Below are 113577 nucleotides of genomic sequence, written 5' to 3' on the forward strand. Positions count from 1 at the left end.
CAGACGTCCGCCTTGTGCGCTCAGGCACAACCCACCCTCCCGGATGACCTCCCAGCGCGCGGGAGCGCCAGACACGGGCGCGAACTCCCAGTCGAGCGCGGGGGCATGGCAGGGCGCCGGGCCCACCCCGCCGGGGCGCTGCTTGGAGGGCATCAAGCAGTACTGCTGTTTTTGATGATGGAGGACTGTCAGCGGGCCTTCGCCCGCACGCGCGGTCCGGGCCTCGGCAAGCAGCACCCCGAGGGCGATGACGCGGACAGTCAGGCGACCACGGGTTCGTGTCTCCAAGGGGCCCCTCCCCACGCGTCAGGACAGTGCCAAACGCGGACAGGGTGGGCGGGGCGAGCCGGGCAGGTCCATCCCAGAAAAGTGGGATTCTCTGGAATAAGTGGCCGATGGGTGTGATTGGCTCCAGGCATGGTGACCCGTTCGCGGATGGAGCGTGAGTTGCTGGGTGTGCTGCGGGACCTGGCGGCGGCGGAGCTGCCGTTGGGCAAGCTGTTCACCCAGCTCAACCTGTTGCTGAAGGAGCCGCTGGGCGTCGATGCGAGTTGTTGGCATGGGACGGACCCCGCGTCGGGGATGGTGACGTCCACGGTGATGGAGAACCTGGACCCGCGAGGCTTCGAGCGCGCGGCCTATCTGGAGCTGTGGGCGCCGGAGCCGCTGACGTTCGCCGGCCTGCGGGCGCTGGGGAAGCGGGTGGACTCGCTGAGTCACGCGGCGAAGGGGAAGCTCGACGACAGCGCTCGCTACCGGGAGCTGATCGCCCCGTTTGGCTTTGGCGACGAGATGCGCGTCAACTTCGACCTTCCGTCGGGGTGCTGGGGCGCGGCGACGTTCCTGCGCGCGAAGGACCGGGGTGCCTACACCGAGGCAGAGGTCGGGATGATGGACCGGTTCTCCTCGCACATCGGTCAGATGTTGTGGCGGTCCTACCGGGGCACCGTGCCCCAGGGCGAAGGGCAGCCGCTCCCGGGCATCGCGGTGCTGGGGCCGCGAGGGCAATTGATGTCCGCGGACCCTCGGGCCGAGGCCGTGCTGGCGGAGCTCGCCGAGACGTCACCCTCGTCCACGGGCGTGCCGTCCGGACTCATCACCGTCGCCGAACATGCGCGAGGGCTGGGCGCCGCGGGGCGCAGGGACGTGCCGTCGCGCTCCCGGGTGCGCACGAGCACGGGGCAGTGGCTCACGCTGCATGCCTCGTTGCTGGAGGGACGCCCCGATGGTCAGGTCGCCATCGTGGTGACGCCCGCCACGCCGGCGGAGGTGCTGCCCATGGCGTTGATGAGCCTGGGGCTCACCGCCCGTGAGCAGGACGTCGCCATCCTCGTTGCCCGAGGGAACAACACCAGCACCATCGCTCAGAGTCTGTTCATCACCCCCGCGACGGTGCAGGACCACCTGAAGTCCATCTTCACCAAGGCGGGGGTGCGCAGCCGTCGTGAGTTCATCGCCCGGCTCGTGGGCACCTCTGCGGGCCAGGCTCCGGCGGGTGTCACGGCGCGAGGAGCATGAAGCGCGCCGTGTCCCGTGTGGCTTCCGTGTGAGGATTTCGAGCCCGCCTCCGTCACGGAGCAGACGCTATGTCTCGGATTGGCCGCGCCGCAGGCCCAGGGCCTTCATCTTCTTGTAGAAGTGACCCCGCTCGAGGTCCAGCAGCCGGGCCGCCTCCGTCACGTTGTCGTGCGTATGCGCGAGCACGTACAGGATGATCTCCCGCTCGGCGTCCTCCACCTGCTCGCGGAAGGTCTTGTCCGCGCGCGGATGGAAGCCCGCCTGCACCGGGGCCGACAGCGGGGGAGGGGGCGCCACCAGGGCCGGAGCCGGAGTGCTGGCCGCCGCCACCACGGCAGAGTCCAGGGTGGGCGGAGGCGGAGTCCACGCTGTTGACGTCTCCACCACCGGAGGAGGCACGCCACCGCGCCCCCGAGGCAACAGCTCCAGCGCGTCCGTCCGCGTGACGATGGGGCCCTCGCAGAGGATGGCCAGGCGTTCGACCAGGTTGCGCAGCTCGCGCACGTTGCCCGGGTAGTCATAGGCGCTCATCACCGACAGCGCATCCGGCGACAGCGTCAGCGGGCGGCGCCCGTTCTTCGCGCAGGCCTCGCGCAGGAAGGTCCCGATGAGGTCCGGCAGGTCCTCGCGCCGCTCGCGCAGGGGCGGCGAGTGAATCTGTACGACGTTGATGCGGTAATACAAATCCTCGCGGAAGCGCCCGGCGGAGATCTCCTTCTCCAGATTCTTGTTCGTGGCCGCGATGACCCGCACGTCCACCTTGAGCGTCTCCGCGCCGCCCACCCGCTCCAGCTCGCCTTCCTGCAACACGCGCAGGAGCTTGGCCTGCATGGCCGGCGGCATGTCCCCAATCTCATCGAGGAACAGCGTGCCTTCGTGCGCCAGCTCGAACTTTCCGCGCCGCACGCTCACCGCGCCGGTGAAGGCGCCCTTCTCGTGGCCGAATAGTTCGCTTTCAATCAACTCGTGCGGCACCGCCGCGCAGTTGAGCTTCACGAAGGGGTTGGCCTTGCGCCGGGAGTGCTGGTGCAGCGCGCGGGCGATGAGCTCCTTGCCCGTGCCGTTCTCACCGGTAATCAACACCCGCCCCTCCGAGGGCGCCGTGCGTTGGATGAGCGAGAAGATGCGCTGCATGGCCGGGCCGCTGCCCACCATGTCGTAGCGTCCCAGCTGCTCTCGCAGCTCCCGCAGTTCCTCCATCGCCGCCTGGTGCTTGAGCACGTTGCGCAGCGCGACGAGCAACCGCTCCCGGGCGATGGGCTTCTCCAGGAAGTCGCGCGCCCCCAGCTGCGTCGCCTTCACCGCCGTGTCGATGGTGCCGTGTCCCGACATCATGATGACGGGCAGCTCCGGCTTGAGCTCCGTGAGCCGGGCCAGCGCCGTCAACCCATCCATGTCCGGCATCTTCACGTCCATCAACACCGCGTCCACCGGACGCGCGCTCACCACGTCGAGCGCCACCTGACCGCTGGCCGCCAGATGTGTCTGATACCCCGCCAGCTGCAACGACTGGCTCAGTGTCAGCAGAATGTTCTTCTCGTCATCGACGATGAGGACGGATGCGGGCATGTGGGGCGCTCCCGGCCTGGGGCCACGTCACGCGGCCACTCACGGGCAAGGGCCACAATCTCATGGAAATTATTTGGACATTCAAGGGTTTCGGCGCGCCGAGGCGTGTCTCGAAAGGGACAAATGCTTTGACTCACCCTGGCGACTGCGACTACACGCGACCCGAATACCCGCCCCCTGCGGGTGCTTATTTCGTCTTCAAGATTTTCGGGAGGAATGATGCGTCGGATTTCTCTTTGGGCGGGCCTCGGCCTCGCCATGGCCGTGCTGACCGGCTGCCCCCCCAGCTACCCCAACTGCAACGATGACTCGACCTGCTCCGAGAAGGGCGAGGTCTGTGTCCAGGGCCAGTGCCAGGAGTGCGCCACCGACGCGAACTGCAAGGAGGGCTTCACGTGCCAGGGCAACAAGTGCGCGCCCAAGCCCCCCGAGTGCACGGTGGACAACCAGTGCGGTGATGGCCGCATCTGCGAGGCCGGCAAGTGCGCCGAGGCCCAGTGCAAGGACGACTCCAGCTGCCCCTCCGGCGGCAAGTGCCAGGCGGGCCGTTGCCAGGCCCCCACGGACACCTGCGCGTCCAACTCCGACTGCGGTGAGGGGCAGGAGTGCAGCGCCGGCCGTTGCGTGACGGCCTCCGCGGACAAGTGCGACTGGAGCCCGGTGCGCTTCGGCTTCAACGAGTCCTCGCTGACCTCCGAGGCCCAGCAGCGCCTGTCCGACCTGGCCACGTGCCTGAAGACGGGCCAGCAGGGCAAGCTGACCCTCGCGGGCCACGCCGACGAGCGCGGCACCGAGGAGTTCAACCTCCAGCTGTCCAACCGCCGTGCGCAGGCCGTCAAGCGCTACCTGACGGACCTGGGCGTGAAGTCCAACGCGGTGACGACGGTGGGTTACGGTGAGACCCGGCCGGCGAACAACACCTCGTCCGAGGACGCCTGGTCCGAGAACCGCCGCGTCGAGTTCCAGCGCTAGTTGAGGCTGGGGTAGGCTGTGCGCCACATGGCCGTCCACGAGCCGGAAGCGCGGCAGTCCTATCTGGTTTTTGCCTGCGGTAGCAGCTGGTACGCGGTGCCCGCGGAGAGCGCGGCGGAGGTCGTTACCTTCCCCGAGCTCACGCGGGTACCGGGCTCCCCTGCCCATCTGCTGGGCGTGTTCGCTCACCGAGGAGAGGTCATCCCGGTGGTGGACATGGGCCTGCTGGTGGCGGGGGTGAGCCAATCCTCGCGGCGGGCCGTGCTGGTGCGGCTGCCGCGCGGCACCCTGGGCCTCACGGCGAGCACGGTTGCGGGGGTCTCCCCGGTGACGGGCGCGCTGGAGCCGCTGGGCTCCGCTGGCGTCCAGGTCCACCTGAAGGGCCCCGCCAAGAGTGGTCCCCGGGATGTGGCCGTCATCGACCCCGAAGGGCTCTTCGACCATCTCAGCCAGGGGGCTTGACCCATGGCTCCAGCCAGTCCCGTCCGGGGCATGTTGTTCTGCCATGCGGGCCCGCATCGGCTCGCCTTCGCCGCGCATGAGGTGCTGTCCATCACCTCGCCGGGCGAGGAGGCGGACGCGGCCTCCGCCGGGCTGGCCTTCCACGCGCCGGCCGGTGCCACCCGGGTGTTGGTGGCGATTTCGGGCGGCGCGGTAGGGGTGGACACGCTCGAAATCGACGCGGAGTCGCATCCGGTGCTGCCCGCGCCCTGTGTGACGGTGCATGCCTCGGGCGGCAGTCTGCGGGGCTTCGTGCTGGCGCGTGGGGTGTTGTGGCCGTTGTTGGGGCTGGCGGACTTCGAGCGCTTCCTGCGGGGCGTGGCCCGGGGGGCGGCATGACGGCGCCCACGGACTTACGGGGCCTGGCCCGGTGGCTGGCGCGTCCGGTGGCGCCGGCCAGCACCCTGGGCATCTCCCTGGCGCTGCTGCACGGCCTGCTCACGGATGCGCTTCCCGTCGCTTCCTGGATGCGCTTCCTGGTGCTCGTCGTCGTCGTCACCGCGCTGTCGCTGTGGCTCATCCAGCAGCACGCGAGGCGCTCGCTGCGGGTGCTGTATGCCGTGGGGGCCGGGCAACTGCAGGCCACGCCGGAGCATCTGAAGTCGGCGCTGTTGGAGGCCCGGGGTTTTCCCGAGCGGTGCTTCTCCTTCGCCCTCCAGAGCTGGCTCGTGGGCGCCGTCGTCGTGGCCTTCGTCTTCATTCCCTGGGCGGATGCGCCGCTGTCGCTGGGGCCGCGCATCCTGCTCGTCGGTGCGTCGCTGGGCTCGCTGACGGCGCTGCTCATCTACCTGCTGGTGGTGCGTCGCTGCCGGGAGGCGGTGGAGCTCATCGCGGCCCGTGGCCTGTCCCCGCTGGAGGTGGTGGCCACGGCGCCGCCCCGGCGGTTGCACATCCGCCGCCGCATGGTGCTCTTCACCGCCATCGCGGTGCTCACGCCGTCGCTGTTCATCCTCGACGCCACCGTCACCCGCACCCTGCGCGCCATGGATGACGTGGTGCTGGCCCGCTCGCCGCTGGAGCAGGACGCGGCGCTGCGGCGGGCGGATGACGGGCGGGGGCTGGCGGTGGCGGGGCTCGTCGCCATCCTCGTGCTGCTGACGGCGCACCTGGGCGGCACGGTCATCGCGGCGCCCCTGCGCGCCATCACCGAGGACGCCACCCGTATCGCCCAGGGCGACCTGCGCCCCCCTCGGGTCATCGCCGCCGAGGACGAGGTGTGGGCCACGTCCGCCGCCTTCGCGCAGATGCAGGCGCAGCTCGGGCAGGCGCTCACCCAGCTGCGGCGCGCGGGCCTCCAGATTTCCACCACGACGGAGCAGCTCGTCGCCACGTCCGGAGAGCAGGAGTCCGGCGCGGACGAGCAGGCCAGCTCGCTCAACGTGACGAGCGCGACGACGGAGGAGCTGGCGCGCTCGGCGCAGCAGATCGCCGGCAACGCGGAGTCGGTGTCCACCATCGCCGAGTCCACGTTCGCCGCCGCGCAGACGGGCCAGCGGGGCGCCGCCGCCTTCCTGGGCGCCATGCAGCGCATGAAGCAGGACAACCAGGCCATCGCCGACGCCGTGGTGCGGCTCAACAAGCGCGTGCAGCAGATTGGCAAGGTGGTGGAGTTCATCAACGAGATCGCCGACAAGTCGGACCTGCTGGCGCTCAACGCGGAGCTGGAGGGCACCAAGGCGGGCGAGGTGGGGAGGGGCTTCTCGCTGGTGGCCGCGGAGATGCGGCGGCTGGCGGAGAACGTCATCCGGTCCACCAAGGCGATTGAGCAGCTCATCGCGGAGATTCGCGACGCCACCCATGCGGCGGTGATGGCCACCGAGGCGGGGCTGAAGGCGATGGACGCGGGCACGGTGCTGGCGGCCGAGGTGGACGAGAGTCTGAGCCTCATCCTGGAGCTGGCGAGGCAGACGTCCCATGCGGTGCGCAGCATCTCCCTGGCCACGCAGCAGCAGCAGACGGGCACCGACCAGCTCGCCGCCGCCATGGGGGACATCTTGCGCGTCACCGAGCAGAACTCGGCGGCCACCAAGCAGATGGCGGTGGCCAACGCGGACCTGTCCACCCTGTCGAGGGACCTCAAGCGCGTGGTGGAGCGCTTCCACGTCGTGGCCGGGGAGGACGCATGAGCGCGCGCGGTGGCTCCCGGCGGGCCTCGTTCAGCCGGCACCTGATGCTCCCCGTGCCGCTGGCCAACCTCATGGGCGCGGCGCTCGGGCTGCACTACGCCCGGCTCACGCTCTCCGATGCGCTGGCGGAGGAGGGGCGGCTGTCATGGCTGCTCCAACTGGGCGGATTGCTGTGTGGGGTGGCGATGGCGGTGGGCGCGGCGGCGGCGCTGGGCCGGCTGCGCACCCTGCGCGGGTTGGAGCGCGGGGATGTCCCCGTGACGCCGGAGTCCCTGAAGGCGGCGGTGCTGGAGGTGACGCGCGCGCCGGACGAGGCCTTCCTGGGCTCGCTGGGGCTGTGGCTGCTCACCACCGTGGGCCTGGGTGCCTCGCTGTGGGGGCTGGCGGGCGCGGACATGGACATGTCCCGACGTATCGCGGGGCTGGGGCTGTTGTTCGGCCCGCTGACGGCGCTGCTCGTCCACTGCCTGGTCATCCTGCGCTCGCGCAAGGTGGTGCTGTGGCTGGCGGAGCTGGGCATGACGCACTCGCAGCTCATCGCGGCCATGCCCCGGCGGGCGGAGATTCGCGCGCGACTGGTGGCCTTCGCCTTCATCTCCGTGGTGACTCCGGCGGTGTTGTCGGTGCAGCTCTCCTCGGCGCTGGGGGAGCGGGCCCTGGCCCAGTTGGTGGCGTATGGCGAGCCCACGGCGGCGCTGGCCTCGGCGCTGCGTCTGGAGGCACTGGCCTCGGGAGGGCCGCTGGTGCTGCTCGTCTTCGGACTGGCGCTCACCACGGCGTACCTGGGAGGCACGCTGCTGGGGCGGCCTTTGCGAGAGCTGTCGAGCGAGGCGCGGCGCATCGCCGAGGGTGACCTGGCGAGCCCGCGCGTGGTGCCGGCGGAGGATGAAATCTGGGACGTGTCCGCCGCCTTCACGACCATGCGCGCGCACCTGGCGGACGTGATGTCACAGCTGCAGCGGGCCGGGGCGCAGATTTCCGCCACCACCGAGGAGATTCTCACCACCTCCGGGCGCTACGAGATGGGGGCCGCGGAGCAGGCCAGCTCCCTGGACCAGACGAGCGCGACGACGGAGGAGCTGGCGCGGTCGGCGCGGCAGATCGCCGAGAACGCGGGCTCGGTGGCGCAGATTGCCCAGCGCACGTTGGGGGCGGCGCAGCAGGGGCAGCGCAGCGCGGAGTCGTTCCTGGGGTCGATGGAGCGGATGCGCCAGGACAACGGCGCCATCGCCTCCGCGGTGGTGCGGCTCAACAAGCGCGTCCAACAGATTGGCAAGATTGTCGAGTTCATCAACGGCGTGGCCGACAAGTCGGACCTGCTGGCGCTGAACGCGGAGCTGGAGGGCACCAAGTCGGCGGAGGTAGGCCGGGGCTTCTCGCTGGTGGCCGCGGAGATGCGGCGGCTGGCGGAGAACGTGCTGGAGTCGACCAAGGAAATCGAGGGGCTCATCGAGGAGGTCCGCGAGGCCTCGGCCGCGGCGGTGTCCGCCACGGAGGGCGGCGTGCGCGCGGTGGAGACGGGGACGACGCTGGCGCAGCAGGTGTCGGAGTCGCTGCGGCAAATCACGAAGCTCGCGGGGAAGACGTCGGACGCGGTGCGCAGCATCTCCCTGGCCACGCAGCAGCAGCAGACGGGCACCGACCAGCTCGCGGAGACGATGGCGGACATCCTGCGCATCACCCAGCAGAGCCTCAATGCCACCAAGCAGGTGAGCAGCGCGAATACGGACCTGCTCGTGCTGGCGCGTGACTTGCGGGAAGTGGTGGAGCGGTTCCAGATTGGGCAGGAGACGCTGCGGGAGGAGGGCGGGTGAACCCGAGCGAGCGCCTCCTCAGGCAGTTCCGGGACCTGGTGACGGTGCGCCTGGAGCGCATCAACCGGGCGCTCATGGAGCTGGAGGCGGGGGCGAGCGTGGAGGCCGGGCGGGGCGCGCTGCGCGAGTTGCACGGGCTCAAGGGCGAGGCCCGGATGATGGGCTTCGACGACATCAACGTGCTGGTGCACGAGATGGAGGAACTGGTCCGCTGCACGGAGCCTCGGCGGTATGCGTTGTCGGCCGACTCCACGGACGCGTTGCTCAGCGCCGCGGACGTGGTGCTGGTGCTATCGGGTGCCCAGCCCTCGGCCGAGGCGTCGCCCGAGGTAGGGCGGCTCGTGGTCTGGCTCCAGACGTGTACTCGCGCGGAGGCGGAAGGGCTGCCGGCCGTGGGGAGCCCGACGGAGGCCGCCAGGCAGGAGTCCCCGGTGTCCCGTCGAGTCGACGCGGGCGAGTCGCTGGCCGCGCTGGCTCGAGCCGCCGCCGTGGCTTCCGAGTCGAACTCCGCGGGGTCATTTCTGGGGGGCGCGGAGGGCAAGGGCGTCGCGACTCCTGGGGCACCTCGCGACACATCGTCTCCGAGCACTGGGATGGGGCGTGTCGGAGGAGCGCCCTTCGATGGGACTCCTCGAAGCGAGTCGATGGGCACTGGGGTGGGAAGGGCCGGCGGCGGTGCCTTCGCTTCCGTCGATGAGGCTGTTCGGAGTGGAACGGGCGCTGGGATGGGGCGTGTCGGAGGAGCGTCCTTCGATGGGACTCCTCGGAGCGAGTCGACGAGTACCGGGATGGGAAGGGCGGGCGGCGGCGCTTCCGTCGATGGGACTGCGCGGGGCGAGTCGGGCAGCGGAATGGAGCGTGTTGGAGGAGGCGCTTCCGGAGAGGGAACTCCTCGGCGTGGCTCGGGCACGGGGATGTGGCGGGTCAGTGGTAGCGCGCCCATGGAGAGCCCGCCTCGGACCACGGCGGGAACCCAGCTGCCGACGGGCGGCACGTCTGCGTCGTCGCGCGCACGGAACTGGCCTTCCGTGCCCCGTCCGGAGGGTGCTTCCTCCGCGAGTCCTCCTCGGGCCGGTCCCGGCGCGGGGGCCTTGCTCACGGCCTCGCCGGCGACTTCATCCAGCACGGGAACTCGCGCTCCTGTTCCCGCTGGAGGGCAGCAAGGCGGTGCCACGGCGGTGTCCCGTCAGCCCGAGACGCGCATGGACGCGGTGCGCATCGATGTGGCCAGCCTGGACCTGTTGACGAGCGCGGTGACCAACCTGGCCCAGGTGGCGCGGCGACGTGAGCGCGCCAACGCTCGGCGGCTGGCCCTGGCCCGGGAGCTCGGGCAACTGGCCCGCGCGGCGGAGGACCTGGGCCCGGCGGCGGTGGCCCTGGTGGCCCGTCTGGGCACGGCCAAGGAACTGGCCGCCGACCTTCATCGCGAGTCCAAGCTCCTGTCCAACGAGGAACTCCGAGACCTGGGCCTCGTGGTGGAGGAGGTGCAGGGCCTGCGGATGCTGCCGCTGTCCGTCCTCTTCGAGCCCTACCCGCGCATGGTCCGCGACCTGTCGCGCGCCCTGGGCAAGGAAGTGGAACTCGTCGTCGACGGAGAGGACACGCGCGCGGACCGGGCCGTGGTGGAGGCGCTGCGCGAGCCGCTGATGCACCTGGTGCGCAACGCCCTGGACCACGGTCTGGAGACGCGGGTGGACCGGGTGACGTCGGGCAAGCACCCTCGGGGGTGCCTCACGCTGCGCGCCGCGCGAGAGGGCAGTCGCATCATCCTCCGCGTCGAGGACGACGGCCTGGGCCTGGACCCCGCCGAGCTGCGCCGGGTCGCCGTGCGCCGGGGCACTCTGGACGAGAGCGCCGCCAACGCCCTGTCGGATGCCGCGGCCCGCGAGCTCATCTTCCTGTCCGGCTTCACCTCGCGCGAGGTCGTCACCGACGTGTCCGGTCGGGGCGTGGGGCTCGATGCCGTGCGCGCCTCCATCCAGGGGTTGGGCGGGGACGTGGGCGTGGAGTCCGCGCCCGGGTGGGGCACCATCTTCGAGCTGCGCGTCCCTGTCTCCCTTACCGTGGCTCCGCTGCTCTTCGTCCAGGTGGGCCAGGAGACGCTCGCGCTGAGCGCCACCCACGTCTCGCGAGCGCTCAAGGTGGAGCCCGTGCACCTGTGCGAGGTGGCCGGCCGGCCCTCGCTGCTGGTGGAGGGCAGGGTGCTCCCGCTGGCCTCCCTGGGCTCGCTCCTGGGTCTTGCTCCGGAGCGGGAGGTGCGCGAGGGCGAGCTTGTCCTGGTGGTGCGCAGCCAGAGCGGCGCCGCCGCCGTCGTGGTGGACCGGGTCCTGGAGGAGCGTGTCCAGGCCATCCTCCCCCTGCGTGGCGTGCTGGCCCGGTTCGGCCACCTGGCGGGGGCCACGTCCCTGGCGGACGGGAGGCTCGCGATGGTCCTGTCCGCCGCCTGGCTCACCGCCAGCGCGCATGGGACCTCCCCCCTGAAGCTGCCCCGCTCGGCCGTGCCCGGGGCTGAGTCCCGGCGACGCCGCATCCTCGTCGTGGACGATTCGCCGCTCACCCGGGAGCTCATCTCCAACCTCCTGGAGGCCGTGGGGTACGACACGGTGATGGCCGCCGACGGTGCGGACGCGCTGGACGCCCTGGAAGGGGCGTCGGTGGACCTTGTCGTGACGGACCTGGAGATGCCGGGGATGGACGGCCTGGAGCTGACCCGGCGCCTGAAGGGGCACCCCACCCAGGCCCGGCTACCCGTCGTCATCCTCACCACCCGTGGTGGCGAGGAGGACCGGCGGCGTGGGCTGGCGGCCGGGGCGGACGGCTACATCACCAAGGGAGATCTGGTGCGCCAGGACCTGGTGGATGTGGTGGGCCGGCTCTTGTCCTGAAGGGTCCCCTCTCAACCTCCTGAGGACAGGGCGAGCATTGGCTATACTCGCCACCTCGCGTACGGGGTATGGACAGGGCATGGGCAAGAAAGTGTCGGTGCTGGTGGTCGATGACTCACTCATCTGCCGACAGCTCATCTGCGAGGCGCTGAGCAAGGACCCCGACATCGAGGTCGTCGGTTCCTGCGCGGACGGCAAGCAGGCCGTGGAGATGACCAAGGAGCTGCGCCCTCACGTCATCACCATGGACGTGGACATGCCCGTCATGGACGGGTTGACGGCCACCGAGCACATCATGGCCGAGTGCCCCACTCCCATCCTGGTGCTGACGGCCGACCCGCGCTCGCAGGCGCCGGAGCTGACGTACCGCGCGCTGGAGCTGGGGGCGCTCGCGTTGCAAATCAAGCCCGCCATCGACGCCGGCCCCGAGGCGTGGAACCTGGTGCGGGAAATCAAGCTGCTCTCCTCGGTGCGCGTCATCCGCCACCTGCGCCGCTCCCAGAAGGGGAACATCACCCCTCCTCGGGTGACGACGTCGGTGTTGCCCGCGGTGTCCATGGGCGTGGTGGTGGTGGCCGCGAGCACGGGCGGGCCGCAGGTGCTGTACCGGATGCTCTCCGAGTTGCCGCCGGACTTCCCGGCGCCCATCGTCATCGTCCAGCACATCAACGCCGCCTTCGCGGAGTCGTTGGCGGGGTGGCTGGGCAACACGAGCCGGTTGAAGGTGCGGCTGGCGCAGGACGGTGAGCCGCTGATGCCGGGGCACGTGCTCATCGCCCCGCCGGGGTTGCACACCATGATTCCCTTCCGGGGGCGCGTGGCGCTCAAGGCGGGCGTGGAGCGGGACGGGCACATGCCGTCCGGGACGACGCTGCTGGAGAGCGCGGCCAGGACCTACGGCCGCCGGGCGGTGGGGTTGGTGCTGACGGGCATGGGCGCGGACGGCGCGGAGGGGCTCCTGGCCATCCGTCAGGCGGGAGGGTTGACGCTCGCGCAGAACGAGGAGTCCTGCGTGGTGTTCGGCATGCCCGGCGCGGCGGTGGAGCGCAAGGCGGTGGACCACCTCATCCATGGGGACGAAGTCGCCGCCACGCTGGCGCGACTGGCCCGGGGTGAGTCGCTCGCAGTGGGGCGCTGAGCCGCCAGTGCGTGCTCCGGGCGCGCCATGGGCTTCCGTGCGCGCCTTCCTCACGGCGCGTACGGGCATGGCCTTGAGCGGACCTCAGATTCGCCGCCTGGATGATCGGCTGGTGGAGCGGTGTCGTGGGCTGACGCCGCACCAGTACCTGGCCTTCCTCAAGTCTCCGTCGGGCGCGGCGGAGCTGGAGGGGCTCATCTCCGCGGTGGTGGTGAACAAGACGGACCTCTTCCGAGACGAGGTCCAGCTCACCGACTTCCGGGAGCGGGTACTGGCGCCGCTGGTGGCGCGCGCGGGGGGACGGCCGCTCCGAATCTGGAGCGCGGGCTGCTCCACGGGCGAGGAAGTGGCCACGCTGCTCGTCCTCCTGGCGGAGGCAGGCGCGAGCCCTGGCAGCACGGTGTTGGGGACGGACATCTCCGAGGCGGCGCTGCGGAGGGCGTGCGCGCTCTCGTTCGCTCCGGAGCATCTGCGCCGGGTGCCCGCGGGGCTGCGTGAGCGCTACTTCGTGCCCATGGGCTCGAGGCTGGCGCTGGTGTCGGCGCTGCGTGAGCGCGCCAGCTTCCAGGTCCACAACCTGATGGACATGCCCTATCCCCGGCCGGTGGGCGAGGGGCGCTTCGACGTCATCTTCTGCCGCAATGTCCTCATCTACTTCACGGTGGAGTCGTTCCACCGGACGGTGGCGACGCTGGCTGACAGCCTCGCGCCCGGGGGGACGCTGGTGCTGTCCGCGTCGGAGCCGTTGCTCCAGGTGCCTCCGACGCTGCGGGTGGAGCGCACGGCGGCGGCCTTCTTTCACGTCCGCGTCGAAGAATCCGGAGCAGGGCAGGGGGCGCCGCATCCTGGCAACGAGGTCCCGGTGGCTTCCCTCGGAAAGGCCACGGCCCCTGGTGTTCCAGGCCGGTCATCGGCGGCCGAGGGCGCAGCGCGGTCGGGCGCACGGGATTCCGGCCGGACCTCGGCGTCGGGAGCGAGCCGAGCGTCGTTGATTCCCATCGAGGCGGGTCGGGCCTCGGCGTCGAGAGTGGGCCGGGAGCCTGCGAATCCCGGCGACGCGGGGCGTACTTTGGTGTCGGGAACAGGCCGCGAGCCTGCGAATCCTGGCGACGCGGGGCGCTCTTTGGCGTCGGGAGCAGGCCGGGAGCCTGCGAATCCCAGCGACGCGGGGCGCTCTTCGGGAGCGGGCCGCGAGCCGTCGAGCCCCCTCGACTTGGGTTGTGCTACGGCGTCGGGAGCGGGCCGCGAGCCGTCGAGCCCCCTCGACTTGGGTCGTGCTACGGCGTTGGGAGTGGGCCGCGAGCCGTCGAGCCCCCTTGACTCGGGACGGACGTCCGCGTCGGGAGCAAGCCGGGAGCCTGCGAATCCCAGCGACGCGGGGCGCTCGTCGGCGTCGGGAGCGGGCCGCGAGCCGTCGAGCCCTCTCGACTCGGGACGGACGTCCGCGTCGGGAGCGGGTCGGGAGCCCTCGAATCCCCTCGACGCCAGCCGTGTCACCGCACTGCCCTCGCCAGCCTCCGTCGAAGCCGATCTGCTTTTCGCCTGTGTCCTCGACGGAGCCGCCTCGGGTGTCTCCGACGCGGTGGCGGAGCGGGACTTGCGCCGTTGCCTCTCGCTGGACCCGGACCACGCCGCCGCGCGCTACCTGCTGGGGCTGCTCCTGGAGCAGTGCCGTCGCCCCCTCGAGGCCGCCGTCGAGTACCGCCGGGCCCTCGAATCCCTGGAGGAAGGCAGGGCCCGCACGGTCCCCTTCTTCCTCAACCCCGGCCGGCTCCGCGTGGCCTGCGCACACGCCGCCGGACGCCTGTCTCCCCTCGGCGGCAGTCGCTGACAGGGCAGGCGGCCGGGCCGGGGTGCCAGGGCCTTGCGAGAAGTCCGGACGAAGCGCCGATTTGGCCGTAAGATGCCGGCCCCATGCGAAGGCTCGTCCTGCTCGCGCTGCTGGCGCTCCCTGGTTGCTTCTATCCCGCTGACCGTGGCCGCGCCCTCGAGGCGAAGGTCGACCGGCTCGGCACGGACTCCGCGCAGATGCAGGCGGAGCTAAAGGAGGCGCGCGAGCAACTCGCCGCCACCCTGCCGAAAATCGACGAGAAGGTCGCCGAGGTCACCAAGGCCCTGGATGGCCTGGACACCGCCGCGCGCCGCAAGGACGCGGACATCGGCGTCCAGCTCCAGAAGACGATGGAGGACCTGTCCCAGCTGCGAGGCCAGGTGGAGACCTACCTCCACAAAATCACCGAGCTGGAGACGGCCCTCGGCGCCCAGGACCAGAAGCTGCTCGCCCTGCAGGGCACGGCCGCCGTGAAGGAGGCCGAGGCCAAGAAGAAGGCCGAGGAGCTCCAGCGTCCCACCAACCCCAAGGACTTCCTCGCGCTCGCGCAGGAGCGGGCGAAGGCCGGCGAAGTCCTCGTGGCGCGCCAGCTCTTCACCGAGCTGCTGAAGAAGTGGACCAAGGACCCGCTCGTGGGCGAGGCACACTACGGCCTGGGTGAGACGTACTTCACCGAGTCCAAGTGCCGCGAGGCCCTCTTCGAGTACGGCAAGGTGGTGCAGGACCACCCGAAGACGCCGTCCGCGCCGGACGCCTACCTGCGCTCCTCCGAGTGTTTCGCCCAGCTCAAGATGAAGGACGAGTCGCGGATGGCGCTCGAGGAGCTGGTGAAGAGCTACCCCAAGGCCTCCGCGGCCAAGACGGCCAAGGAGCGCATCGCCGAGCTGGACAAGGCGAAGACCCCCGCCAAGAAGGGCGGCAAGAAGTGAGCTTCCGTCCCCTGCGGCTCGCCGCGCTGGCGCTCCTGCTCGTGCCCTTTGTCGCGGGCGCGGCGCCCAAGCAGTTGGTGCTGCTCTTCACCGGAGACAATGGGGGCGAAATCGCCCCCTGTGGTTGACGACACAACCCGTCTGGCGGTCTGGCCAGAAGAAAAGTCACGATAGAGCAGGAGCGCGCCAAGGGCGTACCGGTCCTCGTGTTGGACGCGGGCAACGCGCTCTTCAGGAGCCGGGACAGCGGCGGCGCCCCGGACGCACGCGCACGCGCGGAGCTGTTGCTCGCGCAGATGGACGCGCAGGGCACCACCGCCATGGCCGTGGGCGCGCGAGACCTCAACCTCGGCGTGGACTTCCTGCGCAAGCAGACGCGCAAGTCGAAGCTGAAGCTCTTGTCGGCGAACCTCGTGGACGCGAAGGGCACGCTTCTGTTCCCCGCCTCCACGGTGGTGGACGTCGGCGGGCTCAAGGTCGGCGTGGTGGGCGCCTCCCCGGCGACGACCCAGCCCGAGCCCATGGAGCCGTTGGCCCAGGGAAAGGCGGCAGGGGTGATGCGGCAGGGCCTTCCGGTGGCTCCCGCCGTGGCCGCCGAGGCGAAGCGGCTGCGCCAGAAGGAGCGCGTGGACCTGGTGGTGCTGCTCGCCGCCGTGCCCTACGACGAGGTGCTCAAGCTGGCCAACGAGGTGGAGGGCGTGGACTTCGTGATGCAGTCCCACGAAGGCCGGGGCTCCGGCATCCCCCAGCGCATGGCGATGACCACCGTGGTGCCGCCGGGAGACCGGGGGCGGCAGCTGGCGAAGCTGGAGCTGTCCATCAGCGGCCCCGGCCGGTTCGTGGACAACTCCGAGGTGGCTCGCACCCGGGACGGCCTGCGAATCGTCGAGACCAACCTGGGCAAGGCCAGGGAGCGGCTCGCGAAGTCCACCGACGAGGTTCAGAAGCGCTCGCTCGAGTCAGCGGTCGCCAGCCTGGAAGCCCGGCGCACGGCGCTGGAGAAGACGGTGGCAGGGGGCGCAACGCCCGCGGCCCGGACGCATCTATTGTCGTACATCCAGCTTGGGAGCGACGTGCCGGCGGACCCGGCCGTTCAGAAAGCGGTGGAACGCATCGAGCCTCCCGGCTCGGCGGCCCACTAGCCCGGGCGGATCTTGTGCCCCGGTCGGCGCGCCGTTATAAGCGCCGGCCATTACAGTGTCGGACCTCCCAGCCGTTGGCGGTTGGGGGCAAGGCACCTTGGAGAGCGTCATGAAGCCGGAACTGCACCCCGTCTATCCGCCGTCCCGCATCACCTGTGCCTGTGGCAACATCGTCGAGACCCACTCCACCCGCGGCTCGTTCTCGGTGGAAATCTGCTCGAACTGCCACCCCTTCTTCACGGGCAAGTACAAGCTCATCGACACGGCCGGTCGCATCGACCGCTTCAAGAAGAAGTACGCCGCGAACCCCACGAAGGGCGCCGACGCTGCTCCTGTCGAGGGCAACATCGCGGTCCCCGTCGCCAAGGCCAAGAAGGCCAAGGCCTGAGTCGGGCCGTCGCGCTTCGTAGCCACTGAAGCAGCACCGTCGAGCAGGGTGTCGGAGAGCCTCCATGAGAGGCGCTCCCGCCCTGCTCGCGGTGTTTCTACGACTTGAGTCACTCGTCAAGTTTCAGGGTGCTACAGGTCAGAAAATTGCTGTAGCAGCCTGTTGAGGCACATTCCGCCGCGTCCCACGACGAAGAGTCCGACGGAGGCGTGATGTTCGCGGAAGCTGCTGCCCCAAACCTGAAGGTTGTCCGGCGCTCCCTCAACGAGAGCGTGCACGCGAAGGGCGACGCCTGGACGCTCCTGCGAGGGGACAGCCTGGAGCTCCTGAAGCAGTTCGAGCCCCAGACGTTCGACATGATTTTCGCGGACCCGCCGTACTTCCTCTCCAACGGCGGCACCACCTGCAAGGGTGGCAAGCGCGTGTCGGTGGCGAAGGGTGGCTGGGATGTGTCGCGCGGGGTGGAAGAGGACCACGCCTTCACCACCGCGTGGCTCGCCGCCTGCCAGCGGCTGCTCAAGCCCACCGGCACCCTCTGGGTGAGCGGCACGCAGCACGTCATCTTCAACGCCGGCTTCGCCATGCAGAAGCTCGGCTACAAGCTGCTCAACACCGTCACCTGGTTCAAGCCCAACGCGAGCCCCAACCTGGCGTGCCGTTACTTCACCCACTCGACGGAGTTGCTCATCTGGGCCTCCCCGAAGTCGGGCGGCAAGCTCCAGCACGTCTTCAACTACTCGAAGATGAAGGCGGACAACGGCGGCAAGCAGATGCGTGACGCCTGGGCGCTTCCTCCCTCTGGCGACGCGGAAGTCACCGCCGACGGCGAGGGCCGCCTGTGGACGCTCACCGTCCCGCGTGGCGGCGAGGAGAAGGCCTTCGGCAGCCACCCCACGCAGAAGCCCGTGGCCCTGCTGGAGCGCATCATCGAGGCGAGCACCCCCGAGGACGCGCTGATTCTGGACCCCTTCAACGGCAGCGGCACCACGGGCGTGGCGGCCCTCAAGCTGGGCCGCCGCTACGTGGGCATCGACATGGATGAGAAGTACCTGGACCTCGCCGAGAAGCGCCTCGTGGCGCAGTCGGCGAAGTAGTCCCCGTGCCGCGAGTCCCCGCGCCGCTTCTCAGGCGCGGGACAAGATGAGCTCCACGCCCTGACGGGCGATGGGGTGGTAGCGCTCCCCGTACTGCTTGAAGAGCGAGCGCGCCAGGGCCCGGTGCTCCCGGGACGCGGCGAGCACGCCGTACAGGGGCTTGAGGTACTTCATGCGCCCCACCTCGCCCAGGAACGCCTCGGTGCGCCCCACCGCCGGCTCCCAGCCCGCGCGCAGCGCCGCTACCAGCCACGCCACCAGCACCTCCGAGTTGCGGCTGCGCGTGAAGGCGAAGCGCTCGTCGAGCTGACGGAACAAGTCCTTGGGCGCGTCCGAGGGCATCCACTCCAGGAAGAGCTGCCACTCCGCGGGCGTCCAGTCCTTGGCCGCCTCCACCGACGGCACCGTGCCCCGGGCGCGTTGCAGGGCCTCCAGCCGGCTGGAGCGCGGCGAGGGCGCGCTCGCGGGCACGCCGGGCCGCTGCAGATAGGCCTCCGCGTCGACCTTCGCCAGCACCCCGGGCAGCTCCCGCTCGGTGAAGGCGATGAACTCCTCGGTGGTGAGGGCGCGGAAGCGGTACGTGGCCAGATAGCGGCGCAGGAAGCCGTCGAAGGCCTCGCGCCCCACGGCGTCCTCCATGGCCCGGAGGAACAGGTAGCCCTTCTCGTACGGAATCTGGGAGAAGGCCTCGTCCGGGTCCACGCCCGTCAGGTGCGTGCGCAGCGCCGTCAGGTGCGGGTGCTCGCGGAAGTGGTGCAGCGCCTCGTCCAGCGCCCGCCGCCCCAGGGCCGCGTTCAGCGCGGCGACCTCCGGCCCCGCCAGCGCCTCCAGGATGCGGCGCTCGGCGAAGACGGTGAAGCCCTCGTTGAGCCAGAAGTGCTCCGCGGACGCATTCGTCACGAGGTTGCCCGTCCACGAGTGCGCCAGCTCGTGCGCCACCACGTTGACCAGGCTCTTGTCCCCGGCAATCAGCGTGGGCGTGAGGAACGTCAGCCTCGGGTTCTCCATGCCGCCGTACGGAAAGGACGGAGGCATGGTGAGCAAATCGAACCGCTCCCAGTCGTACGGCCCGAAGAGCGACTCGGCGGCGCGCAGCATGTCGTCCACGCCGGAGAACTCCTCGGCCGCGTCCTCCAGCAGCTCCGGCTCCGCCCATACGCGCGAGCGGGGGCCCAGCTCCTTGGGCGCCAGGCTGCCCACCGCGAAGGCCAGGAGATATGGAGGCACCGGCTGCGGCATCTCGTAGTGCTCCTCCGCCTCCACGCCGTGCTCCTCGCGGCGCACGAAGCTGGCCGCCATGACGGCCTTGAGCGCCTTGGGCACTCGCAGCGACGCGCGGTAGCGGATGCGGATGCGAGGCGTGTCCTGCAGCGGCACCACGCTGCGCGCGTGGATGGCCTGGCATTGGCTGTACAGGAATGGGTGCTGCCCGCCCGCCGTCTGCGAGGGCGTCAGCCACTGCAGCGCGCTCGCCGTGGGCGAGGTGCGGTAGTGCACCGTGAGCTGTCTCACCCCCGAGGGCAGCTCCACCCTCAGCCGGCTGCCCAGAATCGGCTCCGGTGGGGCGAGCATGTAGGGCAAGGGGCGACCATTGCCGTCTACGACTCTGAGAATCTCCAAATCCCGCGTGTCCAGGTCCAGCGGACCCGCGGACGCTTCCTTCAGCGTCAGGGTGGCCTCCGCGTGCAGGCGGTGGGTCCGGAAGTCGACGCGAGCCTTCCAGTCCAGGGTTTCCGTCTCAGGCTGCGTGCTGTCGTTGTAGGAGTGCGGGTCGGGGCGAGCCATGGAGGTCCGGTTTGTAGTCCTTGGGACGACCCATGGCGAGTGCTCCCACCTTCCGAACAGATTGACTTTCGGGTCAATCGCCTACATTTGTGCAGTCCCTTCTTCCCTCAAGGGAGCCTCTTCCAATGACGACGCGGATCCGCAAGGTAGCTGTGCTGGGCGCCGGAGTGATGGGCAGCGGCATCGCCGCCCATCTGGCCAACTCGGGCGTGCGCGCGCTCCTCCTGGACATCGTTCCGCCGAAGGCCGCACCAGGCGAAGACACTTCGACCAAGGCCTTCCGCAACAAGTTCGCCCTCGGGGCGCTGGCCAACATGCGCAAGCAGAAGCCCAGCCCCATCATGTCCGAGCAGGTGTTCACCGCCATCGAGGTGGGCAACTTCGATGACGACATGGCGAAGATCGCCGACTGCGATTGGGTCATCGAAGTCGTGAAGGAGGACCTGACCGTCAAGCAGGCCCTCTTCGAGAAGGTGGAGAAGCACGCCCGCAAGGACGCCATCATCTCCTCCAACACCTCCGGCATGTCGATTGTCGGGATGACGCAGGGCCGGGGCGCGGCGTTCAAGAAGAACTTCCTCGTCACGCACTTCTTCAACCCCGTCCGCTACATGAAGCTGTTGGAGTTGGTCGCCGGCACGGAGACGGACCCGGCGGTGATGAAGACCATCCACCGCTTTGGCGAGGAAGTGCTCGGCAAGGGCATCGTCTACGGCAAGGACACCACCAACTTCATCGCGAACCGCATCGGCGTGTACGGGATGATGCGGACCATCGCCGCCATGGGCCCCGCGGAGCTGTCCATCGAAGAGGTGGACAAGATTTTCGGTCCGGCCATGGGCCGCCCCAAGTCGGCCGTGTTCCGCACCGCGGACATCGTCGGTCTGGACACCTTCGTCCACGTGTCGAAGAACTGTTACGACACGCTGACGCAGGACGAGGAGCGTGAGGTCTTCGCCATCCCCGGCTTCCTCCAGAAGATGGTGGAGAAGGGCATGCTCGGCGACAAGAGCGGCGGCGGCTTCTACAAGAAGGACAAGAGCAGCGGCGGGAAGGAAATCCTCGCGCTGGACCTGAAGACGCTGGAGTACCGCGCGCAGGCCAAGGTGCGCTTCGAGTCGCTGGGCGCCGCCCGCGAAGTCGAGAACGTCAAGGAGCGCGTCGCCGTCGTGCTGAACGGCACGGACAAGGCCGCGAAGTTCGCCGAGCAGGTGACGCTGGACGTGTTGGCGTACACCAGCCGCCGCATCCCCGAGATTGCCGACGACGTGGTCAACGTGGACCGTGGCGTGCGCTGGGGCTTCGGTTGGGATCTGGGTCCCTTCGAGGTCTGGGACGCGTACGGCGTGAAGAAGGGCCTGGCGCGGATGAAGGAGCTGGGCCTCAAGCCGGCGAAGTGGGTGGAGGACATGGTGGCCGCGGGCCGCGAGTCCTTCTACGGCGTGGAGGGTGGCAAGGACACGTACTGGGACATCCCCACGAAGTCCGTGAAGGTGGTGCCGGAGAACGCCCGCACGCAGCGCGTGGAGTACCTCAAGCGCGGCAACAAGAAGGTGGCCGGCAACGACTCCGCCACCCTGTGGGACCTGGGCGACGGCGCCACGCTGCTGGAGTTCCACACGAAGATGAACTCCATCGATGACCAGATCATCGAGATGATGAACACGGCGCTGGACGAGACGGAGAAGAACTTCAAGGGCCTGGTCATCGGCAACGACGGCTCCAACTTCTCCGCGGGAGCCAACATCGTCGCGCTGGTGTGGGCGGCGAAGAGCGGCCAGTACGAGGATATCCGCAAGCTCGTCACCGGCTTCCAGGCGGTGAATCAGCGCATGCGCTACAGCCCGGTGCCGGTGGTGACGGCGCCCTTCAACCTCACCCTGGGCGGCGGCTCCGAGGTGACGATGGGCGGCAACGCGGTGCAGGCGAGCGCGGAGCTGTACATGGGCCTCGTCGAGGTCGGCGTGGGCCTCATCCCCGGCGGCGGCGGCAACATGCAGCTGCTCCGCAACGTCTACGGCGCGTACTCCACGGACAAGGATTTCGACCCGCTGCCCTTCCTCAAGAAGGTGTTCCTGGCCATCGGCACGGCGAAGGTCGCCACCAGCGCCGAGGAGGCTCGGGAGCTGGGCTTCCTGTCCCTGACGGACGGCATCAGCGCCAACCGGGACTTCCTGCTGTCGGACGCGAAGGCGCGGGTGCTGGGCATGGCGGACGCGGGCTTCCGCGCGCCGCGTCCCACGCGCTTCCGCCTGGGCGGCCCCAGCGGCTACGCCACCATCGACATGATGCTGTACGACATGGAGATGAACGGGCAGGTCAGCGCGCACGACCGCAAGATTGGTCAGAAGCTCGCGCGCGTGCTCACTGGCGGCGACACCAGCACCTCGGCGCTCGTCACCGAGGAGAAGCTGCTGGAGCTGGAGGCCGAGGCCTTCCTGAGCCTGTGCGGCGAGGAGAAGACCCAGGACCGCCTGACGTTCATGATCGAGAAGGGCAAGCCGCTGCGGAATTGACGGCCGGCCGGTATCCATTGGCTACGACATAAATTTCGCTGCATGCCCGGGTGCTCCCCGGGCAAGGAGACATCAAGATGCCTGGTCGAGTCGTGATTGCCAGCGCGGTCCGCACGCCGTTCACCCGCGCGCACAAGGGAGAGTTCAAGGACACGCGGCCGGATACGCTGGCCGCCATCGCCATCAAGGAAGCCGTTGCCCAGGTCCCCGGCCTCAAGCCGTCGGACGTGGAAGACGTCGTCCTGGGCTGTGCCATGCCGGAAGCCGAGCAGGGGATGAACGTGGCCCGTCAGGCCACGCTCCTGGCGGGGCTGCCGGTGGAAGTACCGGCGATGACCATCAACCGCTTCTGTTCCTCCGGGACGCAGGCGATTGCCCAGATTGCCGCGGCCATCCAGGCGGGGCACATCCAGGTCGGCATCGGCGGTGGTACCGAGTCGATGACGATGGTGCCCATGGGTGGCAACAAGGTCAGCGCCAACCCGGAGATCATGGCGAACCACCCGGAGATCTACTCGTCCATGGGTGTGACGGCGGAGAACATCGCCTCCCGTCACAACGTGTCGCGTGAGGACTCCGACAAGTTCGCCGCGGAGAGCCAGCGCCGCGCGGCGTCCGCGCGGGAGACGGGCAAGTTCGCCGAGGAGATCGTCCCCGTCACCACCACCGTCTACGACGAGGAGGGCAAGGTGCAGACGGTGACGGTGTCCGTGGACACCATCCTGCGTCCGGAGACGACGGCCGAGGGCCTGGGCAAGCTGCGCCCGGCGTTCAACGCCAAGGGCGTGGTGACGGCCGGCAACGCGTCGCCGCTGACGGACGGCGCGGCGGCGGCGGTGGTGATGAGCGAGGAGAAGGCGAAGGAGCTGGGCGTCAAGCCACTGGGCTACTTCGTGGACTTCGCCGTCGCGGGTGTGGCTCCGGAAGTCATGGGCATCGGCCCGGTTCCGGCGGTGCGCAAGCTGCTGGCGAAGAACAAGCTCGAGGTGAAGGACATCGACGTCTTCGAGCTCAACGAGGCCTTCGCTCCGCAGGCGCTGTACTGCATCCGTGAGCTGGGCATCCCCATGGACAAGGTGAACCCGAACGGCGGCGCCATCGCCCTGGGCCACCCGCTGGGCGTGTCCGGTGCGCGTCTGGTCGCGACGATTCTGCGCGAGCTGAAGCGCCGCAACGGCCGCTACGGCGTCGTCACCATGTGCATCGGTGGCGGCATGGGCGCCGCGGCGCTCATCGAGCTGGCGAAGTAGTCGCCCGCTTCACCGACTGAAAGTTCGCGGGCCCCGGGGAAGTGCTTCCCGGGGCCCGTGTCGTTGCGGGGCTCGGCCAGGCGCCGGCCCTTCATGCTCGACGTCAGGAGACGGGGGCTTCGGGGTCGTCCACGGGGACACCGGCGAGGCGCAGGACTCGCAGCGCGTTGGTCGTGTCCACCACGCCCTCGCGCAGCTTGTAGTCGAACACCATCTCCCCAGCCTCCAGGTGGTCCCTGAAGTGGACGTTGCGGACGTGCGCGTCACGCGTCTCTTCCGCCAGCGACGTCAGCGACAAGTCGTGCGTCGTCACCGCGCCCGAAGCCCCGGTGGACAGCAGCAGCCGGAGCACCTCGCGCGAGGCGAGCTGCCGCTCTCGCGTGTTGGTGCCGAGGAGGATTTCGTCGAGCAGGAACAGCGCCTGCCCGTTCGCCGCGCGCGCCGCATCCAGCACGGCCTTGATGCGCTGCACCTCCGCGTAGAAGTACGACACGCCGCGCTCCAGTGAGTCCTTCACCCGCATGCTGGTGAGCACATGCAGCGGAGACAGGCGGAACGACGCCGCGGACACCGGCGCTCCGGCGAGCGCCAGCACCGCGTTGGTGCCCAGCGCTCGCATCAGGGTCGTCTTGCCGCTCATGTTGGAGCCGGTGATGAGCAGTGCCTGTCGAGGGCCCGGCAGGGACACGTCATTGGGCACGGGGGCATCCAGCAGCGGATGGCCCATGACCTTCGCCTCGACGAGGGGCCCCGTCGCTTCCAGCGTGGGCCAGGCGAAGGCGGGTCGGTCATGCGCGAGGCCCGCCACGCAGGAGAGGGCCTCCATCTCCGCGAGCGCTTCGAACCAGTGCCGCACCTGCGTGCCATGCTTCGCGCGCCAGCGCTCCAGTGCGAACAGCGCATGGATGTCCCAGAGCGTGAGCCAGTGCACCAGCGGGTGGAACTGGTGCCGCTTGAACTCGATGAGCGAGAACAGTCGGCTGAAGCGCTGGAAGTGTTTCGAGACGGGCGGCTCGCCCTGCTGCTGGAGGCCCGACTGGAGCTGACGCAGGAGGGGATGCTCGAAGCGCTGGCCCTCCACGCGCTCGAAGATGGGCGCGTAGCGGACGAAGCCCTGCTCGCCCTTCTCCACGCCCTCGTCCATCTTCCGCAGCGTGCGGCGGGTGGCCACGGCCACCGCGAGCTGCGCGGCAAGTCCCGCCCACACCGAGGAGCCGGGCAGCACGCCGACTTCGCCCAGGATGAAGAGCGTCAGCGTCACCGGCGGCAGGATGATGGCGAGCGGGAGGGACCAGCGAATGGAGTCCAGCGCGGGCCCGGCTTCCGACCACTGGATGAAGAGGCTCGGGTCGGCCTTCTCCTTCGCCACCGTGCGCGCTTCCACGCAGAGGTCCTGTCGGAAGTCCACGAGCGGTGCCAGCTCACGCGCCGCGCCCTGACGCGCTTGCACCACGTCCACCGGAGCAGGCGCTGACAGCCACGCCGCGAGTCGCTCCTCGCCCGCGCGGGTGGCCGTCTCGTTCAGGAGCTGGAAGAGGCTGCCCTGTCCGAAGACGTCCAGGTCCGGCGTGTAGAGGTGGGCGGGGGAGGCGAAACGTTCGCCGCGCTCGGTGAACTCGTGCCAGCCGTGGCCCAGGCGCGCGAGGCCCCGCTCGTTGAGCGTGACGTACAGCCGCTGACGCGCCTCGCGGCGGAAGATCTGGTGGTGGAGGACCGCGAGGAGGCCGTAGACGACAACGGCGGCCACCGTGCCCCACCACCAGGTCTTGGGCAGTCTGCCCGTGACGATGAGCCCCGAGACGACGGCCGCGACGAGGAAGGCCAGGGTGCGCAGGTTGGCGTAGCGGGCGCTGACGCGGTCCAGGGCGGCCAGCTCCGCCTCTGCGGCGGCACGGCGCTCGGTGTACGTGTGGTGGGGATTCGGGCTCGGGGCGTTCGCGGACACTGTGGCCGCGCATGCTGTGCTTCCGGCCCGTTCAGGGCAAGGGCCGCCTGTCTTCAGATGGTGTCGGGATGACGGAGGTGGGCTGGGAGTCGTTGCCCGAGGGGGCGGTGGCCTCTGGTGCGCAGGCCCGAGGCGAGGCCCTCCGGGGCGGGCGCTTCATGGGTCAGCGGAGGGTGGGGGTCCAACGAGGTAGAACGGCCCAAGGCCATCCCGGTGGTTCACCCCTGAGTTGAACCGGCGGGAGGGTGTTCCCGAGAGTTTCGCGTCCATGTCGAACCCGGCCCCGGCGAGGACACTCGCGACCAAGAGTCGTTCCTCGCGTGGGCGGCACTGGTGGAGGAAACGTCGGTTCCTCCACCGGTGTGCTGTGGCTCGATGTCACGCGACGCGTAACCGCCACGAGGCCCGTGATGGCGGGTCAGCCCCAGAGTTCGCGAGGCGGCCAGAAGAGGGTGTTGCCCTCGAAGTGGATGCCAGGCTCACGGTCCTTCGCGAGCAGCAGGGGGCCGTCCAGGTCCACCACCTCCGCGCCTTGGGCCACCAGGGCGGCCGGGGCCATGGACAGCGAGGTCGCCACCATGCAGCCGACCATGAGTTGAAGCCCGTGCCCACGTGCATCGCGCGCCAGGGCCAGGGCCTCGGTGAGCCCTCCTGTCTTGTCGAGCTTGATGTTGAGGGCGTCGTACTTGCCGACGAGGGTGGCCAGCCCGTGCCTGTCGTGCGCGGACTCGTCGGCGCAGACAGCCACGGGGCGCCGCAGGCCTCGCAGGGCCTCGTCATCCGACGCGGGCAGCGGCTGCTCCACCATCACCACGCCCAGCTCGGCGCAGGCCGCGAGCAGTGACGGGAGCTCGTCGGGCTTCCAGCCCTCGTTGGCGTCCACGATGAGGCGACTGGCCGGCGCTCCGAGGCGGATGGCGCGCAGGCGCTCGATGTCACCCTCGCTCCCGCGTCCCAGCTTCACCTTGAGCAGTGGCCGGTGCGAGGACTTCTCGGCGGCCCGGCCCATGGCCTCGGCGGTGTCCAGGCTCAGCGTGTATGCGGTGACCAGCGGCTGGGGCTCCGACATGCCGAGCAGCTCCCAGATGGGCTTGCCGGTCTTCTTCGCCTCCAGGTCCCACAGCGCACAGTCCAGCGCGTTGCGCGCGGCCCTCGGCTCCAGCGCCTCCGGGACCTCGTCGCGTCCCAGCCCGCCCTCGATGCGCGGACGCGCGGCTTCCAGTGCCCTCAGCACGCCGTCGACCGTCTCCCCATAGCGACCATAGGGGACACACTCGCCGCGCCCCACGGCGCCGCCTTCCTCCAGCGTGACGACCACCACTTCGGCGATGGTCTTCGAGCCTCGGGAGATGGTGAAGCTGCCCGCGATGGGCCAGCTCTCGTGCTTGACGGTGAGCTTGCGCATGCGCGGTCAGCCCTTCGCCGGGAAGCGGCGCACCAGCTCGTCGACCAGCGGGCCGACACCGGTGCGGATGGGGTCGACACAGGGCAGGCCGTACTCGCGGCCGGTCCGCTCCAGCAGTGCGAGGGCGTCCTTCTCCTCCAGGTGCTCGGTGTTGATGGCGAGCCCGGTGCATTGGATGCCCGGGTTCGTGAGCTGCCCCTCCAGCACCGTGCGGTCGATGACGGCCTGGATGGAGGGCAGGGCGTGCTGGACGCCGCGCATCTTCGTACGGGTGGGCTCGTGGCAGACGATGAAGGAGTCGGGCTGCGCACCGTGCAGCAGACCGAGCGTCACGCCCGCGAACGAGGGATGGAACAGCGAGCCCTGGCCTTCCACCAGGTCCCAATGGTCCGCGTCATTGGCGGGTGACAGCCATTCCGCCGCGCCCGCGACGAAGTCAGACACCACCGCGTCGATGGCCACACCCCGGCCGGAGATGAAGATGCCCGTCTGTCCCGTGGCGCGGAAGTCCGCCTTGAGTCCCCGCTCGCGCATCTCCTTCTCCAGCGCGAGCGCCGTGTACTTCTTGCCCACCGAGCAATCCGTGCCCACCGTCAGCAGGCGCAATCCCTGGCGCTTCGTGCCCTTGCCGGTGGCGAAGTCCATGTCGGGGATGCGCACGTCGTGCAGCTTGCGGCCATTGCGCGCGGCGGCCTCGGCGATGGCGGGGAAGGAGGCCAGGCGCTTGTGCAACCCCGTGGCGACGTCCATTCCCGCGTCCAGCGCCTCCACCAGCTTGCTCACCCAGTGCTCGGGGAGCACTCCGCCCGCGTTGGCCACGCCGACGATGAGCGTCTGGGCGCCCCGGGCCCTGGCCTGGGCGATGTCCAGGTCCGTCAGGCCGCAGTCCGCCCCGCAGCCCGGCAGTCGGAGTTGGCCCACGCACCACTCGGGCCGCCAGTCGACGATGCCGTGGGCCGTCTTCGCCGCGAGCTGGTCGGGTACATCCCCCAGGAACAACAGGTAGGGCTTCTGGATCTCCACCAAGGTCCTCCCCGCGCCCCGGTCTGGGGCTGTGGCGAGGCTTTTCAGCACGCCCCCGACAGGCCCGCAAGGACATCGCTGAAGCCTGCTGGGAGGGTTTCTTCCAACCCCTTGGAACCACCCCACGCGTAGGCCCTCCGGGAGGCCCGAAAATGTCAGACCCGCCCCGTATTCTTCTCTCCGTCGCCGCACACGAGGGGAACGAAAAATGGCCGCGTCAGTGATTGATAATCGCGTCGAGATTGTCTTCAGCTTCGACACCACCGGCAGCATGTATCCGTGTCTCGCGCAGGTGCGAAAGAAGCTGCATGGCACCGTGTCCCGATTGATGAAGGAGATTCCGGGCATCCGCATCGGCGTCATCGCGCACGGCGACTACTGCGACGCGCGCTCGACGTACGTGACGAAGATTCTGGACCTCACGGACGATGCGAAGGCCGTGGTGCGGTTCGTGGACAAGGTGGGTCAGACGGGCGGCGGTGACGCGCCGGAGTGCTATGAGCTGGTGCTGCGCGAAGCGCAATCCCTGTCATGGACGGTGGGCTACACGCGGGCCTTCGTGCTGATTGGTGATGACGTGCCGCATGCGCCGTCGGACAACCCGAAGCGCCTGGACTGGCGCAAGGAAGTGGACGCGCTGGGTAGGATGGGCGTCCCGGTGTACGGGGTGCAGGCGCTGGCGCGGCGCCATGCGACGCCGTTCTACAAGGAGCTGGCGGAGAAGTCGGGCGGCTTCCATCTGAGCCTGGACCAGTTCGCGCACGTCACCGACATGCTGCTGGCCGTCTGTTACAAGCAGTCGTCCGACGCGCGGCTCCAGGCCTACGAGACGGAGGTCGCGAAGGAGGGGCGGATGAGCCGCGGGCTGAACGCCATGTTCAGCACCATGCTCCAGCGAAAGACGTCGTCGGATTACGCGGAGACGGACCTGCGCGCCGTTGCTCCCGGCCGGTTCCAGTCGCTGGAGGTGGACGATGACATGCCCATCAAGGCCTTCGTCCAGGAGAACGGGCTGGGCTTCAAGACGGGACGGGGCTTCTACGAGTTCACCAAGACGGAGACCATCCAGGGGCACAAGGAAGTGGTGCTGATGGACCGCAAGACGGGCGACTTCTACAGCGGCGAGCGGGCGCGGGAGATGCTCGGGCTGCCGCCGGGGGAGACGGTGCGCATCCGTCCCGCCAGCCTGGAGAAGTACGTCGTCTTCGTGCAGAGCACCTCGGCGAATCGCAAGCTCGTGAAGGGCTCGAAGTTCCTCTACGAGGTGGAGGACTGGGACGGGGCCAAGTCCCTCGCGGCCTGAGTGCTCCGGCGAAACGGGCCGAGGGCGAAGGAGACAACAGCGTCAACGGCCTGGGGTTCTCGTTGCGTGCGTGTCGACTGTTGGTCACGTGATGAACTCCATGAGCGGATGTTTCATGCGCCATGGAGCGCCCGACCCAAGGGTTGAAGAGGTGGCACCACGTCGTTACCTCGGACGACCGTGAGGTCCTGGGTCCCATGTCTGCTGCTGTTGCTTTGCGTCAGCTGCGACGTCTTCGAGCTGCACCCCTATGAGATTCGAGGGGGCGTGCGCGACACGAATGCCCGGGCGCTCGAGCGGCTTCAGCGGAACGTCAGCGGCGGGTCCTTCCGCTTCGCGGTGCTGGGAGACATTGGCGTCTACCAGGACGATTCCGTCGACGCCGTGAAGGACCTGGCGCGGCGCGATGTCGACTTCGTCGTGCAGATGGGGGACCTGACGGAGTTCAGCTCCGCCCAGGAGTACGACTGGGTGGCGGGGCTGCTCGAGGATGCGTCAGTGCCCGCGCTGGCGGTCATCGGCAACCATGACCTGCTCGGCAAGGGGCGGGAACTCTACCTCCACCGCTTCGGGCCGACGTTCCTGGCCTTCGAGCATGGGGGGAGCCGGTTCGTCCTCTTCGACTCCAACTCCCGTGAGTACGGGTTCCCGGGCAACGTGCCGGACCTGGAGCAACTGCGCTCGGCACTGGGCGAAGCGCCGGGTGGCGGGCACCTGTTCACCTTCTCGCATGTGCCACCCGGACACCCGGACTTCGATGGGTCGCTGACGGAACCGCTGGAGCAGCTCCAGGCGGAGCACGGAGTCACGGTTTCGTTTCACGGCCACACCCACCGCTTCAGCACCGACGCGCGGCGGGGCGTGCGCTACTTCATCGCGGACTCCATAGAGCTTCACAGCTACCTGCTCGTCACCGTCGAGGGCGAGTCCGTGGCTGTCGAGCAGGTCTTCTTCTGATGGCGCGCTCCTGGCTCGTGGGTGGACTGCTGGCGTCGATGCTGCTCGCGGCGCATCCCGTGCGCGCGGCGCCGAGGGAGGCGGGGGCGCCGTGGTACGTGCCGGACCACGCGGCGCTCCAGTTCGCCGGCTCCATTGGCATGTTGGCCGCGGGGCCAGGGTGGGCCTTCCTGGACGAGCAGTTGGAGCTGGAGGTGCTGGTGGGCTGGGCGCCTCGGGCGGTGGCGGGGGCGGACTTCGTCACCCTGACGCTCAAGGGCCAGTGGCATCCGTTCCACGTTACCCACCGCGAGTGGAGCTTTCGTCCGTTCACCGTGGGAGCGGCCTTCAGCTACACCTTTGGCGACGACTACTTCCTCACGCTGCCGGACCGCTATGTCTCCGGCTACTACTGGTTCAAGACGGCGCTGAGGCCCGCGCTGTTGCTGGGCGGGAGCGCGGGCCGGCCCGTGCCGTCGCTGGGACTGAGGCACCTGGAGGGGTACTACGAGTTGGTGGCCACGGACTACCGCATCGTCCAGTTCCTCCAGAACCCGAGCACCGTGAAGACGGGCCTGTTCACGCTCGCGCTCGGTGCGCGGGTCCGCTTCTGAAGCGCGCGGTGTGAAGTGGCGGCCGCGTGGATGCGGCCTTCAGCGTGGATGCGGCCTTCAGCGTGGAGGCTGCGTCGCCGTGGCGGGAGGTGAGGGCGGCTCGGCCTCGGTCTGCGCGCCACCGCCCCGGAGCCGACGCAGGATGCGCGGGGCCTCGGCGGCGAAGCGCTCCTGGGCGTCCGGAAGGGGGCGGTCCCACAGGTCGCTGAGCTCCGTGCCGGGGAGTCCCGCGCCGAAGCGCACCTTCAAGTCCCTGCCGATGAGCGCATAGCGCGCCTCCCAGCCAATGGTGGTGAGCAGGTAGCGCCGAGGGTCTGGGCGGCTCATGGGAATCCCGTCACCGAGTTGCTCCGGTGAGTGGGTGTCACCCAGCAGGTCGAACAGGGTGGGCACCAGGTCGATGTGGCCGGTGACGGCCTCGACCTGCCCAGTTGGAAGCTTCTCGTCGAAGACGAGCATGGGGACATGGAGCTGCAGCTCGGTGACGTCGCTGGCGTGGCCGACCCGGCCGTGCTCCCGGAACTCCTCGCCATGGTCGCCAGTGAAGATGACCAGGGGACGCGTTCCGCGTGTGGCCTCCCACTGGCTCAAGAGCTCTTCCACCTTGGTGTCCACCTCGTAGGCGGAGTTCCAGGCGCGGGCCTTGAGGTGCTCGGCGGGGACTCGCGCGGTGGCCAGGCCTCCCTTGCCGTCCCAGGCGGGCGTGAACACCGCCGAGCGCGGCGGGTAGTCGTAGTCGAAGTGCGTGCCCGCGAAGAACACGAAGGTGAAGAGCGGCGTGTCCTTGGGTGTCGTGCGCGCCATGTCCAGCGCGTCCTTCACCATGGCGGTGTCTCGCAGGTGGCTGCGGCCCTCGTAGTCCGTGCGCAGGCCGCCGTGCACGTCGCGGAACACGGTGTCCTTGAGGCCCATCCAGTCCACGGAGGACGCGGCGAAGAAGGCCTGGCGATAGCCATTCTCCCGGAGCGCCGGGAAGAGCAGGGGCGAGCGCCCGGCGCCGACCACCGCGTCGCGGCGCTGTGCTTCCAGTCCGAAGAAGAGGCTGAAGAGCGAGTAGTCCGTGGAGCTCGCCGCGCTGTGGTGATGGAGGAAGCGTGTGCCGTGCTCCGCCCTGCGCCAGAGGTGGGGCATGACGTCCGGGCGGAAGAAGTCGTCGCGCAGACTCTCCACGAGGATGAGGACGATGTCGGGCCGGCGCGTGAAGCGCACCGAGGCGGGGTCGATGGTCGACGCGGGGACGCCGGCCTCGGGGCTCACGCCCAGCCGCAGTCCAGACGCGGGGGGCCTGTCCGTCAGCCGCGTGAGCAGGGTGTTCATGCGCACGGGGGGTTGCAGGGGCAGGGTGGTGGCCGCGTGCAGCACGGCGCCACCATGGGCGAAGACGAGCCACGCGCTCGTCAGTCGCTCCACCGCGGTGACGAGGACGAGGATGGCGATGAGCCGGGCCACATGGCGCGGACGGGGGACTCGCCGCAGGAAGTGGACGCCCGCCCAGACATCGAGCGCGAGGACGCCCAGCGTCGCCGCGCCCAGGAGCGCCAGCTCATGGGGAGCAAGCCCTGTCTCCGCGAGCGCGCGCGGCTGCATGGCCACCGCGAGCACCAGCCCGTTGATGTGGAAGCCCAGGGAGGACAGGACGAGCGCGTCCACGCCGAGCATGGCCACGCCCAGCGCCACCATCACCGGCAGGGCCAGCGCATAGCGCCGCCCGAGCAGTATCAGGGGCAGGGTGGCCACGAAGGTGAGCAGCCCCAGGAAGAGCGCCTGGACGATGCCGCCCACCAGGAGCACGGGGCGCAAGGAGCTGGCCAGCCTCCCCACGGAGTCGAGCAGGGGGGCACCGAAGAAGAGCAGCGCGAGCAGCCCATGCAGCGTGCACCAGAGCAGCGCGGGGCCGAGCAAAGGCAGGGCGTCGGCCAAGCGCGGGCGGAGCCTCTCGGCGGGAGTGACGGTGGCGGGAGGCATCCGAGACATCGCGCCTCCTGCTAGCCCGCCGCAGGCTGATGTTCAAGGAAGACAGGAACGCCCGGCCGCCCCCTCGCAGTGGATGCACGCCCACTCACGCGACGCGTCGGATAGAGCCTCACATGTCTCGTGTCCGGCGGCTTAGCGGTGCCGGGAGCGGAGGTGAAGCGCCACGTGCACGAGGTGCCGGATGGAGCCGCACCTCATGTCTCGTGTCCGATGGCTCGGCGGTGCCAGGATGGGAGCATGCCGCCACGCAAGCTCGTGCGACACCTCGTCTGGCTGGAGTCCTTCACCGCGGCGGTGGAGGCGGGCAGCATTGAATCCGCCGCCGAGCACCTGGGTGTGGCCCGCTCCGTGGTGAGCGAGCACATCCGCGCGCTGGAGATGGCGCTGGCGGAGGGCGCCACGCTGCTGGAGCGCGGACCCGGCCGACGCCTCCAGCTCACCGCTCGGGGAGAGCGTCTTTTCGCTGGCACCCAGACGCCCCTGCACCAACTCGACATGAAGCGGCTGCGCGACCTGGCCAGCGCGGAGCCCGTGGTGCGCCTGGGCCTCAATCCCACCCTGTCCATCTCCTTGCTCGGGAAGGTCGCCCGCGACGCCGCCGCCACCGGACTCAAGCTGGTGCTCAGCTTCGGCGGACCGCACGAATTGACGCGGCAGGTGCAGACGCGACAGCTCGACCTGGCGCTGGACTTCACCCCGCTGCCGCCCCACGAAGGCGTGGAGTCCGAGTCCCTGCTGCGCATGTCCTTCGTCGTGCTCGCCGGCCCGGGGAACGCGCTGGCGAGCATGGCCTCGTCCCGGCGGACGCTGCACGTGAAGGACCTGGACGGTCAGCCCTTCGTGGACTGGCTGCGAGACGACCCCTACGGCGGCGCCAACAGCGCGCGCTTCGCCGCCCATGGGGTCAAGGTGGCCGAGGTGGCCCGAGTCGAAAGCTTCCTGCTGCTCTACGAACTGCTGCGCGCCTTCAGCGCCTGCGCGATTACGCCCGACCTGCGGCCGATGCACCCCTTTCCCCCCGACATGCACGCCTGGCCCCTCAAGGAGGATGAGCCCCAGGCCGTGGAAGTCGTGGCCCTCTGGCCCTCCGGCGCGCTCAGTCCCGGTGCCTCCACCGTCCTCGACGGACTGCGTCAGCGCGTATGAATACTCGTCGTTAAATCGACGAAGACGTCGAATTCTGCCGGTTTTCCGGAGCCTCCTGCGCCTGTATCTTCTCTGGGCTGAAAGTTTTCACCAGGAGTGCCCGGATATGACGCCAACGGAACTGACGATATCCCGCCTGCCCGCGCATCTGCGGCGCTACGTGGTGAGCCAGGACTACGACGCGTATACGCCGAGAGACCACGCCGTCTGGCGGCACATCCTGGGCAAGCTGCGCGGGCACCTCGGGGAGCGGGCGCACTCCGTCTATCTGGAGGGGTTGTCGGCGACGGGCATCAACCTGGAGTCCATCCCCAGCCTGGACGAGATGAACGAGCGGCTGTCGCGGCTGGGCTGGGCGTGCGTGGGCGTGCGCGGCTTCATTCCGCCGGCGGTCTTCACCGAACTCCAGTCGATGGGAGTTTTGGCCATCGCCTCGGACATCCGCACGCACGAGCACATCGAGTACACGCCCGCGCCGGACATCGTCCATGAGAGCGCGGGGCACGCGCCCATCATCGCCAACCGGCGGTACGCGGAGTACCTGAAGGCGTGCGGCCTCGTGGGCTTCAAGTCCATCGCGAGCGTGGAGGACCAGGCCGTCTTCGAGGCCATCCGCAACCTGTCGGTGGTGAAGGAAGACCCGGACGCGAGCCCGGAAGAGGTCGCTCACTCAGAGGCGCGACTGGATGCGGCGAGCGCCAGCCGTCGGTACGTGAGCGAGAGCACGCGGGCGACGCGGCTGTACTGGTGGACTGCGGAGTACGGCCTCGTCGGGGGCCTGGAGTCGCCGCGCATCTACGGCGCGGGGCTGCTGTCGAGCATCGGCGAGGCGGCACTCTGTCTGACGCCGGCCGTGCGGAAGCTGCCGCTCGGCGTGGCGTGCGCGGACATGGACTTCGATATCACCCGGATGCAGCCGCAGCTCTTCGTGGCGCGGGACTTCGAGCACCTGTTCGAGGTGCTGTCGGAGTTCGAGTCCACGCTGGCGTGGAAGCGCGGCGGCGACTTCGGGCTGGAGGTGGCCCGGCAGGCGCGCACGGTGAATCACCTGGTGCTGGCGGATGGCCGCGAGGTGACGGGGCGCGTCCTGGAAACGGTGGCCGCGCCCGCCGAGGTGGCCCCGGGGCTCACCACCGCGCTGGTGCGGATGGAGGGTCCGGTCCTCACCTCGCGCGGTGGCAAGGGGGATGGGAGTCGGCCGTGGAACGGTCCGGTGCTGGTGGCCTTCGGTGCGGGCAGCCTCCCGGAGCGTGGAACGTTCAAGTTGTCACTGGCCAGCGGGCTGGAGTTGGAGGGCTTCGCGGCGGGCGGAGGCGAGGTGCTGGCGCTGCGGGCTCGGCTCGCGGGCCGCGCGCTGGACGTGCCCGCGGTGACGAAGCTCTTCGTCACCACGCACCTGCCCTCGGTGGCGGGTGGGCCGGCGGACCCGGAGACGTGGGACCGGTGGTTCGGCGAGCTGGGAGCGTTCGCGGAAGGTGACGGCGAGTCGAAGGCGCGCGAGCGCAAGGCGCTGGCCCTGCACCCGTCGCTCGCGGCGCTCTACCGGGAGGTTCGCGGTCTGCGCGACTCGGGGAAGTCGAAGCCGGAGCGTCTGGCGCAGATCGCCGCCGCCGCGACGGACTTCCAGGACGACTGGCTGCTGCGAGCCGAGGTCGACGAGCTGAAGGCCCGGGCCTGAGGTCGCATCCCGGGGAGTGAAACGTCCCGTCGAGTGCCGCGCCTCCCCGCGCGGCGGCTCCTCGCTTGCCGTCACCCATGAAAACGACGAGGGCCCGGCCACGTAGAAGTCACGTGGTCAGGCCCGTCGTTGACGTCAGTGCTCCCGCGTCATGCGCGGGGGACCGCCGCGCTCACTTCTCCTTGGAGGCAATCTTCCGCAGCGCCTTCTGGTCCCTCACGCAGAGGATGCGGCCGACATTGCCGAGCACGCCCTCGCGCTTCATCTCGTTGATGAGCGTGGACACGAACGAGCGCGACGCGCCCACCAGGTCCGCCAGGTCCTGCTGCGTGATTCCGCGCAGGTCCGTCTCACCGCCATGGGGGCAGCGCTCACCGTGCGCCTCCACCAGCGTCAGCAGGGTGTCCGCCAGCCGCGCGGGAACTTCCTTGAAGGTCAGCCCCAGCACGCGCTTGCGCAGGGCACGCACGCGCTCGGCGTAGGCGCGCACCACGTCCACCGCCAGCGCCGGCCGGGCCTCGAGCTGCGCGCGGAAGTCGCGGCCCTCGATGCTCCACACCTCGGCCTCGCCCGCGGCGATGGCCATCTCTTCAATCGGCGTCCCCTCGGGGCGGAACAGCTCGCCGAACAAGTCGCCGGGGCGGAGGATGGACACCACCGAGCGGGTGCCATTCTTCCCGATGCGCATCAGCCGGACGCGGCCGGACTTGAGCAGATAGACGCGGTCCGTGTTGTCGCCAGGACGGTAGATGGTCGAGTTGTGCGGGAAGGACTCGACCTTGAAGTAGCCCTTGAAGTCGATGGCCTCCTGCCCCGGAACGAGCTTGTTCGCGGTGACCATCATCCCGGAGCTGGTTGCCTGGAGCGGCGCCACGACGTTGGAACCGATAGGGCCGAGGGGGCGATTGAAACCGTGCATGGCATTCACTCCGTGGAAAGCAATCGGGGGTAGGACCGGCCGCCTGCTTCAGCGGCAACGGGGCTTACCTTTTCCAAGGAACGTGCCACTGGGGAATGAAGTGCTCCGGAAGGAACACATCCAGGAATGCCGGGTACTTAGCGCTAGAGGTCCGTAGCACCCACCTGTCTGTGTCCGAAACCTGAAACAGAACGTTCAAACAGTCTGATCATGTTGAACGAAACGTTCAAAGGGTGGGGCCCTTTGTCGTGGCCCGGACAGTGTTCAGGGGTCGTCTTTCACGGTGAACCCGTGCCCTAGAGGGTTCTGTCCCTGTGAAAGATTGTACTTCTGCAGTTTGCGCTCGAGGGTGGGGCGACTGATTTTAAGAATCTGGCAGGTGCGACCCTTGTGCCCCTTTGTGACGGCCATGGCACGGGCGATGAGCATCCGTTCAGCTTCCTCGAGCGTGGGGATGAGGCTGGCGTCATCCACCGCGGGGGCGGTGAACATGAGGGTATTGCTGGCGACGCGGCCCGACTCCGGGGAGGGCGGGATGTCCAGCGTGGGCAGGTCATCCCCGCGCAACACATCGCCCGGCGCGAGCACCACGGCGCGGGTGAGCACGTTCTCCAACTCGCGCACGTTGCCCCGCCAGGGAAGGCGCGTCAGGCGCTCCATGACTTCGGTGGGCACGCGGGTGACGCGCTTGTGCACCTTCTCGTTGATGCGCTCGAGCAGGTGCTTGACGAGCAACTGGATGTCCTCGCGCCGCTCGCGCAGCGGGGGAATCAGGAGGGTAATCACCTTGAGGCGCTGGTAGAGGTCCTCGCGGAAGCGGAGGTTCTCCACCTCCTCGGCGAGGTTGCGGTGGGTGGCGGCGATGACGCGGGCGCGCAGCTTGATGCGCTTGACGCCGCCCACGCGCTCGAACTCGCGCTCCTGGAGCACGCGCAAGAGCTTGGCCTGGAGCATCATCGACATGTCGCCAATCTCGTCGAGGAAGACGGTGCCTTCCTCGGCCAGCTCGAACTTGCCGGGCTTGCCCGCCGTCGCGCCGGTGAAGGCGCCCTTCTCGTGGCCGAACAGCTCGCTCTCCAGCAGCGTGTCGACGATGGCCGAGCAGTTGATGCCGATGAAGGGCCGGGGCTCGTCGTACGAATAGTTGTGGATGACGCGGGCGATGAGCTCCTTGCCGGTGCCGCTCTCTCCCGTAATCAGCACGGTGGCGTGGCTGCCCGTCACCTTGCCAATCTCCTTCACCAGCTGCTGCATGGAGGGGCTGGTGCCGACGATGTCGCCCAGGCGCACCGCGGCGTTCTCCCGGTTCACCTCGTCCGCGCGGCGTGACAGCTGGCGGTACTCCAGCGCGCGCTCGACGACGAGGTCCAACGCGGCCGGGTCCGGGAAGGGCTTGTGGATGTAGTCGAAGGCCCCCGCCTTCATCGCCCGGATGGTGGTCTCCATGTCGTGGTAGGCGGTGACGAGGATGATGCGCGCGTCGCCGCACAGCCCCTTCATCTCCTCGATGATCTCCAGACCGGTGCGGTCCGGCAGCATCATGTCGAGGATGACCACGCTGGGCATGGAGTCCTGCGCCGCGCGCAGCCCCGCCGCGGCGCTGGTGGCGGTGGCCACCTGGTAGCGTGGCTGGCCGTCGTGTTCGATCTCCTCGAAGTGCATCTTCAACGTCTCGAGGAGCGACACGTCGTCATCGACGATGAGAAGGGTCTCCATCATGGCTTCCTTCTCAGGTGGCGAATGTGAGCGTGAAGACCATGCCGGGCTCGGCGCTGCCTTCGGCGGCGACGTCCCCTCCTTGTCCCATCATCACCCGGCGCAGCGCGGCGAGTGACAGTCCCGCGCCGCGCGCCAGCCGCGAGCCGAAGGGCTCGAAGAGGGTGCCGTTCTCTTCCGGAGGAAGGGCGGCGGCGGGGTCCTTGAGTACCATCAGCACGCGGCCCGGCGGGCCCCGGCGAAGGGCCACCTCCACCGGACTGTCCTCGGGTCGACCCATGGCCACGTTGAGCAGCACCTGGGCCAGCACGGGCCGCAGGCGGTTGGGGTCCACGCGCACGCGAGGCAGCTCCGCCTCCTCGTCCACGCGCACCTCGATGCGGCGCTCGGCCAGTTCGGGCGCCACCATGCCCGTGGCCTCTTGAATCACCGAGCGCAGCACGTGCGCGTCCAGGTTGGGCGTGGTGTCGCGGCCATACTCGGACAGGAGCCAGAGCATGCGCTCCATGGTGCGAATCTCGCGGTTGGCGATGGTCAGCCGCCGCCTGTCCCGGTCCGACAGGCCCGTGTTCCGGGCCAGCGTCTGCACCGCCATCTTCACGGAGGACAGGGGGTTGCGAATCTCGTGGCTGAGGGAGCTCGACAGTCGGGAGATCTGCACCGGCGGGGCGCCTTCCAACAGGACGTTGAGGTCCTGGGCGCACGCTCCGGCCTCGCCCTCGTCCAGGCCGAGCGTCAGCCGCAGGGGCGTGGCGTCCTCGTTCCCCAGCGCCGAGGAGATGAACTCCACGGCGCGGCGGTCTTCGCGGGCCCGTGCGTCCAGCTCGCGGGCGCGCTCGGCGGAGACACCGAGGACCTGGTGGAGAGGACGGTCGAGCAGCTCCTCGACGGGGCGGCGGAGCACGGCGGCGCAGTCACCCTGCGCGCGGGTCACCCGCAGGCCTGGAGACCAGGCGAGCAATGCGGCTTGCAGGAGGTGGGCGTTCATTGGTGGGTCCCGAACATAACGAGTAAGGTTCCGCGCTGTCCCCTTATGTCCCTCATCGCGCGTTTCCCGAAGAACCTTGTGTCGGCCCTCCTCTTCCTTTCAGGAGGTACGGCGCTGGTCTACGAGTTGGTCTGGTCCAAGTATCTCGGGAACGTCCTGGGCAACAGTGGGCAGGCGCACGCGGTGGTGCTCGCCACCTTCATGGGCGGCCTGGCGCTCGGTGCATCTGTCTTCGGGAGGACAGCGGACCGGGTGAAGAGCCCGCTGGCCTTGTACGGAGTGCTCGAGTTGGGCGTGGCGCTGTACGCGCTGGCCTTCCCGTACGTGCTGGATGCCCTGGGTGCCCTGTGGCTGGCCGTCGCGCCCGGCGTGCCGGATGGGTGGCGGGTGGGTCCCCGGCTGCTGGTGGCGGCGGTGTCGCTGGTGGTGCCCACGCTGCTGATGGGCGGCACGTTGCCGGCGCTGGTGCGGCACTTCGCGGACAGCCTCTCCGGGGTGCAGCGGGAGCTGGCGCGGCTGTACGCCGTCAACAGCCTGGGCGCGGCGCTGGGCGTCTTCATCGCGGGAACGAAGCTGGTGCCGGTGCTGGGCCTGTCCGCTTCCGCGAAGCTGGCCGCGGGGCTCAACCTGCTCCTGGCCGTCGCGGCGCTGCTGCTCGCGCGCAGGCATCCTCCCGCCCTGGCGCCGGGACAGGCCGCGCCGGTGTCCGAGAGTACGGCGAACCTGGCCTATCCCCGCGTGGCGGTGCGAGCGGCGCTGGTGGGCGTGGCGCTGTCGGGCTTCACGTCCATGCTGTACCAGGTGACGTGGATCCGGCTCTTGTCCATCGTCCTGGGCGCGTCCACGTACGCCTTCACGCTCATCCTCACCGCGTTCATCCTGGGCATCGGCCTGGGCAGCTTCTGGCTGATGACGCGCGCTCAGAAGTCGGACCCGCTGAAGCTGTACGGGCAGATGCAGGTGGCGCTGGTGGCCAGCCTCTGCGTGGCCCTGCCGCTGTACGTGCGGCTGCCGCACCTGTTCCGCTCGGCGCAGTGGATGATGACGCGCTCGGTGGACACCTGGCCATTGTTCCAGTTGTTGACGTTTGGCTTCTGCTGCCTCGTCCTGCTGGTGCCCACTTTCTTCATGGGCGCGGCCTTCCCGGCGGCGGCGCGCGTGGCCACGGCGAAGGTGTCCGAGGTCGGCCGTGAGCTGGGCGGCGTGTACCTGTGGAACACGGTGGGCACGATTACGGGCTCCGCGCTGGGCGGCCTGGTGCTGATGCCGTGGTGGGGCATGGAGGGCAACTTCGTGGCGGGCGTGGTGGCGAACCTCGCCGCCGCCGCGCTGGCCTTCCACGCGCTGCCGGGCCGTCCCTCAAGCCCCGTGCGCGCGCTGTGGCCGGTGGGCGCCGTGGCCCTGCTGGCGGCGGTGGTGCTGGGCGGCATGAGCGGCTGGTCCGTCCGGCTGTCGGGCATCGCCTCCATCCGCTCCCACCAGAAGCCCCCCGAGAGCTACGCGAAGCTGGTGGAGGAGACGGAGAAGAACATCCACCCCATCTTCTACCGCGACGACACCTTCGCCACGGTGATGGTGGCCGACTACCCGCAGGACCACCTGCGTTTCATGAAGCTCAACGGCAAGATTGACGCCTCCAACGGCAGCGACGTGGAGACGCAGGTGATTGCCGGACACCTGGGCGCGCTGCTGCACCCACGCGAGCCCAAGAACGTGCTCCTCGTGGGCGCGGGGGCGGCGATTACCGCGGGCAGCGTGTTGGCGCATCCGGTGGAGCGGCTGGACATGGTGGAGATCGCCCCGGCGGTCATCGACGCCGCGCGCCTGTTCAAGGAGGACAACCGCAACGCGGTGGATGACCCCCGCACGCGTGTCCACATCGACGACGCGAAGACGTTCATGGCGCTGGCCGAGCGCAAGTACGACCTGGTGGTGAGCGTGCCCTCCAACCCGTGGGTGGCGGGCGTGTCTGGCCTCTTCACGCGGGACTTCTTCCAGACGGTGGATCGCCACCTCGCGGATGACGGCGTGCTGGTGCAGTGGATCCACACCTACGAGAGCAACGACGAACTCATCCGGCTGGTGGTCCGCACGCTGCGCGACACCTTCCCGCATGCCACGACGTGGCTGGGGCCGCATGACCTGGTGCTCGTGGCCAGCCGCAAGCCGCTGGCTTTCGACGCGGAGCGCCTGGCCCAGCGGATGGCGGTGCCGGAGGTTCGCGCGGACATGGGGCGCGTGGGGCTGACGGACGTCTTCGCGCTCCTGTCCAAGCAGGTGCACAGCGAGGACGGGCAGCTGGCCTTCGCGGGCCCGGGCCCCATCAACACGGATGACCACAACCTGCTGGAGTACGCCTCGCCCATCGCCTTCTTCGTCGCGAACATCGACGTGCGCGTGAAGGACGAGCGCCGCTCTCCCGAAGGCGGCTCGCGGCTGTTCCTGGAGGACTACCTGCGCCAGCACCCGCCCACGGCCGAGGAGGCCGCGCGGCTGTACCGCAACATGGAGCGCTACCACGCGGCGAATGATCCACTGGTGCGCGGCGTGGCCACGCTGTGGCGCTCGGTGGCCCCCGACAGCCGCGAGGCGACGGTGGCGCTGGGCAAGGCCGCCCTGGCCCAGAAGGATTTGACGCTGGCCGCTTCCCTCCTGGAGCCGGAGGTGGCGAAGGGCGGGCGCGAGCCGGAGCTGGTCGCCGCCTACCTGAAGCTCGTCGCCGAGCGGGCCTGGGCGACCCGGACGGTGTGGACCCCCGTGGACGCGGCCCCCGCGCTGGCGCTGGGCCGGCAGGTGGCCTCCGAGTTCCCCGCTGACGCGGAGCTCGCACGCGCCGTGCGAAACCTGTGCGATGCTCTCCCCGCCTCGGCGTGCGCCCCCTCGAAGACGCCCGTCGCAGCCCCGGTTGGCCCCTGAGCGGCCTTCCAGTCTCTGAGAAAAAGAGCTATCCGCCGGGAATTACAGGGGATTGGCCCCATCCTCCCGATGACGGATGGAGGTGCAGGTGGGATCTCCCGTACTGTGCTTTTCAACCCCGAGTAACAGGGTGTCTTTCCCGTTCTGAACCCCAGGAGACTTCCCATGAAGGCGATCTCGAAGAAGAACCAGCTCCGCAAGGCTCGTGGTCAGGGCATGACCGAGTACATCATCATCGTTGCCCTCATCGCGATCGCCGCCATCGGCGTTGTGACGCTGTTCGGCGACAACATTCGCAAGCTGTTCGGCGCCTCCGCGGCGGCCCTGGCGGGTAACTCCAACGTCGCCAACGACGGCCAGAGCTCCAACGTCGCCCTGAACAAGAAGACCATGAAGAGCTTCGGCGAGAACAACGCCTACTAAGCTTTCATGTCTTGGATGCGTCGCCTCACGGCGGTGCCTCTACTCACGTGGCGGGTGTCCTCTTCATCGAGGGCCCCGCCATGTTTCTTTGTGCGCTCGTGCTCGGCGGCAGGGCAGGTGGCCGGGGCGCGGCGCGAAGTCCAGGATGCCCCCGTGACCGAGCCCACCTCCGCGGACCTCTTGCTGCTGCGTCGCCGGGTGGTGCTGTACCGGGTGCTGTCGCTGGTGCTGACGGTGTCCTTGCTGGGCGTGTTGTTCGCCGTGAAGCGGGCGATGACGGTGCCCGAGGACCCGGAGGTCGAGGTCTTCGACGTGCCCGCCGTCTTCGAGTCGCTGGCGAAGAAGAACCCCGACGCGGCGGACATCTCCGACACCTTCTTCTTCTCGGACAGCGCCACGGTGCATCTGCACGTCATGGGGCGCGGGCAGGCGTGTCCGCTGCACATCCACCGCCGGACGCATGAGGCCACCGTCATCGTCGCGGGGCAGGCGGAGGTGCATCAAATCTGGGGGCGGGAGGGGGTGCTGGCGGAGCGGCGGGGGACGCATCATCCCGGTGCGTTGATTGCCTCCGAGCCCTTCACCGGCCACGCGTGGTTCAACCGCGCGGAGGACCAGATGCTGGGCAACCTCGTGTTCGCCACGCCGCGCTTCGACGGAAACCTGTACGTCGAGCCGACGGATGCGCGACTGGCGCAGGGGCCCGAACCCTTCACCTACGCGCCGACCCGCGCGCTCGTCATGCTGGCGGAACAGGCAGGGGGCGTGACGGTGGAGACGTTGCCGGCGCTGGAGGGGAAGATGTCCAGCGTGGTGCTCGCCAAGGGGGAGCATGCCCTGACGGCCACGCGCGCAGAGCCCGCCATCGTCTACGTGGCGGAGGGTGCGGGCTCCCTGAATGCGGCGGACGAGCGGCCGGTGAAGCCGGGCCAGCTCTGGGTGCTACGCCGTGATGCGACGGTGCGCGTGGCGGAGGGGGCCTCGCTGATGATGTATGTCTTTCGTCCTCCCGTGGACGCTCCGCCAGACGTGGCGCGAGGACCCTGAGCCGCCGTCGGGCGGAGCCCGTGCCGGGTTGCCCGCTGTCTTCCCTCCAGAGGGGTTGACCCTTACGCGACGTGAGGCCTTAGACATCTCATCCGAGGTGAAGAGATGGCTCTGACGGTCAGCCAGGTGGCCCGATTGGCGAAGGTCAGCGTTCGGGCGCTGCATCACTACGACGAGCTTGGCCTGCTGTGTCCTTCGGGGCGCAGCGAGGCGGGGTATCGGCTGTACACGCAGGCGGACCTGGAGCGGTTGCAGCAGGTGCTCTTCTTCCGGGAGCTCGCCTTCCCGCTGGAGGAGATCCGCCGCATCCTGGGTGACCCTCGCTTCGACCTTCGCGCGGCCTTGCTCATGCAACGGCAGTTGCTGACCGAGCGGGCCTCGCGGCTGGACGCACTCCGCCACGCCGTGGACGCGGCGTTGGACGCACTGGACCAGGGGAAGACGATGGACAGCGAGAAGATGTTCGAGGCGTTTGGGGACTTCGACCCCTCGAAGTACGAGGCCGAGGTGAAGGAGCGCTGGGGCGACACGGAGGCCTACAAGGAATCGGCTCGGCGGACCTCGCGCTACAAGAAAGAGGACTGGAGCGCCATCAAGGCGGAAGGGGACCAGCTCATGAAGGCGCTCGCGGAGCACCTCGCTGCAGGACGCGCGCCGACGGAGCCCGAGGTGCTGGCGCTCGCGGAGGCGCATCGTCAGTACATCTCGAAGTGGTTCTACCCGTGCTCATACGTCATCCACCGAGGGCTCGGGGAGATGTACGTGAGTGACTCCCGCTTCACGGAGAACATCGACAGCGTGAAGCCCGGGCTCTCGCGGTACCTGCGAGACGCCTTCGTGGCCAACGCGGAACGCAACGGCGTGGAGTCGTGACGTCCGTCACGCCGGGGCGACTGGACGTCGTCCCGCCCTGAGCCACACGAAGCCGAGCCCCGCCCAGCCGAGCAGGGACAGCAGGAGTCCCGCGCGGAAGCTGAGCGGGGTGTAGTCGAAGCGGACGTGGTGCTCACCGCGTGAAAGGCGCACGGCTCGCAGCGAGTGGTCCGCGCGGTGGATGGGGGCGTCCTTGCCGTCCACTGTCGCGCGCCATCCCGGGTAGTAGCTGTCCGAGACGATGAGGTAGCTGTCGTCGCAAGCCCTCACGTCCAGTGCCAGGTGCTGGGCTCCGCTGCTGGAGGGCCGCACGGAGCCTTCGCAATCGGGACGTTCGAGTGGCTCGCCCGAGGCGAGGAAGGCAATCTCCCGGAAGGGCTGGTCGGCATCCAGCACCGCCTCCAGGGCTTCGTCATCCGTGACGACGCGGGCGCGCTGGACGAGGAAGGCTCGGGGCAGGGCGGTGCGCGAGCGGGAGAGCGTGGTGCCGTCCTCGGCGCGGTGGAGCAACTCCAGGTCGTCGAACGGGGGCGGGCCCTGGCGGAGATAGTGCGTGACGCCGGCCAGGTCATAGACGCTGCGCTCTCCGGCGAGGTGGAAGCGGTCCGAGCGCACGGGCTCGGGGGCGCCGTAGCCTTCGAGCGCGGGCAGTCGCTCCTCGACGAACCTGTTCGGCATGAGGCGGTCGAGGCTGCGCTCGATGGTGTTCGTCACCACGGCGCGAGTGGGGTCCTCGGGGCCTTCGATGTCCGCGCTGATGCGTCCCTGAAACGGCTGGGGCAACAGCGTGCGTAGGGAGAAGGGCTGTCGCAGCGAGTCCCAGGGCGTGTACTTGGGAATCCCCAGCAGCGAGTGTGCCGCCGCGAGTTCGAGGACGGCGAGAGCCGCGAGTCCATGGCGAACGCGGCGCGGGCGCGCGAAGGACCACGGCAGGAGGAAGAGGATGAGGGTGGCGAGCCCGAGCGCGAAGGGCACCCAGGGTGCACCGGCCTCGGCGGAGGCGCGCATGGGGAGCATGCGCACCACGGGGCCGATGGCTGCGATGGCTGCGCCCATGGCGACGAAGGCGATGGCGGCCTTCAGTCGGGAGGGAGGCAGCTTTCGTGCGAGCCGGCCCAGCGCATCCAGCCCGAAGGCCGAGAGCACCGCGAGGCAGAAGGCCGCGCCCACGAAGTACTTCGCGGGGTAGCGGAAGAGCGAGAACGGCGGCACGGACTGGAGGACCCAGGCCGAGGGAGGAAAGTGCCGCCCCAGACTCAGCATCACCAGCGTGAGGGCCCCTACGATGAAGGGCCGTGCGCGACGCGGGCCATGGAGTCCGCCGACGATGGCGAGCGCACAGGGCAGGGTGCCGAGAAACAGGTTGAGGATGAACCACTGGTCCTCGCCCCAGTACCTGTCACGAGGCCAGTCCGCGAGCGGCCACACAGAAGACAGCACTTGCGGCCAGGATACGGACCAGGCGAGCTGCTCGGCCCAGCCGCGCTGGGAGCGCAGGGAGTTCCGAGCGAACTCCGCCGCAGGGAACAGCGCCACCGACGCGAGCACGGCGGACAGGATGAAGCCCCCGGTGATACGCGCCACCGCGAGTCCCCGGGCCTGGAGGCGGGTCCGTGCGTCGCGCGTGCTCGAAGGCGCTTCCGACGAAGGAACGCCGTGGAGCTGAGAACGGGGGACCGCTTCGCGACCCATCGATGGATTCCGCGCGGCCGTACCGTGCTCGGCGATGTGCTCATGCGCGAGGAGGTGAGGTTGTTCGAGTCCCGCGTCCGAGGGCCTCGCGGCTCTGGCGGCAATCAACTGTTCCGCACGGAGTGGTCGATGGCCCTCCTCCGTCAGTTCCGAGGTGGCGCCGAACGGAGGCTGGCTCGACCGCGCGACTTCGGAGTGATGCGACGCTGCCGCGGTCAGTACCGCGTGGGGCTGAAGTGCTCGGCTCGCTGCTTCAGAATCGGAGCGGACCTGGGTCCCTTGCTCGCTCGCGGTCGATGTGTCGGCGTGTGGCCCCGCCAACGTCGCGACCGAAACAGGGGGAGGCGTGCCAATGGGTAGCGGCTGAGCGGCTGCATGCGCCTCGGGCGTGGGCAACCCACGTGTCGCCGAGGGCCCTTCATGCGCCCGACGCCTCGACGAATCCGTGAGGAATGCCACCAGCACCGCGACGATTCCCTGCCACAGCGTGGTCTCGGGCGAGCCCGCGAAGAGAGACAGGGCAGAGAAGATGGAGAGGCGAGCGAGCGGACCGGGTCCGGGCCGGTGCGCGAGGTCATGCGCCGCGAGGAGGATGAACCCGCTCCATGCTGCCGCGTCCACGACGTTCTGCTGGATGCCCAGGTCCGTCATCATCGGTGACAGGCCGAACATCGCCCCCGCGACGAGTGACGCGGGCCACGAGGCTCGCAGCTTCCTGGCGAGCAGGAACACTCCCACCGAGGCGAGCGCCGCGTGCGCGATGTGCAACACCGTCATCGAGACGATGGGGCCGGAGACGAGCACCGCCACCCATCGCGGTGGATAGAACACCTGCGAGTAGAGCGTGGCCGCGAACGGTTGTCCCAGTCGCAGGTACGGTGTCCACAGCGGCAGTTCGCCCGCGCGCAGGGACTCCAACAGGAAGGCGGAGTCGGGGAAGAAGACGCGGAACACGTCTCGACCGGCGAGCAGCTCTCCGCGCAGCACCGGGCTGTAGGCGAAGGCGAGCATCGCCACGAGCCCCACGATGGCGAGCCCCGCCTTCCGCGCTTCCGTCCGCCGCGCGGTCATGGATGGCCCGTCGCGGTGGTGCGCTCACGAATCCACAGCACGTAGTTGCCGTCACGAGCCTCCTCGCGCCAGCCGCCGAGCACCTTCAGGTTGTCGAGCAGGATGTTGCCGGGGTTCTCGATGTCCCAGAGCAGGTAGTCCGGGTCATAGCGCGTCAGGGCTTCTTCCCAGCCGGGCTCGCCCCAGACGAGCTTGTCGTAGTCCTCGTGGACCGACATGGGGAACGGGTCGTTCCGGCTGTCGATGAACACCTTGTAGTCGGCGCCCGCGAAGAACGAGATGGGGCCGCCGATGACGAAGGGGTTGAGCACCTTGCCCGGAGGGTGTTTGCGCAGCGCCTCGAAGACCGGGATGGGGATGACGGAGCGCTTCACGCCCTGCTCGAACGGCAGTGGGCTCTGCGCATGAATCAGGACGAGTCCCAGCAGCGCCAGCGTGGGCCAGAGCCCGCCGCTGGCCTTGTCGTTCCAACCCGCCGTCAGTCCATCGAACCGTGACCAGAAGCGCTTCCACGCTCCAACCGGCGCGTCCGTTGCCACGGCGGTGTCCCGGCTCAACGCGACATGCTCCAGGAGGGCGAGCGCCAGCAGCACGGCGGCGAAGGGGGCATGGCGCTGCACCTTGATGGCGGCGAGGCCGAGCACGAAGGTGGGGAGGAGGATGGCCACTTTGCGCACGCGGGCCTGTCCCACGGCGAAGCAGGCCGCGCCGCCGAGCGCGAGGTAGGCCCAGCTCGAGGCGAGGTCCAGGTTGAGCGGGCGCCACTCGACGATGGTCTGCGTGGACGGCAGCAGCGAGTGATGGAGCGGGTACAGGTAGATGTTGAGCCCGTCCGGCCCCAGTCCCGCCATGAGGAACGCGGCGACGCTGAAGCCGATGGCGCGCAGCGAGCGCCGGCGCGACTCCGGGGTGCCCTCGTCCAGGGCCTGTCCGACAGCGGTGGCGCCGAGCAGCGCCGGGCCGAGCAGCCAGCTCCCGTGGACGTTGGCCCAGACGGCGCCGAGGAAGGGGAACACCCAGAGGATGCGGTCATTGCCCGCGCGCCAGGACTGGATGGCGAGCACCGCGAGGGTGAAGAGCAGGTGGCCCAGATGGTAGGGGCGCTCTTGAGGCCACGTGGGCGCGTAGACGACGAGGAGGGCCGCGAGCGTCGCCACGGCGAGCAACCCACGTCGCCCCGAGGCCGCGCGCTCCAGGACGGTCCACAGGAGCATGAGGTTGAGGGCGACGAGGCCGGCGACGAGGAGAGCGGGCCCAGCGGCGCCGAGCCAGCGGACGAGGGCGACGCAGAGGACGCCGAAGCCCCACTCATGAGGGACCCAGCCGGCGGTGCCGGTGACGCTGAAGGGGTCGATGCGAGTGAAGCCGTTCTTCAAGACGAACTGTCCACCGGCGAGGTGGAAGAACAGGTCGAAGTTCTTGAGCGGCGACATCCCGAGCCGCACGGTGAGCACCAGTGCCGCCAGGGCCGCTGGACCGGGGAGGAGGAGGGACCGCGTTCTCATGTGGGTCGCAGGCTACTTCGCTCCCGGGGCCCTGCGAAGGCATGCCTGCAGGGAAGGACAGGGGGCGAGTAGGGTCCTGGGCATGGCAGGGTACTGCCTGTGCCTCGGGAGCCGTCGGGATGCGGCAGGAGGAAGCCCCCGGGGCTCTTTCAAGGATCGGTCCGAGATGGAGATCACATGCGTCGTGCCTATCGGTTGTCGTGGAGTGCGGTGATGGTTCTCTTGCTGACCTGGGGGTTGGCAGGCTGCAAGCGTGAGGCGAATGCGAGCGACCCCGCCGCGAAGATGCTCGAGGTCATCGGCACTCGTTGCGCGGCTCCGAGCGATTGTGGCCCAGGCCTGGTGTGCGCCGGCGGGACGAACTTCGCTCACACGGATGGGGGCTCGACCTGTGAGCTTGCCTGCAACCCGAGAGGAAATGACTCGTGTCCTGAAGGATGGAGCTGCGTCATCTCCAGCGATGGCCCTGGCTCCACTCTTCCAGGACATTGCCGCGATATTCGTCCGTGAAGTTGCACATGGGAGGGACTCGATTCGCGAGGTCTGGGGTGGGTTCAGTCCACGCGTCCAGTGAGTCGTTGTTCCAGGAGGGTGTCGCCAGCCAGTTGTGCGTACCGGTGAAGGCGCTGCATGATTGCAATGTTGGTTCGTTCATCACGAATCAACCAATCAACAGCGTCCGTCAGCGACTCATGTGCGAGGTCATTCTCGACGGCCAGTGCCAGCAGTGCATAAGCCAAGGTTCGTGCGGCGTCGGGGTCACCCTGGCCAAGGGCGATTCGGATCTCACGGGCGAGCGACTGCACTCCTTGGCGAGGCTCGACCATCGCTTGATGAATCAGTTCACGAACGTCCAGGGTCATGGGTCGCTCAATCCTATGGGAGGGCTCCAGGCTACTTTGCCCCTGGGACGCCTGCGAAGAAGGATGGTTGCTGGGGCGCAGGAGGAGACTGAGGCATCGCCGGTCCCGAGGCCTGGTGGGGCAGCGGGGTCAGTGCTCGCAGGTGCTCTGTTCATGGTTCCAGGCGCCACCCGAGTCGAGGCACGTGTCGATGCGCCACCACCGCCCGCAATATGGCACTCCGAGCGACACAGTCAGCCCCAGGAGCACAGCCATGGTGGCATATCGCCAACGGGTCGCGAGCCAATCACCGAGGGTTCGTGGGGTCATGATCGTCAGGTGCTTCGAGATAGGGAAAGGGCATTGGAGCGAGGACTGGGGCTTGTCGCAAGCCTTTGGCTCTAGTTTGCGGACACTCCCCTAGCGCATGTTCAACGCGGCGTTCAGGGCCGCCGCCGCCGCGCAGGCCCAGCGCCGGCCGATGGCGACATAGCCTGGCGCGTGGATGAAGGGCGGAAGATCCTCCTGGGACCTGCGGTCGACGTCCATGTTCAGGGGCCAGGCGTCCTGCGAGGCTCTCGCCAGTCGCACCGCCCGCCACGACGCGCCCGCGGCCTCCAGGACACTCAGATAATCGTCCCGCACCAGCCAGCGTGCGGCATTCTCCAGGATGACGGGCCGCATCGCCCTCGTCGCCGGTTGGACGGGGTGCCACTGCTTGGCCCGCCGGCGATATTCCTTCAACTCCTCCTGGCGCAGCGCGATGAGCCTCTCCCGAAAGGAGTCCTCCGTGTCCTCCAGGAGCTCCAACGTGGTGCGCCCTTGCTTCGCGTAGAACATGTCCGTCGCGTCATCCGCTCGGGCCCTGGCTTCCACGAACGCGACATAGTCCCGGGTGGCCACAAGCAGCTCCCGCTCCGCCTCTTCCAGAGGGGTGATCGTCGCCGGCCGCGACTCCTCAGGCACCTCGACGAAGCACTCCTCATAGGGTCCGCTCAGTCCTCGCGGGTCGAGGCTCGAATGCTTGTAGCGGTACCAGGCGACGCGATCCGGGAAGACGAGGGCGAACTCCGGCAACCGGGGCTGCCGTGGTGGCGGCGTGTGGAGCGCCCAGTCACCGGGATCGACGGTGCACAGCGTCCGGATCGCTTGCAGGCCCCGCACCCGCTGGAGATCCAGCCATGCATAGAACGAGGGCTCGAAATCCCCATCGCAGGCGAAGCCGCGAAAGACGTCCCCCTCCCTCTTCGTCACGCCCACCCACGGGTCGTCGAGCACCGCCGCTCGCAGGTCGCGCCCTCCGAGCCGCGCGTTGCCGACGATGACGGCCTGCCATGCATAGAGATGGACCGAAACGAGCATCCCCCTACCTTCCCGAGCCCGCACGCCGGTGACAAGCCCCCACGCGTCGTACGGTTCCGGTAGTCGCGGAGGTCACTGTCGCGTGAGAAGGTTCAGGTGGCGCCCCGCCCCCACGGCCCAGCGCGCCGCGCGGCGGCAGGTCCACCTTCACCAGGTCCATGGATACAGGACCGCCGCCGCGGTTCATGCGGATTCCCTTCCTCCGTTGCTCATTTGTGCCGCGCGTTGCTCGAGTTGAGTCAACACCAGATGTGCTGACGCCACGTTGGTCGCGCACGGCGTATTGTGCACTTCGCAGGCGCGGACCAGGGCGTTGATGTCCGGTTCGTGCGACTGCGGTGTCATCGGGTCGCGCAGGAAGATCAAGCAGTCGATCTCACCCTCCACCAACAGCGAGCCGATCTGCAAGTCGCCGCCAAAGGGGCCGGAGTGCTTGCGGTCCACTTCCAGCCCCAGTTCGTTGGTCAGGCGGCCGCCGGTGGTGCCGGTGGCGGTCAGCGTGCAGGTTGAGAGGAAGGCTTTGTATTCAGCGGCCAGGGCGAGCATGTCGTCTTTTTTCGTGTCGTGAGCAATCAATGCAATGCGGAGTTTCATTCGGGATTCCCTAGGTTTCTAGACGGCCGATAGAGTCAGGCCCGCACGAGGGCGATGTTGAATATCCCCGCGATACCCAGAACCTACCCACCGTCCATCTCGGCTCAACCCCTAACATCGTCCTCCGCGAATCCGCGAGTTATCACCCGCTCCTCTCGCACAAAAAAGACATCGACACTGTCCCTCCGGACAATGGGCCTCATGGTCACGAAGACAGCGGATATGCGGGATAGACGCCCTGTTGAAGGGGGAAGGTGGAGCGGGGTTGAGGAAGTCCCCTGAGTGATGCTCCCGGCCGGCGTGAGCGGGCTGACCTGCGGGGCCGCATGTCCCCCCAGTGAGCCCCGCAAACGGGGACGAGAGCGGGGCAAGACGGGACGGGCGGCACAACGAACCGACGTGAGCCCAAGGCGATGGTGGATAACGCGCGCATGCCCGGATCGAGCATCCTCGGCCCATCGCTGAAATGCCTGAGGGGTCGAAGGGTACGCGCTTCGATGCACTCACCTCGCGAAGCAACGGGCACGGCCGTATGTGAAAGGCCCGTCGAGTTGGCCTCCGCGGAGGCGGTGACGGTGGCTCGCATCAAGCAGGACGAGGAAGCCTCGCGTGTCGTCACATTGACTCGGCGATTCTGTGAAGTCGCGCGCTCGCGAGGCGCTTCACAGGGCGCAAGACCCACGAGGTCTTGCAGGCCCTGTGAAGGTTTCACCATTACGCTCCAGGCCCGCTACCGTCTTCGGGGTACCTCGGTCAGTTGAGCCACTTGCTCGAGGGAGCGAGCTTCACGATCGCGGCCTCGATCTCGCCATCCAGGTCGCTGCGCAGTTGTTCGCGATCAGCATCCACCGTGGCGGTCGTGGTCGTCTCGGTGACAGTGGTGCGGTTGCGGTTACCCACCCGTCGCGTGCTCACGCTCTTCGTGGTGTTGCTCACCTGGTCGCGGCGGCCTTCGCTGGTGAACGAGATCGGGAAGCCTCCGATGGGCTTTCCGTCGGCGAGGTCGAAGGCGACGACGTCGCCCTCGAAGGAGCGCCCCTTCACCTCGCGGGTGCGCAGCACGAAGACGTAGGCGAGGTTGGCGCAGGCATCGAGGTACTCGATGGCGACGTTGGCGTGCACGTTGGCGGCGGTCTGCATGCCGTAGGTGCCCTTGGCGAGGAGCTGGCCGCAGGCCTGAACCAGCCCCGCCTGTCTCACGCGCATCTTGTAGTGCGGAGGCTCGTCCTTGAAAACCGAGAGGTCGTCGAGGTCCTCGGCGTAGACCACGGTGCCGGTGCGCAGCGGCGTGGTCGTGAGGAAGGCCATGACGAGGGGCGCCGCGCCGAGCGTGAGCGAGCCCGCCTTCACCGGCGGCAGCGCCCGCGCCTGGTCCGCGATGGATGTCACCTTGGCGAGCTTTGGGGCCACGGCCATGCGGCGCTGCTCGATGGCCTTTTTGGCCTCACTGCCGCAACCCGCGGCCAGGACCGCCGCCAACAAGAGTGCTCTCTTCGTCATGCTCAATCTCCTGTCTGCTGCACCGCGGGACCGGCGGGATGTCGGATGAGCAAGATGACCTCGCTGGTGCGCGACCTTGAAGATCCGCGTTCCACGACGCATGGCTCATGCGACAACTATAGGCAGCCCCGCCGCCGCTCGGATAGGGCTCCAGGAACACAAACCAGCCCGTTGTCTTCTTGTCTCGTGCAGCGTCCTGGACTCCTTCCCGCCGCCGACCTCGCCCCGCTACGAGAAGCCGTTCCGCCACCCCCTGGCGAAGCAGGGACCGTCCGCCGCGTCCGCTCCACTCCAGCACTCTCCTGTTCCTCGAATGAAATTCGCTTCGAGGCAGCTTTCGGAGACGTGAGCCCAGGCTCGGCGTTCAGATGGAGGCCGACGGAGCATATCGAATGGACGCACGGTCTAAATCATGGCGACGTCATGGTTCGACGTTGCTTGCTTGGAGTGGGCTGTCTCGCGGTGCGGTGGAGGTCATGGGTTAGTCTGGCCACTCGCGAGAAGCCCCAGGGAATGGAGCGAAAGTGTTGTTCCGAAGAGACTTCATTCACGGCGCGTGGGCGGTGATGCTCATCTCGGGCTTCTCCCTGGCTGCGGAGCCTTCGGGAAAGAGTTGCGTGCCCGTCCACGTGGCGGGTCGTGTCCTGACCGAAGTCTGCTCGGAACCATGGGGAGGCGCGGTCGGGATTCCCCCCACGGGAACGGCGGTGCTGGCGGGGCGGTCAGGGAGTGTCTGGCTCGAGTTTCTCTCGGTCGGGCAACTCGCTCTGATGTTCTGGGGTCGTGCTGAGTCCAGCGCTTCGTGCGAATCGCGGTCCGAGGTGCTTGCTCATCTGCGCCGTGAGACGGGTGTTGTCCTGAAGGGCCCCCGCATCGAGCATTGGGGTAACTGGCCCAACTTCTCCTGGCGGGAGTGCCATGACGGTGCTGTGGCTGGAGACAGATTGAGCGTTTGCTGCGAGCGGAGGGCCGGCGCCGGCAATCGTGCCGTCGTCACGCTCCAGGTCGAACTGCGGACTCGCCACCATGCGCGATGGCTGGAGACTCAGCCTTACTCCGTGGAGGCGGAGGTCATTCCTTGAAGGTCATGAGCAGGGGGATGACGGTGGTTGCGGGCATGAGGATTCTTCGGTTCAACCTGTCAGGCCGATGACCTGCTGCTGCTTCTCGTCGCTCAAGACGTTGCCCATTCCCCGGGCGGACTCCACGTCCTACCCGGGCGTCAACGTCTCGGCCCTCCCCATTGGCCGCTTTTCAGGGGACCTTCATTGGCCGGTTTTCGGTGACCACTGCGGCTTTTCCCCCCGGAGCAAGACGCCGTGGACGCTTCCTCAGGTTCGACGTCGCCTTCAGCACCTGCTGCTGCGCCGCATCGGCCATTGCCCGCTGTGCCTCCGCAGACTCGGAGCTCGCGCTCCTCCTCTCGGGCCGTCCCGCATCTGATCAAGTAGTAATAGGACACGACCCTAAACTGCAGGGTACGGACTGTCTCCCTCTCCTTGGCAGAGAGGGTTGCTTTCGCTGGGAGGTATAGATGAAGATTTTGCTTGTGAGTTTTCTAGGAAAGATCCGGTCCTGGCTTAGTGGCTACACTTATCGACTCATGCTTTCTGTTCATGAGCGAAAAGAGTGGGAGGGATTCACGATCTACGGAGGGGATGAGAGCGACTTCGCCTTGGTGCTTGATGGAATTCGTGTCCTTCGAGAGGCTGACCTATCTCGATTCAGGAGAGCACAAAGAGCAGCGCTGTCTGTTTTGTGGGCCCCCAAAGGGACGGTGTTTATCCCAGCGGAGCGGATGCTCTATCTGAATCGGCGCGACCACTGCCATCCTGTCGCGGTAGCCGTCGCTCTCGTTGATGTAGCAACGCAAGCAGTTTTACTCAGGCGTTTCCCAAATGATGAAAAGCTCAGTTCGGCCCATCGTGCTGTTTGTTCTCGCGAAGTGGAGAGTTACTTGCGCAGGCTGGGAGAGCTGCGGGGGCTCACCCAACCTGAGATGGACTCGTTTATCGAGAAGGTACGGCTAGTGAACGAGGGGACGACGGATCGGGGTGTTGGGCACATCGACAAGGATCATGTGCTTGACCGGTTGATCGACAAGAAATGGTAGCATCAACTGGACATGATAGCCGAAGTATGCATGCTGTAGTTCGATAAGTGGTGCAGGCGATGGCAAGTCTTCGTTGCCGACCCCGGATTCCGGGACTTACCCCGCGCCCGCCTTCCGGGACCCGTGCTATGACAGTTGCCGGACATGGAAGGTCGCCTGCTGTTGAAAAACTGCGCTGTGTTCCGGGCGGATGGCCGGGTCAGGCGCGGTATGGCCGTGGTCGTCGAGGGTGGTGTCATCCGCCGCGTCGCTCCGGACGCGCAGGTGCCTGTCCTTCCAGGTGACTGGGAAGTGGCCTGTCGAGGCCGCCTCGTCGCCCCCGGGCTCGTGGACAGCCACTCGCACCTCGTCAACGGCCAGCTCCTGCCGCCCAATGGCCAGTTCCTCCTCCTGCCGCCTCGCGAGCGACTGGAGCGCATGCGCCGCGTGGCCCGCCTCGTCTCCTCCGAGGACATCGAGGCCCTCACGCGCTTCGCCGCCGCCCGCGCGCTTCGAGATGGTGTCACCCTCGTCGTGGAGCACCTCGCCTGCGCCGACGTGGCCGGAGGGCTCACCGCCCAGGCCCGCGCGGCCGAGAGCGTCGGCCTCCGACTGGTGACGAGCCACGCCACCCACAGCATGGATGGCGCCGCTCAGGCTGACGCATGGCTCGACGCCAATGCGGACTTCGCCCGCCGCTACGCGAAGCACCCCCTGGTGCGCGGCGCGCTGGGCTTCCACGCCTCGTATACCTGCGAGGACTCGCTCCTCTCGCGCATCTCCCGCCTCAGCGCGGAGCTCGAAGTCCCCACCGTCTTCCACCTCGCGGAGAACGAGGACGACCTCAGCACCACCTACGCTCGTCACGGTCAGCGGGTGGTGCCCCGGCTCGACGCGCTGGGCCTGCTGGGTCCTCGCGCCATCGCCGGCTATGCGCGCGCGCTGGACAGCTCCGAGGCCGCGCGCCTGGAGCAGACTGAAACCTTCGTCTCGCTCGCGGCCCGTGGCGTGCGGACCCTGGAGCGCGGCACGGACCCGATGGAGGCCATCCTCCTGCGGCTGCACCTGCTTGGACTGGGCACGGGCGGCCACGGCACCCTTCAGGACGAACTGCTCGCGGCCCTCGTGGGCGTGCTGCGCATCTCCCGCGCCGGGCACCTGCCGGACGTGGACAGCACCCTCGCGCACCTGCTCGTCAGCGGCCCCGCGGAGCTGTGTACCCGCCTGTTCGGCCTGCCCTCGGGCACCGTGGAGGAGGGCAGCCTCGCGGACCTCGTCGTCTACGACTCCGTGCCCGCGGCCGACCCCGAGACGGGCTACTCGCCGTATCTCATCGGCCAGCTCGCCCGCTCGCCCGCGGCCTGGACCATCGTCGATGGACGCGTCCGCGTGCGCGAAGGCCAGCTGTTGGGCTCCGACTACGTGGACCTCTCCCGCGCCGCCACCGAGGCGCTCGAGCGCGTCTGGTCTCGCGCCCGACTGGGAAGCTGATACAGGGAGGGCCCATGCCCACCCTCGTGGACACGCTTCGGACCGCGCACGCCCGGCGCGGCCCCCTGTTGACCGACGCTCGCACCACCGCCTTTCGCGTCCTCCACGGCGAGGCCGATGGCGTCCCCGACGTGACGGCGGACCGCTTCGGTGGCCTGTATGTCCTCAGCCTCTACCGCGACTTCTCTCCCACGGAGGAAGAAGCGCTGCTCGACGCCGCGATGACGGCGTGGGCGCCGACGAGCCTGTATCTCAAGCGCCGTCCCCGCGAGGCGCGGGTCCTCGCCAACGTGGCGAAGGAGACGCTGGCCCCGGAGACCTCCGCCCGGGGCGAGCCGGTGGAGTCCCTCACGGCCCTGGAGAACGGCCTGTCCTTCCTCATCCGCCCCGGACAGGGCCTCTCGGTGGGGCTGTATCTGGACATGCGCGACACTCGCGCGTGGCTCTTGAAAGAGGCTCGCGGCCTCACCGTGCTCAACCTCTTCGCCTACACCTGTGCATTCGGAGTGGTGGCGAAAGCGGGCGGCGCGAAGCGGGCGCTCAACCTGGACGCGAGTCGCCGCGTACTGGAGTGGGGTGAGGAGAACGCCCAGCTCAATGGCCAGCCCGTGGACCGCTATGACTACGTGGCCGGTGATGTCTTCGACTGGCTCAAGCGTCTGGCGAAGAAGGGCGAGACGTTCGACCTCGTCATCGCGGACCCTCCGTCGTTCTCCAACACGAAGGAGGCCCGCTTCTCCGCCGCCCGTGACTATGCCCGGCTGGCCGAGGCCACCGCGCGCGTCGTCGCCCCCGGGGGACGGCTGGTCGCCTGCTGCAACCACGCGGGCCTGCCCGCCCGGCGCTTCGAGGCCATGGTGTCCGAGGGCCTCTCCCTCGCGGGGCGGCAGGGCAGGGCGGTGGATTCCTCGGGTCCTTCTTCCCTCGACTTTCCGAGCCCTCCTGGCCAGGAGCCGGCCTTGAAGGTCCACGTCGTCCAACTTCGTTAGCACCAGGGCCCCTGGCGCGGGTAAGGTCAGGACGCCATGTCTCCCGCCGCACCGCAGCAGCGCGAAACCGGTCGCTTCGGCAAGTACCGGCTCATCGACCGCATCGCCGTCGGAGGGATGGCGGAGATCTTCCTCGCGCACCAGGAAGGCGAGGACGGCCGCGAGTCGCCCGTCGTCATCAAGCGCATCCGCCCGCACCTCTCCAAGCACGCGGCCTTCGTGAAGATGTTCCTCAACGAAGCCCGGCTCGCCTCCCAGCTCAACCACCCCAACGTGGTGCAGATTCACGACCTGGGGAAGATCGCGGAGAGCTACTTCATCGCGATGGAGTACGTGGCCGGCCGGGACATGCGCCGCGTCGTCCCCAAGGCGGAGGCGCTCGGGATTCCCTTCCCGCTGGTGTACGCGGTGAAGATTGCTTCGTGTGTCTGCGCGGGCCTGCACCACGCGCACACGAAGGCGGACCTGTACGACAGCCCGCTCAACATCGTCCACCGGGATGTGTCGCCGGAGAACATCGTCGTCGCCTTCGACGGCTCGGTGAAGATTCTCGACTTCGGCATCGCCAAGGCCGCCAACCAGGTGGGCCAGACGCGCACGGGCGAAATCAAGGGCAAGCTCAGCTACATGAGCCCGGAGCAGTGTCTGGGCAAGGCGCTGGACTGCCGCAGCGACGTGTTCTCGCTCGGCGTGGTGCTCTACGAGTGGCTCACGGGCTTCAAGCTCTTCACGGGCGAGTCCGAGGTCGCCGTGATGCGCAGCATCACCGAGGGGAAGATCTACGCGCCCTCGTACTTCCGCGAGGACCTGCCCGAGCGCGTGGAAGTCATCCTGATGAAGGCGCTGGAGCGAGACCGCGACAGGCGCTACCAGACGGCGGCGGAGATGCAGAAGGACCTGGACGCGTTCTTGGACGCGTACGACTTCACGCCCACGCCGCTGCACCTGGCCAACTTCATCAAGCAGCTCTTCGAGGAGGAGCTCCAGGAGGAGCAGCGCCGGCTGCGCAGCCGCAACGCCACCGCGCCCACCGCCGAGGAGGCGCTGGAGCTGTCGGAGGTCGTGGCATCCCTGGACCCCGGGATTCCTCCGGCCCCGGTGTCCGAGCCACCTCCCGCCGTCACCGCGCCGCTCACCATCCCCCCGGGCATTGCCGCCCTGGCGCCGGGGGGGCCCGACGAGCGCACCGAGCCGCGCATGCTGGTCGTGCCCCTCTCCATGGAGGTGCTGGAGGCGGTGGAGGCGGTGGCCCGGCGCAACGGTGTCCCCGCGGGGCGCATGGTGGCGGAGCTCCTCGAGTCCTGGCTCAAGTACCGCTGACATGCCTCGGCTGAAGCTGACGCTCGAATACGAGGGCACTCGCTACGTGGGCTGGCAGGTGCAGCCCAATGGGCGCTCGCTCCAGGCGGTGATGGAGGAGGCGCTGTCGCGGCTCTTGAGCGAGCCCGTGTCCGTACGGTCCGCCGGGCGCACGGACTCTGGCGTCCACGCCACGGGGCAGGTGATCTGCTTCGACACGGAGCGGGTGCTTCCCATGAAGGCGTACGTCATGGGGCTCAACGGCCTGCTGCCGCACGACGTGGCGGTGGTGGACGCGGTGGAGGCACCCGAGGGGTTCGACCCGCGCCGCTGGTCCCGAGGCAAACGCTACCGTTACCGTCTGAACAATCGCCGCACGCGCTCCCCGCTGCACCGCACGACGCACTGGGAGGTCTTCGCGCCGCTGGATGTCGAGGCGATGCGCAGGGCGTCAGCGCACCTGCTCGGCCGGCATGACTTCTCCGCGTTCCGGGCCGCGGACTGTCAGGCGAAGCACGCGGTTCGCGAGGTGCGGAAAATCACGGTGGAGGGGGAGGCCGGGGGCGCCATCTCCATCGTGGTGGAGGGCACGGCCTTCCTGAAGCACATGGTGCGCAACCTCGTGGGGACGCTGGTGGACGTGGGCAAGGGGAAGCGGCCCGAGGCGTGGGTGGCGGAGGTGCTGGCCTCGCGCAACCGGAAGCTCGCGGGACAGACGGCGCCGCCCCAGGGGCTGGTGCTGGAGCAGGTCTTCTACGCGGATGGCCCGCCTCCTCGGACTCCGGGGGGGGAAGCGGACGTTGACGAGGACGAGGGCTGAACTGGGGTAGGCTGCCTGCCCGTGAGCCCCAAGCCGAGTGTCCTCGAGCCGCTGCGTGTTCGAATCCGCCGTTTCCAGTTCATCGTTGGACTGGGTTTCATCTCGCTTGTCCTGGGCTCGGCCCTCAGCGTGTCGTTGACGCTGCGGCTGAATCTGCGCGTGCAGGCGCTGCCCTTCCACTCGTTGAAGGTGCTGGTGGCGGTGCTGCTGGAGAACGTGTGGTTGGTCGGCGTGCTGCCGGTGCTCTGCTACGGCGCGGGCCGGGTGATGGAGCTGAAGCCCTGGCAGACGGCGGCTGGCGCGGCCGTGTCCGGCGCGGTCTTCGTGCTCGCGCTGGGCTACGTCCAGGGCGGCGTGGACTCATTGTGGCTGGGTGGGCTGGGCTCGGTGCTGAACGTCGCGGTGTTCGGGGCGGGCATCGTCGTCAGTGCGCGCGCGCTGAAGGCCGGAAGGGCCGCCGCCGCGCAACAATCCGAGAAGACCCAATCCAAGGCCGAGGAGCGCAAGTCCGAGTACGACGAGTTCCTCCGCGCGGCGGAGCAGGGCGGCGCGAGGCTGGAGCAGCGCGAGGCCGAGTCAGCCGCCGGGGCTCGAGTCGATACATCCGCCGAGGCGCCTGGAGCATCCGCGAGCGTCGCGGGACATGTCGAGACGTCGAGTCCCGGTCCGGGCGAATCCGCTGCGAGCGCCGAGGGACGCGTGGACACGTCGATTCAAAGCCCGGTGTCGTCCGCATCAGGGGCCGAAGCACGGGTGGACACATCGGTCGATGGTTCGTCATCGAGCGCCGAGGGACGTGTGGACACGTCCGTGTCCGCGGTGGAGTCCCTCGGAGCCGCGACCGCGAGCGCGGTGCAAGCGGTTCCCTCGGAGGTGGAGCGCCCGGACCCGGTGATTCGCCTGCCCGAGCAGTCGCTCTCCGAGGCGCCGCCCGCGACTTCGGATACCTCCAAGACGCCAGCGGTCTGAAGGCCCGTAGCGCCCGCGTCACGGGAGCCCGTGAAGGCCACCCGTGACGCGAGGACCGCCTGACGTCAGGTCCCGACGGCCCCGGCGGGCGTGGCGGGCACCGACGTGTGGATCTCCGCGGCGTCGGCATGGGCGATGCGCTCATCCAGCTCCGCGGTGAGTCGCTCGAAGGCCTCCTTGCCAATGGCGGCGGACTGGTACGCCTTGAGCAGCGACTCCTTCTCCACGATGAGCATGCGGCGGACGGCCTCCTGGTGCTCCTCCTCGTGGAAGCGCATCGACTGCTGCTTGAGCTGCGCCAGCTCCGTCTCCGTCACGCGCTCCTTCTCCTGGTAGTCCTTCTCCAACTGGGTCAGCACGTCGGCGGGAATCTCACGCGTGCGACGCAGGGCCTCGAGCGCGGCCATCGCGGCGTGGATGGCGCCCAGCCGGCCGCGCGCCAGTTCGTACTGCTCCTGGTACGCGTCCTTCAGGCCGGTGATGCCCAGCTTGCGCAGGAGCGGCGCCATGGAGAGGCCCTGGAAGACGATGGACAGCACCACCACGCCGAACGTCATGTTCACCAGGAGCTCGCGGTGGTCGAAGTCCGCCGGAAGACTGAGCACCAGCACCATGGAGATGGCGCCACGCAGGCCGCTCCAGGTGAGCACCGCGCTCCAGGACCAGGGCATGCGCTCCGACGTGAGCCTCAGCAGCGCGGACACGCCGTACACCACCACCGCCCGTCCAACGATGACCGCCACGTAGGCCGCCAGAATCGGCTTCCACGACGCCAGCAGCGACGACAGGTTCACCTCCAGGCCGATGAGGAGGAACACCACCGAGTTGAGCGCGAAGGACCAGTACTCCCAGAAGCTCTCCACCGCGACGCGCGTGGTGGGGCTCATGCCCTCGTGCGTGGCCCAGTTGCCACAGAGCATGCCGGCCACCACCGTCGCGATGACGCCCGAGTAGTGGAAGTTCTCCGCGATGACGAATGAGCCGTACGCCGCGATGACCGTGCAGGTGATTTCCACCATCGCGTCATCCACACGCTTGATGACCCGCGCCGCCGCATACCCCACCGCGCTGCCCACCAGCACGCCCATGCCCGCGACCTTGATGAAGTCCATCACCGCGCCGCCCACGGTGAACTGGCCTCCCATCGCCACGCCCACCACCAGCGTGAAGAGCACCACGGCGGTGCCGTCGTTGAGCAGGCTCTCTCCCTCCACCAGGATGAGCAGGCGCTTGGGTGCGCCCAGCGTCTTGAACAACCCCACCACGGCAATCGGGTCCGTCGATACGATGACCGCCGCGAACACCATCGCCGGAATCATCCCGAAGCCGCTCACCACGTTCATTCCCTCGACCCACTCCGAGAGGATGAGCGCCGTCAGGCCCGCCGAGGCCGCCACGCCCGGAATCGCCATGGCGTGGATGGTCAGCTTGTTCTTCCAGAACTTGCGGAACTCGACGTGGAACGCCGCCTCGAACAAGAGGCCTGGCAGGATGATGGCGAAGAGCAGTTCCTTGGTGAGATGCGGCGGCTCGAAGAGATGCACCGCACCCAACGTCAGCCCCGCCACCACCAGGGCCACCGTGTAGGGAATCTTGAAGTACCGCGCCGCGATGGCCACCGCGGTCGCGACTGCGAAGATGAGGACGAAGGCCAATTCGAAGTGCATCGTTCCTTGCCTGTTTTGACGTCAAACCTTTGCGCACCATAACCCAGGAGCGCGTCGCGAAGGTTGCTCCTGGGCGGGGCCGGCGTGGCGGGTGCCTGGCTACCCGGCCCCCAGCAGGGGCTCGAAGAGGGCACGAGGGTCCAACCCCGGAGGCAGGCCGGAGACGCCGCCGTCATTCACCTCGACGACGGCCCAGCCGCCGTCCTCCAGCATGGCGACGTCGAGGGAGAAGAAGGGCGAGTCGATGCGGCGGCCCAGGGGCTCGAAGGCGGTGAAGTCCGGAACCTCGACGTCGAACTCGTGGTACGGCTCGGCCGCGAGCAGGCGGCCGTGTCCGAAGAAGAGGCGGAACTCCAGGTGCGCGGGGCCGGTGGGCATCCTGCCGTAGACCTTGAGGGGCAGGTACTTCCGGACGACGAGTCCCCGCTCGAAGCGTTCACCACGCTCCTCCACGAGGTTGGCGCACGTTCGCTCGAAGTCCTCGCGCGTGGCGCCAGCCGGGACGAAGCAGGCCTCCTCCCAGCGCTCCTTGGCGGACTTCACATGGTCCTTGAGGATGTACGGAGCAGGCCCGAGCTCCTGGGCGGCTCGCCAGGCCTCCTGGGCGTCCGTGCCTTCGGTCCAGATGGAGCGCGCGGTGTAGCGGGCGAGGCGGGGGTACCAGTTCGGCAGGTACATTGCGGCGGCGTACTGCGTGGGGGTGGTCAGCAGCCGGTGGCCGCGCTCGGAGAGGGCCTCGTCGAGCGCGCCGTACTCCTCTTCTGTGAGCATCCACCCCCGGTAGAGCAGCCGGAGTGTTCCATGTTCCGGTACCGCGTCGAGCGCGCGCTCCAGGTTGCCATGGAGGAGGGCGGCCAGGTCCACCTGATACGTGTCGAGGCCCAGGGACTCCGCGGCTTCGGCCTCCACGTCGAATGTGTCGTACTGAGAGGGATTGCGACCGAAGACGAGGGCACTTGCAGGACGGGAGCGTCGAGGCATGGGCACCGCTTTCGTGGAGGGCGCACGGCGGGGATTGCCGGGCGGGCCTCCTCCGACGCGAACTCGAGCGCGGCCTGACGTGCTCCCGGCGGGACGCTCGCCCGAGAATGGGCGGTGCCTGGAAGGAAGTGGGGGCGTTGAGTGAAACAGACGCGAGCCCCCGGTGAAGCCTGACAGCGCTGATTGCGGGCAACGTCATCGCCCGCACTCCCGGCACGGCGTTGGTGTACCCGTACCCTCAGGTTCAATTGCTGACGTCATTCCCAGTCGCCAGAGTGGCGCCGGGCTGGATGACAGTCATTGGGAGGGCGTCTGCCTTCGCGTGGGTGTCTTGGCCGGCCTGAACCCAGTCATTGGAGACATCATGAAAATGGACGATATGGTTGCCGGTGGAAACGTGCGTCGTCTCGGGAGCGTGCTGCTGAGAGGTGCGTTCCTGGCGGTGCTGGCCTCTCCGGTGGGCTCGGCCCTCGCTGTCGAGCCGGTGAGTGTCATCTGTGAGTTGGGGACGTCCACCCGGACCTTCTCGCCAGCGGCGACGATGAATCCGCAGAACATCAACGTGTCGACGGCCTCGGCCTTCAGCAACTGCCTGACGGTGCTCGGACAGGTGGTCCTCAACGGCAGCGTATCGACGGGCCCCAACCTCCAGACGGGGCTGACGTGTTCGAGCCCGCTGACGACGGGGGCCGGCGAGGCCACCATCACCTGGAACACCGGAGAGACGTCCCGGTTCGACTACACCTCGGTCGAGGTCGGCGTCGTGGGCCTGACGACGGTGGTGACCTACGCGGGCACGGTGCTGCACGGGAAGTACTACGGCTCCACCGCGACCTGGTCGATTGTCTACACGACGGCGCTGTTGAACCTGGCCTGCCTGAACCCCGCGGGTGTGTCCTCGCTGGGGGGCATCGCTCAGCTCACCATCACCCGCGTCCTCTAGCCCTCGCGGCGAAGCAGGCCGTGGGCCACCGCGCCCGCTCCGAGGCCACCGGAGCGGGTGCGGCGTTGTTCACGGGTAGCAGGCGGCCTGACGCAGCCCGGTGTCCTCGGGAAAGCCGAGGGACACGTTGAAGTTCTGCACGGCCTGGCCGGCCATGCCCTTCACCAGGTTGTCCAGCGCGGCCATGACGGCCACGGAGCGGCCCTTCGTCGCCACGGAGATGTCGCAGAAGTTGCTGCCGGTGACGGCGGCGACGCGCGGCGTGCCCTCGACGATGCGGACGAACTTGGAGCCCTCGTAATAGCGGCGGAACTTGTCCGTCAGCGACTGCGTCACCACCGCGCCGCCGTGCTCGGGCCACTCGAACTGCACGGTGGCGAAGATGCCGCGCACCATGGGCGCCGAGTGCGGCACGAAGGCCAGCCGGTGGCGCTGCGCGCCGTGGGCCACCAACATGACCTCGACTTCGGCCTCGTGCTGGTGCTCCAGCGGCTTGTACGCGCGGAAGTCGTGCGCGCGCGTCGGGTGGTGCGTGCCCTCGCCCGGCAGCGAGCCGGAGCCGGAGGAGCCCGTCACCCCCGAGACGGCCAGCAGGCCCAGGCCCGGCGTGGACGCGATGGGCAAGAGCGCCAACTGCACCGCGGTGGCGAAGCAGCCGGGGTTGGCGATGCGCCGGGCGCCCTTGATCTCCTCGCGCTTCCACTCGGTGAGGCCGTACGTGAAGGTGCCCAGCAGGTCCGGCGCGGGGTGCGGCTTGCCATAGGCGCCCGCGTACCGTCCCGGGTGGTCCAACCGGAAGTCGGAGGACAGGTCCACGAGCAGGAGGCGGTCGGCGAGCCCCACCTCGGCCCACTTCTTCTCCAGGCCGAGGAACTGCGTGGCCAGCTCACCGTGACCCAGCGCGCTGAACAGCACGGGCTGCTGCGAGTCCGCGAGCCAGCGCCAGTCCGGCTCCGCCTCGAACTTCGCGTCGACCAGGCCGCGCAGATGCGGATGCACCTTGTGGACGGGCTCGCCCGCGTGGTGCCGGGACACGACGCGGATGCCGGCCACGGCCGGGTGCCCGGAGAGAATCCGCAACAGCTCGCCTCCGCCGAAACCGGAGGCCCCCAGGATGTAGATATGCGCCCGCGTCATGACTTCCTCCCCGCGCCCAGCTTCGGCGAGAGCTTCTCCAGGATGAGACCACCCAGCGCCGCCGGGTCCGCGCGAGCGTTTCGCGCCGGCACGCCCACGACCTGCTCCACGAAGCGCACGCCCACCGCGTTGTCCGTGGCCGGACCGGCCAGCACGTCCACGTCGATGCCGTACGTCTCCTTCAGGTGCCGCACGCCGCCGGCCGCGCCCACCGGGTCGTTGGCGCACATCACCCACGCGCCCGCGAGGGCCTTGAGCTCCGGGTCCGCCAGAATCGCCTGGACGCCGTACTCACCCATGATGCCGTCGCCCGTCTCCGCGACGATGACGTCCACGTCGGACACCGCCAGCTCGGAGAACAGCACCCTGGCCACGCGCGCCGCCGTGCGCGGCCCCGTGCAGACGATGCCCGCGTCGGTGAAGTCCATCACCACGTCCGCGCCGGAGTCCTGCATGCTCAGCGTGTCCCGCATCAGCGACACGCCCGTGAGCTTCGCGCCGCCCACGCGGTAGCCCGCCTGCGCAAGCCTGCGCACCATGGCGCTGGCGGCGAACGTCTTGCCCGCGTTCATGCACGTGCCCACCACGTAGACCACTGGGCACTTCACCGCCACGTTCGTTCCCTTGAGCGCGCCGGACATCACGTGCGCAGGCTGCCCATTGCGCGACATCAGCTCCGGGAACTCCAGCACCTGGCCCAGCACTTCCGCCTCGAAGGGCATGCCCACGCCGGGGTTGTGCGACGTGCACTTGCCGATGACGCCGCCCATGTTCAGCACGTGCAGCCGCTGACCCACGGTGACGGACTCCGGCACCACGCCCTCGTAGCCGTGCAGCGCGTTGCGGTGCCCCAGGGCGCCCACCATGATGTCGCCCGCGTGCAGCGTGACGAGGCGCCCGTGGACGTCCTCGAGCTGGTTGTAGACCGTCTTCTCACCGTGGATGCGGATGGCGATGACGGCGCCTTCCTCGGCCTTGACCTCGGGCGTGAGGTGCACGGTGCGCCCCAGGCCCAGGTTGCGGGTGACGCTTCCCACCTTGTCGACGAAGACCTTCATGTCAGCCTCCCTTCGCCCGGTGCGAGAGCATCTGCGCGACGCCGTACAGCTTGGCGAAGCCAGCGGCCTCCGAGCCCGTCCACAACACGTTCGCTTCCCCGTACGTCGCCACCTTCGCGTCCATCAACGAATAGGGCGAGCGCACGCCTTCCACCACGATGGAGCGAGGGTGCAACACGAGCCGCACCTCGCCCGTCACCCGGTCCTGCGAGGAGGTGAGGAACGCCTCCAGGTCCTTCACGAGCGGGTCGAAGAAGTGCCCCTCGTGCAGCAGCGAGCCGTAGAGGTTGCCCACGGTCTCCTTCCAGAAGAGCTGCTTGCCGGACAGCACCAGCTTCTCCAGCTCGCGGTGCGAGGTGATGAGCAGGTGCGCGGCCGGCGCCTCGAAGCCCACGCGGCCCTTGATGCCGAGGATGGTGTCGCCCAGGTGGATGCCCCGGCCGATGCCGTACTGGCGCCCCAGCACGTTGAGCGCCTCCACCAGCTCCACCGGCCCCAGCGCCTTGCCGTCCAGCGACGCGGGGATGCCCTGCTCGAAGCCCACCGTCAGGGGACGAGGCTTCAAGTCGGTGGGAATCTCCCCGGAGGGGAACGCCGCCTCGGGCAGCGCGCTCCACGAGTTGAGCGTCTCGCTGCCGCCCACGGACGTGCCCCACATGCCCTCATTGACGGAGTAGGAGCCCAGCTTCGGCGGCATGTGGACGCCGCGCTCGGCCAGGAAGGACAGCTCTTCCTTGCGGCTCAGGCCCAGCGTGCGGATGGGGGTGAGCAGCTCCAAGTCACCGGCCAGCGAGCGGAAGGCGACGTCGAAGCGCACCTGGTCATTGCCCGCGCCGGTGCTGCCGTGCGCCAGCGACTGCACGCCCTTCTCGCGCGCCACGCGGACGACCTCCACGGCCTGGCACGCCCGCTCCGCGGACACGCTCAGGGGGTAGAGCTGCCCGCGGAGCACGTTGCCGGCGATGAGGTAGCGCAGGTAGCCCTGGAAGAGGGTGCCGCGCGCGTCCACCTTGATGTGCTCCACGGCGCCCAGCTTCGCGGACAGGGCCGCGATGCTCGCGAGCTGCTCGGGCGGGAAGCCGCCCGTGTCCACCGTGACGGTGGTGACGGCGTAGCCCTGCTCGCGCAGGTACACCGTGCAGAAAGCGGTATCGAGTCCGCCGGAGAAGGCCAGCACCACGTTCTTCTTGCTCATGTCGTCACTCCTCACGGGGAAGGCGTTCATACGTCCCACACTCGCGAGGTGGCCGTGGCCAGGGCGCGGTGGGTGTCGTCGAGCCAGGCGCGCGCGGCGGCCAGCTCCTCACGGGCCTGGGGCAGCCCCAGGTTTCCGGCGCCACCCAGGTGGGTGGCCGTCAGGGCCTCGCGGTCCGGGTGGAACGTGCCGTCCGAAAGCTCCCGGCCCACCTGCCGGTAGGCGTCGCGGAAGGCCTGTCCTCCGGCCACCAGCGTGTAGGCGTGGTGGGCCGCGTAGAGCGTGTCGTCGCAAGCGCGCGCGGCGGCGTCCGCCTTCACCTGGAGCACCGGCACCAGACGGGAGAGCACGTCCAGGAGCGCACGGCTGGACGCCAGCGCCGCGAAGGTGGGGCGCTTGAGCAACTGGAAGTCGCGGTGGTAGCTGGAGGGCAGGCCGCCCGCCACCGCTTCCACCTGGTGCGCCAGTCCTCGCAGCTCGCGGCATCGCCCGCGCGCCAGCTCGACCACGTCCGGGTTCTTCTTCTGCGGCATGATGGACGAGCCCGTGGTGAACGCATCCGGCAGCCCGAGGAAGCCGAACTCGTCCGTGCTGTAGAGCTGCACGTCCCACAGCCACTTCTCCAGCGTGCCCGCGACGCTGCAGGCCCAGGCCAGCACCGCGGACTCGTGACGGCCGCGTCCGTTCTGCGCGTCGATGGGGCTTCTCTGCACCCGACTGAAACCGAGCAGCTGAGCGACGTATTCGCGGTCGATGGGCAGCGGCACGCCGAAGCCCGCGGCGGCGCCGAGCGGGCAGCGGTCCAGCCGTCCCCACACGCCGCGCAGCGCCTCCAGCTCCTCCAGCAGACCCTCCGCGAAGGCCATGCCCCACATGCCGAACGTCGACGGCATGGCGCGCCGCAGATGGGTGTAGCCCGGCATCGCCACGTGGGCGTGCGCCTGCGCGAAGTCCAGGAAGGCCTCCGCCAGCTTCACCGCGCCCGCGCCGAGCGCGAGGACCTCTTCACGCAGGAGCAGGCGCACCGCGAGCAGCACCTGGTCATTGCGCGAGCGCGCCAGGTGGATGCGCTTGCCCGGCTCGCCCACGCGCTCCACCAGCGCGGCCTCCAGCGCAGTGTGGCCGTCCTCCTGCTCGGGGCGGATGGTGAAGTGGCCCGCGCGCGCCTCGTCGTGCAGCGTCTTCAGAGCGCCGACGAGCGCCCGGGACTCCTCGGGCTTGAGCAGGCCCACCTTGCCCAGCATGCGCGCGTGCGCGGCGCTGCCCAGCGCGTCGTGCGGCGTCAGCGCCAGGTCGACGACGGGGTCGTCGCCCACGGTGAACCGGTGGATGACCGCGTCCAGCGCGGCGCCCTTGCCCCACAGAGTCTCAGCCACGGGCCACCTCCTCGAAGTAGCCGCGCAGAAGGCGCGTGTAGAAGGCGGCGCCGGCTTCCAGCTCCGCCAGGGTGATGAACTCGTCCGCCAGATGGCTGCGCAGGGTGTCGCCGGGACCCACCTTCACCGTGGGCAGCTCGCCCAGGAAGGCCCAGTCGGACGTGGTGCTGGAGCCCACGGGCTCCTCGCCCGACGCGGCGATGGCCGCCCGGACGATGGGCTGATGCGACAGCGTCGCCTTCGGCAGATACCGCGCCGAGTGCACCTTCACCTCGCTCTTCAACACGCCACCGAGCTGGGTCGCCACCTGCGCGTGGTCCATGCTCGGCGTGGTGCGCAGGTCCACGAAGAACTCGCAGGCGTCCGGCACCTGGTTGCGCGCCAGCCCTCCGGAAATCTGCGTCACCTGGGCCCGCGCCTCACCCAGCAGCGGGTGGGACGGGAAGCGCAGCTCCGCCAGCGTGGAGATGTCTCCGGCCGCGACGTGGATGGCGTTCACCGCCTGCGCGTTGTGCGCGTGCGCGACATGCGAGCTGCGGCCGTGCGCGGTGCAGCGCAAGAGGAGCATGCCCCGCTGGGCGGTGCAGGGCTTGAGGCTCGTGGGCTCGCCCACCACCGCGGCGTCCAGCGGCCCCAGGTCCGGCAGCAGCGTGCCCAGGCCCTGGCCTCCGGTCTCCTCCTCGGCGGTGAAGGCGAAGACGATTTCTCCACCCGCGGGCGGGCCTTCCTTCAGGAGCGTCCGGGCCGCGACGAGCATCCCCGTCACGCAGCCCTTGGCGTCGTTGCTGCCCAGGCCGTACAGGCGGTCCTCGCGCCACTCGGGCGCGTGGGGCGCGTACGTCCACCCGGCGCACGGCTTCACCGTGTCCAGGTGCGAGTTGACGAGCAGCCGGCGTGGCCCGCTTCCCACGGAGAACCACACGTTGTGGCCCTTCCGCTGGACGCGCGCACCCCAGCCCTCCGCCCACCCGGACACCGTGTCCGCGATGAGTCGCTCGTCACCCGAAACGCTGGGGATGGCCACCAGCGCCTGGAGCAGCTCCGCCGCCTTCATCCCCCGTTCCCCGCGTTCTTCGGCGCCTTCTCGCGCACCACCATCGTCCCGCTGCCCTCGTTGGTGAAGACCTCCTCCAACAGCGCGTTGGGTGCCACGCCGCTCACCAGATGCACGCTGCCCACGCCGCCCACCAGCGCGTGGCGGATGGCGTGCGCCTTGGGACGCATGCCGCCGGAGATGGCGCCCGTGTTCTCCATGGTCGCCAGGTCCGTCAGGTTCGCCAGCGTCACCAGCGACGTCGGGTCATTCAAGTCGCGCAGCAGGCCCGGCACCTGGACGAGGAAGAAGAGCTTCTCCGCCGACAGGGCCACCGACAGCGCCGCCGCCACGGTGTCCGCGTTGGTGTTGTAGACGGCGCCGTCCGCGCCGCCGGAGAGGGGCGCGATGACGGGCACGTAGTCGGCCGAGCGCAGGTGCTCCACCACGCGCGTGTCCACCGCCTCGATGTCGCCGACGAGGCCGTAGTCCACCAGCCGGCCCTCGGTGGCCCCCGGCTCCGTCACCATGACGGGAGGACGCTTGCGCGCCTTGATGAGACCGGCGTCCACGCCGCTCAGGCCCACGGAGGGCACGCCCGCCGCCTGCAGGTCCGCGAGCAGGTCCGTGTGCAGCTTGCCGGCGAGCACCATCTTCGCCGCGTCCAGCACGGGCGCGGACGTCACGCGACGGCCCGCCACCTTCTCCACCGGCAGGTGGAGGGCGTCACACAGCGTGTCCAGTTCGGGCCCGCCGCCGTGCACGACGACGGGGCGGATGGAGAACGTCCACAGCAGGGCAATCTGCTCGCACGCGGAGCGGCGCAGACGCGGGTCGCTCAGCATGGCGCCGCCGAGCTTCACGACGAACGTCTTGCGGCGGAACTGCTGCACATAGCGCGCGGCGTTGCGAAGCGCGGAGTACGGGTCGGGTGACAAGGGCACGGGAGACCTCGAAATGAAGAGAAGGGGAGAGGCGCGCCTGGGTGGCGCCGCTCAGCGGGACTGCGAGCGCATCCAGTGGAGCAGGGCGCGCTGGACGTGGAAGCGGTTGCCCGCCTCGTCCACCACGCGACTGCTGGAGTGGTCCAGGACCTCATCGGCGACCTCCACGTTGCGACGCACGGGGAGGCAGTGCAGGAAAGCGGCATCCTTCGCCGCGCTCGCCATGGTGCGCAGCGTGGGCATCCACCCGGAATACGACGCGAGCAGCGCGGTGACGTCGTTGGGGGAGAAGGCCGCGGCGGCCGTCGGGCCCCACGACTTGGCGTAGACGGCGCGGCTGCCGGCGAGCGCCTCGTCCTGGTCGTGGGTGTAGGTGATGCTGCCGCCGGTGGCCTTGGCGTACGCCTCCGCCTCCGCGCGCACCGCGGGGTGCAGCTCGAAGCCAGGAGGATGCGCCACGCGCACCTCACAGCCGGCCGCCGCCGCGCTCAGGAGGAACGAGTTCGGAACCGCCTTGGGCAGCGGCTTGATGTGCGGCGCCCACGTCAGCGTCACGGGCAGCTTCTTCGTGGTGCCGAACGTCTCGCGCAAGGTCAGCATGTCCGCCAGACCCTGGCAGGGGTGCTCGCGCGCGGACTCCATGCTGACCACGGGAACGGTGGCCCACTTGCGGAACGCGTTGATGATGGGGTCGACCTCGTCCTCCTCGTCGCCGCCACCCTGCGAGAAGGTCCGCACGCCCAGCATGTCCACGAAGCGCGAGAGGACGGGCGCGGCCTCCTTGAGGTGCTCGGCCCGGTCCAGGTTCATCACCGCGCCCTCGCGGTGCTCCAGCTTCCACACGCCCGAGCCGACATCCAGGATGATGGCGTTGCCACCCCCGCGCAGCATCACCGCCTCGAACGAGGTGCGCGTGCGCAGCGACGGGTTGAAGAACACCATCCCGAGGATGCTCCCCTCCAGATGACGACCCGGAGGCGTCTTCTTCCAGGCCGCGGCCTGCGCGAGGATGGCCTCTACACCCGCGGGGCCGAGATCCTTGATGTGCGTGACGTGCTTCATGGGCCTGCGCTCCCCGGCCTGGACCGGATGCATAGGTGGATGAATATGCACCAGCATGCGTGCATTTCCGCGAATGGGGCGCGGATATTATGCAGAAAGACGCGACGCGCAAGGGTAATGTTCCCGCAATCTTTCATGCGGGTTCCTTGCATGGAAATTCACGCGCATGCATGGTGGTGGGAATGAACCTGGACGACGAAATCCTTCGGCTCATCTCGGAGCGGGAGATCAGCGATCAGGCGGTCTTGCAGGAGCTGCTGGAGGCGGAAGGGCAGGCCCCGAGCCAGTCCACGCTGTCGCGGCGGCTGAAGAAGCTGGGCGTGCAGAAGGTCGGCGGGCGCTATCAGCGCGCGTCGATGGAGCCGGTGGTGGCCACCGAGCGGCAGCGCGTCAGCATCATCGAGGCTCCGCCGAACATGCTCGTGGTGAAGACGGGGCCTGGCTATGCGCCCGCCCTGGCGTTGGCGTTGGACCGAGAGCCGGAGGTGCCGGGGCTCGCCGGCACGGTGGCCGGTGACGACACCATCTTCGTCGCAGTGACGGACCCCGCGAGGCTGCGCGAGGTGCGCTCCGTCGTGGAGCGGCTGATGCTCCGGAGCGCCTGAGTCGGCGGTGCCTGGTTCGTGGCGCTCACTGGCCGCGTGATTGCACGACGTGCACGCGCGTGGCCCGAGCCGGGTGGCGGTGTAGCGCCCCCCTTGCGTCCGCCGTCCAGCCGATACAACCTGGGAGGGCGGTAGCGACATGGACACCCTCACGCGTCAGACCCCGATGTTATTCCCCTCGCATGACCATGGAACTGGGGTTGGGCGGCGAGGCTTATGGATATGGGGACGTCATGGACAAGAAACCGGCCACCTATGCGGACCTGGAGGCGCTTCCCGAGACGGTGGTCGGGGAGCTCATCGATGGGGAACTGCACGTCAGCCCTCGGCCAGCACCGCGGCACGCGCTGGCGTCGTCCCGGCTGGGAGGTGAGTTGAGCGGACCGTTCGACCGGGGACGGGGCGGGCCTGGAGGCTGGTTCATCTTGGACGAGCCGGAGCTTCATCTGTTCGGGGGAAATGTCCTCGTCCCGGATGTCGCGGGCTGGCGACGTGAGCGGATGACAGAGCTTCCGCAGACGGTCGGCTTCACGGTCGTCCCGGACTGGGTCTGCGAGGTGCTGTCCCCCTCCACGTCGCGACTGGACCGCTCGTTGAAGCTGCCCCTGTATGCCCGCGAAGGCGTGCGCCATGTCTGGATCATCGATCCGATAGCCAGGACGTTGGAGGTCCATCGCCTCGATGGACGAAGCTACGCCCCACCCGTCATCCATGAGGCGAACGCGAGGGTTCGCGCGGAGCCCTTCGAGGCCTTCGAGCTGGAGCTGGGTTTCCTCTGGGACGCGCGGTAGCCGCGCACCCGGTTACACGGCGGTTACACCTTTCGGACGGTCTCCATCGTTACTGTCCCAGCGTGCTCTTCAGGGCACCGCCGTACGAAAGGACTCACGATGAAACCGGCCCTCAAGCTCCCTGTCATCCTTGGCTCGGCCACGGTGCTCGCGCTCTCCGCGCTCCTGCTGGGCAAGCCCGCGTCCACCCCGCCTCCTCCCGAGGTGCCGCGTCCCGCCCCCGTGGCGGTGGTCCCTCCTCCTCGCGTGGAGGTCCCCACCCCGACGAAGCCCGCGCCGGCCGATGCCTCGGCCCCCGTCATCCAGATTGCCCTGCTGCTGGACACCAGCGGCAGCATGGACGGCCTGTTGGACCAGGCCCGCACGCAGCTGTGGAACATCGTGAACCGTTTCTCTCAGGCCCGACGTGGGGGCGCCGCTCCGAGGCTCGAACTGGCCCTCTACGCCTACGGCTACGCCGGGGAGGGCGCGGGCTCGAATGAGATTCGCCTGCTGACGCCCTTCACCACGGACCTGGACGCCATCTCCGAGCGCCTCTTCGCCCTGAGGACCTCTGGTGGCTCCGAGCACTGCGGCGAGGTCATCCAGGAGGCCAGCCAGAAGCTCGCGTGGAGCACGAACCCGGACGCGATGCGGCTCATCTTCATCGCCGGCAACGAGACCTTCACCCAGGGCCCCGTCGACTTCCGCGAGGCCGTGTCCGCCGCCAGCAAGCGGGGCATCACCGTGAACACCATCCACTGCGGTGGCTACGAGCAGGGCATCTCGGACCAGTGGAAGGCGGCCGCCACGCTCGCCGATGGCAGCTACATGAACATCGACCAGAACCAGAAGGTGGTGGAGCTGCCCGCGCCGCAGGACGAGGAGATTGCCCGGCTCGGCACCGAGCTGAACAAGACGTACGTCGTCTATGGCGGCGCCTCCGGCAAGGCGAGCCAGATGCGGCAGCAGGAGCAGGACAGCCTCTCGCGCGGCGTGTCGGTGCAGAACATGGCGGCGCGCTCGGTGGCGAAGTCCTCCGGGAACTACTCCAACGAGAGCTGGGACCTGGTGGACGCGGTGAAGAAGAACAAGGTGGACCTGGGCGCGGTCGCCGCCGATGACCTGCCCGAGCCGATGCGCAACCTGGACGGCGACGGGCGCAAGGCGTGGCTGGAGGCCCGGGAGAAGGAGCGGGCGGCGCTGCAGCAGCGCATCCAGGAGCTGGGCCGGCAGCGTCAGGAGTTCCTCGCGGAGGCTCGCAAGAAGAATCCCACGGAGGAGGAGTCCACGCTGGACGGGGTCATCGGTCAGGTGGTGCGTCGCGAGGCGACGAAGCGTCAGTTCACCTTGGAGTAGGATGCCGTCATGGCCGCGCGCCGAGTACTCGTCGTCGAGGATGACCCCGCCATCCGGCGCGGAATCGTGGATGCGCTTCGCTTCGAGGGCTACGAGGTCCTCGAAGCGGGCGTGCGGGAGGAAGGCCAGCGGCTGGCCGAACGCACTCCGGTGGACCTGGTGCTGCTGGACCTGGTGCTCCCGGACGGTGACGGGCTGGACCTGCTCCGGGCCGTGCGAAAGAGCCGGCCGACGCTGCCCGTCATCATCCTCACCGCCCGGGGCCAGGAGGAGGACCGGGTGATGGGGTTGAAGCTCGGCGCGGACGACTACGTGGTGAAGCCCTTCTCGGTGCGTGAGCTCCTGGCACGCGCGGGCGCGGTGCTCCGACGCTCGGCGGAGCGGCCCCAGGGCGCCTCCCGCGTGGACTTCCCCGGAGGCCACTTCGTGGTGGAGCGCCGGGAGCTGAGCTTCGACGACGGCTCCCGGACGGACCTCTCCGAGCGCGAGGCCGAGGCGCTGCGCTACCTGGGCGACAACGCCAACCGGGCCATCTCCCGGGAAGAGCTGCTGGAGCGCGTCTGGCACCTGCCCGCGAGGAGCGTGCAGACGCGCACGGTGGACATGACGATGGCGCGCCTCCGGGAGAAATTGCGCGACGACTCGGCCGAGCCCCGCGTCATCCTCACGGTGCGAGGCAAGGGCTACATGTTCTCCGCGCCGGGCGGCCCGGGATGATTCGCTCCTGGCGTGTCTGGCTCGCGGTGAGCGCCTGTCTGCTGCTCGCCCTGGCCGGTGTGGTGTGGCTGTCCGTCTTCGCCTTGCGGTTGGACCGCACGGACCGTCAGGCACGTGAGAGCGCGGCGCGAGAGGAGAACGTGCGGCTGGCGCTGTGGCGGCTCGACTCGGAGCTGCTGCCGCTGGTGGCCCGGGAGAGCGCGGTGGCGGTGGAGTCGTATGCGGCCGTGGCTCCCGCGCGCGGCATCCTGGACGGACAGCGGCGGCCCCTTGCCAGGGGACAGGCCTGGGTGGCCTCGCCCCTGCTCTCGGGCCCGCCGGAGCACGTCCTGCTTCACTTCCAGATGGGGCCTGATGGCGAGGTGTCCTCGCCCCAGGTGATGGAGCCCGAGCTGCGAAGCCTGGCGCACCTGGGTGTCGACGCGGACGTCCTGCGCGAGCGGCTGGAGCGCGTGTCGCTGCTGCTGCGGAGCGCCAACGTGCGGGAGGCGCTGGCGATGCGTGCGCCCTCGGATGGGGAGCCCGTGGCGCGGCGGGCGAGTGGGAACAAGCTGGGGGACGCGCTCCAGTGGACGAAGAACGCGAGCGAGTTCGATGCGCGCTCCCGCAGCGCGCGCCAGGCCGCGAGCCAGAACATGGTGGGCTACGGCAACATGGCGCCGGCGGAGAACGTCGCCGCACGCGAAGTCGTCGAGGAGATGCGGGCCATCTGGGTGGGGGATGCCCTGCTGCTCGGCCGGCGTGTCCAGGTCGACGGCCAGGAATATCTCCAGGGCTGCTGGCTGGACTGGCCCGCGCTTCAGCGCTGGCTGCAGGGGAAGGTGGAGGACCTGCTGCCGGGCGCGACGCTGGAGCCGGTGAAGGGCGCCGAGACAGCGAAGGGGGAGGGGCGGCTGCTGGCGTCGCTGCCGGTGCGGCTGGTGCCGGGCGCGGCACCAGGCGAGGAGGGCTCATCCGGCGCGCTGTCCTCACTGCCCCTGGTGTTGATGGTGGCGTGGAGTGGCGTGGTGCTCGCGGGCGTGGCCGTGGTGTCGCTGCTGGGCGGGGTGATGTCGCTGAGCGAGCGGCGGGGCGCGTTCGTCTCGGCGGTGACGCACGAACTGCGCACGCCGCTGACGACGTTCCGGATGTACACGGAGATGCTGTCGGCGGGGATGGTCCCCGACGCGGAGCGCCGCCAGGAATACTTCGACATCCTCCACCGCGAGGCGGAGCGGCTGAGCCACCTGGTGGAGAACGTGCTGGCCTATGCCCGCATCGAACGGGGACGCACCCCCGCGAGGCTGGAGCGGGTGGCGGTGGGCACGCTGCTGTCCCGGATGGAGGAGCGGCTCTCTCAGCGCGCGCTCCAGGCGGGCATGTCGCTGTGCGTGGAGGTGCCTTCCGACGTGGTGGTGCTGACGGACCCGTCGGCGGTGGAGCAGGTGCTCTTCAACCTGGTGGACAACGCTTCCAAGTACGCGGCGGGCGCGGCGGACAAGCGCATCCTCGTGCAACTGGAGCAGCGTGGCGCGACGGTGGGGCTGGTGGTGAGGGACCACGGGCCGGGTGTGGACGTGGCCACGGCGCGCAAGCTCTTCGAGCCGTTCTCCAAATCCGTGCAGACGGCGGCGAAGTCCGCACCCGGCGTGGGGCTGGGGCTTGCGCTCTGCCGGCGGCTCGCGCGGAGCATGCGCGCAGACCTTCGCCATGAGCGGGTGCGCGGGCGCGGCGCGCGCTTCGTGCTCTGGCTTCCCGCCGCCTGACGTCCGCCGCGACTCCCGGGTGGCCGCGGGCGCCTGCCCGGTGCGGGAGGCGTTCGCCTGTCAGGCGGTCGACGTCGTCCTCACGCCCGCAGAGGAGCCCGCATGGGCGCCCGCGCCGCGAACGTATCCCAGTCATCCTTGGAAATGTAGATAAACAAGAAAAATAAGAAATACTTGCGAGCGCGCATTGCGCCGACCCACCTTGAGAGCACAGGTTGGGTCATCCCACCGGGCAGGGAATTGTCGGCATCCGCGAAAAACAATTCTTTGTTCTCAAGATTTGCGGGCGTCCTCGTTCGAAATCGTAGGCAGACGTGGCGAAGCGACTCGATGGGATGTGAGACCCAGGAGGACACCATGGGCATGTCGGAGATGACATCGCTGCTGGACGGCGCTCGCAACGGGAACGCGGAGGCTCGGGACGCACTGCGGTGGGTGGCGTACCAGGAACTCCGAGAGATGACGCACTCGGACATGAATGGTGAGTCACCCCGCCTTTCAATGCGTCCGATGATGCTCCTGCGAGACATCTGGCTGCGTCTCGCGGGGGACGTGGCGGATGCGGACCGGCGGAGGCACTTCCTGGGCGCGGGAGCCCAGGCGATGCGCCGGGTGCTGGTGGAGGGCGTGCGGGTGCGCAATGCCCGGCGGAGCGATGCGCGGCGCGAGCCGCTGTTCCTTCGCGACGAGGTCTTCGAGGTTCCGGTCGGCGTCGACATCGACGTGCTGGACCTGGAGCGGGTGCTGGTGGAGCTGGAGGCGTTCAAGCCCCGGCTGGCCCGGGTGGTGGAGCTGCGCTACTTCGCGGGCCTGGGCATCCAGGAGACCGCGGCGGTGCTCGGCGTGGTTCCCGCCACCGTCCGACGCGACTGGACCTACGCGCGCCTGGGCCTGTGCGAGCGCGTAGGCCACTGATTCCCTGAGCCCATGCGTGGCTGGCGGAGCCCGGGCCCTCGAACCAAGAGGCCTGGTGCCTCGTCACGCGTGGGGTGTTGCCTCGCAGGCAACGGCCCCCATCGCCTTGTTGTCCCGGGGTCCTCGTCTGGCCCGCGTGTCTCCTCGTGTCCCCGAGTGAGAAGCGCGCGGCACAGCGTGTGCTCTCTGGCTGCGCGGGCCGAGCCCGAAGCCGGCCCCACACCAAGGACGAAGCTGCATATGACCAAGGGGATGAAGGTGGGTCTGTTGGGGAGCCCGCTGCGTTGGGCCGGATTGTCGGCGACGATTCTGGCGGCGCCCGCGAGTCTCGCGGCCGACTGCCCGACGCCGGTGCTCGAGCAGTGCGCGAACGTGGACTACCGCTCGAGCAGTTGCGGCCAGGCCCACGACGCGTATTGCCAGGACCTCACGGAGTCGGAGTGGAAGGCGCGCTGGGAACTGGCGGCCAAGAAGGTAGTGCTGTTGCCGGAGGAACTCGGTGGCAAGACGGCGACGGTGGCGACTCAGCCCGTCAAGCTGGGCACCACCCGCTTCACCGGCATGGACCAGGGGCTCGCGGGCCAGGTGCTCAAGGGCCAGGTGCTCTACCGCAAGCGGCTGGAGAACCTGACCAAGGCGGAGAAGGCGTACCTCATCCAGTTGGAGGCCTGGGACAAGAACGGAACGCAAATCACGTCGTGCCAGGAGTTCGTGGACGAGAAGTACCTGGGCTACAGCCGCTTCGAGCGGCTGGCGGGCCAGTACGGTGATGACTACCGCGCGCTCTTCAACGCGGCGTACGGCGCGAACGGAATCGCCAACCGCACGCTCTACAGCCGCGACCAGAAGAAGCTGGCGCCCATCTGGGCGGACCAGGCGGTGGCCAAGAACGCGTACTTCGAGTTCGCTCCGGGCCCGTACCCGGACGGCATCAATGGCTACGAGTTCACCAGCGAGGCCGCGTCCCTGGCCAACAACGAGGAGGCCCGCAAGTGGGCCACGCCGACGGATGCCTGGCACGAGTCGATGAGCAAGCAGCTCAGCAAGACCCCCGATGACGTGCTCACCGTGCGTCAGGAGGAGCAGGAGGTCTTCACCGCCCTGCTGCGCCGGCGCGAGGCCGTCTACGCCGAGTGGCAGCAGGCCGTCCTCATCTTCAAGAAGCAGGACCAGGACCCGAAGGAGCTGAACAATCAGGTGGGCGAGCACCTCTACATGCTCGACAAGGCCATCGAGGAGCGGCTGGTGAAGGCCCAGGAGCAGGGCTGCCTGGACACTTCGAACGTGACGTCCTGCGACTGGAGCCCGCGCCGCTACAAGGGGCAGCTCGAGGCCGCCATGGCGCCGCGCCGCGCCGCGGACCTGCAGGCCTGTCTGAACCTGACGGGCAACGACTTCAGCGAGCAGAGCTTCGTTCGCAACGCGGACCTGCTCAAGCTCTCCACGCTGAAGCAGAAGGACTACACGCTCAGCTCCTCGCTGCTCACCCAGTACCTGAACATCTACGGCGCGCACATCGCGGCGCTGGATGTGCCGGTGGACCCGTCCTCGGGCCTGGTGCGCCACGGCGGTGAGCACGGCGACAGCGGCTACTCCGGCGACAGCATGTTCGGCGGTGGCTACGACTACAAGGCGGGCTGGGAAATCACCGCGCCGGGCGCGGACCTGAAGGCGAAGGGGTTCGGGTTCGAGGGCCCGTGGTGTGACTACAACGCGCGGCTCTACGCGGAGTTCAACGCATATGTGAACGTGTTCAGCCCCACGCCGTTCGAGGTCGTCCACGTCCACGGCGGCGCGGGCACCGAGGGCAACGGCATCCGGCTCCAGCTGGGCGCTCGCGTGCTGGGCCTCAGTGTCTACAACCACGACATGCACTACCCGCTGCGCATCACCTTCGCGGAGGACAAGCCCTTCTTCAAGAGCGACGCCGCCCAGGCGTCCACCACCTTCCTGGTGTGGTTCATCCCCGTCACGGTCAAGGGCGGCGTCTCCGCGGAGACGGGCATCAAGATCTCCCTCGGCGGGGCCGTCACCCGCGACTGCGCCGCGGACCTGCTGGGCGTGGACCTGTTCGGCACCGTCACCCCCTACCTCACGGTCAACGGCTTCGCCTCCGTGGGCATCGGCATTCCCCAGTTCCAGGTGGCCGTGCGCGGAGAGGTGGTCCTCACCCGTGTGAACCTGCCGCTCTACAGCGACATTGGCATCTACCTGAGCTCGCCCTCGCACCCGACGAACCCGAACACGCTGTTCCTGCGGCTCACGTCGAAGCTCGACATCGAGGCGCGCTTCCTCGACGGCCGCATCATGCTCTACGCCGAGCTGGGACCGGCCCACGCGGAGTTCCCCATCTTCAGCTGGAGCGGGTTCGGCATGAAGCACAACATCTACACCCAGCAAGTGACCGTGCCGGTGGCGCAGCTCTTCTAGCCACACGTGCGGGTCCGGGTCCGGTCCCTCCCTTCGAGAAGGGGCCGGACCCCCTTCCATCCACCCCGGTGCGGGCATGCCGGGGTGGCTCCTTCCCAGTCCTCTTCAGTCTGATTCCTGGAGTCCTTCATGCGTCGCCCGAGGCTCGCCGTCCGCACGGCCGTGCTGTCCACCCTGCTGCTCACCGGCTCGCTGTCCGCCTGGTACTTCACGCGCCCCACCACGCCCGGCGCCGACACCGCGTCCGTGGTGAGCGACTCTCGGCTGCCCCTCTACCAGTGGACCCAGGGCGAGGAGCGCGTCTACCGCTTCGTCTGGGACGACCTCCAGCGCGTGTCGCTGCCACTGCCCTCCGCCGGCGAGTCCTCGACGCTCGATGGCACGCTGCACCTGGAAGGCTCGCTGACGCTCCAGGCGCTCGAGGTGCGCCCCACCGGCACGCGCCTGCACCTGGCGCTGAAGTCCCTGGAGCGACACGAGGCCGTGCTGTCCGGCCAGGTCCTCCTGCCCGACGCGGCCGCCGTGGCGGCGCACCTTCCCCAGACTGCCTCCGCGTGGGTGGAGCTGGATGCGCGGGGCGCGCTGCTGGCCGTGCGCTTCTCGGAGGCCGAGCCGCCCATGTTCCGTCAGCTCACGCAGACGCTCGCCGCCGAGCTGTTCCCCACCGAGCTGCGCGACGCCTCCGAGTGGAGCGCCGTCGAGTCCACCCAGACGGGCGACGTGGAGGCCCACTTCCGCTTCGAGGGTGACGGTGACGCGCGACTGACGCGCCGTCGCTCGCGCTACCACAAGCTGCGGGCCGCGGGTGGCAACGCCCCCTTCCAGCAGGACCTCCGCTCGCTCACGCGTTTCGAGCGCACCCCGGAGGGCCGCATGGCCGGCGTGTTCCATGACGAGTCCCTGGATGCCTCGCGGACCGACGGCGGCGCGCTGATGTCGCGCCGGATGCGGCTGCGCGTGGAGTTCGCCTCCCGTCAGCTCAAGCCGCTGCTGGCGACCGGAGGGGAGAAGACCATCATCCGCCAGCCCGCGCAGATTGCGTTCGAGGGAGACCCGGAGGTCGCCCTGCTGCGCAGCCAGGCCGATGGCATGACGATGGACCGGGTGCTCCAGGTGCTCTCCTCCGCGACGAGCGCCGAGGCCATCGCGGGCCTGGACGGCTTCGTGCGCCGCGCCATCGCCGCGCTCAAGCTGGAGCCCGAGCGTGTGCGGGAGCTGGCGGTGAGCTTCCAGCGCAAGGGGGTGTCGCCAGGACTGCGCGAGCTCACCATGGACCTGCTGGCGGGGGCGGGCCACGCGGAGGCCCAGGCCACGATGCGCGCGCTGCTCCAGTCGCCGGCGGCCCGTGAGCACGAGGCTTCCTTCGGACTGATGGTGCAGCGCGCCGGCTTCCTCCGCGAGCCCGAGCCGGAGACGGGGCGGATGCTCACCGCGATGAACGCCCAGGCGCGTGCGGCGAACGACGTGGGAGCGGAGCGGGCGTCCGCGTACGCGTTGGGAGGCGTCATCTCGCACCTGTCTCCGGGTGACCCGGAGGTGGCGACGTACGCGCGTCCGCTGGAGGCCGCGCTGCGCGATGCACGCAGCGACGAGGACCGCACGCATGCGCTGCGCGCGCTGGGCAACACCGGCCTGGAGTCCGTGCTGGACCAGGCGGGGCCCCACCTGCGCGCGGAATCGGCGGAGGTGCGCGCCGCCGCTGCGGAGTCGCTGCGCCGCGCGCCGCAGGAAGTGGCCACTCGCATGTTGCTGGACTCGCTCGGCTTCGAGAAGGACCGCGCGGTGCAGTCCGCGCTGCTCGACGCCCTGGACGCGCGCGCGCTGGACGCGGCGGACCTGGAGCGGCTGCGAGGCTGGGTCGTCTCCGGCCAGCTCGCCTCCGGCGCGGAGTCCACGTTGCTGAACGTCATCACCCACCGGCTCGACGGCAGCGCGCCCATCTACCAGATGCTCCAGGCCCTCGCGCTGCGCCCGGGGCAGCAGTCCTCACTTCGCGCTCGCATCATGTCCCTCATGGCCCAGTCCTCCGCGCAGCGTGACGGCTGAGCCACGGCCTCTCTCTCCCTGTCTCAATCACTCCACGTATTCGAGGTCTTCATGAAACGCATTCTGAACAGGCTGGGCCTGCTGGCCTTGCTCGGCCTCTGGTTGACTCCGGTGGCCCAGGCGGACGTCCTGGATGACGTGCGGCGCGGGACGAACGTGCGCCTCAACGCGGCTCGCATCCATGTGAAGGGCAATGACTACGCCACGGGCTACTGGCTGCTGCCCAAGGCGCCCGGATCGCTGAACCTCAACGTCCCCGCGCGCGACTTCGGCATCAACTCGGACCTGGTGCTGCACCTGTACGGTTCGCGCTCCGGCAACGTGCTGACCTGGACCTTCGATGACACGCTCCCGAGCCCCTATTACCTGGGAGGCGCCAACAGCGTCACGCGAGTGCGCGGCACGCTGAAGGCCTTTGCCCGGCAGGTGCGCGGCGCGGATGACCCGTTCTGTGCCCACTCCTCGTGTCCGCACAACGTGGAGCTGGTGCTGACCTCCGGCAGCCAGGTCTGGGTGGACGGCTACACGGACATCATCATCAAGGTCGGTTGGACGGAGCCGGTGACGGTCCGCCAGTTCGTGGCCTACGCGGGGGTGCCCCGGCCGCGCCTGGCCTCGGTTCGCGTGCTGACGTCCACCAACCGCTGCCAGTCGCCGGACCCGACGGAGTTGATTGGCGAGGTGACGCTGAGCAGCCCCGCGCCCACGGGAGGGGCGCTGGTGGAGTTGCTGAGCGTGGACGCGAGCGTGGGCGTGCTCAATGTGCGTGTCCCCGAGGCCCAGCGCACCGCGCGTTTCACCATGCGGCTGCCCTCGGACTGGTCCGGTCCCACCGTCATCCAGGCCTCGTCGGGAGGAATCCGCCAGACGCTCAAGGTCGCGGTCTTCAAGTGCATCGTCGAAGTGTTCCCCTTCAAGTACTGGCAGTTTCTGCCAGCGTCCTCCATTCCGCGCTTCCTGCTGAATGGGGGTGCGTTGGTGGCGCGGCTGGCGAACCAGGAGTCGGACACGCTGATCACCGCGAAGTCGGTCGCATATCCGCTCCAGGAGGTGCTCAAGGCGGACCGCGTGGAGGTGAAGGGCGTCAATGGCAGTGGCGATGTCTTCGGCACCGCGTACACGTCCAAGGGCCCCAGCGCGTTCCGCCTGAAGTCCAGCACGGTGAAGTCAGGCGCGGAGCTGTGGGTCGACGGCTACGAGGCGCTCCTGGGCAATGCCCATGGCACGCCGCTGGTGCGCTGGCCGGATGACAAGGACACCGTGTACCTGGTGGACGAGGTGGGCCCCATGAAGCACGAGGGGCTGGCGGGGCTCGCGTCGGGCCGCATCTTCTTCAACGCCCTGGGCGAGTCCGCGTCGACCGTGGCGACCAGCAAGGGCGCTCGCGCGGTGCGAATCGTCCGCAAGGAGCAGCAGGTCCTGGTGGACGAGGAGTCGGAAGTCACCGCGCTCAACGACGTGGGCCAGGTGCTGGGAACGGTGCGCGGCTCCGACAAGAAGCTGAGGCCCTTCCGCTGGTCCTCGAAGGAGGGCGTGCAGTGGCTGCCCCTGCCCGAGGGCTTCGTGTCGGGGAAGGCCGTGTCCCTCAACACCAGCGGCTGGGCCGTGGGCACCGCCACCTCCGAGGATGGCAAGACGCAGGCGGCCTTCATCTCCACGCCGGACGGCAAGAAGAGCGTCCCGCTGTCGCAGGTGGCACCCGAGGAGCTGACCAAGGCGGGCTATCGCTTCGTGGAGGCGCTGGCCGTCTCTGACGACTTCGAGGTCCTGGTCCGCGCCATCGATGGCCAGGGGCAGACCGTGCATCTGGTGCTGCGCCCATGAGCCCCACCGACACCGTTCTCCCATCGACTCTGCGAATGAGGAATCCCATCGTGAACCTGAATTCACCCCTGCGGGGGCTGTTGATGCTGTGCATGGTCGTCATGGCGGGCTGTGGAAGCTGCCAGGGGAGCACCCCGAGCTGCGACCCCAGCCAGGCGGGGACCCAGGGCTGCGCGTGCCGCACCGACTCCGCGAGCTGCAACGCGGGGCTGGTGTGCAACAGCGGGGCGTGCGTCCCGTGTGGCGCCGAGGGCCAGGAGTGCTGCGTCAGCGGCGCCTCCGGGGTCTGCAGCGGCTCGCTGATGTGCGTGATGGAGTCGGCCGGCGAGGTGTGCCGCAACTGCGGTGACCTGGGTGAGGCGTGCTGCAACTCGTCAGGCGGTCAGGTGTGCAACGCGGGGGGCAACTGCGTGGGCGGCGCTTGCCAGTCCGTGACGGGCGGGGCGTGTGACCCGGGGGGCTCGATTTTCACCGTGGGCATCCAGGACATGAACCTGTGCGCGGTGCGCGTCGTGGAGGTCCGCGCGACGACGGCCGCGAACGCGATGACGTGCGCGACCACCAGCGGCATGCTCAATCCGGGCGAGTCGTTCTTCGAGGTTCCGAACACGCCCATTGTCGACTTCGACATGTGCGTGGAGACGGAATCGGAGGGGCGCCGCTCCACCTCCGTGAGGGCCTTCGGCGACTTCGAGGCCCGGCGCTGCACGCTCTTCACCCGCTGCGGAGCCGCGGGCTGCGTCAGCGTCCGTCCGGGCATGTGCACGTAGCCCGAGGGGAGTGAGGAACGCGGGCGTCTTGGGGGACGCTCGCGCTCCCGCGCGTCGCGGCGAGGGTCTTCCGGCCCGAGGCCCTCGTCGCGGCATGCGGTCTTCAGCGCAGGAGCAGCCGCCGCACCAGCGGCAAGGGGAGGCTGCCCTGGGCGACGAAGGCGTCATGGAACTGCTTGAGGCCCGGACCCTTCGCGGCCTGGTAGTCCTGGGCCAGCCGCTGCACCTCCAGCTTGCCGAACGTGTAGTAGAGGTACGTCGGGTTGTAGGCGCCGCGCCGGGCCTCTTCGTAGGCATTGGCCGGCTGCTGGAAGCACTTCTCGCGGAACAGGCGCGCGGCGTCCTCCACGGTCCACCCGGCGGTGTGCAGCTTGATGCCGGCCACGTAGCGGCAGTCGCGCAGCAGGGCCTCGGACAGCTGCGCCAGACGCGGCTTCGGGTCTCCGTTTCCGAAGCCCTGGTCCAGCATCATCTGCTCGGCGTAGTGCGCCCAGCCCTCCGCGTTGCTGCCCACGGAGACCAGCTTGCGGACCTTCGTGGGGAAGCGGGGCGCGTAGAGGAACTGGAGGTAGTGGCCGGGCCACACCTCGTGGATGTTGATGACCGACACGACGGGCGCGTTGTAGAGGCTCAGGTGTTCCTCCTGGTGCTTCGCGTCCCAGTCAGGCTCCACGGGCGTGACGTAGTAGAATGCCTCGGTGGCCTTCGTCTCGTAGGGCCCGGGCGTGTCCATGGAGGCGAACGAGCCCGAGCGTGCGTAGGGCGGCGTCTCCTCCACGCGGGGGCGCACCTCGGAGGGGATGGTGACCAGGTCCTTGGCGACGAGGAACTCGCGCACGCCTTCCACCGAGTGGCGCACCGACGGGATGAGGTCCTGGGCCGTGGGGTGGTCCTCTTCCATTCGGGCCATCACCTGGGCCGGCGTGAGGCGCGCGTCGATGCGCTTCGCGGTGGCCACGAAGTCGCGGTAGTCCTTCTCCAGATTGGCCTCTCCGCGCGCGAGCAGCTCAGGCAGGGGCAGGTCAATCATCTCCTCGTAGCGCAGCTTGGTCAGGAAGCGCTCCTCGCCCAGCGCGTACTTGCCCGTGGAGCGCGGCAGCAGGTCCGTCTCCAGCCAGCGCGCGTAGTCCTTCACCGCGGCCACGGCGGCGCGGTTGGCCGCGAGGAACGAGGACTGGAGCACGGCGTCGTTGTCCGCGGCGTCCTTGGCCCACGTCGCCACGGAGCCCTCGAAGAAGCCCACGGAGCCCTTCGCCATGCGGAGGGCCAGGTCGGTGAACTCACGCGGCGGCGTCTGGACGTTGGCCTTGCCAGCGGCGAAGACGGCGGGCACGGCCTTCAGGCGCGCGATGACCGAGCGCAGCCGCTCGGCCTTCGGCGCGAAGTCGCGCTTCATCAGCCCGTCGATGGCGCCACCGGGCAGCCCCGCGTACAGCATGGGGTTGTGCTCCCAGCTCCGCAGGACGCTCAGCTCGAAGTGCTCCGCGAGCAGCTGGCTCTCCAGTGCCTCCGCGTCGATGGTGTCGTCGAAGGAGAGCGAGGCCCGGTCCACGGCGCGCAGTCGGGCGAGGAGCGTTTCCAGCTCGCGGACGCGGGCCTCGACGCGAGGCCGGCTCAGGTCCTCCAGCTTGCTGTCATAGGCATGCAGCCCCACCGCCGTGCCGTTCGACGGAGAGAAGTCGAACGAGGCCTCGAAGATGGTGTCCACCAGCCTCGCGAAGCTCTCGGGTGGATGGGCACTCCCCGAGGGTGACTCAGGGGTGGTGGAGGGCACCTGCCGCGCGCAGGCGCAGAAGAGCCAGCAGGCGGTGAGAAGCAACGCGCGAGCGGGAACGGCTTTGAGCATTCCGCCGTTCTAACAAGGCGATTCAGGGCTTGCCCAACAGCTCCAGCGCCGACGTTGTCAGTGCGGTGACACCCGTGCGCAGCGTGCGCTCGCGGTCCGGGATGAAGCCGGAAGAGTGGAGAGAGGGGAGCGGCTCGCCCCCCGAGCGGGACTGGGTGAAGCGCAGGGGCTCCACGGCGCCGAGCCAGAGCATGACCGCGGGGACTCCCGCGCGGCCGTACTCGGAGAAGTCCTCGCCGCCCATGACGGGCTGGGCCTCGCCCACGTTCTTCTCGCCCAGCACGCGCACCACGGCGTCGGTGAGTCGGCGGGTGAGCGCAGGGTCGTTGTACGTGGCGGGCGTGCCCTCCGTGACTTCGACCTTGGGAGGACGGGGGGCGCCGGAGGCGAGGGCCTCCGCCTTCGCGACGCGGTCGATTCCGTCGAGCAGCGCCTTGCGCACCTCCGGCTTGTACGAGCGCACGGTGAGCTGGAGGCGCACCTCGTCCGGGATGATGTTGTGCTTGGTGCCGCCCTGGATGGAGCCCACGGTGATGACGCCGGGCTCCAGGGGATGCTTCTCCCGGCTGACCACCGACTGGAGCGCGAGCACGGTGCGCGCCGCCATGACGATGGGGTCCACCGTGGTGTGCGGATACGCGCCGTGGCCGCCCTTGCCGTAGAGGGTGATGTCCACCGAGTCCACATGCGCCATCGCGTAGCCGGACACGTACTCCACGCGTCCCGCGGGAGCGGCGGTGGTGTTGTGGAGGGCCACCGCGAAGTCGGGCTTGGGGAAGCGCTTGAAGAGGCCGTCGGCCAGCATCTTCCGCGCGCCCGCGCCAATCTCCTCCGCGGGCTGGCCCACCAGCATCAGCGTGCCGCGCCACTGGTCCTTCTTCTTGGACAGCAGCGTGGCGGTGCCCAGCCACACCGTCATGTGCACGTCATGTCCGCACGCGTGCATCACCGACACCGTCTGGCCCTCGCCGTTCTTCACCGTCACCTTGCTCGCGTAGGGCAGGCCCGTCTTCTCCTCCATGGGCAGCCCGTCCAGGTCCGTGCGCAGCATGACGGTGGGGCCCGGCCCGTTGCGCAGCAGCGCGACGACACCCGTGCCGCCGACGCCGGTGGTGACGTCGAAGCCCAGCTTGCGCAGGCGCTCGGCGAGCTTCGCGGCGGTCTTCTCCTCCTGGAACGACAGCTCCGGGTTCTGGTGCAGGTCCCGGTAGAAGATGTCCAGCTCCGGATAGAGGCCATCCAGGCCCCCCAGCACGGTGGAGGGCTGCGCCGCGAGTGCACGCCCCACGGGCGCGGTCAGGAGGACGACGAGCAAGGCCAGCAGGGAAGGGCGGTTCACCAGGAGGTCTCCGGTCCGTGTCGAGAGCCGCGCCACTACACCACAGGACGAGGCTTTCGGTGGGAGGAGCGCGCGGCGCTCCTGGCTCCGCTCGGCTGGGGTCAGGCTGGACGCACCGATGCGGTGCGGGCCCGCGCGACATCGGGGGCGAAGTCCGTGGCGCGCAGGAAGTCGAACCAGCGGTCGAGCACCGTGGCGACCGGAGGAAGCTCCACGCCCATGCGCCGGGCCAGCGCGAGCGCCGGTTCCACCGGGTAGCGGGCCGTGTCGAGGAAGTCGAGCGACTCCGTGGCCGCGCCGAGCAGGCGCTCCGGCAACCAACGCACCCACGAGACGGGCAGTGCGAAGCGCGGTGCTCGTCGACCGGAGCGCTCCGCCGCCCAGCGCACGAGCTGGTGGAGTGGAGGAGTGCTCGGGTCCAGCAGCGTGTACTCCTGGCCCTGCGTCTCCGGCAGCTCCGCCACGCCGGCGAGGAAGCGCGCCAGGGTGTCCACGGCCACCACGGGAACGAAGGTCTCCGGCGTGCCCAGCAGCACGGGCATCGTCCCCGCGTGGACGCGCTGCAAGGTGTCTCCGAGGCCCAGGCTCTGCACCGTCGCTCCGGTGCGACTGTCGCCGATGACAGTGGACGGATGCACGGTGGTGACGGGAACACCGAGTCGCGCGGCGGTCTCCAGTGCCACCCGATGCGCGAGCGCCTTCGAGGCCTCATAGGCGCCCGAGCCCGTGAAGCCCAACGTGGGCGCGGGGACGACTTCGCCCGAGGCATCGAGTCGAGGGCCGATGCGATATCCGCCCACGAGGACGAGTCGTCGCAGCGCGGGCAGTCGGGAGGCCAGCTCCACCACGGCGCGGGTGCCCTCGACGTTGGTGCGCCGAGCCGCATCGGCGGACAGGTTCCAGGCGAAGCGAGCGCCCAGATGGAACACGTCGCGCGCGCCCTGAAGCACAGCCTCATCCTCGGCGCTCAGTCCCAGTCGTGGCGCATCCAGGTCGCCCTCCAGGAACACGAGCTGCTCGGGTGCGCCTCCCAGCCCGGCCACCCAGTCCCGGTACTCCTGGGCCCGAGCCCGCGCGTTGCGTGACAGCAGGGCCACCCGCTGGCCCCGCCGCGTGAGCTCCGGCACGAGCCAACGCCCTATCAATCCCGTAGAGCCGATGACAAGTGCATCTGGTGATGTCGCGTTCATGATGACCTCGATATATCTAGACCAGTCTACATATTCTGGAGTGGATCCCACGCGGCCCATCCGCGTCGGCTCGGGGCCGCTGTCAGTCCAGTGAGAGCAGGCGCTCCAGTTCCTTCGAGAGCTCCTCGACGGGAGCTCGACTTCGGTGGGCGCGCATCAGCAACAGGGCGCCTTCGATGGAGGAGAGCAGCAGGGCCGCGCGTCGCCGCGACTCGGTGGGCGTGAGGCCCTCCGCGCGGAGTCGCTCGGTGAGGAGCTGTTGCCAGGTGCGCAGGGCCTCGGCTGCCGCGGCGCGCACGGGTTCAGGGGTGGCGCCCGACGAGAGGACCACGGCCGAGACAGGGCAGCCCTTCTCGAAGCCGGACGCCTCCGCCCGGTCCGCCAGCGTCGCCAGCGCGCGACGCAGCCCGGCGACGAGTCCCCGCTCCGTGGCGAGGTGCGCGTCGAGCAGCCGGGTGACTTCCGAGGCGGAGACCTGGAGCGCCTCCACCGCGAGCTGCTCCTTGCCGCCAGGGAAGTGGAAGTAGAGCGAGCCCCGAGGCGCCTTGCCAGCCTCCAGCAGCTCCTGGATGCCCGCGCCCGCATAGCCCGAGCGCTCCAGCATCTCCGCCGCCGCGGCGATCATCCGCCGGCGTGTGTCTTCTCCCTTGCTCACGAGGAGATGAATATACCGCTCGTCATATTCTGTCGAGCCCTTCTGGGGCCGGACTTCAGCGGCGACTCCTGCCCAGCTTGCCGATGAAGAGGACGTGGCGAGGGCCCTTGGTGCCGTGGGCGTGGGGGTGGAGGACCTCGACGGTGAAGCCGCACTTCTCCATGCGGCGCTCGAAGGCGGGGGCGGGGCCCGCGCTCCAGACGGCGAGCGTGCCTCCGGAGCGCAGCGCCCTGGCGGCGTTGGAGAGCCCAGGCAGGCCGTAGAGGCCTTGGTTGTCCGGGTGGGTGAGGGCGCTGGGCCCGTTGTCCACGTCGAGGAGGATGGCGTCGAAGGTGGCGGAGTGGTGGGCCATCACGTCGCCGACATCTCCCTCGATGACGGTGACGCGCTTGTCCTCGAGGGGGGCGCCGGCGAGAGGCGCGAGGTGGGGTCCCCGGTTCCAGGCGACGACGGTGGGCAGCAGCTCCACCACGGAGACGCGGACGCCCGGGCCCACGGTGTCCAGCACGGCGCGCGCGGTGTAGCCGAAGCCAAGCCCTCCGACGAGCACCCGCCCGGTTCCGGAGGTCACCACGCCAGCGCAGCCTGCCTTCGCGAGCGCTTCCTCCGAGCCGTGCATCCGGCTGGACATCAGCGTCTGTCCGCGCACGCGCAGGACGTACTCGTCCCCTCTGCGGACCAGGGTCAGCTCCCCCACGTCCGGAAGGTTCGCGCTCTCGAGTGTCTCCCAGGGCTTCATGGGCACGGCTCTTCGCCCGGAGCCGGCCCGGGGTCAAGCACTCCGCACGACACCTCGTGCCCTCGTGCCGTCGCCTGTGCCCGACGCCAGGGGTCATCCGCATCCATACCCTCGCGAGCCGCCGCCACCGAGCGGCGCGGCCCAGGAGGAACCCAGACCATGAACGAGCGCGAGGCTTACCTGCAGAAGATGGACGCCGAGAAGAAGCGAATCGATGCGCGAATCGCCGAAGTCGAGGCGCAGTCCGACATCCGCAAGGCGGACGAGGAGGTGAAGGAGCTGCATGGCGTGAAGCAGCGGCGCGAGGCCTTCCGCGGCAAGCTGGAGGAGTGGCGCCAGCGCGGCACGGAGGACTTCGAGCGGGGCAAGAAGGAGCTGCTCCGGGCCTGTGATGACACGAACAAGTCTCTCGTCGACGCGGAGGAGAAGGCGGGCGTGAGGCGCGCGACGTACGAGCGCAAGCGCGAAGCCGAGCTGCGTGAACTTGGCGCCCAGTTCGACGGTTGGGAGGCGAGCATCGCCCAGTCGCGGGCGGAGGACTCGCTGCTCACGAAGCAGGAACTCCAGTTCCTGCGCGGCTCCTTCAAGAGCACGGGGGATGCCCTGCGCCGTCTGATGTCGGCCAAGGGCGGTGAGTGGTCCAGGCTGCGCGGGGAGTACGAGGACTCCTGGAAGGAGCTGCTGGACAACTCGCGCAAGATTCGCGCGGACGGCGCGGATGCGTCGCAGGCGCCGCCCTCTCCGTCGTGAGTGGACGCGCCGGGACGTGGGGACTCCACCCTCCACGTCCCATGCAGGGAGGAGACGTCCCCCGGTGTGACGCCGGCTGACGCGCGCGACACCCGGGGCATCCTGTCAGCCCCTGAAGCGTGCACGCTACATTGCGTGTCTCCAGGAGAGACATCGCATGGGCGTGTTCGTGCAGGAGTCGCTGTCCACGCGGGACGAGTCACACGCCGCCTCCTCCTCCGGAGCCACCGAGGGAGGAAACTCCCGGACGCGCGCGCTGGGCCAACTCCAGCAGACCTTCGACGCATCGCCCCGGGTGGTCGCCCAGGCGAAGCAGGCCCAGACGCTCCAGCGCCGTGCCGCTCCGAGCAACGACACCGGACTGCCCGACGGCTTGAAGTCTGGAGTGGAGGCGCTCTCTGGAATGGCAATGGACGACGTGCGCGTCCACTACAACTCGTCAGCGCCCGCGCAGCTCCAGGCCCTGGCGTACACGCAGGGCTCGGACATCCACGTCGCGCCGGGGCAGGAGAAGCACCTGGCCCACGAGGCCTGGCACGTCGTGCAGCAGAAGCAGGGGCGCGTGCGTCCCACGACGCAGCTACAGGGCGAGTCCCTCAACGATGCGCCGGGCCTGGAGTCTGAGGCCGACCTGATGGGTTCGCGCGCCTCGGGCCTGAAGCTGACCGGGCCCACCATCGACTCCGAGCCCTTTCAGCGCAAGGTCGCTCCCGTCTCGGGCGACACGTCGCTCGAGCCCATCCAGCGCGTGGCGGTTCAACTGGGGATCAACGGGGCGGGGAACATCAACAACGTGAACGTGGGCGGACGCGCGGGCTCCCTGTGGCCCCAGGAGCGTCACCACACCACGCCCTGGCAGACGTACCTGGACACGCTCGACCGGGCGTTGCTCAACCGGAACTTCGCCCAGGCCCTCAACAACATGAACACCCTGGATGGCCACCTGCGGAATCTGCCGGGATGGGACCTGGTCGACAGCCTGGAGGCTGGCAAGCAGGAAGAGGCCGAGGCGGAGATTGCCGAACTGGCGGCCCGACGCGCGGCGGCCAACGCCGCGGCCGCGGGCACACCCGCGCAGGCCTTCGCGATACAGGCCTACGCCCAGCAGTGGATTGTCGTGCGCAGCAAGCTGCCGCTGTCCCAGGCGAACTTCGGAGGTGGCGCGGGGGCGGTGGCGGGCGACGCCGCGATGGCCCGGGCGGGCAACCAGGTCGGTGGTGGAGGCGTCACCAACGCCGAGCTGCGGGGCGCCCTGCTCGGACTCTTCGACTTCGACACCGTGACGGACGTCCAGACGGACGAAGACGGGAACAGCGCCACCGCGGAGTACCGGGCCTTCGGCTTGAGTCCGGACGACACGACCCAGGACCTGGATGAACTCCGGGCGCTCATCTTCGAGCAGCATGCCCGCTCCATCCGGCTGGCCTATCCCCGGGCCTTCGCGAGGCTCTACCCGGACATCCCGTCGATGGTGGCCAACATGGAGGCACATTGGGGGCGTGGCGACCCCGACGACTCGGATGCCGAAATCACGGACGCGTCCGGCTCGGAATCCGACTGAGGCAGGAGGGCCGTGGGGCGCCCCCGCCCGTCCAGGATGACGGGGCAGGGGGCCGGCACGGTCCGCGCTACTCCGCGCGCTTCACCTTCTTCGAGTTGTCCACCAGCACCTTGGCGAAGGTGAGCCCGGTGGGGCCGGCGTCCGCCTGGATGGTGTCACCCGGGAGGAACTCGCCGCTGAGCACCTTGAGCGCCAGCGGATCCAACAGGTTCTTCTGCACCGCGCGCTTCAGGGGCCGCGCGCCGTACGTCGGGTCGTACCCGCGTTCCGCCAGCATCTCGCGGGCCGCGTCGGTCAACTCCAGCGACAGCCGCTTGTCGGCGAGCAGCTTGTCCAGCTTCGCGAGCTGGATGTCGACGATGCGGTAGATGTCCTTCTTGCGCAGCGGCTCGAAGATGACGATTTCGTCCACGCGGTTGAGGAACTCCGGGCGGAAGTGGCCGCGCAGCGCGTCCATGACGTCCTCGCGCGTCTTGTCGTCCAGTTCCTCCTTGCCCGCCATGCCCGCCTGGATATCGGCGGAGCCCAGGTTGGACGTCATGATGAGCACCGTGTTCTTGAAGTCCACGGTGCGACCCTGGCTGTCCGTCAGCCGGCCCTCATCCAGAATCTGGAGCAGGATGTTGAAGACGTCCGGGTGCGCCTTCTCGATTTCGTCGAAGAGCACCACCGTGTAGGGACGGCGGCGCACCGCCTCCGTGAGCTGGCCGCCCTCCTCGTAGCCGACGTAGCCCGGAGGCGCGCCCACCAGTCGGGCCACGGCGTGCTTCTCCATGAACTCGGACATGTCGATGCGGACCATGGCCGTGTCGTCATCGAAGAGGAACTCCGCCAGCGCCTTCGCCGTCTCCGTCTTTCCCACGCCCGTGGGGCCCAGGAAGATGAACGAGCCGATGGGCCGGTTCGGGTCCTGCAATCCGCTGCGCGCGCGGCGCACGGCGTTGGACACCGCCTCAATCGGGCTTCGCTGACCAATCACCCGCTGGGCCAGCCGGTCCTCCATGTGGACCAGCTTGTGGACCTCGCCCTCCATCAGCCGCGAGACGGGGATGCCCGTCCACTTGGCCACCACGGCGGCGATGTCCTCGGAGTCCACCTCCTCCTTGAGGAACTTCTGTTTCTTCTGCAGCTCCAGGAGCTTGCTGTTCTGCGTCTGGACCTCCTTCTCCAGGGAGGGCAGGACGCCGAACTTCAGCTCCGCGGCGCGGTTGAGGTCGCCCTGTCGCTCGGCGGCGACCTGGTCGTTCTTCACCTTCTCCAGCTTCTCCTTCAGCGTCCGGATGGCGCCGATGGCCGTCTTCTCCGCGTCCCAGTGGACCTTGAGCGCGTCGAAGCGCTCGCGCAGGTTGGCCAGCTCCTTCTCGATGGCCGCCAGGCGCTCTTGCGAGTGCGGGTCCGTCTCCTTGCGCAGGCCCTCCTTCTCAATCTGGAGCTGCGTCATCTTCCGGCGCATGTCGTCCAGCTCGGTGGGCATGGAGTCGATTTCGATGCGCAGGCGGCTGGCGGCCTCGTCGATGAGGTCGATGGCCTTGTCCGGCAGGAAGCGGTCCGCGATGTAGCGGTGGCTGAGCGTGGCGGCGGCCACCAGCGCGGTGTCCTGGATGCGCACGCCGTGGTGCACCTCGTAGCGCTCCTTCAGCCCGCGAAGGATGCTGATGGTGTCGTGCACGCTGGGCTCGCCCACGAAGACGGGCTGGAACCGGCGCTCCAGGGCCGCGTCCTTTTCAATGTGCTTGCGGTACTCGTCCAGCGTCGTCGCGCCAATGCAGTGCAGCTCGCCGCGCGCCAGCGCCGGCTTGAGCATGTTGCCCGCGTCCATGGCCCCCTCTGCCTTGCCCGCGCCCACAATCGTGTGGATTTCGTCGATGAAGAGGATGACCTGCCCGGACGCGTCGGCGACCTCCTTGAGCACCGCCTTGAGCCGCTCCTCGAACTCACCGCGGAACTTGGCGCCGGCCACCAGGGCGCCCATGTCCAGCGTGATGAGCTGCTTGTTCTTCAGGCCCTCCGGCACGTCGCCGTCGACGATGCGCCGCGCCAGCCCCTCGGCGATGGCCGTCTTGCCCACGCCCGGCTCGCCGATGAGCACCGGGTTGTTCTTCGTGCGCCGGCTGAGCACCTGGATGCAGCGGCGAATCTCCTCGTCGCGACCGATGACGGGGTCCAGCTTCCCCGCGCGCGCCGCCTCCGTGAGGTCCCGCCCGTACTTCTCCAGCGCCTGATAGGTGGACTCCGCGTCCTGGCTCGTCACGCGCCCGGAGCCGCGGACCTCCTTGAGGGCGGCCACCACCCGCTCGCGGGTGATGCCGGACGCCTTCATGACCTCGCCCGTCGTGCCCTTGTCCTGGGTCAACGCGAGCAGCAGATGCTCGGACGAGATGAACTCGTCCTTGAGCGCCTTGGCCTCGTCCTCCGCCTTGTCGAACGTCTTGAGCAGGCGCTGGCCCAGCATGGCGCTCTCGCCGCCCTGCATCTTGGGCAGCTTGCCCAGGGCTTCACCCAGGCGGGACGAGAACAGCTTCACGTCGGCGCCAAGCTTGCGCAGCAGGGGGTCGACGATTCCGTCCTTCTGTCCCAACAGCGCCGCGGCCAGGTGCTCAGGCTCGTACTGGGGATTGTCGGCGCGGCGGGCCAGCGTCTGGCCTTCCTGGATGGCTTCCTGCGCCTTCACCGTGAACTTATCGAGTCGCATACACTCAACGTAAGAGTCGGCTCGACCTTGGCAATCGACCTCAGGAAGTTAACGCGCGGTGTCACGACTGCGCCAGAAGCGGAATACTTTGGACTCCTGGTAGCGGCTGGATTTTCGAGGTGCTTGAGTTGCCATCAGGGGCAAGGCTCGGTTATAGGCGGCGCCCACCCTCGGGGGGCTGACTCTGGAAGCGCACGGCGGCTATCTCATTCGACTCGAAAGCTTCGGCGGGCTGGATTTGCTCCGGCAGGCCCGTGAAGCGCTGCGGCTGGACGGCGCATCGGGCGCCACGGGCCTGCAGGTGTCGGTCAATCGGCGCCGCAAGGTGGTGCGGCTGGCCTACGTGGGCCCCTTCACGCAGGGCCGGCCGGGCGCGCACTGGTATGCCGCGCACCATGCGCTGCCCCGGCTGCTGTCCCGGGCGGCCAACGCCACGGTGCATGCCTACGTCTATGACCCGGACGAGGGTGAGGAAGTCCTCGCCTACGGCAACGGTCGACGCGTGGGTGGCGAGCGGGTGGTCTACGACAACGTGGAGCTGCCCGAGGGCCGTCCCGAGGACCTGGACGAAGCGGCCTTCACGCACATGCAGTCGCGCTGGCCCATGGGGCACCTGGCGCACGTCTTCGGGCTGTCGCGCAAGGAGCTGCTGAGGCTGCCTCGGGCGGGGCTGGGGCGGGTGCTGTCGCTGGAGGAGGACTCCTCGGCGGACGTGGAGTCCGCGCTGGAGGCCCTGTTGCCGGGCGGCGTGGCACCCCACGCCCACTGACATTCCGGGAGGCTGCTAGCCGTCCGCCGGGCTGTCCTGGGCGACGAGCGCGTCTCTCACGGTGTCACTGCGGAAGTACTGGCCGAGCAGGGCGAAGGTGCCCGCGATGACGGCCGTCCCCAGCACCGTCAGTCCCAGGGCCATCCAGGGCGCCACGCTGGTGACGACCTCGGCTGTCGTGGGGTCCTGGTACTCGGGGCGCTGGGTGAGTGTCTGGGCGAGCGTGACGCCCACGCGGCGGGACACCACGGCCCACTGGGCGCCGTCGATGGTGCGCAGCACCGCCACCGTGAGCGCGGCGCGGCCGAGCATCTTGCGCAAGGCGTCCCGAGGCAGTCCGCCCGAGCGCAGAATGTTGGACGCGGAGACGAAGACGAAGGCGCACGCCACGGCGAGCACGCCCATCAGTACGGCGCGCGGCTCTCGCATGGGCTCCAGGGCCTGGTACTGCACCTCCAGCAGCTTCTGGAGGACGGCGGGGTCGCTGCCCAGGAGGAACGGAGGGCTGGCCTCCATGTGCCGGGAGCGGACCTCGTAGAAGTGGGCCATCTCCATGGCCTCGTTCAGCGCGCCCCAGCCCGTGAAGATGGCGAGCACGACACACGCGAGGGCCGCGAAACGAATGCGCCCGGGAAGCCTGCCCGAGCGGGGAGCCGACGCCATCACCGCTTGCTTGCCTCCACGAAGCGCAGGCGCAGATCCGCGAGCAATCCGTCGAAGAGCTTCTCCTCGTCCGGCGTCAGGTTGCCCCGCGTTTTCTGCCGCAACATCGACAACAGGTCCAGGTTCTGCCGGGCCAACGGCAAGTCCTTCGACGTCTGGCCCGTCTCCGGGTTCGGCGCGTCACCGAGGTGGATGAGCACCGCGGTGCCCAACCCCACGATGAACGTGCTGAAGGAGATGGCCTCCTCGGACGCGGAGCGCGCTTCCCCCCGCATCACGAAGGTCTCGCCGCGCTTCTCGTCCACGGGGCTCATGGGGTGCCAGGCTCCTCGCCCTCGGGCTCATCCTTGCCCTCGGCCTCATCGGAGGAAGAGGCCGTCTCATCGGCCGCGTCGGAGGACTCATCCTCGTCGTCCGCCTCGTCCTCTTCGTCGAGGTCATCCTCTTCGTCGTCGTAGTCGTCGTCGACGTCGTCATCCATGAAGGTCTCCACCGGCGTGGCCTTGTCCGCCACATCCGGCAGGCCCTTGAGGTGGCGCTCGTGCGCTTTCTCGTCCAACTGGCCCGAGCGCAGGTACCGCTCCGCGGTGCGCTTATCGAGATACTTGGGGTCCACCGTGTCCGCCATGTTTCAAATCCTCGGAATTGCTTGGAAAATAGCGCGCTACCTTATAGCAGAGGGGGCGACTGTCAACGCCGCCGTCCCGCCTTCCTGGTGCCGATGAACGCCCCGCCCCGTCCGCTGCTTCCCCCGGGACTGTATCTGCTGTGCGACGACACCGTGCGGGTGGACATGCCCCTGGTTCTCAAGGCGGAGCGGATGCTCGCGGGTGGAGCGCGGGTGGTGCAACTGCGCATGAAGCGAACGCCGGTGCGCGAGGCGCTGTCCGTGGCTCGGGAGGTCGTCCGGTTGTGTCGGCGCGCGGGCGCGGTGTGCCTGCTCAACGACAGGGTGGACCTGGCGCTGCTGGCGGACGCGGATGGCGTGCACGTGGGCGATGAGGACCTGCCCGCGGAGGCGGCGCGCGCGCTCCTGGGGCCTGGTCGCCTGGTGGGCGTCACGGTGCGAGACGCCGAGCGCGCGAGGGCGGCGCGAGAGGCGGGCGCGGACTACGTGGGCGTGGGGCCCGTCTTCGGCACGACGACGAAGCAGGTGCCCGCACCGGTGCTGGGGCTGGAGGGGCTGGCGCGGGTCGTGACTGACAGTCCGCTGCCGGTGGTGGGCATTGGTGGCGTGGGGCTGGAGAACGTGGGGCGGGTGGCCGCGTCGGGCGCGCATGGCGCGGCGGTGGTTTCGGACGTCCTGCTCGCCCAGGATATCGCCGAGCGGGTGCGCCTGCTGACGGCTGCGTTTGAACGGGGACGTGTGGGGGGGTAGGTTCGACCGACGGACCCCCCCATGAACAATCATCCGCGTCACCATGGCCAGCCGCCCCGGCGGCCCAACATCGGCATTACCCCGGACTGGAGCCAGCCCGAGGATCAGCCCTTCGCGCGGTACGAGCTGAAGGTGCCCTACGCCGACGCGGTGCTGCGCGCCGGGGGCCTTCCGTTCGTCCTGCCGTACGCGGACGACCCCACGTGTGTGGACGCGTATCTGGACCGCGTGTCCGGACTGCTCGTCACTGGCGGCGCCTTCGACATTCCTCCAGAGGCGTATGGGGAAACGGCGCGCGAGGGACTGGGCGCGCTGAAGGAAGGGCGCACCGCGTTCGAGGCGGCGCTGATGCGCGGGGCGCTCAAGCGCAACATGCCGGTGCTGGGCGTCTGTGGCGGCATGCAGCTGCTCAACGTGGTGTTGGGTGGCACGCTGTTCCAGGACATCGGCCGTGAGGTGCAGGGCGCTCGTGAGCACGAGCAGAAGCATGACCGCACGCAGCCTCAGCATCCGGTGGACGTGCGCAGCGGCTCGCTGCTCGCGGAGGCGGTGGGGCACGGCCAGCTCATGGTGAACTCCACGCATCACCAGTCGGTGCGCAGCCCCGGGCGCGACGTGAGCATCTGCGCGATGGCGCCCGACGGCGTGGTGGAGGCCATCGAGTCCACCACCCACGCCTTCGCGGTGGGCGTGCAGTGGCATCCCGAGTACATGGCGACGACGATTCCCGTGCACGTGGGGCTGTACAAGTCCTTCATCCAGAAAGCGCGAGAGCATCGGCGGTGATTCCGCGCGTCGTCCTGTTGGCGGGACTCGAGCCCACGGGAAGAGCGGGGCTGCTGGCGGATGTGGCGGCGGTGCGTGCGCTGGAAGGGCAGCCGGTGGCGGTGCCCCTGGCGCAGACGGCGCAGGGCCGTGTCACCTTCTCCTGGGTGGCGTCTCCGCCCCGCGTGGTGCGTGCGCAGCTGATCGCCGCGCGCGAGCTGGGTGAGGTGCACGCGGTGAAGTGGGGCATGGTGCCGGGCCTCGCGCAACTCGAGGCCGCGAGCGCCGCGCTGGCCGGGACGCGGGCCTGGTGGGTGGTGGACCCGGTGGTGCGGACGTCTCGGGGGCAGCTGTTGTCCCGTTTGTCTGCCCGGCGCTACCTGTCGCTCGCGGGCCCGCGTGTCGTGCTCACCCCGAACCTGGACGAAGCCGGGTGGCTGCTGGGCAGGCCCGTACCGGACACGGTGGGGGCGGCGCGTGAGGCCGCTGTCGCGCTGGTGGAGCACGGCTTCGGCGCGGTGCTGGTGAAGGGCGGGCACCTGCCGGATGCGCGGGGGTTGGCGGATGTGCTGGCCACGCCCGAAGGCGTCCGTGTGTTGAAGGGCCAGCGACTGGCGCGCGCGCCCGAGCGTCGTGGCACGGGGTGTCGGCTGGCCTCCGCGCTGGCGACGGAGCTGGGGCGGGGCCGCACGCTGGAGGCCGCCACGCGCGTGGCTCGGGCCCTGGTGGTGCGCTACCTGCGCACGGGCGCGGAGTAGGGCGGGCCGGGCACGTCGCACCGTACTCGCGCGGCCCGGAGGTAGGTGGTGCGCTACCTGCGCACGGGCGCGGAGCAGGGCGGGCCGGGCACGTCGCGCGCTGGTGTTACTCGGCCCGGCTGCGGCTTTCGAAGCGGGTGTACTCGGCGAGGAACACCAGGGAGATTTCGCCGATGGGCCCGTTGCGCTGCTTGGCGATGATGAGCTCGACGGGGATGACGGTGTTTGACTGCGACTGAGGCGGCGCCTCGCCCCCTTCTTCCGTCTCCTCGCGGTGGATGAACATCACCACGTCGGCGTCCTGTTCGATGGAGCCGGACTCACGCAGGTCCGACAGCATGGGCTTGCCGCCCTTGCGCTCCTCGACCTTACGGCTGAGCTGACTGAGCGCGATGATGGGGACCTCCAGCTCCTTGGCCAACTGCTTGAGCGCGCGGGAGATTTCGGCGACTTCCAACTGGCGGCTCTCCACCTTGCCCTTCTGATGCATCAACTGGAGGTAGTCGATGATGAGGAGCGACAGGCGCGGGTCCTTCTGCTTCACGCGGCGCGCCTTGGCGCGCAGGTCGAACGGAGACAGGCCACCCGAGTCGTCGATGTAGATGGGCGCGTTGTAGAGGGCACCCGCCATCTCCTGGAACTTCTCCTCGTCGTGCGGAGAGAGCCGGCCGCCACGCAGCTTCTTCATGTCCACGCGCGCGGTGGACGCGAGCAGACGCATCAGGAGCTGGTCGGCGGGCATTTCCAGGCTGAAGATGCCAACGGCCTTGTTCTCCTTCAGCGCCGCGTTCACCGCGATGTTCATCGCGAAGGACGTCTTGCCGACGCCGGGACGCGCCGCGAGGATGATGAGCTCACCGGCGTGCAGCCCCGTGAGCTGGTTGTCCAGGTCGATGTAGCCGGTGGACAGGCCCGTGATGCCCGTCGACGCCGCCTTCATCTTGTCGAGCAGATCGAGCGTGTGCTCCATCAGCTCGCTGACGGGCCGCAGGTCTCCCTCGCGCTTCTTCTCCGCGAGGAGGAACACCTTGCGCTCGGCCTCGTCGAGCAACACCTCCAGCTCGCCCGTCTCCTGGCTGGCGAGGTCCTGGATTTCGCGGCCGACGTTCGCCAGCCGGCGTCGCAGCGCCTGGTCCTTGACGATGTTCGCGTACTGGACGGCGTTGGAGGCCAGCGGAACCACCTGGTCCAACCGCATCAGGTACGCGGGGCCGCCCACGGCGACGAGGTGTCCCAGGACCTTGAGTTCTTCAGCCAGCGTCAGGTGGTCGACCTGTTGCTGCTTTCCGTCCAGGCGAATCATCGCCGCGAAAATCTGCGCGTGCGCGGGGCTGGAGAAGTCGTCCGCGTGGACCACTTCGCCTACGGCAGCGATGAGCGTGTTGTCCGCGAGTACGGCGCCGAGCACTGCACGCTCGGCGGCCAGGTCCTCGTGGACCTTTCGCCCATCTCTGAGGTCTAGGGAGTTCTCCATGGCTGCCCGCCCACTCTACAGGCGGCTCTGACATGGCAGAAATATTCCGCCACAGACCTGTAGCGGCGGGTGGGCGGAGGAAGGTGGACCTACCCGCAATCAGCCTTCCATTCCCCAACGCTGGAGGAATGCTTCACGCCACGTGCGGCTGAGCACCACCGTCGTGCCGTTCCTCAGCACGAGGATTCCGTCTCCGTGGCTCCAGGGCTCCAGCTTCGCCACCGCGTCCAGGTTGATGATGTCTCCGCGGTGGATGCGCACGAAGCGCTCCGGGTCCAACCGCTCCTCCAGCGCGCGCAGGCTCTGGCGCACCAGATGCTCACCCTGGGCGGTGTACACGCGCACGTACTTGTCCTCGGACGACAGGCGCCACACGTCCTCCAGGCGCAGCGGCACCCACGCCTCACCCGACTTCACCACCAGCCGCTCCAGCGCGCGTCGTGGCGTCGCCGAGGCCACTTCTCGCAGGAGCGCCTGGAGCCTCGCGGCCTCCGAGCCTCCACCGAGCAGCAGCGCATGGGCCTTGTCCAGCGCGCGGGCGAAGCGCTCGCCGTCGTAGGGCTTGAGCAGGTAGTCCACCGCGTGCGCCTCGAAGGCCCGGAGCGCGAAGCCATCATACGCGGTGGAGAAGATGACCGCGGGGCCCGTTCCCGGCCCGAGCGCCTCCAGCACCTCGAAGCCCGTCAGTCCTGGCATCTGCACGTCGAGGATGACGAGGTCTGGCTTCAGCGACTCGATGCTCGCGAGCGCTTCCGTTCCATCCGCGGCCTCGCCCACCAGCGTGAAGCGTGACTCGCCTTCCAGAAAGCGCCGCACCTTGGCCCGGGCGGGTGTCTCGTCGTCCACCGCCAGCACGCGGAAGGTCGTCATGGCTTCGCTCCCAGGGGCAGCGTCAGCGACACGCGCGCTCCGCCCTCGGGCCCCTGGCCTCTCTCCAGCCGGGCCCGCCCGTCGTGCAGGAGCGCGAGGATCTGCTCCAGGTGCGCCAGTCCCACGCCCGTCCCCGAGGCGGGCGATTCACCGCCGAAGCCTCGGCCCGTGTCCTCGACCTCCAGCCGCCATGTGCCCGCCGTCTCGCTGGCGCGGATGCGCACCTCCAGCGGCTGCACGCGGTCCTGGTTGTGCTTCACCGCGTTCTCCACCAGGGTCTGCAACGCGAAGCAGGGCACGCGCGCCGAGTCCAGGCCCGGCTCCACGCTCCAGTGCACCGCGAGCCGGTCCCCGAAGCGCGCGGACAGGAGCCCCACGAAGCGCGCGGTATGCGCGCGCTCCTCGGCCAGTGTCCACGTGGGCTCCGCGCGCTCCAGGCTGGCGCGCAGCACATGTCCCAGGTCGCTGAGCAGCCGGTCCGTTCGCGCCAGGTCCTCGTACATGACCGAGCTGATGGTGTGCAGCGAGTTGAAGAGGAAGTGCGGGTGGAGCTGGCCGGTGAGGGACTGGAGCTGCGCGCTGCGAAGCTCACCCTCCAGCTCCGCTTCGCGCAGCGCTCGCGCATGTTGATTCCGCCAGGCCGTGAAGAGGCTGATGAAGGTGACGGCGAGCCCGTAGGCAATCAGGTCCTTCGACACCTCCATGGGCAGTCGGAAGGCCATGGGCCCGTACTCGTACTCACCCCAGCCCAGCAGCGGGTAGAGCAGGTAGCGAATGCCCAGCATGACCAGGATGTGCACGGAGGTGTAGAGCGCGAATCCCACCACGTGCAGCCCCAGGAAGCGCGCCCACCCCGAGGCGCGCGGTGACGGGGCGTTCAGCGTCGCGGTCTGGATGAGGGGCAGCGTCACCCAGGCCGAGAGCGCACCCGTGATTTCCCAGAAGAAGGCCCGCGATGCGGGGAGGGAGGTGTGTCCGTTGGCGAGCTGATCCAACCTCACCGCGGCGCCATACGACACGCCCACGACGAGGCAGAATGCAAGCACCCCGAGCACCGGGCGCAACCGGAAGCGGGGCCACCGCCAGGACCGGGACTGCGGCACCTCGAGGGCGGACGTCGGGAGGGTGTCGGCCATGGCTCTCCGTCACGCAGTATGCCCCGTGGGCGCGCCCTGGAGCGTCGCTTCGGGACGGGACACCACACGGGCCTTCAACCCGAAGAACGGCCTCAACCAGGGCAGGCGGGCCACCAGCTCGCTCAAGCCCCAGCTGACCAGGAAGGTCGTGACGAGCACGCAGCCGAAGAGGCTCCACGGCCCCACGGGCAGCCGCAGCATCGCGAAGCCGACGACGATGATGACCGTCTGGTGGAAGATGTAGAACGGATACGACAGCTCCTGCGCGTGCCGGACCCACCGGCTTTCCGTCCGCACGCACCGGCGCGCCCAGCCCAGCGCGGTCAGGATGAACAGCCACTGGGCCGACGTGCCCCCGAGCACCTCGGGCACCAGGTCGAACTCGCTCTCTGGCGCCATGATGGCGAAGAGGACCGCTGACACGCCCAGCAGCCACCACCGGCGCTCCACCAGGACGTCCCAGACCCTGGGCGCGCGGCCGAGCAGGTGCCCCATGAGGAACAGCAGGCCGTAGTGGCCAAAGGTCCTCGGGTCGTCGAACAGCGCGTGCGTCTGCGGGAAGCGGTGCAGCAGCAGGTCGTTGACGAAGAGCGGGATGAACAGCCACAGGAGATTCGGACCCCGGCACAGCCAGGCCTCGGCCTTCGCGAGCCAGGCCTTCCCGCGCGCTGTCCCCAGCGCCCAGAACAGCGGCAGCGCCAGGAGGCAGAAGGCGAAGAGGTAGACGACGAACCAGAGGTGGTGCCAGCTCAGGCTGCCCGCGGGGTAGGGGACGAGGCCGAAGACAGAGGGATAGAAGTCCGCGTAGCTGCCCTGGAACCGCCCCGTGAACACGCGCTCCACGTAGATTTGCGGCGGCACGATGACGAACATGCCGAAGACCACCGGCAGCAGCAGCCGGCGCGTCCGGTCCCCCGCGAAGTCACGCAGCGAGCGCCGCCGCAGCGCGAGGGCCGTCCCCACGCCGGAGATGACCATCAGCAGCGGCATGCGCACGTGGTGCAGGATGTCCATGGGCAGCTCCAGCACCGGCAGCAGCGTGGGCGCCTTGATGTGCCAGTCCCACCGGTTGAACATCATCCCCGTGTGGAACAGGTGCAGCACGAGGATGGCGACGACGCGGAGCCAGTCCAGGTCGGGGCGATGGGCGTCGGCGGGAGATGTCGGGGCGGGGTCGGGCGTGCTCATGGGCGAGCCTCCTGTGCCTCCTGGATACCCACCCGCCTCGGAAGGCTCCACGCGCCTGTCGTAGGACGGACCGGCCACGGCGCGAGCCGGACGCGAGACACGGCGGCCATCCCCAAATGAAAAGGCCGCCCGGGTTGCCCCGGGCGGCCTTCTCGAACCCGCTTGAGGCGGAGTCGAGCCGTTACTCGGCGGCGACTTCGACCTTGATCTTCGCCGTCACGTCGCGGTGCAGGCGCAGCTCGACTTCGTAGCTGCCAATCGCCTTGATGGGCTCGGGCAGGTGCAGGGCGCGACGGTCCACCGTCTGACCCTGGGCCGCCACGGCCTCGGCGATATCCAGCGCGGTGACGGACCCGAACAGCTTGTCCTGATCGCCGACCTTGCGCTTGATGACGACCTTGATGGAGCCGACCTTCTTCGCCTGCTCCTCCGCGGCGCCCTTCAGCTTGGCATTGCGGGCGGTGATGACCGCCTTCTCGTGCTCGAGCTGACGGAGGTTCTGCTCGCTCGCCAGAACCGCCTTCTTGCGCGGCAGCAGGTAGTTACGGCCGAAGCCGTCCTTCACGGTGACGAGCTCCCCGGACTTGCCGAGGTTCTCGATGTCCTCTCGCAGAATGACCTTCATGTTCAGTCTCCTGAGCGGACCCGGCGGTTAGCCGACCACCGCGTTGTAGGGGAGCAGGGCGATGCCGCGCGCGCGCTTGATGGCCGTGGCCACCTCACGCTGGTGCTTCGCGCAGTTGCCAGAGATGCGGCGGGGAATGATCTTGCCGCGCTCGGTGACGAAGTACTTCAGCGTCGCCTGGTCCTTGAAATCCACCGACGCGTTCTTCTCCGCGCAGAACCGGCAGACCTTCTTGCGGCCGAAGCCACGGCCACCGCCGCGCTTCTCGTCATCGCCGCCCATGCCACCGCGGTCTCCGCGATCACCACCACGGTCTCCGCCACGGTCTCCACCGCGATCACCGCGAGGCCCACCGCCGCCGCCGAAGCCGCCACTGCGGCCGCCCGACGACGAGCCGCCCGTCTTGCTGTCCGTTCCGTTGCTCATGAACTTTCTCGTTTCCTGAAAAGGTCCCTAGAGAATGTCCCAGGTGGCGCTCAGGCCTCCTCGGACGACTCCTCCTCCGCCTCGCCCACGGACTCCTCGGCCACGTCGCCGCGGAACCCGCCACCCTCGCGCGGCTCGGGAGCGCCCGGACGGGTCTCCTCCACATCGCCGGCGAGCTTCAGGTCCTCGAGGACCGGACGCGTCTCGGGGTCCACCTCATCCGCCAGCTTCACGGAGATGTAGCGGGTGACCTCATCGAGGTTCTTCAGGTTGCGCTCAATCTCCGCCACCAGACCCGAACCGCCCAGGTAGCTGGCGTGCACGTAGATGGCGCGGGGCTGCTTCGCCACGGGGAACAGGGTCTTCTTCTTGCCCCACACCGTGAAGCGGAGGACCTTGCCACCCTCGCGGGAGACGATGCCACGGACGCGCTCCTTGAGCTTGTCCACGTTGTCGTCAGTCAGGTCCGGCTTGACCAGGAAGATGGTCTCGTACTCACGAAGCCGCTTGGCGGCCTGCGTCTCTGCCATGTTTTCTCTCCCCTTGGGGTCGAGTGCCCCCCGGACAATCCGAGGAGCGGGGAAACGGCGATTGGCCCCATGGCCACCACCGGGAACGGGAAACCGCGCGCCCGTCACCCTCGCGCTACGTCCCGTGCACCAACACGGGAAGCTGAAAAAGAACATCCCACTGGATCAACCACCCAGCGAGCGAACGGGCCTTCTAGGAGGGCCCCCCGGGCAAGTCAAGCTCCCGGAAAGCTCGCCTGTCCGCTCCCCCCGTCCCGGGCGCTCCGAGGGGCCTCAGGCCTTCCGGTTGAAGCGGTTCATCGCCACCGACAGCCCCTCGCGCACCCAGCACTCGGTCATGTCCATGGCGCGGTCCTTCAGTTCGTCCAGCTGGCGGCGCTCCCCGTCGTCGAAGTTGGACAGGACGTAGTCGGCGACGCGCTCGCGGGCATTGGGCCCCTCCGGCTTGTCGATGCCGAAGCGCAGGCGGATGAACGCCTCCGAGCCCAGGCTCGCGACGATGCTCTTCAGGCCGTTGTGGCCCCCGCTGCCGCCGCCCGCCTTGAGCTGCAGCCGGCCCAGGGGCAGGTCCAGTTCATCGTGGATGACGAGCACGTCCTCGGGAGCAATCTTGTAGAAGCGCGCCGCCTCGGCCACCGAGCGGCCCGACAGGTTCATGAAGGTCTGCGGCTCGACGAAGAGGATGCGCTCGCCCGCCAGGGTCCCCTGGCCCACTTTCGCGGCGAACTTCTCCTGATTCAGCTCCGCGCGCGCTCGCGACAGCAGCGCCTCCACCACCATGAATCCGATGTTGTGCCGGTGCCGCTCGTACTCGCGCCCCGGGTTGCCCAGCCCGCAGATGAGCTTCATGGGAGGCTCCAAAAAGAAACGGGGCCAGCCTCAGGGAGGCCAGCCCCGTGTCCAGGGTACACCGGAAGACGACTACTTCTTCGCGGGGGCCTTGGCCGCGGCCGCGGGGGCCGCCGCCTTGTCGCCAGCCTTCGCCGCGGGAGCCGCGGCGGCGGGAGCCGCCGCAGCCGCCACGGGGGCCACTTCGGCCGCCTCGGGCGCGGCGACGACCGCCACGGTGTAGTTGACGTTCGACTTCACCGACACGCCGGCCGGGAACTTCACGTCGTTGATGTGCAGCGCCTCGGCGATCTTCAGCGCCGTCACGTCCACCTCGATGCGCTCGGGAATGGCGTTCGGCAGCGCCCAGACCGTGATTTCACGGCGAATCTGGCTGAGCAGACCACCCTCGGCCACGCCCACCGACTTGCCGACGAGCACGAGCGGCACGTCCACCTTGACCTGCTCGTCCGCGCGCACGCCGATGAAGTCCACGTGCAGGATGTCCCGGGTGACGGGGTCCATCTGGTAGTCCTTCAGGAGGACCTGCTGGTCACCGCTGGCCAGCTTCAGCTGGATGACGGTGTTGAACTTGTGCGGGGTGTTGATGGCCGCGCGCACGGCCTTCGGGTCCACCGAGATGTGCACGGGCGTCTTCAGGTGCTTGCCGTACACCACGGCGGGCACCACACCCTGGGCGCGCAGCTTGCGGGCAAAGCCCTTGCCAGAGCCTTCACGCGACTTCGCCTCGAGGGTGTTCTTGTTTTCGGACATGGAAATACCTTGGGAATGGGTACCGCGGTGACCACCGGCCACCCTGGCGCCCTCGGCATCCCGCCCCAGTGGCGGGCCCCGAAGACGGCGCCGCGAAGGGGACCGTTGGAGGAGGCCGGACATGCCAGCCCCCGAACATGGAGTCAAGTCGCCCGGCGGACGGGCGACCCGAGCCTCAGACGAACAGCGAGCTGAGCGAGTCGGCCCGGTGGATGCGGGCGATGGCCTCGCCGAAGAGCCGCTCGGTGGTGAGCACGCGAATCTTCGAGCACGCCTGCGCCGCGGGCGACAGCGGCACGGTGTCCGTGAAGACGACCTCTTCCAGCACGGAGTCCTGGATGCGCTGGATGGCGGGGCCGGAGAGGATGGGGTGCACCGCGTAGGCGACCACGCGGCGGGCGCCCTTGGCCTTGAGCGCCGCGGCGGCCTGGGCGAGCGTGCCGGCGGTGTCCACCATGTCGTCCACGAGGACGGCGTCCTTGCCGGACACGTCGCCGATGAGGTTCATCACCTCGGAGGCGTTGGGGCGCGGGCGGCGCTTGTCGATGATGGCCAGCCCCGTGTTGAGGCGCTTGGAGTAGGCGCGCGCGCGTTCGACGCCACCAGCGTCCGGCGACACGATGACCAGCTCCTGCGACTCCGGGAAGCGCTTGCGCAGGTCCTCCAGGAACACCGGCGAGCCGTACAGGTGGTCCGAGGGGATGTTGAAGAAGCCCTGGATCTGCCCGGCGTGCATGTCCATGGAGACGACGCGCTCGGCGCCGGCCACTTCCAGCAGGTCCGCGACGAGCTTCGCGGTGATCGGCGTGCGCGGGGCGACCTTCCGGTCCTGCCTGGCATACCCGTAATACGGGATGACGGCGGTGATGGAGCTCGCGCTCGCCCGCTTCAGGGCGTCGCAGATGATGAGCATCTCCATCAGATGGTCGTTGGTCGGCGGGCTCGTCGACTGGAGGATGAAGACGTCGTGACCGCGGACGTTCTCGCCAATCTCGACGTGGATTTCTCCGTCGGAGAAGCGACCCACCTCCGCCTTGCCGAGCGGACGCTTGAGGTACTCACAGATTCGGTGAGCCAGGCCGGGATTCGAGCTCCCGGCGAAGATCTTGAAGTCGCGCGGCTGCATGATGGGCCCGCTGACTAACCTGGACACGCGCGGATGTGAAGGCGTTAGTCGAGATCTGCTGGCATCGGACCGAGCATCCCGGCTTGCGCCTGATGGAGGTGCCGCTCGTACTCCATGAGAATGACACGCTCCATCTGGCTGCGTGTGTCCGCGTTGAGCGGGTGGGCTATATCCTTGTACGTTCCATCCTTGCGCTTCTTCGCCGGCATCGCGATGAACAGCCCCGAGGAGCCGTGGATGACCTTCAAGTCGCGTATGACGAAGCAGTGATCCAGGGTGATGGTGACGTACGCCTTGAGCTTGTCCTCTTCGACCGGAAACACCCGGACGTCGGTGATGTTCATGGTCCCCCCCCGAACCCGAAAGGTCGGAGCTGGCGGGAAGCCTGGGACATACCGGGTGCAAAATGCAAGGGTATGGTGAAGGAGTTCCCTCACCATTGTTCCACTCGCGCACAGTCCAGAGCGTGAAAGGGACTACCCAAGGGCTCCTGGCCAGTGCAGGACCAGGTGGGTCAGAAAAGCCAGATGGTAGACGACGATGATTCCGTAGACGACGGCGCCTGCTCGGATGGCGAGGCGGCTGGCGCGCAGACGCCTGTGCAAGCACAACAGCCACAGGCCGGCGTTCACGATGAGCAGCTTGGCGAACATGAAGAAGAGCGGTGACTGCTCGTAGGCCAGCCGCATGAGAGGGTTGAGTTCCTCCGCCACGCCCAGCTGGAGGAAGAGCAGCGTGAACAGCCCGTCCATGAGGTTGAGCATCAGCAACGCCACCGAGGCGGGTGACGCATAGAAGGAAGCCATTCCACCGCGGACCGCGCCCCGAACCTGCTCCATCGTCGTCGTCGCCACGCCCTGCCTCCCAGTCCCGACCTTCCGGAGGCGGTTCCATTCAAGCGGCTTGCCAGCGCCCGGATGGAACTTGGAGGGGCGGGCTGGCAGGCGGGCCCCGGCACGCCCGGGCGAGCTGTCACGAGGACGCGGTTGGCGGTTGACTCCCGCGGGGGGGTGACAGAGTATCCGCGCCCCTCCGCCCCCAGGCCAGGCGAGCGTCCCTTGCACCAATTCCCCAAAGATATCGGGTGGATAGAGGTCATTTGCGGTTCGATGTTCTCCGGTAAGACGGAGGAGTTGATCCGCCGCGTCCAGCGCGCCGTGTACGGCAAGCAGAAGGTGCAGGTGTTCAAACCTCGCATCGACAACCGGTACGACGAAACGCAGGTGGTGAGTCACTCGAAGCTGAAGGTGACGTCCACGCCGTTGGAGCGGGCTGAAGAGATTTTTTACCGGTTGGAGCCCGACACGCAGGTGGTGGGCATCGACGAGGTGCAGTTCTTCGGCGCGGAGGTCGTCGCGGTGGTGGAGGCGCTGGCCAACAAGGGGCTGCGCGTCATCTGCGCGGGACTGGACCAGGACTACCAGGGCCGTCCCTTCGAGCCGATGCCGCAGCTGATGGCGGTGGCGGAGTACGTGACGAAGGAGCTGGCCATCTGCGTGGTTTGCGGCAATCCGGCCAATCGCTCCCAGCGCCTCGTCTCCAGTGGAGAGCGCGTGGTGGTGGGCGCGGCGGGCGCGTACGAGCCGCGGTGCCGCAAGTGTCATGTTCCGGAGCCCACCGAGGGCACGCCGCCGCAGACGCTCGAACTGTTCGACTGACCCCGCTTCGCCCGCGGGCATCAGGGCACGAGAGGAACCGACCGAATGCGTGACACCCTGTACGCGAACGTGCCCTTCCGGCTGAACGAGATGACCCACCACTATGGACCCAACGTCCACCTGGTGGGCAATCCGTTCCTGCTCTCCCAACTGGCCACCTTGTGCGCCAAGGGCGTCATCCAACCCCAGATCAACCGGCTGGTGGAGACGCTCTACAGCGACCTGGTGAAGACGGTGGTGAACGCGGAGTTCCCGCGGAAGATGGTCAGCCTTCCGACACGGATGATCGACTCCACCCCGCAGGGGCTCTACCAGGGTGAGGTCATCGACCCGCACGTCCGGGTGGTGACGGTGAACATCGCGCGGGCGGGCACGCTGCCGTCGCAGGTGACGTATGACCTGCTCAACGCCACGGTGGACCCGTCGGTGGTGCGCCAGGACCACATCATCATGAGCCGGATGATCGACGCGGCCGAGACGGTGGTGGGCTCGCAGATTGGCGGCGCGAAGATTGGTGGGGATGTGGACGACGCGCTCGTCCTCTTCCCGGACCCCATGGGGGCCACGGGCGGCAGCCTCTCCACGGCCATCAAGCTCTACAAGGAGAAGGTGCCCGGCACCCCCCGGCGCATCATCACCCTCAACCTCATCGTCACGCCGGAGTACTTGCGGAAGATGACGACGGACCATCCGGACGTGATCATCTACGCGCTCCGGTTGGACCGGGGTCTGTCTCCTCCGGAGGTCTTCGGCACGGCGCCGGGAGAGCTCTGGGAGAAGGAGCGAGGCCTGGATGACCGGCAGTACATCGTCCCCGGTGGCGGCGGCTTCGGGGAGATCATGAACAACGCCTACGTGTAGCGCGGAGGAAGCCTTGGCGTTCTACGAGCAGGAAGTTGGCGTCCATATTTCGGAGGACAAGCTGCAGGCGCGCGTGCGGGAGCTGGGCGCGCAAATCACCCGGGACTACGCGGGCAAGGAGCTGACGCTCGTCTGCGTGTTGAAGGGCTCCACGTTCTTCGCCATGGACCTGGCGCGGGCGGTGGACCTGCCGCTGACGTTGGAGTTCCTGGGCGTGTCCAGCTACCAGGGCGGCACGGAGACGACGGGCGAGGTGCGCATCACCACCGACGTCAGCAAGCCGATGGCGGGCAAGCACCTGCTCATCATCGAAGACATCATCGACACGGGGCTCACCATGAGCTTCCTGCTGGAGAACCTGCGGGCCCGGCACCCGGCGTCGCTGAAGCTCTGCTCGCTCCTGGAGAAGCCGGCGCGCGCGCGGACGAAGATCGACATCGACTACAAGGGCTTCGTCATCGAAGACCTCTTCGTCGTCGGCTACGGCCTGGACTACGCGGAGAAGTACCGGAACGTGCCATTCATTGGCGTGATGAAGGGCAAGTAGCCCTCCGGTTTCCTCCAGCCGCGCGGGGAGTGGGTCGCCTTCCCGCCGGCTTGAAGTCCCGCGTCAGGGGTGGCGGAGCATCGAGCGCCTCGCGTGGATGCCGCTCTCCTGGCGTGGAGGGCAGTGGACTGTTGTCGAAAGGAAGAGCGTGCGCAGCGTCCCGGGTGGGACTGTTTGCGCCGCGAGGCGCCGGACGCGAGTGCTCGTGTCCTGGTGCGTGCGGCCGGAGAGGGTGCGCATGCGTTCAGCGACAGACAAGAGAATCCCGGCTGCTACAGCGGCCGGGGGCAATGATTCGATGAGGAGGTACCTGGCGGAGTTCATCGGGACGTTCGTCCTGGTGCTCGGCGGCGTGGGTGCGGCCGTGCTGGCAGGGGACCGCATCGGTTTCCTGGGCGTGTCCTTCGCCTTCGGCCTGTCGCTGCTGGCCATGGTGTATGCGATTGGCCCCATCTCCGGCTGCCACGTGAATCCCGCGGTGACGGTGGGGTTGTCATTGGCGGGCAAGTTCGAGAACAAGCACATCCTCGGCTACATCGTGGCGCAGTGTCTGGGGGCCGTGCTGGCTGCGGGCGTGGTGCTGCTCATCGCGAAGGGCGTCCCCGGGGGCTACCAGGCCTCGGTGGCGGGGCTGGGCTCGAACGGATACGGCCTCGCCTCGCCCGAGGGCTATGGCGCGGGGGCGGCGTTCCTGGCGGAGGTGGCGCTCACCTTCCTGCTCGTGCTGACGGTGCTGGGGGCGACGGACGCGAAGGCGCCGGTGGGCTTCGCCGGCATCGCCATTGGTCTGGTGCTGACGCTCATCCACCTGGTGGGCATCCCCGTGACGAACACGTCCGTGAATCCCGCGCGCAGCCTGGGGCCGGCGGTGTTCGCGGGCGGGCAGGCGCTCACCCAGCTGTGGATGTTCATCATCGCGCCGATGCTGGGCGCGGGCCTGGCCGCCGCCGTGTACCGCTCCGTGTTCAGCCCGGCGGGGGCCATCACCGCGCGCACGGCCGAACGCTCGCTGGATGCCGAGCGTGCGGAGCGCGTCGCCCAGGACCGCAGCCACACGCGCTCGCCGGTGTAGGGGCGAAGAAGGCCGCATTGCGTGGACGGGCCTTGCTCCTCCGAGCAGGGCCCGTCGCGCGCGGGGCCCCTGCCCGTGGCTTTCCTGGCGGTGCTTCCGGGCGTATACGAGGGATGGGAGGGGGCCGTGCCTTCCCGTTCCCTGCTCCGGGATGACGGAGCGAAAGCCCTTCGACATGCTCTTCGAGCCG

98 protein-coding genes (1 of these 98 cut by a window edge) are annotated in these 113577 nt (G+C 68.9%); 53 read left to right on the forward strand and 45 right to left on the reverse strand.

Annotated features, from left to right (window positions below):
- Nucleotides 1–417 precede the first annotated feature (417 nt).
- Nucleotides 418–1518 (forward strand): helix-turn-helix transcriptional regulator, encoded by a 1101-nt coding sequence (locus tag HUA74_RS03740; protein WP_174453436.1) that lies wholly within the window; start codon nucleotides 418–420, stop codon nucleotides 1516–1518.
- Between the two features lie 66 nt (nucleotides 1519–1584).
- On the opposite strand, the gene HUA74_RS03745 is transcribed toward HUA74_RS03740, so the two are convergent.
- Nucleotides 1585–3087, reverse strand: a complete 1503-nt coding sequence (locus HUA74_RS03745) for a sigma-54 dependent transcriptional regulator (protein WP_141643879.1) — start codon at nucleotides 3085–3087, stop codon at nucleotides 1585–1587.
- A 219-nt stretch (nucleotides 3088–3306) separates the two neighbouring features.
- On the opposite strand from HUA74_RS03745, the gene HUA74_RS03750 reads away from it, so the two are divergent.
- From HUA74_RS03750 to HUA74_RS03810, 13 genes are all read left to right on the forward strand, one after another.
- Nucleotides 3307–4059 (forward strand): OmpA family protein, encoded by a 753-nt coding sequence (locus tag HUA74_RS03750; protein ID WP_141643905.1) that lies wholly within the window; start codon nucleotides 3307–3309, stop codon nucleotides 4057–4059.
- Nucleotides 4060–4086: 27 nt separating this feature from the next.
- Complete coding sequence (locus HUA74_RS03755) at nucleotides 4087–4521, forward strand: chemotaxis protein CheW (RefSeq protein WP_141643880.1); 435 nt, start codon at nucleotides 4087–4089, stop codon at nucleotides 4519–4521.
- A 3-nt stretch (nucleotides 4522–4524) separates the two neighbouring features.
- Nucleotides 4525–4899 (forward strand): protein CrdC, encoded by a 375-nt coding sequence (locus tag HUA74_RS03760; protein WP_174453437.1) that lies wholly within the window; start codon nucleotides 4525–4527, stop codon nucleotides 4897–4899.
- Complete coding sequence (locus tag HUA74_RS03765) at nucleotides 4896–6686, forward strand: methyl-accepting chemotaxis protein (protein ID WP_141643882.1); 1791 nt, start codon at nucleotides 4896–4898, stop codon at nucleotides 6684–6686. The genes HUA74_RS03760 and HUA74_RS03765 overlap by 4 nt, the downstream gene beginning before the upstream one ends.
- The gene (locus HUA74_RS03770) at nucleotides 6683–8500 is read left to right on the forward strand and encodes a methyl-accepting chemotaxis protein (RefSeq protein ID WP_141643883.1); all 1818 of its coding nucleotides are present in this window, start codon (nucleotides 6683–6685) and stop codon (nucleotides 8498–8500) included. The genes HUA74_RS03765 and HUA74_RS03770 overlap by 4 nt, the downstream gene beginning before the upstream one ends.
- Entirely contained in the window at nucleotides 8497–11385 is a 2889-nt protein-coding gene (locus HUA74_RS03775) for a response regulator (RefSeq protein ID WP_174453438.1), read from the forward strand. The genes HUA74_RS03770 and HUA74_RS03775 overlap by 4 nt, the downstream gene beginning before the upstream one ends.
- Before the next feature lie 79 nt (nucleotides 11386–11464).
- On the forward strand, nucleotides 11465–12523 hold the full coding sequence (gene cheB / locus HUA74_RS03780; protein ID WP_141643885.1) for a chemotaxis-specific protein-glutamate methyltransferase CheB: 1059 nt from the start codon (nucleotides 11465–11467) through the stop codon (nucleotides 12521–12523).
- Nucleotides 12524–12560: 37 nt separating this feature from the next.
- On the forward strand, nucleotides 12561–14354 hold the full coding sequence (locus tag HUA74_RS45385; RefSeq protein ID WP_371817189.1) for a CheR family methyltransferase: 1794 nt from the start codon (nucleotides 12561–12563) through the stop codon (nucleotides 14352–14354).
- A gap of 83 nt (nucleotides 14355–14437) precedes the next feature.
- A complete protein-coding gene (locus HUA74_RS03795) occupies nucleotides 14438–15283 on the forward strand; it encodes a tetratricopeptide repeat protein (RefSeq protein WP_174453439.1) in 846 nt (281 codons plus the stop codon).
- Entirely contained in the window at nucleotides 15280–15411 is a 132-nt protein-coding gene (locus HUA74_RS46345; RefSeq protein ID WP_256433693.1) for a hypothetical protein, read from the forward strand. The genes HUA74_RS03795 and HUA74_RS46345 overlap by 4 nt, the downstream gene beginning before the upstream one ends.
- Before the next feature lie 78 nt (nucleotides 15412–15489).
- The gene (locus HUA74_RS03800) at nucleotides 15490–16425 is read left to right on the forward strand and encodes a 5'-nucleotidase (protein WP_174453440.1); all 936 of its coding nucleotides are present in this window, start codon (nucleotides 15490–15492) and stop codon (nucleotides 16423–16425) included.
- A 109-nt stretch (nucleotides 16426–16534) separates the two neighbouring features.
- On the forward strand, nucleotides 16535–16813 hold the full coding sequence (rpmE, locus tag HUA74_RS03805) for a 50S ribosomal protein L31 (RefSeq protein ID WP_174453441.1): 279 nt from the start codon (nucleotides 16535–16537) through the stop codon (nucleotides 16811–16813).
- Between the two features lie 212 nt (nucleotides 16814–17025).
- Nucleotides 17026–17907, forward strand: coding sequence for a site-specific DNA-methyltransferase (locus tag HUA74_RS03810; protein ID WP_141643889.1), 882 nt, complete (start codon nucleotides 17026–17028; stop codon nucleotides 17905–17907).
- Nucleotides 17908–17937: 30 nt separating this feature from the next.
- Here HUA74_RS03810 and HUA74_RS03815 read toward each other — a convergent pair whose 3' ends face one another.
- Nucleotides 17938–19692, reverse strand: a complete 1755-nt coding sequence (locus tag HUA74_RS03815; RefSeq protein ID WP_174453442.1) for a M1 family metallopeptidase — start codon at nucleotides 19690–19692, stop codon at nucleotides 17938–17940.
- Nucleotides 19693–19817: 125 nt separating this feature from the next.
- Between HUA74_RS03815 and HUA74_RS03820 the strand changes: the two genes are divergently transcribed.
- Entirely contained in the window at nucleotides 19818–22208 is a 2391-nt protein-coding gene (locus HUA74_RS03820; RefSeq protein WP_174453443.1) for a 3-hydroxyacyl-CoA dehydrogenase/enoyl-CoA hydratase family protein, read from the forward strand.
- Between the two features lie 77 nt (nucleotides 22209–22285).
- The gene (locus HUA74_RS03825) at nucleotides 22286–23458 is read left to right on the forward strand and encodes a thiolase family protein (protein WP_174453444.1); all 1173 of its coding nucleotides are present in this window, start codon (nucleotides 22286–22288) and stop codon (nucleotides 23456–23458) included.
- A 103-nt stretch (nucleotides 23459–23561) separates the two neighbouring features.
- Here HUA74_RS03825 and HUA74_RS03830 read toward each other — a convergent pair whose 3' ends face one another.
- The 3 genes from HUA74_RS03830 to dgcN form a co-directional block, all read right to left on the reverse strand.
- Nucleotides 23562–25403, reverse strand: a complete 1842-nt coding sequence (locus HUA74_RS03830; protein WP_174453445.1) for a DNA mismatch repair protein MutS — start codon at nucleotides 25401–25403, stop codon at nucleotides 23562–23564.
- A gap of 418 nt (nucleotides 25404–25821) precedes the next feature.
- Complete coding sequence (gene dgcA, locus HUA74_RS03835) at nucleotides 25822–26808, reverse strand: N-acetyl-D-Glu racemase DgcA (protein WP_141643894.1); 987 nt, start codon at nucleotides 26806–26808, stop codon at nucleotides 25822–25824.
- A 6-nt stretch (nucleotides 26809–26814) separates the two neighbouring features.
- Nucleotides 26815–27831: an N-acetyltransferase DgcN gene (gene dgcN, locus HUA74_RS03840; protein WP_174453446.1), complete on the reverse strand. Its 1017-nt coding sequence runs from the start codon at nucleotides 27829–27831 to the stop codon at nucleotides 26815–26817.
- A 208-nt stretch (nucleotides 27832–28039) separates the two neighbouring features.
- Between dgcN and HUA74_RS03845 the strand changes: the two genes are divergently transcribed.
- From HUA74_RS03845 to HUA74_RS03855, 3 genes are all read left to right on the forward strand, one after another.
- Nucleotides 28040–29134 (forward strand): vWA domain-containing protein, encoded by a 1095-nt coding sequence (locus HUA74_RS03845; RefSeq protein ID WP_141643896.1) that lies wholly within the window; start codon nucleotides 28040–28042, stop codon nucleotides 29132–29134.
- A 180-nt stretch (nucleotides 29135–29314) separates the two neighbouring features.
- A complete protein-coding gene (locus tag HUA74_RS03850; RefSeq protein ID WP_141643897.1) occupies nucleotides 29315–30091 on the forward strand; it encodes a metallophosphoesterase in 777 nt (258 codons plus the stop codon).
- Nucleotides 30091–30684: a hypothetical protein gene (locus tag HUA74_RS03855; RefSeq protein ID WP_141643898.1), complete on the forward strand. Its 594-nt coding sequence runs from the start codon at nucleotides 30091–30093 to the stop codon at nucleotides 30682–30684. The genes HUA74_RS03850 and HUA74_RS03855 overlap by 1 nt, the downstream gene beginning before the upstream one ends.
- Nucleotides 30685–30741: 57 nt before the next feature.
- Here HUA74_RS03855 and HUA74_RS03860 read toward each other — a convergent pair whose 3' ends face one another.
- Nucleotides 30742–32658, reverse strand: coding sequence for a sulfatase-like hydrolase/transferase (locus HUA74_RS03860; protein WP_174453447.1), 1917 nt, complete (start codon nucleotides 32656–32658; stop codon nucleotides 30742–30744).
- A 237-nt stretch (nucleotides 32659–32895) separates the two neighbouring features.
- On the opposite strand from HUA74_RS03860, the gene HUA74_RS03865 reads away from it, so the two are divergent.
- Nucleotides 32896–33804, forward strand: coding sequence for a LysR family transcriptional regulator (locus HUA74_RS03865; protein WP_141643900.1), 909 nt, complete (start codon nucleotides 32896–32898; stop codon nucleotides 33802–33804).
- 106 nt (nucleotides 33805–33910) lie between these two features.
- Complete coding sequence (locus HUA74_RS03870; protein ID WP_174453448.1) at nucleotides 33911–35482, forward strand: aromatic amino acid hydroxylase; 1572 nt, start codon at nucleotides 33911–33913, stop codon at nucleotides 35480–35482.
- A 172-nt stretch (nucleotides 35483–35654) separates the two neighbouring features.
- Here the strand turns inward: HUA74_RS03870 and mrpC are convergent, their stop codons facing one another.
- The 3 genes from mrpC to HUA74_RS03885 form a co-directional block, all read right to left on the reverse strand.
- On the reverse strand, nucleotides 35655–36401 hold the full coding sequence (gene mrpC, locus HUA74_RS03875; protein WP_015351149.1) for a Crp/Fnr family transcriptional regulator MrpC: 747 nt from the start codon (nucleotides 36399–36401) through the stop codon (nucleotides 35655–35657).
- Nucleotides 36402–36665: 264 nt separating this feature from the next.
- Entirely contained in the window at nucleotides 36666–38117 is a 1452-nt protein-coding gene (locus HUA74_RS03880) for a sigma-54 dependent transcriptional regulator (RefSeq protein WP_174453680.1), read from the reverse strand.
- Between the two features lie 13 nt (nucleotides 38118–38130).
- The gene (locus HUA74_RS03885; RefSeq protein WP_141643902.1) at nucleotides 38131–39105 is read right to left on the reverse strand and encodes a sensor histidine kinase KdpD; all 975 of its coding nucleotides are present in this window, start codon (nucleotides 39103–39105) and stop codon (nucleotides 38131–38133) included.
- 45 nt (nucleotides 39106–39150) lie between these two features.
- Here HUA74_RS03885 and HUA74_RS03890 point away from each other — a divergent pair, with 45 nt between their 5' ends.
- The 4 genes from HUA74_RS03890 (at nucleotide 39151) to HUA74_RS03905 (ending at nucleotide 44364) form a co-directional block, all read left to right on the forward strand.
- Nucleotides 39151–42021 (forward strand): fused MFS/spermidine synthase, encoded by a 2871-nt coding sequence (locus tag HUA74_RS03890; RefSeq protein WP_174453449.1) that lies wholly within the window; start codon nucleotides 39151–39153, stop codon nucleotides 42019–42021.
- A gap of 165 nt (nucleotides 42022–42186) precedes the next feature.
- Nucleotides 42187–42444: a hypothetical protein gene (locus HUA74_RS03895; RefSeq protein WP_141643904.1), complete on the forward strand. Its 258-nt coding sequence runs from the start codon at nucleotides 42187–42189 to the stop codon at nucleotides 42442–42444.
- Nucleotides 42445–42597: 153 nt separating this feature from the next.
- Nucleotides 42598–43491 carry a hypothetical protein gene (locus HUA74_RS03900; RefSeq protein ID WP_174453450.1) on the forward strand — a complete coding sequence of 298 codons (894 nt, stop codon included), beginning with the start codon at nucleotides 42598–42600 and terminating at the stop codon, nucleotides 43489–43491.
- A 105-nt stretch (nucleotides 43492–43596) separates the two neighbouring features.
- The gene (locus HUA74_RS03905; protein ID WP_174453451.1) at nucleotides 43597–44364 is read left to right on the forward strand and encodes a MerR family transcriptional regulator; all 768 of its coding nucleotides are present in this window, start codon (nucleotides 43597–43599) and stop codon (nucleotides 44362–44364) included.
- 6 nt (nucleotides 44365–44370) lie between these two features.
- Here HUA74_RS03905 and HUA74_RS45390 read toward each other — a convergent pair whose 3' ends face one another.
- From HUA74_RS45390 to HUA74_RS03940, 6 genes are all read right to left on the reverse strand, one after another.
- Nucleotides 44371–47127, reverse strand: coding sequence for a YfhO family protein (locus tag HUA74_RS45390; RefSeq protein ID WP_254624878.1), 2757 nt, complete (start codon nucleotides 47125–47127; stop codon nucleotides 44371–44373).
- Entirely contained in the window at nucleotides 47124–48632 is a 1509-nt protein-coding gene (locus HUA74_RS03920) for a hypothetical protein (RefSeq protein WP_141643567.1), read from the reverse strand. The genes HUA74_RS45390 and HUA74_RS03920 overlap by 4 nt, the downstream gene beginning before the upstream one ends.
- A 554-nt stretch (nucleotides 48633–49186) precedes the next feature.
- Complete coding sequence (locus tag HUA74_RS03925) at nucleotides 49187–49495, reverse strand: hypothetical protein (protein WP_141643566.1); 309 nt, start codon at nucleotides 49493–49495, stop codon at nucleotides 49187–49189.
- 399 nt (nucleotides 49496–49894) lie between these two features.
- On the reverse strand, nucleotides 49895–50836 hold the full coding sequence (locus HUA74_RS03930) for a hypothetical protein (protein ID WP_174453452.1): 942 nt from the start codon (nucleotides 50834–50836) through the stop codon (nucleotides 49895–49897).
- Between the two features lie 183 nt (nucleotides 50837–51019).
- Nucleotides 51020–51430 carry a methylglyoxal synthase gene (locus tag HUA74_RS03935; RefSeq protein ID WP_174453453.1) on the reverse strand — a complete coding sequence of 137 codons (411 nt, stop codon included), beginning with the start codon at nucleotides 51428–51430 and terminating at the stop codon, nucleotides 51020–51022.
- Between the two features lie 753 nt (nucleotides 51431–52183).
- Nucleotides 52184–52912, reverse strand: coding sequence for a hypothetical protein (locus tag HUA74_RS03940; protein ID WP_174453454.1), 729 nt, complete (start codon nucleotides 52910–52912; stop codon nucleotides 52184–52186).
- Nucleotides 52913–54464: 1552 nt separating this feature from the next.
- Between HUA74_RS03940 and HUA74_RS03945 the strand changes: the two genes are divergently transcribed.
- The 6 genes from HUA74_RS03945 (at nucleotide 54465) to HUA74_RS03970 (ending at nucleotide 60590) form a co-directional block, all read left to right on the forward strand.
- Nucleotides 54465–55043, forward strand: coding sequence for a hypothetical protein (locus HUA74_RS03945; RefSeq protein WP_174453455.1), 579 nt, complete (start codon nucleotides 54465–54467; stop codon nucleotides 55041–55043).
- Nucleotides 55044–55187: 144 nt separating this feature from the next.
- The gene (locus HUA74_RS03950; RefSeq protein WP_141643562.1) at nucleotides 55188–56513 is read left to right on the forward strand and encodes an amidohydrolase family protein; all 1326 of its coding nucleotides are present in this window, start codon (nucleotides 55188–55190) and stop codon (nucleotides 56511–56513) included.
- A gap of 14 nt (nucleotides 56514–56527) precedes the next feature.
- A complete protein-coding gene (locus tag HUA74_RS03955; protein ID WP_174453456.1) occupies nucleotides 56528–57502 on the forward strand; it encodes a class I SAM-dependent rRNA methyltransferase in 975 nt (324 codons plus the stop codon).
- A 36-nt stretch (nucleotides 57503–57538) separates the two neighbouring features.
- Nucleotides 57539–58822, forward strand: coding sequence for a serine/threonine-protein kinase (locus tag HUA74_RS03960; RefSeq protein ID WP_174453457.1), 1284 nt, complete (start codon nucleotides 57539–57541; stop codon nucleotides 58820–58822).
- 1 nt (nucleotide 58823) lies between these two features.
- Nucleotides 58824–59621 (forward strand): tRNA pseudouridine(38-40) synthase TruA, encoded by a 798-nt coding sequence (truA, locus tag HUA74_RS03965; protein WP_141643559.1) that lies wholly within the window; start codon nucleotides 58824–58826, stop codon nucleotides 59619–59621.
- Nucleotides 59622–59642: 21 nt separating this feature from the next.
- On the forward strand, nucleotides 59643–60590 hold the full coding sequence (locus HUA74_RS03970) for a hypothetical protein (RefSeq protein ID WP_174453458.1): 948 nt from the start codon (nucleotides 59643–59645) through the stop codon (nucleotides 60588–60590).
- A 65-nt stretch (nucleotides 60591–60655) separates the two neighbouring features.
- Here the strand turns inward: HUA74_RS03970 and HUA74_RS03975 are convergent, their stop codons facing one another.
- Entirely contained in the window at nucleotides 60656–62257 is a 1602-nt protein-coding gene (locus HUA74_RS03975; protein ID WP_141643558.1) for a Na+/H+ antiporter, read from the reverse strand.
- 99 nt (nucleotides 62258–62356) lie between these two features.
- Nucleotides 62357–63238 carry an ATP-grasp domain-containing protein gene (locus HUA74_RS03980; protein ID WP_174453459.1) on the reverse strand — a complete coding sequence of 294 codons (882 nt, stop codon included), beginning with the start codon at nucleotides 63236–63238 and terminating at the stop codon, nucleotides 62357–62359.
- Between the two features lie 364 nt (nucleotides 63239–63602).
- Here HUA74_RS03980 and HUA74_RS03985 point away from each other — a divergent pair, with 364 nt between their 5' ends.
- Nucleotides 63603–64181 (forward strand): hypothetical protein, encoded by a 579-nt coding sequence (locus tag HUA74_RS03985; RefSeq protein WP_174453460.1) that lies wholly within the window; start codon nucleotides 63603–63605, stop codon nucleotides 64179–64181.
- A gap of 69 nt (nucleotides 64182–64250) precedes the next feature.
- Here HUA74_RS03985 and argC read toward each other — a convergent pair whose 3' ends face one another.
- From argC to HUA74_RS04020, 7 genes are read right to left on the reverse strand one after another with little or no spacing between them, the layout of a single operon-like run.
- On the reverse strand, nucleotides 64251–65318 hold the full coding sequence (gene argC / locus HUA74_RS03990) for an N-acetyl-gamma-glutamyl-phosphate reductase (RefSeq protein WP_141643555.1): 1068 nt from the start codon (nucleotides 65316–65318) through the stop codon (nucleotides 64251–64253).
- A complete protein-coding gene (locus tag HUA74_RS03995; protein WP_141643554.1) occupies nucleotides 65315–66376 on the reverse strand; it encodes a hypothetical protein in 1062 nt (353 codons plus the stop codon). Before HUA74_RS03995 ends, argC begins: the two co-directional genes overlap by 4 nt.
- Before the next feature lies 1 nt (nucleotide 66377).
- Nucleotides 66378–67571 (reverse strand): argininosuccinate synthase, encoded by a 1194-nt coding sequence (gene argG, locus HUA74_RS04000; RefSeq protein WP_174453461.1) that lies wholly within the window; start codon nucleotides 67569–67571, stop codon nucleotides 66378–66380.
- 26 nt (nucleotides 67572–67597) lie between these two features.
- On the reverse strand, nucleotides 67598–68947 hold the full coding sequence (gene argH, locus HUA74_RS04005; RefSeq protein ID WP_174453462.1) for an argininosuccinate lyase: 1350 nt from the start codon (nucleotides 68945–68947) through the stop codon (nucleotides 67598–67600).
- On the reverse strand, nucleotides 68940–70001 hold the full coding sequence (locus HUA74_RS04010) for a M20/M25/M40 family metallo-hydrolase (protein WP_174453463.1): 1062 nt from the start codon (nucleotides 69999–70001) through the stop codon (nucleotides 68940–68942). Before HUA74_RS04010 ends, argH begins: the two co-directional genes overlap by 8 nt.
- Nucleotides 69998–70924, reverse strand: coding sequence for an acetylglutamate kinase (gene argB, locus HUA74_RS04015; RefSeq protein WP_141643550.1), 927 nt, complete (start codon nucleotides 70922–70924; stop codon nucleotides 69998–70000). The genes HUA74_RS04010 and argB overlap by 4 nt, the downstream gene beginning before the upstream one ends.
- Nucleotides 70925–70975: 51 nt before the next feature.
- On the reverse strand, nucleotides 70976–71986 hold the full coding sequence (locus tag HUA74_RS04020; protein WP_174453464.1) for an N-acetylornithine carbamoyltransferase: 1011 nt from the start codon (nucleotides 71984–71986) through the stop codon (nucleotides 70976–70978).
- Nucleotides 71987–72156: 170 nt separating this feature from the next.
- On the opposite strand from HUA74_RS04020, the gene HUA74_RS04025 reads away from it, so the two are divergent.
- From HUA74_RS04025 to HUA74_RS04070, 10 genes are all read left to right on the forward strand, one after another.
- Nucleotides 72157–72591 carry an arginine repressor gene (locus HUA74_RS04025; protein WP_141643548.1) on the forward strand — a complete coding sequence of 145 codons (435 nt, stop codon included), beginning with the start codon at nucleotides 72157–72159 and terminating at the stop codon, nucleotides 72589–72591.
- Between the two features lie 233 nt (nucleotides 72592–72824).
- The gene (locus tag HUA74_RS04030) at nucleotides 72825–73382 is read left to right on the forward strand and encodes a Uma2 family endonuclease (RefSeq protein ID WP_174453465.1); all 558 of its coding nucleotides are present in this window, start codon (nucleotides 72825–72827) and stop codon (nucleotides 73380–73382) included.
- Between the two features lie 99 nt (nucleotides 73383–73481).
- Nucleotides 73482–74720 carry a VWA domain-containing protein gene (locus HUA74_RS04035; protein ID WP_174453466.1) on the forward strand — a complete coding sequence of 413 codons (1239 nt, stop codon included), beginning with the start codon at nucleotides 73482–73484 and terminating at the stop codon, nucleotides 74718–74720.
- A 9-nt stretch (nucleotides 74721–74729) separates the two neighbouring features.
- Nucleotides 74730–75437, forward strand: a complete 708-nt coding sequence (locus tag HUA74_RS04040) for a response regulator transcription factor (protein ID WP_141643546.1) — start codon at nucleotides 74730–74732, stop codon at nucleotides 75435–75437.
- The gene (locus HUA74_RS04045; RefSeq protein ID WP_174453467.1) at nucleotides 75434–77182 is read left to right on the forward strand and encodes a sensor histidine kinase KdpD; all 1749 of its coding nucleotides are present in this window, start codon (nucleotides 75434–75436) and stop codon (nucleotides 77180–77182) included. Before HUA74_RS04040 ends, HUA74_RS04045 begins: the two co-directional genes overlap by 4 nt.
- Nucleotides 77183–77545: 363 nt before the next feature.
- Entirely contained in the window at nucleotides 77546–78097 is a 552-nt protein-coding gene (locus HUA74_RS04050) for an ECF-type sigma factor (RefSeq protein ID WP_174453468.1), read from the forward strand.
- A gap of 240 nt (nucleotides 78098–78337) precedes the next feature.
- The gene (locus HUA74_RS04055; protein WP_174453469.1) at nucleotides 78338–80527 is read left to right on the forward strand and encodes a hypothetical protein; all 2190 of its coding nucleotides are present in this window, start codon (nucleotides 78338–78340) and stop codon (nucleotides 80525–80527) included.
- Nucleotides 80528–80656: 129 nt separating this feature from the next.
- Nucleotides 80657–82573 carry a HEAT repeat domain-containing protein gene (locus HUA74_RS04060; RefSeq protein ID WP_174453470.1) on the forward strand — a complete coding sequence of 639 codons (1917 nt, stop codon included), beginning with the start codon at nucleotides 80657–80659 and terminating at the stop codon, nucleotides 82571–82573.
- Nucleotides 82574–82624: 51 nt separating this feature from the next.
- On the forward strand, nucleotides 82625–84397 hold the full coding sequence (locus HUA74_RS04065; protein WP_174453471.1) for a hypothetical protein: 1773 nt from the start codon (nucleotides 82625–82627) through the stop codon (nucleotides 84395–84397).
- 50 nt (nucleotides 84398–84447) lie between these two features.
- Entirely contained in the window at nucleotides 84448–85167 is a 720-nt protein-coding gene (locus tag HUA74_RS04070) for a hypothetical protein (RefSeq protein ID WP_371746060.1), read from the forward strand.
- 103 nt (nucleotides 85168–85270) lie between these two features.
- Here HUA74_RS04070 and HUA74_RS04075 read toward each other — a convergent pair whose 3' ends face one another.
- The 5 genes from HUA74_RS04075 to HUA74_RS04095 all read right to left on the reverse strand — a co-directional run bounded on the left by HUA74_RS04075 (nucleotide 85271) and on the right by HUA74_RS04095 (nucleotide 90936).
- Nucleotides 85271–87013: a DUF885 domain-containing protein gene (locus HUA74_RS04075; protein ID WP_174453473.1), complete on the reverse strand. Its 1743-nt coding sequence runs from the start codon at nucleotides 87011–87013 to the stop codon at nucleotides 85271–85273.
- 22 nt (nucleotides 87014–87035) lie between these two features.
- On the reverse strand, nucleotides 87036–88352 hold the full coding sequence (locus HUA74_RS04080) for an amidohydrolase (RefSeq protein ID WP_174453474.1): 1317 nt from the start codon (nucleotides 88350–88352) through the stop codon (nucleotides 87036–87038).
- Between the two features lie 101 nt (nucleotides 88353–88453).
- A complete protein-coding gene (locus HUA74_RS04085) occupies nucleotides 88454–89542 on the reverse strand; it encodes an SDR family oxidoreductase (protein WP_174453475.1) in 1089 nt (362 codons plus the stop codon).
- An 82-nt stretch (nucleotides 89543–89624) separates the two neighbouring features.
- Nucleotides 89625–90197: a TetR family transcriptional regulator C-terminal domain-containing protein gene (locus HUA74_RS04090; RefSeq protein WP_174453476.1), complete on the reverse strand. Its 573-nt coding sequence runs from the start codon at nucleotides 90195–90197 to the stop codon at nucleotides 89625–89627.
- 55 nt (nucleotides 90198–90252) lie between these two features.
- On the reverse strand, nucleotides 90253–90936 hold the full coding sequence (locus HUA74_RS04095) for a spermidine synthase (RefSeq protein ID WP_141643536.1): 684 nt from the start codon (nucleotides 90934–90936) through the stop codon (nucleotides 90253–90255).
- A 159-nt stretch (nucleotides 90937–91095) separates the two neighbouring features.
- On the opposite strand from HUA74_RS04095, the gene HUA74_RS04100 reads away from it, so the two are divergent.
- Complete coding sequence (locus tag HUA74_RS04100; protein WP_174453477.1) at nucleotides 91096–91686, forward strand: hypothetical protein; 591 nt, start codon at nucleotides 91096–91098, stop codon at nucleotides 91684–91686.
- A 157-nt stretch (nucleotides 91687–91843) separates the two neighbouring features.
- The gene (locus tag HUA74_RS04105; RefSeq protein ID WP_174453478.1) at nucleotides 91844–93247 is read left to right on the forward strand and encodes a DUF4157 domain-containing protein; all 1404 of its coding nucleotides are present in this window, start codon (nucleotides 91844–91846) and stop codon (nucleotides 93245–93247) included.
- Nucleotides 93248–93314: 67 nt separating this feature from the next.
- On the opposite strand, the gene clpB is transcribed toward HUA74_RS04105, so the two are convergent.
- Nucleotides 93315–95939, reverse strand: coding sequence for an ATP-dependent chaperone ClpB (gene clpB, locus HUA74_RS04110; protein ID WP_141648526.1), 2625 nt, complete (start codon nucleotides 95937–95939; stop codon nucleotides 93315–93317).
- 238 nt (nucleotides 95940–96177) lie between these two features.
- Here clpB and HUA74_RS04115 point away from each other — a divergent pair, with 238 nt between their 5' ends.
- The gene (locus tag HUA74_RS04115; RefSeq protein WP_141648525.1) at nucleotides 96178–96708 is read left to right on the forward strand and encodes a hypothetical protein; all 531 of its coding nucleotides are present in this window, start codon (nucleotides 96178–96180) and stop codon (nucleotides 96706–96708) included.
- Between the two features lie 15 nt (nucleotides 96709–96723).
- Here the strand turns inward: HUA74_RS04115 and HUA74_RS04120 are convergent, their stop codons facing one another.
- From HUA74_RS04120 to HUA74_RS04130, 3 genes are read right to left on the reverse strand one after another with little or no spacing between them, the layout of a single operon-like run.
- Complete coding sequence (locus HUA74_RS04120) at nucleotides 96724–97371, reverse strand: hypothetical protein (RefSeq protein ID WP_141648524.1); 648 nt, start codon at nucleotides 97369–97371, stop codon at nucleotides 96724–96726.
- Nucleotides 97371–97685, reverse strand: a complete 315-nt coding sequence (locus tag HUA74_RS04125; RefSeq protein WP_174453479.1) for a DUF1844 domain-containing protein — start codon at nucleotides 97683–97685, stop codon at nucleotides 97371–97373. The genes HUA74_RS04120 and HUA74_RS04125 overlap by 1 nt, the downstream gene beginning before the upstream one ends.
- Nucleotides 97682–97999 carry an RNA polymerase subunit sigma gene (locus HUA74_RS04130; protein ID WP_141648522.1) on the reverse strand — a complete coding sequence of 106 codons (318 nt, stop codon included), beginning with the start codon at nucleotides 97997–97999 and terminating at the stop codon, nucleotides 97682–97684. The genes HUA74_RS04125 and HUA74_RS04130 overlap by 4 nt, the downstream gene beginning before the upstream one ends.
- Nucleotides 98000–98092: 93 nt before the next feature.
- Here HUA74_RS04130 and thiE point away from each other — a divergent pair, with 93 nt between their 5' ends.
- Genes thiE through HUA74_RS04145 form a run of 3 tightly spaced genes read left to right on the forward strand, consistent with a single transcriptional unit; the run spans nucleotide 98093 to nucleotide 100272 of the window.
- Nucleotides 98093–98749 carry a thiamine phosphate synthase gene (gene thiE / locus HUA74_RS04135; protein WP_174453480.1) on the forward strand — a complete coding sequence of 219 codons (657 nt, stop codon included), beginning with the start codon at nucleotides 98093–98095 and terminating at the stop codon, nucleotides 98747–98749.
- Nucleotides 98750–98770: 21 nt separating this feature from the next.
- On the forward strand, nucleotides 98771–99535 hold the full coding sequence (locus HUA74_RS04140; RefSeq protein WP_141648520.1) for a gamma-glutamyl-gamma-aminobutyrate hydrolase family protein: 765 nt from the start codon (nucleotides 98771–98773) through the stop codon (nucleotides 99533–99535).
- Complete coding sequence (locus tag HUA74_RS04145) at nucleotides 99532–100272, forward strand: bifunctional hydroxymethylpyrimidine kinase/phosphomethylpyrimidine kinase (protein WP_141648519.1); 741 nt, start codon at nucleotides 99532–99534, stop codon at nucleotides 100270–100272. Before HUA74_RS04140 ends, HUA74_RS04145 begins: the two co-directional genes overlap by 4 nt.
- 106 nt (nucleotides 100273–100378) lie before the next feature.
- Here the strand turns inward: HUA74_RS04145 and dnaB are convergent, their stop codons facing one another.
- From dnaB to HUA74_RS04205, 12 genes are all read right to left on the reverse strand, one after another.
- On the reverse strand, nucleotides 100379–101746 hold the full coding sequence (gene dnaB / locus HUA74_RS04150) for a replicative DNA helicase (RefSeq protein ID WP_141648518.1): 1368 nt from the start codon (nucleotides 101744–101746) through the stop codon (nucleotides 100379–100381).
- 99 nt (nucleotides 101747–101845) lie between these two features.
- Nucleotides 101846–102616, reverse strand: a complete 771-nt coding sequence (locus tag HUA74_RS04155; RefSeq protein WP_174453481.1) for a LytTR family DNA-binding domain-containing protein — start codon at nucleotides 102614–102616, stop codon at nucleotides 101846–101848.
- Nucleotides 102613–103752 (reverse strand): sensor histidine kinase, encoded by a 1140-nt coding sequence (locus HUA74_RS04160; protein ID WP_174453482.1) that lies wholly within the window; start codon nucleotides 103750–103752, stop codon nucleotides 102613–102615. Before HUA74_RS04160 ends, HUA74_RS04155 begins: the two co-directional genes overlap by 4 nt.
- 9 nt (nucleotides 103753–103761) lie before the next feature.
- Complete coding sequence (locus tag HUA74_RS04165; RefSeq protein ID WP_174453483.1) at nucleotides 103762–104940, reverse strand: acyltransferase; 1179 nt, start codon at nucleotides 104938–104940, stop codon at nucleotides 103762–103764.
- A gap of 181 nt (nucleotides 104941–105121) precedes the next feature.
- Nucleotides 105122–105565: a 50S ribosomal protein L9 gene (rplI, locus tag HUA74_RS04170; RefSeq protein WP_141648008.1), complete on the reverse strand. Its 444-nt coding sequence runs from the start codon at nucleotides 105563–105565 to the stop codon at nucleotides 105122–105124.
- Nucleotides 105566–105592: 27 nt separating this feature from the next.
- On the reverse strand, nucleotides 105593–105991 hold the full coding sequence (gene rpsR, locus HUA74_RS04175) for a 30S ribosomal protein S18 (protein WP_141648007.1): 399 nt from the start codon (nucleotides 105989–105991) through the stop codon (nucleotides 105593–105595).
- A gap of 50 nt (nucleotides 105992–106041) precedes the next feature.
- A complete protein-coding gene (rpsF, locus tag HUA74_RS04180; protein WP_141648006.1) occupies nucleotides 106042–106521 on the reverse strand; it encodes a 30S ribosomal protein S6 in 480 nt (159 codons plus the stop codon).
- A gap of 273 nt (nucleotides 106522–106794) precedes the next feature.
- A complete protein-coding gene (pth, locus tag HUA74_RS04185) occupies nucleotides 106795–107370 on the reverse strand; it encodes an aminoacyl-tRNA hydrolase (protein ID WP_141648005.1) in 576 nt (191 codons plus the stop codon).
- A 72-nt stretch (nucleotides 107371–107442) separates the two neighbouring features.
- Nucleotides 107443–108123: a 50S ribosomal protein L25/general stress protein Ctc gene (locus HUA74_RS04190; protein WP_141648004.1), complete on the reverse strand. Its 681-nt coding sequence runs from the start codon at nucleotides 108121–108123 to the stop codon at nucleotides 107443–107445.
- A gap of 175 nt (nucleotides 108124–108298) precedes the next feature.
- Entirely contained in the window at nucleotides 108299–109249 is a 951-nt protein-coding gene (locus tag HUA74_RS04195; protein WP_141648003.1) for a ribose-phosphate pyrophosphokinase, read from the reverse strand.
- Between the two features lie 44 nt (nucleotides 109250–109293).
- A complete protein-coding gene (gene spoVG, locus HUA74_RS04200; protein WP_046715132.1) occupies nucleotides 109294–109593 on the reverse strand; it encodes a septation regulator SpoVG in 300 nt (99 codons plus the stop codon).
- Nucleotides 109594–109725: 132 nt separating this feature from the next.
- Entirely contained in the window at nucleotides 109726–110103 is a 378-nt protein-coding gene (locus HUA74_RS04205) for a DUF5658 family protein (protein ID WP_371745468.1), read from the reverse strand.
- A 204-nt stretch (nucleotides 110104–110307) separates the two neighbouring features.
- On the opposite strand from HUA74_RS04205, the gene HUA74_RS04210 reads away from it, so the two are divergent.
- The 5 genes from HUA74_RS04210 to HUA74_RS04230 form a co-directional block, all read left to right on the forward strand.
- On the forward strand, nucleotides 110308–110907 hold the full coding sequence (locus tag HUA74_RS04210) for a thymidine kinase (protein ID WP_141648002.1): 600 nt from the start codon (nucleotides 110308–110310) through the stop codon (nucleotides 110905–110907).
- A gap of 45 nt (nucleotides 110908–110952) precedes the next feature.
- A complete protein-coding gene (locus tag HUA74_RS04215) occupies nucleotides 110953–111768 on the forward strand; it encodes a uracil phosphoribosyltransferase (protein ID WP_141648001.1) in 816 nt (271 codons plus the stop codon).
- Between the two features lie 13 nt (nucleotides 111769–111781).
- Entirely contained in the window at nucleotides 111782–112315 is a 534-nt protein-coding gene (gene hpt / locus HUA74_RS04220) for a hypoxanthine phosphoribosyltransferase (protein WP_141648000.1), read from the forward strand.
- Nucleotides 112316–112553: 238 nt separating this feature from the next.
- On the forward strand, nucleotides 112554–113387 hold the full coding sequence (gene aqpZ, locus HUA74_RS04225) for an aquaporin Z (protein ID WP_141647999.1): 834 nt from the start codon (nucleotides 112554–112556) through the stop codon (nucleotides 113385–113387).
- A gap of 151 nt (nucleotides 113388–113538) precedes the next feature.
- Nucleotides 113539–113577, forward strand: partial view of a LysE family translocator gene (locus HUA74_RS04230; protein WP_246137725.1) — the start only. 618 nt of this gene lie beyond the right edge of the window; 39 of the gene's 657 nt are visible here — the first part of the coding sequence; its start codon is at nucleotides 113539–113541; its stop codon lies beyond the right edge, outside the window.

The organism is Myxococcus sp. CA051A (genome assembly GCF_013336705.1).
Classification (GTDB): domain Bacteria; phylum Myxococcota; class Myxococcia; order Myxococcales; family Myxococcaceae; genus Myxococcus; species Myxococcus llanfairpwllgwyngyllgogerychwyrndrobwllllantysiliogogogochensis.

What these genes read in the sequence shown, in the direction of transcription:
- HUA74_RS03855 (WP_141643898.1), top strand. Translation starts at nt 30,091, where the DNA reads ATGGCGCGCTCCTGGCTCGTGGGTGGACTGCTGGCGTCGATGCTGCTC.
- HUA74_RS03885 (WP_141643902.1), bottom strand. Translation starts at nt 39,105, where the DNA reads ATGAACGCCCACCTCCTGCAAGCCGCATTGCTCGCCTGGTCTCCAGGC.
- HUA74_RS03815 (WP_174453442.1), bottom strand. Translation starts at nt 19,692, where the DNA reads ATGGCTCGCCCCGACCCGCACTCCTACAACGACAGCACGCAGCCTGAG.
- HUA74_RS04130 (WP_141648522.1), bottom strand. Translation starts at nt 97,999, where the DNA reads ATGGCGGACACGGTGGACCCCAAGTATCTCGATAAGCGCACCGCGGAG.
- HUA74_RS04025 (WP_141643548.1), top strand. Translation starts at nt 72,157, where the DNA reads ATGGTGGTGGGAATGAACCTGGACGACGAAATCCTTCGGCTCATCTCG.
- HUA74_RS04160 (WP_174453482.1), bottom strand. Translation starts at nt 103,752, where the DNA reads ATGGCCGACACCCTCCCGACGTCCGCCCTCGAGGTGCCGCAGTCCCGG.
- HUA74_RS04065 (WP_174453471.1), top strand. Translation starts at nt 82,625, where the DNA reads ATGAAACGCATTCTGAACAGGCTGGGCCTGCTGGCCTTGCTCGGCCTC.
- HUA74_RS04035 (WP_174453466.1), top strand. Translation starts at nt 73,482, where the DNA reads ATGAAACCGGCCCTCAAGCTCCCTGTCATCCTTGGCTCGGCCACGGTG.
- rpsF (WP_141648006.1), bottom strand. Translation starts at nt 106,521, where the DNA reads ATGGCAGAGACGCAGGCCGCCAAGCGGCTTCGTGAGTACGAGACCATC.
- HUA74_RS04155 (WP_174453481.1), bottom strand. Translation starts at nt 102,616, where the DNA reads ATGACGACCTTCCGCGTGCTGGCGGTGGACGACGAGACACCCGCCCGG.
- HUA74_RS04060 (WP_174453470.1), top strand. Translation starts at nt 80,657, where the DNA reads ATGCGTCGCCCGAGGCTCGCCGTCCGCACGGCCGTGCTGTCCACCCTG.
- rpmE (WP_174453441.1), top strand. Translation starts at nt 16,535, where the DNA reads ATGAAGCCGGAACTGCACCCCGTCTATCCGCCGTCCCGCATCACCTGT.
- HUA74_RS03740 (WP_174453436.1), top strand. Translation starts at nt 418, where the DNA reads ATGGTGACCCGTTCGCGGATGGAGCGTGAGTTGCTGGGTGTGCTGCGG.
- HUA74_RS03750 (WP_141643905.1), top strand. Translation starts at nt 3,307, where the DNA reads ATGCGTCGGATTTCTCTTTGGGCGGGCCTCGGCCTCGCCATGGCCGTG.
- HUA74_RS03905 (WP_174453451.1), top strand. Translation starts at nt 43,597, where the DNA reads ATGGCTCTGACGGTCAGCCAGGTGGCCCGATTGGCGAAGGTCAGCGTT.
- HUA74_RS04045 (WP_174453467.1), top strand. Translation starts at nt 75,434, where the DNA reads ATGATTCGCTCCTGGCGTGTCTGGCTCGCGGTGAGCGCCTGTCTGCTG.
- HUA74_RS04050 (WP_174453468.1), top strand. Translation starts at nt 77,546, where the DNA reads ATGTCGGAGATGACATCGCTGCTGGACGGCGCTCGCAACGGGAACGCG.
- HUA74_RS03820 (WP_174453443.1), top strand. Translation starts at nt 19,818, where the DNA reads ATGACGACGCGGATCCGCAAGGTAGCTGTGCTGGGCGCCGGAGTGATG.
- HUA74_RS03810 (WP_141643889.1), top strand. Translation starts at nt 17,026, where the DNA reads ATGTTCGCGGAAGCTGCTGCCCCAAACCTGAAGGTTGTCCGGCGCTCC.
- HUA74_RS04190 (WP_141648004.1), bottom strand. Translation starts at nt 108,123, where the DNA reads ATGTCCGAAAACAAGAACACCCTCGAGGCGAAGTCGCGTGAAGGCTCT.
- HUA74_RS04010 (WP_174453463.1), bottom strand. Translation starts at nt 70,001, where the DNA reads ATGAAGGCGGCGGAGCTGCTCCAGGCGCTGGTGGCCATCCCCAGCGTT.
- HUA74_RS03975 (WP_141643558.1), bottom strand. Translation starts at nt 62,257, where the DNA reads ATGCACTTCGAATTGGCCTTCGTCCTCATCTTCGCAGTCGCGACCGCG.
- HUA74_RS03995 (WP_141643554.1), bottom strand. Translation starts at nt 66,376, where the DNA reads ATGAAGGTCTTCGTCGACAAGGTGGGAAGCGTCACCCGCAACCTGGGC.
- pth (WP_141648005.1), bottom strand. Translation starts at nt 107,370, where the DNA reads ATGAAGCTCATCTGCGGGCTGGGCAACCCGGGGCGCGAGTACGAGCGG.
- HUA74_RS04105 (WP_174453478.1), top strand. Translation starts at nt 91,844, where the DNA reads ATGGGCGTGTTCGTGCAGGAGTCGCTGTCCACGCGGGACGAGTCACAC.
- HUA74_RS04165 (WP_174453483.1), bottom strand. Translation starts at nt 104,940, where the DNA reads ATGAGCACGCCCGACCCCGCCCCGACATCTCCCGCCGACGCCCATCGC.
- HUA74_RS03935 (WP_174453453.1), bottom strand. Translation starts at nt 51,430, where the DNA reads ATGAAACTCCGCATTGCATTGATTGCTCACGACACGAAAAAAGACGAC.
- HUA74_RS03880 (WP_174453680.1), bottom strand. Translation starts at nt 38,117, where the DNA reads ATGGAGACCCTTCTCATCGTCGATGACGACGTGTCGCTCCTCGAGACG.
- HUA74_RS03745 (WP_141643879.1), bottom strand. Translation starts at nt 3,087, where the DNA reads ATGCCCGCATCCGTCCTCATCGTCGATGACGAGAAGAACATTCTGCTG.
- HUA74_RS03845 (WP_141643896.1), top strand. Translation starts at nt 28,040, where the DNA reads ATGGCCGCGTCAGTGATTGATAATCGCGTCGAGATTGTCTTCAGCTTC.
- HUA74_RS04095 (WP_141643536.1), bottom strand. Translation starts at nt 90,936, where the DNA reads ATGAAGCCCTGGGAGACACTCGAGAGCGCGAACCTTCCGGACGTGGGG.
- mrpC (WP_015351149.1), bottom strand. Translation starts at nt 36,401, where the DNA reads ATGCACGGTTTCAATCGCCCCCTCGGCCCTATCGGTTCCAACGTCGTG.
- HUA74_RS03895 (WP_141643904.1), top strand. Translation starts at nt 42,187, where the DNA reads ATGAAGGCGATCTCGAAGAAGAACCAGCTCCGCAAGGCTCGTGGTCAG.
- HUA74_RS03920 (WP_141643567.1), bottom strand. Translation starts at nt 48,632, where the DNA reads ATGAGAACGCGGTCCCTCCTCCTCCCCGGTCCAGCGGCCCTGGCGGCA.
- HUA74_RS03960 (WP_174453457.1), top strand. Translation starts at nt 57,539, where the DNA reads ATGTCTCCCGCCGCACCGCAGCAGCGCGAAACCGGTCGCTTCGGCAAG.
- HUA74_RS03930 (WP_174453452.1), bottom strand. Translation starts at nt 50,836, where the DNA reads ATGCTCGTTTCGGTCCATCTCTATGCATGGCAGGCCGTCATCGTCGGC.
- HUA74_RS03925 (WP_141643566.1), bottom strand. Translation starts at nt 49,495, where the DNA reads ATGACCCTGGACGTTCGTGAACTGATTCATCAAGCGATGGTCGAGCCT.
- rplI (WP_141648008.1), bottom strand. Translation starts at nt 105,565, where the DNA reads ATGAAGGTCATTCTGCGAGAGGACATCGAGAACCTCGGCAAGTCCGGG.
- HUA74_RS03945 (WP_174453455.1), top strand. Translation starts at nt 54,465, where the DNA reads ATGAAGATTTTGCTTGTGAGTTTTCTAGGAAAGATCCGGTCCTGGCTT.
- truA (WP_141643559.1), top strand. Translation starts at nt 58,824, where the DNA reads ATGCCTCGGCTGAAGCTGACGCTCGAATACGAGGGCACTCGCTACGTG.
- HUA74_RS04215 (WP_141648001.1), top strand. Translation starts at nt 110,953, where the DNA reads ATGCGTGACACCCTGTACGCGAACGTGCCCTTCCGGCTGAACGAGATG.
- HUA74_RS04075 (WP_174453473.1), bottom strand. Translation starts at nt 87,013, where the DNA reads ATGCTCAAAGCCGTTCCCGCTCGCGCGTTGCTTCTCACCGCCTGCTGG.
- aqpZ (WP_141647999.1), top strand. Translation starts at nt 112,554, where the DNA reads ATGCGTTCAGCGACAGACAAGAGAATCCCGGCTGCTACAGCGGCCGGG.
- rpsR (WP_141648007.1), bottom strand. Translation starts at nt 105,991, where the DNA reads ATGAGCAACGGAACGGACAGCAAGACGGGCGGCTCGTCGTCGGGCGGC.
- HUA74_RS04120 (WP_141648524.1), bottom strand. Translation starts at nt 97,371, where the DNA reads ATGGCGTCGGCTCCCCGCTCGGGCAGGCTTCCCGGGCGCATTCGTTTC.
- dnaB (WP_141648518.1), bottom strand. Translation starts at nt 101,746, where the DNA reads ATGGAGAACTCCCTAGACCTCAGAGATGGGCGAAAGGTCCACGAGGAC.
- HUA74_RS03985 (WP_174453460.1), top strand. Translation starts at nt 63,603, where the DNA reads ATGAAAATGGACGATATGGTTGCCGGTGGAAACGTGCGTCGTCTCGGG.
- thiE (WP_174453480.1), top strand. Translation starts at nt 98,093, where the DNA reads ATGAACGCCCCGCCCCGTCCGCTGCTTCCCCCGGGACTGTATCTGCTG.
- HUA74_RS03950 (WP_141643562.1), top strand. Translation starts at nt 55,188, where the DNA reads ATGGAAGGTCGCCTGCTGTTGAAAAACTGCGCTGTGTTCCGGGCGGAT.
- HUA74_RS04085 (WP_174453475.1), bottom strand. Translation starts at nt 89,542, where the DNA reads ATGAACGCGACATCACCAGATGCACTTGTCATCGGCTCTACGGGATTG.
- argG (WP_174453461.1), bottom strand. Translation starts at nt 67,571, where the DNA reads ATGAGCAAGAAGAACGTGGTGCTGGCCTTCTCCGGCGGACTCGATACC.
- HUA74_RS03760 (WP_174453437.1), top strand. Translation starts at nt 4,525, where the DNA reads ATGGCTCCAGCCAGTCCCGTCCGGGGCATGTTGTTCTGCCATGCGGGC.
- HUA74_RS45390 (WP_254624878.1), bottom strand. Translation starts at nt 47,127, where the DNA reads ATGACCGCGCGGCGGACGGAAGCGCGGAAGGCGGGGCTCGCCATCGTG.
- argC (WP_141643555.1), bottom strand. Translation starts at nt 65,318, where the DNA reads ATGACGCGGGCGCATATCTACATCCTGGGGGCCTCCGGTTTCGGCGGA.
- cheB (WP_141643885.1), top strand. Translation starts at nt 11,465, where the DNA reads ATGGGCAAGAAAGTGTCGGTGCTGGTGGTCGATGACTCACTCATCTGC.
- HUA74_RS03860 (WP_174453447.1), bottom strand. Translation starts at nt 32,658, where the DNA reads ATGTCTCGGATGCCTCCCGCCACCGTCACTCCCGCCGAGAGGCTCCGC.
- HUA74_RS04140 (WP_141648520.1), top strand. Translation starts at nt 98,771, where the DNA reads ATGAACAATCATCCGCGTCACCATGGCCAGCCGCCCCGGCGGCCCAAC.
- HUA74_RS04100 (WP_174453477.1), top strand. Translation starts at nt 91,096, where the DNA reads ATGAACGAGCGCGAGGCTTACCTGCAGAAGATGGACGCCGAGAAGAAG.
- HUA74_RS04125 (WP_174453479.1), bottom strand. Translation starts at nt 97,685, where the DNA reads ATGAGCCCCGTGGACGAGAAGCGCGGCGAGACCTTCGTGATGCGGGGG.
- HUA74_RS03825 (WP_174453444.1), top strand. Translation starts at nt 22,286, where the DNA reads ATGCCTGGTCGAGTCGTGATTGCCAGCGCGGTCCGCACGCCGTTCACC.
- HUA74_RS03870 (WP_174453448.1), top strand. Translation starts at nt 33,911, where the DNA reads ATGACGCCAACGGAACTGACGATATCCCGCCTGCCCGCGCATCTGCGG.
- HUA74_RS03865 (WP_141643900.1), top strand. Translation starts at nt 32,896, where the DNA reads ATGCCGCCACGCAAGCTCGTGCGACACCTCGTCTGGCTGGAGTCCTTC.
- HUA74_RS03755 (WP_141643880.1), top strand. Translation starts at nt 4,087, where the DNA reads ATGGCCGTCCACGAGCCGGAAGCGCGGCAGTCCTATCTGGTTTTTGCC.
- HUA74_RS03770 (WP_141643883.1), top strand. Translation starts at nt 6,683, where the DNA reads ATGAGCGCGCGCGGTGGCTCCCGGCGGGCCTCGTTCAGCCGGCACCTG.
- HUA74_RS03765 (WP_141643882.1), top strand. Translation starts at nt 4,896, where the DNA reads ATGACGGCGCCCACGGACTTACGGGGCCTGGCCCGGTGGCTGGCGCGT.
- HUA74_RS03890 (WP_174453449.1), top strand. Translation starts at nt 39,151, where the DNA reads ATGTCCCTCATCGCGCGTTTCCCGAAGAACCTTGTGTCGGCCCTCCTC.
- HUA74_RS04030 (WP_174453465.1), top strand. Translation starts at nt 72,825, where the DNA reads ATGGACAAGAAACCGGCCACCTATGCGGACCTGGAGGCGCTTCCCGAG.
- dgcA (WP_141643894.1), bottom strand. Translation starts at nt 26,808, where the DNA reads ATGCGCAAGCTCACCGTCAAGCACGAGAGCTGGCCCATCGCGGGCAGC.
- HUA74_RS03795 (WP_174453439.1), top strand. Translation starts at nt 14,438, where the DNA reads ATGCGAAGGCTCGTCCTGCTCGCGCTGCTGGCGCTCCCTGGTTGCTTC.
- HUA74_RS04195 (WP_141648003.1), bottom strand. Translation starts at nt 109,249, where the DNA reads ATGCAGCCGCGCGACTTCAAGATCTTCGCCGGGAGCTCGAATCCCGGC.
- HUA74_RS04055 (WP_174453469.1), top strand. Translation starts at nt 78,338, where the DNA reads ATGACCAAGGGGATGAAGGTGGGTCTGTTGGGGAGCCCGCTGCGTTGG.
- HUA74_RS03980 (WP_174453459.1), bottom strand. Translation starts at nt 63,238, where the DNA reads ATGCCTCGACGCTCCCGTCCTGCAAGTGCCCTCGTCTTCGGTCGCAAT.
- clpB (WP_141648526.1), bottom strand. Translation starts at nt 95,939, where the DNA reads ATGCGACTCGATAAGTTCACGGTGAAGGCGCAGGAAGCCATCCAGGAA.
- HUA74_RS03955 (WP_174453456.1), top strand. Translation starts at nt 56,528, where the DNA reads ATGCCCACCCTCGTGGACACGCTTCGGACCGCGCACGCCCGGCGCGGC.
- spoVG (WP_046715132.1), bottom strand. Translation starts at nt 109,593, where the DNA reads ATGAACATCACCGACGTCCGGGTGTTTCCGGTCGAAGAGGACAAGCTC.
- HUA74_RS04040 (WP_141643546.1), top strand. Translation starts at nt 74,730, where the DNA reads ATGGCCGCGCGCCGAGTACTCGTCGTCGAGGATGACCCCGCCATCCGG.
- HUA74_RS04020 (WP_174453464.1), bottom strand. Translation starts at nt 71,986, where the DNA reads ATGAAGCACGTCACGCACATCAAGGATCTCGGCCCCGCGGGTGTAGAG.